Origin of the sequence: Paenibacillus terricola, assembly GCF_014779765.1 — a bacterium.
GTDB classification, from domain to species: Bacteria; Bacillota; Bacilli; order Paenibacillales; family Paenibacillaceae; genus Paenibacillus_T; species Paenibacillus_T terricola.
The window spans coordinates 1-115,343 of sequence record NZ_JACXZA010000009.1 but is presented as its reverse complement, the minus strand read 5'-3'; the positions used below and the strand labels follow the sequence as shown (position 1 = coordinate 115,343).

Annotated in this window: 103 protein-coding genes, 1 rRNA gene and 2 riboswitches (1 of these 106 running past the window's edge); of the genes, 81 read left to right on the top strand and 23 right to left on the bottom strand. The window is 53.7% G+C overall.

Annotation, left to right across the window (positions count from 1 at the left end):
- On the top strand, positions 1-422 hold the 3' end of the coding sequence (locus H8B09_RS27260) for an NAD(P)/FAD-dependent oxidoreductase (protein ID WP_191206762.1). 493 nt of this gene lie to the left of the window's left edge; the window shows 422 of its 915 coding nt (coding positions 494-915); its start codon lies off the left edge, out of view; the stop codon is at positions 420-422.
- Positions 423-443: 21 nt separating this feature from the next.
- Here the strand turns inward: H8B09_RS27260 and H8B09_RS27255 are convergent, their stop codons facing one another.
- Positions 444-1,214 (bottom strand): helix-turn-helix domain-containing protein, encoded by a 771-nt coding sequence (locus H8B09_RS27255; protein WP_191206761.1) that lies wholly within the window; start codon positions 1,212-1,214, stop codon positions 444-446.
- A gap of 122 nt (positions 1,215-1,336) precedes the next feature.
- Here H8B09_RS27255 and pyk point away from each other — a divergent pair, with 122 nt between their 5' ends.
- The 10 genes from pyk to H8B09_RS27205 all read left to right on the top strand — a co-directional run bounded on the left by pyk (position 1,337) and on the right by H8B09_RS27205 (position 12,858).
- A complete protein-coding gene (pyk, locus tag H8B09_RS27250; RefSeq protein ID WP_191206760.1) occupies positions 1,337-2,752 on the top strand; it encodes a pyruvate kinase in 1,416 nt (471 codons plus the stop codon).
- A gap of 285 nt (positions 2,753-3,037) precedes the next feature.
- Entirely contained in the window at positions 3,038-4,819 is a 1,782-nt protein-coding gene (locus H8B09_RS27245; protein ID WP_191206759.1) for a sensor histidine kinase, read from the top strand.
- On the top strand, positions 4,816-6,048 hold the full coding sequence (locus tag H8B09_RS27240; RefSeq protein WP_191206758.1) for a response regulator transcription factor: 1,233 nt from the start codon (positions 4,816-4,818) through the stop codon (positions 6,046-6,048). Before H8B09_RS27245 ends, H8B09_RS27240 begins: the two co-directional genes overlap by 4 nt.
- A 496-nt stretch (positions 6,049-6,544) precedes the next feature.
- A complete protein-coding gene (locus tag H8B09_RS27235; RefSeq protein ID WP_191206757.1) occupies positions 6,545-7,018 on the top strand; it encodes a NanQ anomerase/TabA/YiaL family protein in 474 nt (157 codons plus the stop codon).
- Positions 7,019-7,064: 46 nt separating this feature from the next.
- On the top strand, positions 7,065-8,468 hold the full coding sequence (locus H8B09_RS27230) for an ABC transporter substrate-binding protein (protein ID WP_191206756.1): 1,404 nt from the start codon (positions 7,065-7,067) through the stop codon (positions 8,466-8,468).
- A gap of 119 nt (positions 8,469-8,587) precedes the next feature.
- Positions 8,588-9,463, top strand: coding sequence for a carbohydrate ABC transporter permease (locus tag H8B09_RS27225; protein ID WP_191206755.1), 876 nt, complete (start codon positions 8,588-8,590; stop codon positions 9,461-9,463).
- Between the two features lie 11 nt (positions 9,464-9,474).
- A complete protein-coding gene (locus H8B09_RS27220) occupies positions 9,475-10,320 on the top strand; it encodes a carbohydrate ABC transporter permease (protein ID WP_191206754.1) in 846 nt (281 codons plus the stop codon).
- A 19-nt stretch (positions 10,321-10,339) separates the two neighbouring features.
- A complete protein-coding gene (locus H8B09_RS27215) occupies positions 10,340-11,260 on the top strand; it encodes an ROK family protein (RefSeq protein ID WP_191206753.1) in 921 nt (306 codons plus the stop codon).
- Positions 11,238-12,188 carry a dihydrodipicolinate synthase family protein gene (locus H8B09_RS27210; protein WP_191206752.1) on the top strand — a complete coding sequence of 317 codons (951 nt, stop codon included), beginning with the start codon at positions 11,238-11,240 and terminating at the stop codon, positions 12,186-12,188. The genes H8B09_RS27215 and H8B09_RS27210 overlap by 23 nt, the downstream gene beginning before the upstream one ends.
- Positions 12,181-12,858, top strand: coding sequence for an N-acetylmannosamine-6-phosphate 2-epimerase (locus tag H8B09_RS27205; protein WP_191206751.1), 678 nt, complete (start codon positions 12,181-12,183; stop codon positions 12,856-12,858). The genes H8B09_RS27210 and H8B09_RS27205 overlap by 8 nt, the downstream gene beginning before the upstream one ends.
- 87 nt (positions 12,859-12,945) lie before the next feature.
- On the opposite strand, the gene H8B09_RS27200 is transcribed toward H8B09_RS27205, so the two are convergent.
- Positions 12,946-13,539, bottom strand: coding sequence for a TetR/AcrR family transcriptional regulator (locus H8B09_RS27200; protein ID WP_191206750.1), 594 nt, complete (start codon positions 13,537-13,539; stop codon positions 12,946-12,948).
- Positions 13,540-13,809: 270 nt separating this feature from the next.
- On the opposite strand from H8B09_RS27200, the gene H8B09_RS27190 reads away from it, so the two are divergent.
- The 35 genes from H8B09_RS27190 to H8B09_RS27030 all read left to right on the top strand — a co-directional run bounded on the left by H8B09_RS27190 (position 13,810) and on the right by H8B09_RS27030 (position 56,458).
- Entirely contained in the window at positions 13,810-14,577 is a 768-nt protein-coding gene (locus H8B09_RS27190; RefSeq protein WP_191206748.1) for an SDR family NAD(P)-dependent oxidoreductase, read from the top strand.
- A 213-nt stretch (positions 14,578-14,790) separates the two neighbouring features.
- On the top strand, positions 14,791-15,207 hold the full coding sequence (locus H8B09_RS27185; protein ID WP_191206747.1) for a DUF3995 domain-containing protein: 417 nt from the start codon (positions 14,791-14,793) through the stop codon (positions 15,205-15,207).
- Positions 15,208-15,545: 338 nt separating this feature from the next.
- Positions 15,546-16,478, top strand: coding sequence for an AraC family transcriptional regulator (locus H8B09_RS27180; RefSeq protein ID WP_191206746.1), 933 nt, complete (start codon positions 15,546-15,548; stop codon positions 16,476-16,478).
- Between the two features lie 166 nt (positions 16,479-16,644).
- Positions 16,645-18,150, top strand: a complete 1,506-nt coding sequence (locus tag H8B09_RS27175) for an alpha-glucosidase/alpha-galactosidase (RefSeq protein WP_191206745.1) — start codon at positions 16,645-16,647, stop codon at positions 18,148-18,150.
- A 473-nt stretch (positions 18,151-18,623) separates the two neighbouring features.
- Entirely contained in the window at positions 18,624-21,113 is a 2,490-nt protein-coding gene (locus H8B09_RS27170; protein WP_191206744.1) for an ATP-binding protein, read from the top strand.
- Between the two features lie 62 nt (positions 21,114-21,175).
- Positions 21,176-21,769, top strand: a complete 594-nt coding sequence (locus H8B09_RS27165; RefSeq protein ID WP_191206743.1) for a Pvc16 family protein — start codon at positions 21,176-21,178, stop codon at positions 21,767-21,769.
- 6 nt (positions 21,770-21,775) lie between these two features.
- Positions 21,776-22,609, top strand: a complete 834-nt coding sequence (locus tag H8B09_RS27160) for a carboxypeptidase-like regulatory domain-containing protein (RefSeq protein WP_191206742.1) — start codon at positions 21,776-21,778, stop codon at positions 22,607-22,609.
- 45 nt (positions 22,610-22,654) lie between these two features.
- The gene (locus tag H8B09_RS27155; protein ID WP_191206741.1) at positions 22,655-24,409 is read left to right on the top strand and encodes a phage tail sheath subtilisin-like domain-containing protein; all 1,755 of its coding nucleotides are present in this window, start codon (positions 22,655-22,657) and stop codon (positions 24,407-24,409) included.
- Positions 24,410-24,462: 53 nt separating this feature from the next.
- A complete protein-coding gene (locus H8B09_RS27150) occupies positions 24,463-24,900 on the top strand; it encodes a phage tail protein (RefSeq protein WP_191206740.1) in 438 nt (145 codons plus the stop codon).
- A 114-nt stretch (positions 24,901-25,014) separates the two neighbouring features.
- Complete coding sequence (locus H8B09_RS27145) at positions 25,015-25,374, top strand: phage tail assembly protein (protein WP_224754083.1); 360 nt, start codon at positions 25,015-25,017, stop codon at positions 25,372-25,374.
- Entirely contained in the window at positions 25,317-25,550 is a 234-nt protein-coding gene (locus H8B09_RS31125; protein ID WP_318152787.1) for a DUF6760 family protein, read from the top strand. Before H8B09_RS27145 ends, H8B09_RS31125 begins: the two co-directional genes overlap by 58 nt.
- A 48-nt stretch (positions 25,551-25,598) precedes the next feature.
- Positions 25,599-26,030: a phage tail protein gene (locus tag H8B09_RS27135; RefSeq protein ID WP_224754069.1), complete on the top strand. Its 432-nt coding sequence runs from the start codon at positions 25,599-25,601 to the stop codon at positions 26,028-26,030.
- Between the two features lie 1,013 nt (positions 26,031-27,043).
- Positions 27,044-27,787, top strand: a complete 744-nt coding sequence (locus tag H8B09_RS27130; RefSeq protein ID WP_191206737.1) for a hypothetical protein — start codon at positions 27,044-27,046, stop codon at positions 27,785-27,787.
- The gene (locus H8B09_RS27125; RefSeq protein ID WP_224754068.1) at positions 27,744-28,448 is read left to right on the top strand and encodes a CIS tube protein; all 705 of its coding nucleotides are present in this window, start codon (positions 27,744-27,746) and stop codon (positions 28,446-28,448) included. The genes H8B09_RS27130 and H8B09_RS27125 overlap by 44 nt, the downstream gene beginning before the upstream one ends.
- Positions 28,449-28,455: 7 nt before the next feature.
- Complete coding sequence (locus tag H8B09_RS27120) at positions 28,456-29,541, top strand: phage late control D family protein (RefSeq protein WP_191206736.1); 1,086 nt, start codon at positions 28,456-28,458, stop codon at positions 29,539-29,541.
- A complete protein-coding gene (locus tag H8B09_RS27115) occupies positions 29,538-30,191 on the top strand; it encodes a phage baseplate assembly protein V (RefSeq protein WP_191206735.1) in 654 nt (217 codons plus the stop codon). The genes H8B09_RS27120 and H8B09_RS27115 overlap by 4 nt, the downstream gene beginning before the upstream one ends.
- A gap of 72 nt (positions 30,192-30,263) precedes the next feature.
- Positions 30,264-30,560 carry a PAAR domain-containing protein gene (locus tag H8B09_RS31355; protein WP_397376103.1) on the top strand — a complete coding sequence of 99 codons (297 nt, stop codon included), beginning with the start codon at positions 30,264-30,266 and terminating at the stop codon, positions 30,558-30,560.
- A 25-nt stretch (positions 30,561-30,585) separates the two neighbouring features.
- Positions 30,586-30,981, top strand: coding sequence for a GPW/gp25 family protein (locus H8B09_RS27105; RefSeq protein WP_191206733.1), 396 nt, complete (start codon positions 30,586-30,588; stop codon positions 30,979-30,981).
- Between the two features lie 21 nt (positions 30,982-31,002).
- Positions 31,003-34,467: a putative baseplate assembly protein gene (locus H8B09_RS27100; protein ID WP_191206732.1), complete on the top strand. Its 3,465-nt coding sequence runs from the start codon at positions 31,003-31,005 to the stop codon at positions 34,465-34,467.
- 411 nt (positions 34,468-34,878) lie between these two features.
- Positions 34,879-36,861: a putative baseplate assembly protein gene (locus tag H8B09_RS27095; protein ID WP_318152786.1), complete on the top strand. Its 1,983-nt coding sequence runs from the start codon at positions 34,879-34,881 to the stop codon at positions 36,859-36,861.
- The gene (locus H8B09_RS27090; RefSeq protein ID WP_191206730.1) at positions 36,845-38,950 is read left to right on the top strand and encodes a phage tail protein; all 2,106 of its coding nucleotides are present in this window, start codon (positions 36,845-36,847) and stop codon (positions 38,948-38,950) included. Before H8B09_RS27095 ends, H8B09_RS27090 begins: the two co-directional genes overlap by 17 nt.
- A 14-nt stretch (positions 38,951-38,964) precedes the next feature.
- Complete coding sequence (locus H8B09_RS27085) at positions 38,965-40,791, top strand: hypothetical protein (RefSeq protein ID WP_191206729.1); 1,827 nt, start codon at positions 38,965-38,967, stop codon at positions 40,789-40,791.
- A 37-nt stretch (positions 40,792-40,828) separates the two neighbouring features.
- A complete protein-coding gene (locus H8B09_RS27080) occupies positions 40,829-43,093 on the top strand; it encodes a hypothetical protein (protein WP_191206728.1) in 2,265 nt (754 codons plus the stop codon).
- Between the two features lie 6 nt (positions 43,094-43,099).
- Positions 43,100-43,948 (top strand): hypothetical protein, encoded by an 849-nt coding sequence (locus tag H8B09_RS27075; RefSeq protein ID WP_191206727.1) that lies wholly within the window; start codon positions 43,100-43,102, stop codon positions 43,946-43,948.
- 24 nt (positions 43,949-43,972) lie between these two features.
- Complete coding sequence (locus H8B09_RS27070) at positions 43,973-45,622, top strand: eCIS core domain-containing protein (RefSeq protein WP_191206726.1); 1,650 nt, start codon at positions 43,973-43,975, stop codon at positions 45,620-45,622.
- A gap of 37 nt (positions 45,623-45,659) precedes the next feature.
- Positions 45,660-46,541 carry a peptidoglycan-binding protein gene (locus tag H8B09_RS27065; protein WP_191206725.1) on the top strand — a complete coding sequence of 294 codons (882 nt, stop codon included), beginning with the start codon at positions 45,660-45,662 and terminating at the stop codon, positions 46,539-46,541.
- Positions 46,542-46,709: 168 nt separating this feature from the next.
- Positions 46,710-50,966, top strand: a complete 4,257-nt coding sequence (locus H8B09_RS30805) for a deaminase domain-containing protein (RefSeq protein WP_224754067.1) — start codon at positions 46,710-46,712, stop codon at positions 50,964-50,966.
- Between the two features lie 25 nt (positions 50,967-50,991).
- The gene (locus tag H8B09_RS27055; RefSeq protein ID WP_191206724.1) at positions 50,992-51,366 is read left to right on the top strand and encodes an Imm3 family immunity protein; all 375 of its coding nucleotides are present in this window, start codon (positions 50,992-50,994) and stop codon (positions 51,364-51,366) included.
- A 198-nt stretch (positions 51,367-51,564) separates the two neighbouring features.
- The gene (locus tag H8B09_RS27050; RefSeq protein ID WP_191206723.1) at positions 51,565-52,413 is read left to right on the top strand and encodes a hypothetical protein; all 849 of its coding nucleotides are present in this window, start codon (positions 51,565-51,567) and stop codon (positions 52,411-52,413) included.
- On the top strand, positions 52,340-52,633 hold the full coding sequence (locus tag H8B09_RS31465; protein WP_502572622.1) for an IQM protein middle domain-containing protein: 294 nt from the start codon (positions 52,340-52,342) through the stop codon (positions 52,631-52,633). Before H8B09_RS27050 ends, H8B09_RS31465 begins: the two co-directional genes overlap by 74 nt.
- A 9-nt stretch (positions 52,634-52,642) precedes the next feature.
- The gene (locus tag H8B09_RS27045; RefSeq protein WP_191206722.1) at positions 52,643-53,047 is read left to right on the top strand and encodes a hypothetical protein; all 405 of its coding nucleotides are present in this window, start codon (positions 52,643-52,645) and stop codon (positions 53,045-53,047) included.
- A gap of 295 nt (positions 53,048-53,342) precedes the next feature.
- The gene (locus H8B09_RS30940) at positions 53,343-53,465 is read left to right on the top strand and encodes a hypothetical protein (RefSeq protein ID WP_263576163.1); all 123 of its coding nucleotides are present in this window, start codon (positions 53,343-53,345) and stop codon (positions 53,463-53,465) included.
- A gap of 244 nt (positions 53,466-53,709) precedes the next feature.
- Positions 53,710-54,057 carry a hypothetical protein gene (locus tag H8B09_RS27040; protein WP_191206721.1) on the top strand — a complete coding sequence of 116 codons (348 nt, stop codon included), beginning with the start codon at positions 53,710-53,712 and terminating at the stop codon, positions 54,055-54,057.
- 716 nt (positions 54,058-54,773) lie between these two features.
- On the top strand, positions 54,774-55,259 hold the full coding sequence (locus tag H8B09_RS27035; RefSeq protein WP_191206720.1) for a hypothetical protein: 486 nt from the start codon (positions 54,774-54,776) through the stop codon (positions 55,257-55,259).
- A gap of 323 nt (positions 55,260-55,582) precedes the next feature.
- Complete coding sequence (locus H8B09_RS27030) at positions 55,583-56,458, top strand: AraC family transcriptional regulator (protein ID WP_191206719.1); 876 nt, start codon at positions 55,583-55,585, stop codon at positions 56,456-56,458.
- 253 nt (positions 56,459-56,711) lie between these two features.
- Here H8B09_RS27030 and H8B09_RS27025 read toward each other — a convergent pair whose 3' ends face one another.
- Entirely contained in the window at positions 56,712-56,960 is a 249-nt protein-coding gene (locus tag H8B09_RS27025) for a pectate lyase (RefSeq protein WP_224754066.1), read from the bottom strand.
- A gap of 428 nt (positions 56,961-57,388) precedes the next feature.
- On the opposite strand from H8B09_RS27025, the gene H8B09_RS27020 reads away from it, so the two are divergent.
- The 4 genes from H8B09_RS27020 to H8B09_RS27005 are packed head-to-tail and all read left to right on the top strand — an operon-like array spanning position 57,389 to position 61,206.
- Positions 57,389-58,519 carry an ABC transporter ATP-binding protein gene (locus H8B09_RS27020; protein ID WP_191206718.1) on the top strand — a complete coding sequence of 377 codons (1,131 nt, stop codon included), beginning with the start codon at positions 57,389-57,391 and terminating at the stop codon, positions 58,517-58,519.
- A complete protein-coding gene (locus H8B09_RS27015) occupies positions 58,509-59,318 on the top strand; it encodes an ABC transporter permease (RefSeq protein WP_191206717.1) in 810 nt (269 codons plus the stop codon). Before H8B09_RS27020 ends, H8B09_RS27015 begins: the two co-directional genes overlap by 11 nt.
- Positions 59,318-60,136, top strand: coding sequence for an ABC transporter permease (locus H8B09_RS27010; protein WP_224754065.1), 819 nt, complete (start codon positions 59,318-59,320; stop codon positions 60,134-60,136). The genes H8B09_RS27015 and H8B09_RS27010 overlap by 1 nt, the downstream gene beginning before the upstream one ends.
- Positions 60,133-61,206 (top strand): ABC transporter substrate-binding protein, encoded by a 1,074-nt coding sequence (locus H8B09_RS27005; protein WP_191206716.1) that lies wholly within the window; start codon positions 60,133-60,135, stop codon positions 61,204-61,206. The genes H8B09_RS27010 and H8B09_RS27005 overlap by 4 nt, the downstream gene beginning before the upstream one ends.
- A 145-nt stretch (positions 61,207-61,351) precedes the next feature.
- Here the strand turns inward: H8B09_RS27005 and H8B09_RS27000 are convergent, their stop codons facing one another.
- Positions 61,352-61,762: a GNAT family N-acetyltransferase gene (locus H8B09_RS27000; protein ID WP_191206715.1), complete on the bottom strand. Its 411-nt coding sequence runs from the start codon at positions 61,760-61,762 to the stop codon at positions 61,352-61,354.
- Positions 61,763-61,875: 113 nt separating this feature from the next.
- A riboswitch (ZMP/ZTP riboswitch) is annotated at positions 61,876-61,955 on the top strand.
- A gap of 64 nt (positions 61,956-62,019) precedes the next feature.
- On the opposite strand from H8B09_RS27000, the gene H8B09_RS26995 reads away from it, so the two are divergent.
- Entirely contained in the window at positions 62,020-62,865 is an 846-nt protein-coding gene (locus H8B09_RS26995) for a bifunctional 5,10-methylenetetrahydrofolate dehydrogenase/5,10-methenyltetrahydrofolate cyclohydrolase (RefSeq protein WP_191206714.1), read from the top strand.
- A gap of 159 nt (positions 62,866-63,024) precedes the next feature.
- Here the strand turns inward: H8B09_RS26995 and H8B09_RS26990 are convergent, their stop codons facing one another.
- The 3 genes from H8B09_RS26990 to H8B09_RS26975 form a co-directional block, all read right to left on the bottom strand.
- Positions 63,025-64,641 (bottom strand): sensor domain-containing diguanylate cyclase, encoded by a 1,617-nt coding sequence (locus tag H8B09_RS26990; protein WP_191206713.1) that lies wholly within the window; start codon positions 64,639-64,641, stop codon positions 63,025-63,027.
- Positions 64,642-64,971: 330 nt separating this feature from the next.
- The gene (gene serS / locus H8B09_RS26985; RefSeq protein ID WP_191206712.1) at positions 64,972-66,264 is read right to left on the bottom strand and encodes a serine--tRNA ligase; all 1,293 of its coding nucleotides are present in this window, start codon (positions 66,262-66,264) and stop codon (positions 64,972-64,974) included.
- Between the two features lie 375 nt (positions 66,265-66,639).
- Positions 66,640-67,518, bottom strand: a complete 879-nt coding sequence (locus H8B09_RS26975; RefSeq protein WP_191206710.1) for an AraC family transcriptional regulator — start codon at positions 67,516-67,518, stop codon at positions 66,640-66,642.
- A 195-nt stretch (positions 67,519-67,713) separates the two neighbouring features.
- Between H8B09_RS26975 and H8B09_RS26970 the strand changes: the two genes are divergently transcribed.
- Entirely contained in the window at positions 67,714-69,099 is a 1,386-nt protein-coding gene (locus tag H8B09_RS26970) for an MATE family efflux transporter (protein WP_191206709.1), read from the top strand.
- Positions 69,096-69,494 carry a hypothetical protein gene (locus tag H8B09_RS26965; protein WP_191206708.1) on the top strand — a complete coding sequence of 133 codons (399 nt, stop codon included), beginning with the start codon at positions 69,096-69,098 and terminating at the stop codon, positions 69,492-69,494. Before H8B09_RS26970 ends, H8B09_RS26965 begins: the two co-directional genes overlap by 4 nt.
- On the opposite strand, the gene H8B09_RS26960 is transcribed toward H8B09_RS26965, so the two are convergent.
- Together H8B09_RS26960 and H8B09_RS26955 are read right to left on the bottom strand one after the other, a co-directional pair.
- Positions 69,461-70,429 (bottom strand): AraC family transcriptional regulator, encoded by a 969-nt coding sequence (locus H8B09_RS26960; protein ID WP_224754064.1) that lies wholly within the window; start codon positions 70,427-70,429, stop codon positions 69,461-69,463. The genes H8B09_RS26965 and H8B09_RS26960 overlap by 34 nt on opposite strands.
- Positions 70,430-70,462: 33 nt before the next feature.
- Positions 70,463-71,488: a SepM family pheromone-processing serine protease gene (locus H8B09_RS26955; protein WP_191206707.1), complete on the bottom strand. Its 1,026-nt coding sequence runs from the start codon at positions 71,486-71,488 to the stop codon at positions 70,463-70,465.
- Positions 71,489-71,723: 235 nt separating this feature from the next.
- On the opposite strand from H8B09_RS26955, the gene H8B09_RS26950 reads away from it, so the two are divergent.
- Positions 71,724-72,473 (top strand): stalk domain-containing protein, encoded by a 750-nt coding sequence (locus H8B09_RS26950; protein ID WP_191206706.1) that lies wholly within the window; start codon positions 71,724-71,726, stop codon positions 72,471-72,473.
- A 154-nt stretch (positions 72,474-72,627) separates the two neighbouring features.
- On the opposite strand, the gene queF is transcribed toward H8B09_RS26950, so the two are convergent.
- Both queF and H8B09_RS26940 read right to left on the bottom strand, forming a co-directional pair.
- Positions 72,628-73,125 (bottom strand): preQ(1) synthase, encoded by a 498-nt coding sequence (queF, locus tag H8B09_RS26945; protein ID WP_191206705.1) that lies wholly within the window; start codon positions 73,123-73,125, stop codon positions 72,628-72,630.
- A gap of 13 nt (positions 73,126-73,138) precedes the next feature.
- A riboswitch (PreQ1 riboswitch) is annotated at positions 73,139-73,182 on the bottom strand.
- Between the two features lie 197 nt (positions 73,183-73,379).
- On the bottom strand, positions 73,380-74,414 hold the full coding sequence (locus tag H8B09_RS26940) for a phosphotransferase enzyme family protein (protein WP_224754063.1): 1,035 nt from the start codon (positions 74,412-74,414) through the stop codon (positions 73,380-73,382).
- A gap of 270 nt (positions 74,415-74,684) precedes the next feature.
- On the opposite strand from H8B09_RS26940, the gene H8B09_RS26935 reads away from it, so the two are divergent.
- Positions 74,685-75,170 carry an 8-oxo-dGTP diphosphatase gene (locus tag H8B09_RS26935; RefSeq protein ID WP_191206704.1) on the top strand — a complete coding sequence of 162 codons (486 nt, stop codon included), beginning with the start codon at positions 74,685-74,687 and terminating at the stop codon, positions 75,168-75,170.
- 89 nt (positions 75,171-75,259) lie between these two features.
- Here the strand turns inward: H8B09_RS26935 and H8B09_RS26930 are convergent, their stop codons facing one another.
- From H8B09_RS26930 to H8B09_RS26920, 3 genes are all read right to left on the bottom strand, one after another.
- A complete protein-coding gene (locus H8B09_RS26930) occupies positions 75,260-75,865 on the bottom strand; it encodes a hypothetical protein (protein ID WP_191206703.1) in 606 nt (201 codons plus the stop codon).
- Positions 75,866-75,949: 84 nt separating this feature from the next.
- Positions 75,950-76,408, bottom strand: a complete 459-nt coding sequence (locus H8B09_RS26925; RefSeq protein ID WP_191206702.1) for a RidA family protein — start codon at positions 76,406-76,408, stop codon at positions 75,950-75,952.
- A 34-nt stretch (positions 76,409-76,442) separates the two neighbouring features.
- Positions 76,443-78,239: an ABC transporter ATP-binding protein gene (locus H8B09_RS26920; RefSeq protein ID WP_191206701.1), complete on the bottom strand. Its 1,797-nt coding sequence runs from the start codon at positions 78,237-78,239 to the stop codon at positions 76,443-76,445.
- Between the two features lie 235 nt (positions 78,240-78,474).
- On the opposite strand from H8B09_RS26920, the gene H8B09_RS26915 reads away from it, so the two are divergent.
- From H8B09_RS26915 to H8B09_RS26905, 3 genes are all read left to right on the top strand, one after another.
- Positions 78,475-79,233, top strand: coding sequence for an RNA polymerase sigma factor (locus H8B09_RS26915; protein ID WP_191206700.1), 759 nt, complete (start codon positions 78,475-78,477; stop codon positions 79,231-79,233).
- Positions 79,234-79,455: 222 nt separating this feature from the next.
- Positions 79,456-80,040: an ATP-dependent Clp endopeptidase proteolytic subunit ClpP gene (gene clpP / locus H8B09_RS26910; protein WP_191206699.1), complete on the top strand. Its 585-nt coding sequence runs from the start codon at positions 79,456-79,458 to the stop codon at positions 80,038-80,040.
- Positions 80,041-80,296: 256 nt separating this feature from the next.
- Positions 80,297-82,777 (top strand): S-layer homology domain-containing protein, encoded by a 2,481-nt coding sequence (locus H8B09_RS26905; protein ID WP_191206698.1) that lies wholly within the window; start codon positions 80,297-80,299, stop codon positions 82,775-82,777.
- Between the two features lie 131 nt (positions 82,778-82,908).
- On the opposite strand, the gene H8B09_RS26900 is transcribed toward H8B09_RS26905, so the two are convergent.
- The 3 genes from H8B09_RS26900 to H8B09_RS26890 all read right to left on the bottom strand — a co-directional run bounded on the left by H8B09_RS26900 (position 82,909) and on the right by H8B09_RS26890 (position 86,184).
- Complete coding sequence (locus H8B09_RS26900) at positions 82,909-84,237, bottom strand: FAD-dependent oxidoreductase (RefSeq protein WP_191206697.1); 1,329 nt, start codon at positions 84,235-84,237, stop codon at positions 82,909-82,911.
- A gap of 292 nt (positions 84,238-84,529) precedes the next feature.
- Positions 84,530-85,360, bottom strand: a complete 831-nt coding sequence (locus H8B09_RS26895) for an ABC transporter permease (protein ID WP_191206696.1) — start codon at positions 85,358-85,360, stop codon at positions 84,530-84,532.
- 44 nt (positions 85,361-85,404) lie between these two features.
- Positions 85,405-86,184 (bottom strand): ABC transporter ATP-binding protein, encoded by a 780-nt coding sequence (locus H8B09_RS26890; RefSeq protein ID WP_191206695.1) that lies wholly within the window; start codon positions 86,182-86,184, stop codon positions 85,405-85,407.
- Between the two features lie 677 nt (positions 86,185-86,861).
- On the opposite strand from H8B09_RS26890, the gene H8B09_RS26885 reads away from it, so the two are divergent.
- Both H8B09_RS26885 and H8B09_RS26880 read left to right on the top strand, forming a co-directional pair.
- Positions 86,862-87,788, top strand: a complete 927-nt coding sequence (locus tag H8B09_RS26885; RefSeq protein ID WP_191206694.1) for a TauD/TfdA dioxygenase family protein — start codon at positions 86,862-86,864, stop codon at positions 87,786-87,788.
- A gap of 76 nt (positions 87,789-87,864) precedes the next feature.
- Positions 87,865-88,923 (top strand): aliphatic sulfonate ABC transporter substrate-binding protein, encoded by a 1,059-nt coding sequence (locus H8B09_RS26880; RefSeq protein WP_191206693.1) that lies wholly within the window; start codon positions 87,865-87,867, stop codon positions 88,921-88,923.
- Positions 88,924-89,393: 470 nt separating this feature from the next.
- Here H8B09_RS26880 and H8B09_RS26875 read toward each other — a convergent pair whose 3' ends face one another.
- The gene (locus tag H8B09_RS26875) at positions 89,394-90,236 is read right to left on the bottom strand and encodes a LysM peptidoglycan-binding domain-containing protein (RefSeq protein ID WP_224754062.1); all 843 of its coding nucleotides are present in this window, start codon (positions 90,234-90,236) and stop codon (positions 89,394-89,396) included.
- A 182-nt stretch (positions 90,237-90,418) separates the two neighbouring features.
- Between H8B09_RS26875 and H8B09_RS26870 the strand changes: the two genes are divergently transcribed.
- The 7 genes from H8B09_RS26870 to H8B09_RS26840 all read left to right on the top strand — a co-directional run bounded on the left by H8B09_RS26870 (position 90,419) and on the right by H8B09_RS26840 (position 99,177).
- Complete coding sequence (locus H8B09_RS26870; protein ID WP_191206691.1) at positions 90,419-92,599, top strand: DNA topoisomerase III; 2,181 nt, start codon at positions 90,419-90,421, stop codon at positions 92,597-92,599.
- Positions 92,600-92,767: 168 nt separating this feature from the next.
- The gene (locus tag H8B09_RS26865) at positions 92,768-94,225 is read left to right on the top strand and encodes a nicotinate phosphoribosyltransferase (protein WP_191206839.1); all 1,458 of its coding nucleotides are present in this window, start codon (positions 92,768-92,770) and stop codon (positions 94,223-94,225) included.
- 126 nt (positions 94,226-94,351) lie between these two features.
- Positions 94,352-95,209 carry a carbon-nitrogen hydrolase family protein gene (locus H8B09_RS26860; protein ID WP_191206690.1) on the top strand — a complete coding sequence of 286 codons (858 nt, stop codon included), beginning with the start codon at positions 94,352-94,354 and terminating at the stop codon, positions 95,207-95,209.
- Between the two features lie 6 nt (positions 95,210-95,215).
- Complete coding sequence (locus H8B09_RS26855) at positions 95,216-95,893, top strand: GNAT family N-acetyltransferase (protein WP_191206689.1); 678 nt, start codon at positions 95,216-95,218, stop codon at positions 95,891-95,893.
- Positions 95,894-95,916: 23 nt separating this feature from the next.
- Entirely contained in the window at positions 95,917-96,585 is a 669-nt protein-coding gene (locus H8B09_RS26850) for a GNAT family N-acetyltransferase (protein ID WP_191206688.1), read from the top strand.
- 178 nt (positions 96,586-96,763) lie between these two features.
- Entirely contained in the window at positions 96,764-98,443 is a 1,680-nt protein-coding gene (locus tag H8B09_RS26845; RefSeq protein WP_191206687.1) for a glycoside hydrolase family 9 protein, read from the top strand.
- 44 nt (positions 98,444-98,487) lie between these two features.
- Positions 98,488-99,177, top strand: coding sequence for a DUF421 domain-containing protein (locus H8B09_RS26840; RefSeq protein WP_191206686.1), 690 nt, complete (start codon positions 98,488-98,490; stop codon positions 99,175-99,177).
- 19 nt (positions 99,178-99,196) lie between these two features.
- Here the strand turns inward: H8B09_RS26840 and H8B09_RS26835 are convergent, their stop codons facing one another.
- Both H8B09_RS26835 and H8B09_RS26830 read right to left on the bottom strand, forming a co-directional pair.
- Entirely contained in the window at positions 99,197-99,529 is a 333-nt protein-coding gene (locus H8B09_RS26835; RefSeq protein ID WP_191206685.1) for a winged helix-turn-helix transcriptional regulator, read from the bottom strand.
- Positions 99,530-99,680: 151 nt separating this feature from the next.
- Complete coding sequence (locus H8B09_RS26830; RefSeq protein WP_191206684.1) at positions 99,681-100,505, bottom strand: hypothetical protein; 825 nt, start codon at positions 100,503-100,505, stop codon at positions 99,681-99,683.
- 386 nt (positions 100,506-100,891) lie between these two features.
- Here H8B09_RS26830 and coxB point away from each other — a divergent pair, with 386 nt between their 5' ends.
- From coxB to H8B09_RS26765, 13 genes are all read left to right on the top strand, one after another.
- Entirely contained in the window at positions 100,892-101,962 is a 1,071-nt protein-coding gene (gene coxB / locus H8B09_RS26825) for a cytochrome c oxidase subunit II (RefSeq protein ID WP_191206683.1), read from the top strand.
- Positions 101,963-102,038: 76 nt separating this feature from the next.
- Positions 102,039-103,847, top strand: coding sequence for a cytochrome c oxidase subunit I (gene ctaD / locus H8B09_RS26820; protein WP_191206838.1), 1,809 nt, complete (start codon positions 102,039-102,041; stop codon positions 103,845-103,847).
- A complete protein-coding gene (locus H8B09_RS26815) occupies positions 103,844-104,464 on the top strand; it encodes a cytochrome (ubi)quinol oxidase subunit III (protein ID WP_191206682.1) in 621 nt (206 codons plus the stop codon). The genes ctaD and H8B09_RS26815 overlap by 4 nt, the downstream gene beginning before the upstream one ends.
- Before the next feature lie 4 nt (positions 104,465-104,468).
- Positions 104,469-104,789: a cytochrome C oxidase subunit IV family protein gene (locus H8B09_RS26810; RefSeq protein WP_191206681.1), complete on the top strand. Its 321-nt coding sequence runs from the start codon at positions 104,469-104,471 to the stop codon at positions 104,787-104,789.
- Positions 104,790-105,432: 643 nt separating this feature from the next.
- Complete coding sequence (gene ctaG / locus H8B09_RS26805; RefSeq protein WP_318152785.1) at positions 105,433-106,365, top strand: cytochrome c oxidase assembly factor CtaG; 933 nt, start codon at positions 105,433-105,435, stop codon at positions 106,363-106,365.
- A gap of 67 nt (positions 106,366-106,432) precedes the next feature.
- Positions 106,433-106,894, top strand: coding sequence for a DUF420 domain-containing protein (locus H8B09_RS26800; RefSeq protein WP_191206679.1), 462 nt, complete (start codon positions 106,433-106,435; stop codon positions 106,892-106,894).
- A 173-nt stretch (positions 106,895-107,067) separates the two neighbouring features.
- Positions 107,068-107,790: a hypothetical protein gene (locus H8B09_RS26795; RefSeq protein WP_191206678.1), complete on the top strand. Its 723-nt coding sequence runs from the start codon at positions 107,068-107,070 to the stop codon at positions 107,788-107,790.
- 48 nt (positions 107,791-107,838) lie between these two features.
- On the top strand, positions 107,839-108,234 hold the full coding sequence (locus H8B09_RS26790; RefSeq protein ID WP_191206677.1) for a GntR family transcriptional regulator: 396 nt from the start codon (positions 107,839-107,841) through the stop codon (positions 108,232-108,234).
- Entirely contained in the window at positions 108,234-109,136 is a 903-nt protein-coding gene (locus H8B09_RS26785; protein ID WP_191206676.1) for an ABC transporter ATP-binding protein, read from the top strand. Before H8B09_RS26790 ends, H8B09_RS26785 begins: the two co-directional genes overlap by 1 nt.
- The gene (locus H8B09_RS26780; RefSeq protein ID WP_191206675.1) at positions 109,133-110,035 is read left to right on the top strand and encodes an ABC transporter ATP-binding protein; all 903 of its coding nucleotides are present in this window, start codon (positions 109,133-109,135) and stop codon (positions 110,033-110,035) included. The genes H8B09_RS26785 and H8B09_RS26780 overlap by 4 nt, the downstream gene beginning before the upstream one ends.
- Entirely contained in the window at positions 110,028-111,344 is a 1,317-nt protein-coding gene (locus H8B09_RS26775; protein WP_191206674.1) for an ABC transporter permease, read from the top strand. The genes H8B09_RS26780 and H8B09_RS26775 overlap by 8 nt, the downstream gene beginning before the upstream one ends.
- 106 nt (positions 111,345-111,450) lie before the next feature.
- Positions 111,451-111,621: a hypothetical protein gene (locus tag H8B09_RS26770; protein ID WP_191206673.1), complete on the top strand. Its 171-nt coding sequence runs from the start codon at positions 111,451-111,453 to the stop codon at positions 111,619-111,621.
- Positions 111,622-111,721: 100 nt separating this feature from the next.
- Positions 111,722-112,303 (top strand): stalk domain-containing protein, encoded by a 582-nt coding sequence (locus H8B09_RS26765; protein WP_191206672.1) that lies wholly within the window; start codon positions 111,722-111,724, stop codon positions 112,301-112,303.
- 131 nt (positions 112,304-112,434) lie between these two features.
- Here the strand turns inward: H8B09_RS26765 and H8B09_RS26760 are convergent, their stop codons facing one another.
- From H8B09_RS26760 to H8B09_RS26750, 3 genes are all read right to left on the bottom strand, one after another.
- On the bottom strand, positions 112,435-113,052 hold the full coding sequence (locus H8B09_RS26760; protein ID WP_191206671.1) for a hypothetical protein: 618 nt from the start codon (positions 113,050-113,052) through the stop codon (positions 112,435-112,437).
- A gap of 66 nt (positions 113,053-113,118) precedes the next feature.
- On the bottom strand, positions 113,119-113,472 hold the full coding sequence (locus H8B09_RS26755) for a hypothetical protein (RefSeq protein WP_191206670.1): 354 nt from the start codon (positions 113,470-113,472) through the stop codon (positions 113,119-113,121).
- A gap of 145 nt (positions 113,473-113,617) precedes the next feature.
- Positions 113,618-114,496, bottom strand: coding sequence for an SMP-30/gluconolactonase/LRE family protein (locus H8B09_RS26750; RefSeq protein ID WP_191206669.1), 879 nt, complete (start codon positions 114,494-114,496; stop codon positions 113,618-113,620).
- 726 nt (positions 114,497-115,222) lie between these two features.
- On the opposite strand from H8B09_RS26750, the gene H8B09_RS26745 reads away from it, so the two are divergent.
- A 16S ribosomal RNA gene (locus H8B09_RS26745) occupies positions 115,223-115,343 on the top strand; the annotation flags it as partial.

Here is a 115,343-nt window from a genome sequence, read left to right as displayed (position 1 = left end):
TTCGTACATGGAGCCGCGATCTTGTTGTATGTACGGACGGTCCAGCTGGGCTTAGCGCTGAAGAGAAGGAACAGCTGCACGAACGCGGCATTGCGCTGTATGAACAGCCGATTGCAGCACTGGCGTCGAGCGATGGGCAGCTCACTCATATAGAGCTTGAGGATGGACAGCATATTGCTCGGACCGGTGCCTTTCTTACGGATACAGGCGCGCATGAAGCGACGGATATCCCTCGGCAGCTTGGGGTTGGGATGGAACCGCGAGGCGTATATCAGACGGGCAATCACGGGTTGACGCGCATCCCGGGGCTGTACATCATCGGCGATGCCAAGCATGCTTTCACCGGAGTAGCCGGAGCAGTCAGCGAAGGCTACGAGGCAGGTGTAGCAATCAATCATGCCCTGGCGATTGAAGATTGGTAACGTGACTTTCGAGATGTCGTGTTATTTGGAATACGACGATGGCGTCCGACCCGTCGTACGCTTGAACACGCGCTGGAAGTACGATACGTCGCGGTAGCCCAAGTAATCGGAAATTTCATTCACCGTAAGCAGCGAATCGGTCAGCATGTAGACCGCCGTCTTCATGCGCGCCGTATGCACCGCTTCGCTAATGGTCTGGCCTGTCGCTCGCCGGAACAGCGTGGCGGCATAGTTCGGCGTCCGGTTGATATAGGCGCCGAGCTCGTCTTTTGTCACTTTGTCCCGATGATATTGCTGGATATATTGCTTCATTCGCTCGACAAGCTTCTGCGTATTCGACGCGATTGGCCCTTGGTCAAATTCGCGGTTCCACAGCACGACAATTTCCGCAATGATAGCTGCTCCGCGAATATCGGCGTAAGGGGCTCTCTCCGTCCACTCTGTATGGAGAGAACGCAGCCGATCGAGCATCCATTCGAAGCGTCCAAGCCTGGCGTGGACTTCCGACTGCTGATTGAGCAGCGGAAGCTCAGCGGCAAGCTGCGCTGCGCGGAACCGAACGACGAGCTTCTCGTGGAAGACGGTCGGAACCGTCTTGCCGTAGTAGTCGGTGCCGGGCGGAATGAGGAGCAGGTCGCCTTTTTCCAATATCAGCTTGTCCGCGCCAATCCAGTACACGCACTTGCCATAACTGACGAGTACGAGCGTATACGTCTTGTCCGTGTCGGTACCTTCGGAATGTCCGTACCAATTCATGCTCCGATCAAGCGTGACGTCAAGCAGTTTCAGCATGGCAAATGTTCCTTTCTAGTAATTCGTACTATAGTATATTAAGAATACTATATTTCATATGCGAACGAAAGTTTCAGCGTTAAAATAAGTCCATAAGCAATCATCAGGAGGGTTAACGAACTATGCGGAGAACGAAAATTGTTTGTACAATGGGTCCGGCTTGCGAGTCGGTAGACGTTTTGAAGGAAATGATGAAAGCGGGCATGAACGTTGCGCGTCTGAATATGGCGCACGGCGAACTGGAGGATCACAGCGCACGTATCGCTTCGATTCGACAAGCTGCGGCTGAGACAGGATCGAACGTGTCGATTCTGATGGACATCAAAGGTCCTGAAATTCGCATCGGCAAGCTGAAGGAAGCTTCCTACGAGCTGAAAGCTGGGCAAGCACTGACATTCGTTACGGAAGAGCAGCTTGGCGACGGCGAGAAGCTGTGGGTCAACTACGCAGATATGCCGAAGGTAATGGAGCCAGGCGGCGTTATCCTGCTTGACGACGGTCTGATCGAACTGCGCGTTAACTCGGTTGACGACAAGAATATCTATTGCACAGTAGTGAACGGCGGCGTTATCAAACCTCGTAAAGGCGTTAACCTGCCAGGCGTTCGCACGACGCTTCCAGGCGTAACAGAGCGTGACGTGATGCACATCGACTTCGGTATCAAGGAAAATGTCGATATCGTAGCAGCATCGTTCGTTCGTCGCGCAGAGGATATTATCGAAATTCGTCGTCTGCTCGAAGAGGCAGGCGCTGGCCATATTCAAATCGTGTCGAAAATTGAAAACCAAGAAGGCGTCGAGAACCTCGACTCCATCATCGAAGCATCCGACGGCATCATGGTTGCGCGCGGTGACCTTGGCGTAGAAATTCCGGTTGAAGACGTGCCGCTCATCCAGAAAGTGATGATCGACAAGTGTAACGATGCTGGCAAGCCAGTTATCGTAGCAACGCAAATGCTCGATTCGATGCAAGTGAACCCGCGTCCTACGCGCGCAGAAGTAACGGACGTTGCAAACGCAGTATTGCAAGGCACGGATGCTGTTATGTTGTCGGGCGAGACGGCTGCCGGCAAATATCCGGTTGAGTCGATTCGCACGATGGCGACGATCGCAGTTAAATCGGAGTCGATCATGGAATACGGCAGCAACCTGAACAAAGAAGGCTTCGGCAAATCGTCCAGCATTACGGAAGTTATCAGTAAATCGGTTGTAAGCTCATCGCTGGAGCTGGATGCAAAGGCAATTCTGACGCCAACAGAGAGCGGCTTTACGGCTCGTATGGTATCGAAGTACCGTCCGAAGTCGCCGATCATCGCGATTACATCCGATGATCGCGTGCTGCGCAGACTGGCGCTCGTATGGGGCGTTACAGCTGTGAAGGGCGATAAAGTAGCGACGACGGACGAGCTGTTCGCAGCATCGCTCGAAGCGGGTAAAGCATCGGGCCATCTGGAAACGGGTGACACGGTTGTTATTACGGCGGGCGTGCCAATCGGCAAATCCGGCGCAACGAACTTGATCAAGATCGCAACAATTTAATTAGGCCCCCGGGAGATCCGGGATAAATAGAAGCTGCTCCAGAAGTCGAATCGACTTACTGGGGCAGCTTTTTCATTTGGCTCATTGCGGGAGCAGTCTCGTTATTAGGAAACAAGATGGGGAACGATATCGATATTGAGATCGAGATACATGCAGCAGTCCTCATAGATTTTCTTAGCGCTTCGTCAAATTCCGATATCGTGCAATAGATGTTATGAACTAGGGTTTTCATATATAATTAAACCGAATTTCACGCTTATGCTGAGTAAAGGGGGATGAAAATCCATGCGGTTGTCGCGATTATGGAATGGCCGCTGGAATTCGATCCGCAATAAAATATTTATTTCCACCATAATATTCCTGATTATTCCATTCATTCTTACGTTCAATTGGATGAATAAGACGCTGGAGAATGTGATCGAGCGCAAAATCGGCAGTTCTGCACAGGAATCGCTATATCTCGTCAATCTGAATATTGGCTTGTTCCTCGAAGACATGCTGCGGTCATCGGTTGATATTGCGACGAATTCGAGCATTACGAAGCTGCTCAAGGAGCCGGAGTCTTACACGCGATACGAGAAGCTTCGCTTGAACGATACGGTACTGAATCGGCTGTACAGCTCGTACTTTACGAATACATATGTGACGTTATTCGATCTGGAAGGACGATGGTTGAGCACCAGTTACTTGCCGGAGCAGCTTCACGAGCAATATGTCGGGGCTGAATGGTACAAAGAAATGTTAAACAAGCCGTATCAGCAAAAGTGGATGTTCAATTACAACGAGCGGCTGTATATGGACCGAAAGCCGATCGTGACGCTTGTTAAGACGATTACCGATCTGCCGTCCGCACGCAATATCGGAATGGTTGTGTTCAGCGTGTCGGAGATGGACTTACGACGTTATCTTGGCGGATTAAGCGGTGAGGTGTACCTGGTAGACCAAGAAGGCATCGTTGTATCCAGCTTGACCAAATCAATGGTCGGCAAGAGTTTATCGAACGAAAGCTACATCCATTCGGTTCAAACCGGTGTGAATGGACAGGAAATATTCAAGAAGAACGGCGAGAAATGGATCGTTAATTACGGTACGGTCAGCATTAACGGCTGGAAGCTTGTGCAGCTGGTTCCGTATGATACCGTGTTCAAAGAAATATACGATATCCGCCATGCCAACTGGGTTGTCTTCGTACTTATTCTGATCGTCTTCCTGCTCATTACGTTATCGATTGCTTATCAGATCTCGAAGCCGCTTAAGCTGCTGCGCAAACGGATGCGAGAACTGGAGGACAGAGGCTTCCATTCCACATTGTCCGTATCGGGACCGCAGGAGACCGCCTCGCTGATTGAGACGTACAACAGAATGGTGAAGGAGATTCGCGGATTGCTGCTGCGGGTGAAAGAGGAGTACGAGCAGAAGGAGGAGATGCGCTTCCGCGCGCTGCAAGCGCAGATCAATCCTCATTTTCTGCTGAATACGATCAACAATATCAAATGGATGGCCTATATTCGCAATGACGGGGAAGTCGGAGACATGCTGTCCAATCTGGGAGGCATTCTGGAAGGAAGCATCGGCAGAGGCGGCAGCCTCACGCCGCTTCGGCAGGAGCTCGACTATATCGAGAATTACGTTGGTTTGATGCGTATGAGATTCCATGACATCGAGCTTGTGATCGATGTTCCCAGCGAGTTCATGGAGCAGGAGGTTATCCAAATCATGCTCCAACCGGCAATCGAGAACAGCTTGATTCACGGCATTGAGCCATCGGGTGCACCGGGGCGCATCATAGTGTCCGCGCAGATCGAGGGCGCTCTGTTCTTGCTTGAGGTGTCGGACAACGGTGTCGGGATGACGGAGGAAAGGTTGGCGGAAATTCGCTTAGGACTGGAGTCAGGGGAAAGCCGCGGCGAAGGGTCGCGACGGATCGGCATTCGCAACGTGCATGACCGTCTTCGTCTCCAATACGGAGAGCTGTATGGCATTCGGATATTCAGCGAGCTGGGACAAGGAACAAAAGTCCAGTATGTGCTGCCCGTGCACCGCGTATCGAGGGAGGATAAACCGTGAAGTTGAAAGTAATGCTCGTCGACGACGAACTGCTGGTACGTCTGGGCATTAAGTCGTTAATCGATTGGGAGAACCATAATTTCGAATTTATCGGAGATGCTGCGGATGGGGAGAAGGCACTGGAGCTGATGGAGCGGCAGGTGCCCGATATTCTGCTGACCGATATCGTCATGCCGCGTATGGACGGACTGGCGCTTATCGAGGCAGTGAAGCAGCGTTATCCACGCATGCTGGTCATTGTGCTGAGCAGCCATAACGAATTCGATTATGTGCGCAAAGCGATGAAGCTTGGTGCCCGGGACTACCTGCTGAAGACGTCCTTGAAGCCATCCGAGCTGCTTGATCTGCTGGTAGAGGCTGCGCAGAAGCTCGCAGCCGATCATACAACGTTATCCTCCACGCAGTCATCGATTCCGGCAGTAGATGACCGCAGATCGCGCATGACCCATAAGCTGCTCCATCTGCTTAAGGGTGTAAATGATGATGAAGCTGTGAGCATGGCGAATGAAGACAAAGTCGAAGAGCTGCCGTGTGGGCGTGTGCTGCTAGTGCTGCGTGCGAAGCGGATACGGGATGGAGCGATAGAACAATCGGCTGCTCGGCTGCTGGAGCATCTGATCGAATCGGAGCTGGACGGCGTATTGGACAGCCGGCCGGTGGCGATCCGGGATAATGAGCTCGCTGCACTGCTTGTCGCTTCTCCTGACGGCGGGTCGGGTCTTGATCCCGATCGGGTCGTCGAGCAATTGGAGAATGCGGCGGGCCGGCTGCTCGGACTATCGCTTCAAGCGCAGACGAGCAGCGAATTGGCGAGTTGGAAGGAAGCGGCCGAGTTCTACGAGGCAGCGCAAGCAGCGTTATCCGATTCAGGCATGCGCGAGCCTTCGCGTGAGGACATCAAGCGTCTGATCGATCATATGAAGATCAATATCGCGCAAGATTTCTCGCTCAAGCAAGCTGCGGACATGATCAATATGAGCGAGAGCTATTTGAGCACGATTTTTAAGAAAGAGACCGGGCTAGGTTTTACCGATTGGATTAATGCCATGAGGGTCGAAGAGGCTGCACGCTACCTGGAGCACTCCAGCCTGCCGAGTTATTCCATCGCGGAGAAGGTGGGATACGAGAATATCAACTACTTCGGACGGATCTTCAAAAAGCTAAAGGGCGTCAGCCCGCAGAAGTATCGCGCACAGCGGCAGGGAAATGCGAATGCTGATGAATCATAGAGACGCCGCGCTGGAAGTTCCGCACTTCTAGCGAACCACAGCAGTCTTATTCAATGCTGATGTCGGCACTGGGATAGTAACGAACCTCACCTACCTTATATGCTCGTAAATTTCACCACGCGAGAGGAAAGTGACTAATTAGCGTTTGGTGAGTTCGTTAGCGTAGGAAAACGACCCATTTCGCCCAATAAGGTTGTTCGGGTTCGTTGGCGTGGCAATAGGCACACAATAAAATGCATTTAGAAGATCGCCAAGAAAGAAGGCGGTCTTTTTTTAGGTTCTTTTGTAAGCGCATTCAAAAAATCGTGAATATTCGATCTGAAGATCGTGAACATTCGCGTATTATCCAAAGATGGTGAACGAATTTCGATAACTCCGTTCCTATTGGTGACGCTTTCATCGCTCTATAATGAGCGTAGAAGCCGATCGGACAAGCGAAAGCGTTGATGAATGAAGAGGCGGCTTCAATCACCATAGATGAGGAGGGCAGAGCGACATGATGATAGGCTCCGTCGATCAATGGGAAAAGAAGCGGCAATCGATGCATCCGGTCATCCGCCGGGCGATAGATTATTTGGCCCAGTTGGATGAGGGCATACTGGAAGAAGAAGGGGTCCAGCCCATTTGGGGAGAGGACATGTATGCCAGGTTGATGGCCGTGAAGACCAAACGGAAAGAAGAGCAGCCGGCAGAGAAGCATGAGCACTACTTCGATATTCACTATGTAATCCAGGGCGAGGAGTTAATTGGCTGGAAGCGGGATGACGGCATGTGCAGTCCTGTGCAGCCATACGACGAGAAAGGCGATTACGCACTATATGGCGAGCTTTCCGGCGAGATGATGATCAAGCTTACGCCAGGCATGTTTATGGTGCTGCCGCCGGAGGATATTCACCGTCCATGCCTGACAGAATCAACAGCTTCAGACCTGAAGAAAGTCGTCATCAAGGTGAAAGCATCGCTGTTCTAAGGCTCCGTCGATCAAACAGACGAATATATCAAGGGGGAAACGATCCATGTTTAACAATTGCAAGCGGATGTCAACGATTGCCTCGTTCCTGCTCGTCATCGCATTATTGGCTGGCTGCTCCGGCAAGTCGGCTGACACAGATACAAGCCAGAACGAAGGCAGCAAGGCAAGCGGCAAGAAGAAGGTCGAAATCGCATTGTGGCTCACGCCGCAGTGGAAGGGCGTATTCGACGCGACGGAACCGGACGCCGACTATGACAGCTTCTTCAAATATGCGGCGGACAAGTTCGCCAAGCAATATGACAAGTACGACGCGAAAGTGAATGTGCAAGTTGTCGCTGGCGATCAGCGGGATGAGCTGCTTAACGTTAATCTGAACGGCGGAACGCCGCCCGATATTTTCTTTGAAAGCGTTTTTGCAATGGGCGATTATGCGCACCGCGGCGCTCTCGTACCGCTGAACGACATCGTCGACGACGCGGCAAAGCAGGACATCGACCAAGGTTATTGGGATAATGTCACGTACGGCAAGGACAAGGAAATCTACTTCTATCCGTTCTCCCATAATCCAGGTACGCTCGCGTACAACGCCGATATGTTCCGGGCGGCGGGCCTCGAGAAAGAGATTGGAGGGGAGAACGAAATTAAGACGTGGACGCTCGATGAGTACAACAACATTCTAAAGACATTGAAAGAGAAGCTGCCGAAGAATACCTATCCAATGGGTCTCTACGCGCTGAACAATCAAGGCGATACATGGAATCTTGCTTACCTGCGTTCGTTCGGCAGCACGTTCTTCGACAACAACGGCAGCATTGCGCTGGATGACGACAAGGGCGTGAAGGCGGCAGCGTGGATGAAGAGCATCTATGATGCCGGCTATACGAATCCAGGCGCAGAATCGGTATCGTCGAACGATGCGAACGCGATGTTCCAGAATCAACAACTGGCGATCAGCTTCACGAACTCGATTCTGTTCAACAACGCAAAGGCGGATATGAAGGCTGGCAAGTCGCAGAAGTTTGATATCCGTCTGGCGAACATTCCTTCCGAATCAGGCAATCCGCTGGCATTCACGTACGTGGTTGGCGCAAGCGTGTTCAAGACAGGTGATGCGGTGAAGACGGAAGTCGCGAAGGATTTTGTCAAGTTCTTCTCCAGCGATCCAGAGCTCGTGAAGGCATCCAAGAACAGCGTTCCAGTGCGCAGCTCCGTCGTCAAAGAGCTGAAGGATCAATACCCGCTGTTCGCTGCTTACGATGCGAACGCGCCGAATATGTTCAGCTTCACGGGCAACGTGCCGGGCTACAGCGAGCTGCGTCAAGTGCTGTATCCGGAGCTGCAGGCCATGTATGTCGGAGAGAAAACGCCGGAGCAAGCGGTCAAGGATTATCAGTCCAAAGGCAATGCCGTCATTCAGAAGGCGCGTGAAAACTCCGTCATCAAGTAGCTAAGTCAGAATAAACAAGCAAAGCTAAGCCGTCGGAAATCCGTCCGGCGCAATCCATACTCGGCTTCCGCCGTCCGTTCGGGCGGCGGGGAGCCGGATAAGAAAGGGAACGGATAACCATGAAATTACGCAATCAGATTTGGAAGGACAACGTTACGGGCTATCTGTTCATCATGCCGCAGCTGCTTCTGTTTCTCCTTTTTATCGTGTATCCGATTCTGGAAGGCATCCGGTTAAGTCTATATAAGGTTCAATACAAGCAGGAAACGTTCGTCGGCTTCGACAACTACATCACGTTGTTTCATGATCCCGTGTTTTTCAAATCGATCGTCAACACCGTCGTTTTCGTCGTCTTTATCGTTATTCTCACCGTTGGGTTTGCCCTGTTCGTGTCGTCAGCCGTATTCGATAAGAATGCCAAATACGTCTCTTTCATTCGCGGCAGCTATTATATTCCGGTCATGGTATCCATGGTCGTCATGAGCATGGTGTGGGGTTTTCTGCTCAACCCGGCTAACGGACTTATCTCGTATGGCGCTCGGGAAATGCACCTTAGCACGTTCAACCTACTTGGTAACAAAAATACGGTATTGCCGGTCGTCATCTTCGTCACCTTCGCAACGAACGTCGGCCAAGCAATCATCTTATATATCGCGTCCATGATCGGCGTTCCGAAGGACTTGTTCGAAGCGGCCGAAGTAGACGGTGCAAGCCGCCTGCGCGTTATCTTCCAAATACTAATTCCGCTCGTGAAGCCGACGACGATCTACATCACGATTATTAACATTATCGCCGTGCTGAAAATCTTCGTTGTCATCCAGATGCTGACCGGCGGGGGTCCGAACAACGCAACCGTCACGATGATGTATTACCTCTACAACAATGCATTCAAGTATAACCAGCTTGGCGTCGCATCCGCCGTAGGGGTCATCATGTTCATCATCACGCTGCTGTTATCGGTGCCTCAGCTCAGAGCGATGTTCAAAGAGAAGTAAGGAGGATCACGATGCAGCAACAAGCGAAATCCACGAAAAAAAGAGAAACATACGACGTTGTCTCTAATGTCGCCATCTGTTTTTTTTCTATCTTAAATTTATTTCCGCTCTACTGGTTGTTCACAAGCTCGCTCAAGAACAGCTCCGACGTCATTAAGATGCCGCCGGATTGGTGGCCGAAGACGTTCACGCTGGACAACTATACCGAAGTGTTCCACAACCAACCGGCTCTTCGCTGGACGTTCAACAGCTTGTATGTGGCGGGCCTTACAACCGTTCTTGTCGTTATCGCCAGCTCGATGGCTGCTTACGCGTTCTCCAAGCTTCGTTTCAAAGGGAGAAACGTCATCTTCATTATCTTCGTCTCCAGCATGATGGTGCCGAAGGAGGTCATGATCGTGCCGCTGTTCCAGCTCACGCAGCAGCTTGGGCTTGTGAACAGCCTGTACGGCATGATCTGGCCGAACGTTGCGATCGCCTTCGGCGTGTTCCTTCTCAAAGGCTTCTTCGACAGCGCGCCGGATGCGCTGCGCGAAGCGGCGAGAATCGACGGGGCAGGCGAGGTGCGGACGTTCGTGCAGGTGCTTCTGCCGATCGTAAAGCCAGGCATCGGCGCTTTGTTCATCTTGAACTTCGTTCAAGTATGGAACGATTATCTGTGGCAGCTCGTTGTCGGGCAGGAGAAGAACAGCAAGACGCTCATGGTCGGCATCGCGACGCTTATGCAGGATTTGAATCCGAACTTTGCATACAAAATGGCCGGAGCCACCATCGCGGCTATTCCGATGCTGCTCATCTTCATCCTGTTCCAGCAATATTTCACCCGCGGCATCTCGATTGGCGCCGTTAAGGAATAAGGAAAGGGTGGAATCCACGATGAAACGATTCATTGCGATCGACATCGGCGGCACCGCGATCAAATTCGCTGTCCTGGACGACAAGGCGGCCATCGTATTCCATCATTCGGTTGCAACGCCCAAAGGGCAGGCTGATATCCGAATCCCCGAGGCGGTATACAGCATTATTGATCGGATGCTGGTGCTGTTCGAGGGCATTCGAGGCGTTGGTATTAGTACGGCAGGTGTCGTCGATCCAGCAAGCGGCGAGATTCTGTATGCAGGGGAGACGATGCCCAGCTATGCAGGCACGAATCTGAAGCAGCTTGTGGAGCGGCGATATAGTCTGCCGGTGTTCGTGGAGAACGATGTAAATGCGGCAGCGCTTGGCGAGCACTGGAAGGGTGCCGCACAGGGCTGCGACCATTTCTTCTGCGTCGCGCTTGGCACTGGCATCGGCGGCGCGCTGTTCAGCGTCGGCCGCCTCGTGACCGGGCATAGCAATCGAGTGGGCGAGATCGGTCATGCCTTGTACGACAAGATGACCGGTACGACGTATGAGCAGCGAGCCTCTATGTCAGCGCTGATGAAGCAGGCAGCCCGCGAGCTGCCGAGCTTTGAAGGCGGAGGCAGCGAACTGTTCGAGCTGGCGCGGGCAGGAGACGAGGCATGTCTTGGATTGATTGACCGCTGGACGGAGCAAATCGCCAGAGGGTTGGCGGAAATCGTCCTGACGGTCGATCCATCGATTATCGTCATCGGCGGTGCGGTATCGGAGCAAAAGGACTTTCTGCTTGATCGCATTAATGCACACATGAACGAGTATTTGCCGAGCGGATTTAGCAAGACCGAGCTGAGAGCGGCCGCGTTGGGTAACCGGGCGGCGCTGCTGGGCGCGGCGTATCCTTACTATATTGAACATTTGGAGCGTGACCATCATGACAACCGGACTTGTAGCTAAATTCCAAGGCATTTATATCGCGTTGTATTCCGCTTATGACGACAACGGCGAGGTGAGCAGAGAACGCGCGAAGAAGCTGGCGCGTCATTATGCATCGACCGGGGTCACAGGGCTGTATGTCGGCGGCAGCTCTGGCGAGGGTATTCTCCAGAGCGTAGAAGAGCGTAAGGTTATGCTCGAAGCGGTGCTGGAGGAAGTGAAGGGCGAGCTGAAAATCATTGTACACGTCGGCGCCAATTCGACCCGCGACAGCGTTGCGTTGTCCCGGCATGCGGAGCAGTGCGGTGCGGATGCGATCTCGGCGGTTCCTTCCATTTACTATCGGATGTCTGAAGCAGCCGTTGAGCATCATTGGCAGTCGATGATCGACAGTTCGTCGCTGCCGTTCATCATTTATAACATCCCGCAGACGACTGGGTTTAACTTGTCGGTGCCGCTGCTTCGCAAGCTTGCCGCGCAGGACAAGGTTGTCGGCGTGAAGATGTCTGGCGAGAGCACATTCGACTTGCAGCAGTACAAGATGGCGGGCGGAGAAGACTTCCTCGTATTCAATGGACCGGACGAGCAGTTTCTTGCAGGCCGGATCATGGGTGCAGACGGCGGCATTGGCGGTACGTATGGCGTTATGCCAGAGTTGTTCTGCACGCTCGACCGCCTGTTCGGGCTCGGTCGCATCAGAGAGGCACAGTCGCTGCAGAACGTGATCAATGATTTTATCAAAAGGCTGCTTCGTTACCCTTCCTTGTACGGCGCCTGCAAGCACATCCTGCAGCTTCGCGGCGTCGCAACGGGCGAACCTCGTTTGCCGCTGCTGCCAGTTCGGCCGGAGGACCATGCTTCGCTGATGGAGCTGAATCAGGATATGATTGCGGCAACCGCAAAGTACGCGCAAGCTTCCACGATGGAAGGGGCACAGCGCCATGCTTGATCAAATCACAGGCGGGCTCGTCGTATCTTGTCAGGCGCTGCCGCATGAGCCGCTTCATAGCCCTTACATTATGAGCAAGCTGGCGCTAGCGGCGATGAAGGGCGGGGCTGTCGGTATCCGTGCGAATACGAAGGAAGATATTCTCGCTATCAAGGACGAGGTCAGCCTGCCAGTCATCGGCATCGTCAAACGCGATTATGAGGACAGCGGCATATTCATTACGGCGACGAAGCGGGAAATCGATGAGCTGCTCGAAAGCGGCTGCGAGATGATTGCGATGGATGCGACAAGTCGTCCGCGTCCGGGCGGTATGACAACGGCTGAACTGGTCACATACTGCCGGGAGCATGGTGCTGGTGTCCAACTGATGGCCGATATCTCGACGGTAGAGGAAGCGGTCGCAGCGGAAGCGTTAGGCTTCGACTGCGTCTCGACGACGCTGCATGGCTACACGCCATATACCTCAACGTCAAAGCTGTATGACGATGATCTCGCTTTTCTTAAGGCAGTGCTGGGTGAGCTTCGTATTCCCGTCATTGCCGAGGGGAATGTGCAAACGCCGGAGATGCTGAAGCGTTGTCTTGAGCTGGGTGCCGCGTCTGCAGTCGTCGGTGGCGCCATTACGCGTCCGATGGAAATAACACAGCGATTTGTTAAGGCGATTGAATAGAGCGATTGCGCTGAAATTAACGAAAGCGGTACGCCATGAGGCGTACCGCTTTTACGTTGTTACGACTATATGTAGAATGCTCATCGCTCAGGAGTTGCGAATGAATGTCACGGAATCAATTCGCGTATCCACGAGCAGCATGAGCTGCTCCGCCATATAGTGGGCCGAATACTTGAAGCCGGTCTCTGCCCAATATAGGAAGACGCCGACGGTTGCGGACATACGGTAGCTCAGCATGATCTCGTAATCGATCGGCGGGCCGGCATCTTCCATCTCGATATGCATGTCGCGACGCATCGATTCCCGCATCACATTGTACACTTCGTGGCCAAGCGTCTTGTCTACGGACAGCAGCGCCTGAAATACTTGTTGATGCAGCTCGATATGCTCGAACAGCATCAAACCCGAAGGAAATGTATCCTTGGCTGCGATTCGGTCAAGTCCCTCGTACGGGCGCAGCAGCGCATTAGCAAAACCTTGCAGAAATTCGTCATGTATGTCGCGCAGCAGTTCTTCTTTGCCCAAATAGTGATTGTAAAAGGTTCCCCGGTTGTAATCAGCCCGCTGTGCGATGTCTGCAATGGTAACCTCATCGTAGCCTTTCTCCAGCACGAGTGTAATGAAGGCGTTCTTAATCGCTTCGCGCGTCCGCCTTGTTCGTCTGTCCAATTGCTCCTCCATGAATGAGACTCGCCTCCGATGTGTATGCTACCTCTATTATATCCGCATATGGCAAGCTTGGACGCAAATTCGTCGGACACCGCCACACGAAATGTCCAATTTCGGAATGAAATTGAACACAAGTTTGTCTTATGTCGTCTACATGACATGGCGGCTTGTACTGATTATTGTTCGTTCGCCCGATGAGCAGTACCCTATAAGTGCAGCAAGCAAACACAAGCTGCAATGCAGTATCCATACTTATTCCACAACAAAGGAAGCGAATATATAATGAGCAATAATCAAGTGAAAACAGCCGTTATTACAGGAGCAGCAGGCGGCATCGGCCGAGAGCTCGCACGTCGTCTGGCAGAACGCAAGCTGAATCTTGTGCTCGTCGATTTGAAAGAAGAAGCTGTTAAAGCAGTTGCTGAAGAGCTTGGACTGGACAACACGAACTCCCTTACGATCGCAGCAGATGTGTCGAAGGAAGAGGACGTGCGCAACTACGTCAAGAAAGCGGTTGAGAAATTCGGCACTATCGATTATTTTGCCAACAATGCAGGCATCGAAGGCCCCTCCGGCCTGATCGAGGAGCAAAGCGTAGAAGCGCTTGACCTCGTCTACAATGTCAATGTGCGCGGCGTGTTCCTTGGTCTGAAATATGTGATTCCGGTTATGAAAGAGCAGAAATCCGGTGCTATTCTGAATACGTCATCTCTTGCAGGCTTAATCGGTGGACCAGGCGTATCACCATACATTATGTCCAAGCATGCGGTTATTGGCCTTACTCGCGTGGCGGCTAACGAGGTTGCCGCACAAGGCATTCGCGTGAATGCGGTGCTGCCAGGTACGATTAACACAGGCATGATGCGCCGAATCGAATCGAACTTCGGCGATGCCGACCAATACAAAACGATGAACGAAGCAGCGACGCCGATGGGCCGTTACGGCGAACCGCAAGAGGTTGCCGCGGTCATGAACTTCCTGCTATCCGATGAAGCCTCGTTCGTTACGGCTTCGCTGTACACGGTGGACGGCGGTATGGTTGGCCAATAATAAAGAGCGATTGCATTCGCAGTCGTTGTATCAGAACCCCTTGTCTCCTCGCTAGGAGACGAGGGGTTTTTGGTTATTTTCAACATATCGTCGGTGGAAGCGAAAGGAATTTGTGATAAAGGGATAGAAGCTACGATAATACCGAGTTATACCTTGCCATGCACATCATATACATAATCGGTTCAATCGAAAACCGGACGCGGGGAATGAACGATGGGGATTATCGTAATGGCCGCGGCAGTTATTCTGTTGATCGTTAGCGGACTGCATGTATTCTGGGCGTTCGGAGGAAGATGGGGAGAGCTTGCCGCTGTTCCAGAGAAGGCTGGCGGAGGGCTGGCATTCAAGCCAGGTCCATTAGAAACGGCTGCGGTCGCGGTGCTTATATTGGTTGCCTGCTACTTCCTGCTCGCAGAAGGGGAACTGCTGTCTGCACTGCACACCAATGCGCTGACCGAGTGGGGGAGCATCTTATGCGCGATTGTTTTCGGCATTCGAACGATCGGTGATTTTCGTTATGTCGGTTTCTTCAAAAGGTACAAACGCTCCCGGTTCGCCAAGTGTGATACATGGTTCTATAGTCCGCTCTGCCTGTTTCTGGCTGCTGCTTTTGTCGTGGCGCTTCAATAGGTTGATATTGTGATAGACTTTAAGCTATCAGCGCTCTCTTCATCTAGAAGAGGGCATTTTGTATTAATACAGCCCGATTAACATTTACCAGATGGATTCCGATAGTAGAACTGTAACTATTTATCTAATAACAGGCGATTAGTACCATAGCGGAACAGGCCCTGTAAGCGCTATGATGTTGACTAAGATGCGATATCGGTCATAAGAGCGGGCGTAATGAATGAAGGCTGCAGAGGCGAGGTGTTTTGGAGGATATAACGGACAGTCCGTTAGCTTTCGAAATCGCTTTCTATGCAGATAACTTATGGTGAGACCGTTCGAATTGGAGGGTGAAAATTATGCCTGAATGGAATAGCCTATATGACTCGGCGAGGCTGGAACGGGAGCATGCACCGTTCATTACGGCCTATTATTATAAGCAATGGGACGGATTTCGAATGTCGTTCCACTCCCATGACTCCGTTGAGATTATGTACGTTATCTCTGGCGATTGTATCGTTGAGACAGAACGTGAAGTGATAGCGCTGCGCAAAGGGGATTTCGTCCTGCTGGACGCGGGAGTAAGGCATCGGCTGCTCGTGGACAAAGGGCGGCCATGCCGCATGCTGAATGCGGAGTTCGGCTTCGCGGATGCAGGTGCAGGCCATCCGTCCGTACGAGCGCTTGCCGCTGACAGTCCGGCACTGACAGCGTTAATGACAGCGGCGGAGCCTGCGATCGTGCTGCGCGATCCGCATGATGTGTACCAGACGCTGCGCAGTCTGGTGACAGAGCTGGACAGCGGCCATGCGGAACGGGGCTGTATGGCGCAGCTGCTGCTCGGGCAGCTGCTCGTGCAGATAGCCCGGTTAGCGCAGCTGAAACGCGGCGGGGCAGTGGCCCAGACGAGCCGCTATGTGCGCGAGGCGGCGGAGTATATTCGTCAGCATTACGACACCGATCTGCAGGTGAAGGAAGTGGCGGAGGCGGTTCATCTGCATCCGACATATTTGCAGCGCATTTTCAAGGCGGGCATGGGTCGGTCTCTTGTTGATTACTTGACGGAGACGCGGATGGAGAAGGCGAAGATGCTGCTGACGCGTACCGATATTCCGATTACTAGAATCGCGGATTATATCGGGCTGAACAGCCGCCAATATTTCAGCATGTTGTTCCGCAAGATGATTGGGGTTACGCCGATCGAATATCGGAGACGTGCGGAAGCATCCTTTTATCCGCCATCGGTGTTCGAGAATGGGGAGCAAGAGGAGTCTGAATCGGAGTCCGGCTAGAGAGTGAATGAGTCAATACGATGGGTGAATCGAGGGCGAAAAGCTGTAATAGTTGACATGCTGAAGATGAAGTGGTCGCTATTTTGGATAACGCTGTCATGGCCTTGCTGTTACAATGGGGACATAGGGCGGACACGACTCCGCCACGCAGAGGAGGCCGATTTACTTGTCATTCAAGGTTACATTCATCGGAGCTGGAAGTATCGGATTTACGCGTGGACTGCTGAGAGATTTGCTCGCGGTGCCAGAATTTCATAATATCGAAGTTGCATTTACGGACATTAATGAACATAATCTCGACATGGTGACGCAGCTGTGCCAGCGGGACATTGAATCGAATGGTCTGGGCATTAAGATCCAGTCGACGACGAATCGCCGCGAAGCGTTGAAAGATGCGAAGTATGTACTGACGGTTGTTCGGATCGGCGGTCTGGAAGCTTTCGCGACGGACGTCGATATTCCGCTGAAATACGGCGTGGACCAATGCGTTGGCGATACGTTGTGCGCAGGCGGCATTATGTATGGACAACGCGGCATTGCCGAGATGCTGAACATTTGTAAAGATATTCGCGAGGTGGCGGCTCCTGATGTGCTGCTCCTTAACTATGCGAACCCTATGGCAATGCTGACGTGGGCATGCAACAAGTATGGCGGCGTTCGTACAATCGGTCTGTGCCATGGCGTACAAGGCGGACATTGGCAGATTGCGACGGCGCTTGGTCTGGAGAAAAGCGAAGTCGATATTATTTGCGCAGGCATCAACCATCAGACATGGTACGTGCAAGTGCAGCATAAAGGCGAGGACATGACGGGCAAGCTGCTGGAGGCGTTCGAAGCGCATCCGGAATTCAGCAAGACGGAGAAGGTTCGGATCGATATGCTTCGCCGCTTCGGCTACTATTCGACGGAGTCGAACGGCCATTTGAGCGAATATGTGCCTTGGTATCGGAAGCGTCCAGACGAAATCAAAGACTGGATCGATCTTGGAACGTGGATCAACGGCGAGACGGGCGGTTACCTGCGCGTATGCACCGAGGGCCGCAACTGGTTCGAGACGGACTTCCCGAACTGGATGCAGGAAGAACCGTTCAAATATGAAGCGGATAAGCGCAGCGAGGAGCATGGCTCTTACATTATTGAGGGCTTGGAGACGGGGCGTGTCTATCGCGGCCACTTCAACGTCGTCAACAATGGCGTTATCTCGAATCTTCCGGCGGATGCGATTATTGAAGCGCCAGGCTATGTTGACCGCAACGGCATCAACATGCCGCATGTCGGCGATCTGCCGCTTGGACCTGCTGCCGTCTGCAATGTGAGCATCAGCGTGCAGCGTCTGGCGGTTGAAGCAGCCGTGCGCGGCGACGACCAGCTGCTGCGCCAAGCGATGATGATGGATCCGCTCGTCGGCGCGGTGTGCAATCCGAAGGAAATTTGGCAGATGGCGGACGAGATGCTCGTCGCGCAGGAGAAATGGCTGCCGCAATACGGCGATGCCATCGCTGCTGCGAAGACGCGCCTTGCTGCGGGCAACCTCATCCCGACGAAGGACTATGAAGGTGCTGCGCGCCTGAAGGTGAAGACGGTCGACGAGATGATGGAGGACCGCGAAGCAGCTCGTCGCAACGCATCCGAAGCCGATAAGGCGAAGGAACGTCCTGCGGCTGCGCATTAATAAAAGAATAGCAAGCGAGCCGGGCGCTCGTCTTCCAAGAGAAGGCGAGCGCCCGGCTCGCTTAAGTATGCGACTTATTATTGAATCGTCGCGCGGGGCGGGTCTTTTGGCTGCTATACCTTTGGCTCAGAGAGCAGGTTAGATTTAGGTAGAGAGATGTAATTTGAGGCGGCGAAAAGGTGGGCGCGGGTTCCTGAGCGAAGGGTATAGTGTTCAAAAGGAAGAGAACGGATGATAAAGCATCGATGGCGGCGCTTTCTTGCTTTAACGAATCTTTAGTCTTGAAAGCGGTTAATTTACGATTTGTTTGGGTTCGTTCGCATTGAAGGGTCATAGGGTTCGTGATACAATCCGTATCGTATTAGTATGGGTCGAGTGGTTTAGGATACGTTATGTATCAATACATAAGACAGATTGCAATCGCCTGAATGTTGAAGCGTCTGTCGCGAGCAAAGAAGGAAAGGGGGGAGCTGATGGAAACGATAAAGCGGATGGACGCCGCTCATGATGCGAACCAGACCGCCTTAACATACGGGAGCGATGTCGAGTACATTCGGGACGAAATGAAGCGGTTGGATATGCTGATTCGCATTCGGATGCTGGAAACAGGCGGCATGCAGGACGCCGGCCAGCCGACCGATGCGCTCGATTCGCTCCGCGGACTCGTGCTCACCGAGGACATGATGATGCGACTGCTCGATGAAACCATCGAAGGCGAGGTAACGCTGACGGCGGAGCGTATCGCCCAATTGCAGGAGCTGGTCACCGCCGTCTGGCAGTTGGATCAGCTCATCGTCGAGCGCAAGACGCAGGCGATGGCAAGCGGGTTATCGCTTACGATTCCGACGATCGTCGCGAGGCTCGGACTCACCTCCTTCGAGGAGCAGTGCTTGCTCGTCTGTCTCGCGCCGGAATGGGATGGGAAGTATGGCAAGCTGTATGCCTACTTGCATGACGACGTGACGCGCAAAGAGCCAACGGTCGAGCTGCTGCTGCGACTGCTATGCAGCACGCACCAGGAACGGACATACATGCGGCAGTTCTTCGCACCTGCCGCACCGCTCCTTCGGCATCGGCTTCTGGAGGTCGGCGCACGGGGCGGAGACGAGGCACGGATGCCGACGCTGCTGGCGGAGCCGGTGCGAATCGACCGCAGCATCGCCGAGCGGCTGCTGGGGCATCGGCTTCCGGATGCGCGGCTCGAAGGCGCGGCATCGATCCTTGCGCCGGACGAAGATGAACCGTCTGAGTCGAGCATAGCGCTGCTGCCGCCAGGGCGGCTGGAACGGATGGTGCGGCTGCTGCGGCAGCAGCGAGTCGGAGCGCACGGCGCGGCATCGGCGCGGAGTGGCTGGCAGCCGTCGGCGCCGTTCATGCCGGACAATAGCGGATTCGCTGATGAAACAACGTCAGCGCCGTCTGCGGCCGATGGCGCCGAGCGGGCGGCAGCGACCGCAATCGAGCCTGTGCCGTGGTCGAATTGGACGGATGCCGGGATCGGTCCGGCATCCGCACGAGACGGCACCGCATTACTGCCACGTGCCGCTCTGCTGCTGCTGCACGGCCCGGCAGGCACGGGCAAGCGCGCGCTAACCGCCAGCGCCTGCCGCGTGCTGGGCGCACGGCGCGTCGTCGCACGGGTCGGCGACTTGTTCGGTCATCCGCTCGGCTGGCGCGAAGCGGCTTGGCGGCTGTGCCGCGAGGCTTGGCTGGAGGAGGCGATCATCGTGCTGGAGGAAGCCGATTCGCTGTTCGAAGCCGAGCAGCCGGGCAAGCCTGCGCCGCTTGCCGAGCTGCTTGGCCCACTGGAGCGCTATGGCCTTGCGGTACTGCTGCTCGGCGAACGGGATCAGCCGTTGTCGCGGGTAGCTGCCGGGTTTCGCGGCATATACGCCTCGCTAGACTTTCCACTGCCGGATTCGGCTTCGGCCGCCGTCTTGTGGCACAGCCTAGCGGCTGCGTATCCGTGCGATGCCAGCGTTGCTCCCGATGCGTTCGCCGACAAGTTCCGCCTAACGCCCGGCAAGATCGACGCGGCGTTCCGGGGGGCTTGGAACCGGGCGCGCTTGCGCGATCCGGAAGGCGGAACCATCGGCGAAGCGGACCTCCGCGCCGCCTGCTATGAGCAGACGAACCATAAGCTGAGCACGCTTGCCGAGCGGTTGACGCCGCGATGCGGCTGGGAGGACCTGATCCTCCCGGATGACCAGTCGCGCTTGCTGCGGGAGCTTGTCCAGCAGGTCCGCTACCGTTCGGTCGTCTACGACGAATGGGGCTTCGGGCAGAAGCGGGTCCGCGGTCGCGGCTTGAACGTCCTGTTCCATGGCCCGCCTGGCACCGGCAAGACGACGGCCGCCGAGGTGATCGCGCTGGAGCTTGGCCAGGAGCTGTACCGGATCGATTTGTCGCAGATCGTGAGCAAGTACATCGGCGAGACGGAGAAAAATTTGCAGCGCGTCTTCCAAGAAGCGGAGGAAAGCTGCGCGATTCTGTTCTTTGACGAGGCGGACGCCATCTTCGGCAAGCGGACGGAGGTCAAGGACGCGCACGACCGGCATGCGAACACGGAAATCGCTTACTTGCTGCAGCGGATGGAAGCCTACGACGGCATTACGATTCTGGCGACCAACCTGCTCGGCAACCTCGACGAGGCTTTCATCCGACGGATGGCGTTCAGCATCCTGTTCCCGCTGCCGGATGAGGAGCAGCGCATGCGTATCTGGGAGGCGATGTTCCCGCCGTCCGCTCCGCGCGGCAGCGACGTGGACCTGTCCTTCCTCGCGCGGCAGTTCTCCTTATCCGGCGGGCATATCAAAAATATCGTCCATACCGCGGCGTTCTTCGCAGCGGAGCAATCGGCCGCTATCGGCATGACGCACCTGTTGCGCGCCGTTAGGCGGGAGATGGACAAGATGGGCCGGATGGTCCGGCGGGAAGATTTCGGTTCCTACGGGCCGTTCTAAATGGTACGAGTGGCGGTTCAGAGGATTGACGGAACCGGCTGCTCAAGGAAAGGGGGAGAGCGATGAGCGGGGATACAACGATCGCCGATGTCGGCGAGACGCTCATCAAGCTGCTGCGGGACGGGATGAGCGATCTCGTGACGTCGAGCGCGATCGCGCTGCAATCGCCGGCTGATCTAACCGGGCAGACGACGCGTGTCACGCTGTTCCTGTGCGGTATCGCAGAAAACCAGCATATGCGCAATCAGCAGCCGACGTACCGGAGCGGCGACAGCATCGCCAATCAGCCGCTCGTCGTCGACCTGCGCTACATGCTGACCGTGTATTCGTACGTGCAGGATTTGACGGAACGTTCGCTGGAGGAGCATCGGCTGCTTGGGCGGGCGATGCGGCTGCTTCATGATCACGCCTCCATTGGAGGTTCGTTGCTGCAAGGCGGGCTTGCGGGCGAGACGGCGCGGCTGCGCATTCTGCTGGAGTCCGTGCCGCTGTCGGAAATGACGGAGCTGTGGAGCGCGTTTCCCGGCCAGGCGATGCGGCCGTCGGTATTCTATACCGTGTCCTCGGCTGCGATCGAGTCGGCGGTCGTCACGACGCCGAGCCGCGTCGCCGTCCGGAACGTTCGCTATCTCACCCATTCGGGCGAGGAGGAGTAGACGCCAATGGATCGACTGCAATATGGCGATTCGACGCTGCGCCTATCCGTCGTCGTGCAGCTTCGCGATCGGCTGAGTCCGGACGGCTCCGCGATCGGCCAGCTCCGCGTTCGCGCGGTTGAAACAGACCAATATGCAAGGCGTACGCCAAGCGGTTATCACGTGTTGACCGATATGCCGCCGGGGACTTACACGATTGCGATTGAATCGGCCTACTACAATCCGGCGGCGCTGCAGGCCGGCGTTGCCGCCGAACCGGGCATTCCGCCGCCGCTCGTCGTCGATTTGCGGCCGAACCGGACGTATCCGCTGCAAGACGGAGCGACGCTGCTCCGAGGCGCGGTGCGGGAAATCGGCGGCAATGCGGGAGTCGGCGCCGCCGTCACGGCCGCGCTGCATGGGCCGCAGACGTCGGTCAAGGCGCGGCTGCGGGAGCCGGCTGCAGCGGGTGACGATTCACTGCAACTGACGGGCATCCAGGGCGAGCTGAAGGCCGGCGACATCCTGTATGTCCGGGATGCGGACGCCGGAAGGACGGAGTATGCGGTGCTTCGCGAACCGCTTCCGGCCGATCCGGCATCCGGTCCGTGGCTGCTGGCAGCTCCGCTGGCAGCGGCGCACCCGGCGAATACGCCTCTGCACGGAACCGATACGCTGGAAACCGTGCAGACAACGGCTGATAAGGACGGCGAGTTCGTGCTGCCGTTCGTTCGGCTGAACGCCCGGGCGATGTTCGCGCGTCTTACTCTTGCATCCGCGTCGGGCGGCGGTTCCCTGCAGCTCGACGCGTCGGTGCAGGACGGCAAGGCCTCATCGCTGGGCGTACTAACACTGAAGTAAGCGAGAACGACCATTATTTAGAAAGAACTAAGGAGGCTATGTACAATGCCAGAGTATTTATCGCCGGGTGTATATGTGGAGGAAATCCAAATCGGCGGCAAGCCCGTTGAGGGCGTATCGACGAGCACGGCAGGTTTTCTAGGCTTGACGGAGCGCGGGCCGACGACGCCGCAATTCGTAACGAGCTGGCTTGATTACCAGCGGTTGTTCGGTTCCTATTTTGGCGGCAGCGAATATTTGCCATATGCGGTTCAAGGCTTCTTCGACAATGGCGGGCAGCGTGCCTATATCGCGCGCATCGTCAAAGCCAACGCGACCAAAGCGACGCTGAGACTGCAAGCGAGCAGCGCGAACGCGCTCACGCTGACCGCGGTCGGCGAAGGCGCATGGGGCAACCGGATCGGCGTCAAAGTAACGGCGGGCTCGCTCAGCGGCTTCAAGTTGAGCCTGTTCTACTGGAAGCAGTCCGTCACGCTGTTCGATCCCGAAGACAAGCCGAAGACGCTGCCGCGTCCGGTCGTGACCGAGGTGTACGACAATCTGTCCGTCGATGTCGCATCAGCTGACTTTTACGAGAAACGCGTGAATGGCATATCCAACCTCGTCGTGCTTAACAAGCTGTCCGGCGACAACGGTAAGGCGCCAAGCGCCAGCACGATTGCATCGCTGTCCGGCGGCTCCGACACGGTGGAGACCGAGGGCGTAGCGGCGGCGGTGACGGCGAACACGATCAAGCTGGCGGCTGAAGCTTCCTCTACGGACGATGTCTACAATGGCATGACCATTACGATTATTAACGGGGACGGCTTAGGCCAAGCGCGCAAAATCACGGACTACGTGGGTTCGTCCAAAACGGCGACGCTCGAGACGAACTGGGATGCCGCGGCGCTGCCGACGACGGCGTCGACCTACCGGATTACGCAGGCGCTCAGCTACACGCTGGCTGATTACAAGCGCAGCGATACGAACGTGCCGGGCAAACGCAAAGGGCTTGCTGGTCTTGCGGAAATCGACGATATCTCGATCGTCTATACTCCGAACGCAACGGCGATTACAGGATTGGCAGAGGAGCTGATCACCCATTGCGAAGGACTGAAGGATCGATTCGCGATATTCGATGCGCCGGTCGGATCGCCTGCGGCGAACCTCAACCCGCGCAGCGCGCTCGAGACGAAATACGCGGCTTACTATTATCCATGGCTGAAGGTGGTCGATCCCGACACGGGACTGCTGCGAATCGTTCCTCCAGGCGGCCATATGGCGGGCATCTATGCGCGCACCGATACGGAGCGCGGCGTGCATAAGGCGCCGGCCAACGAAACGGTACGCGGCGCGATCGACCTCGAGTTCCAGATTACGAAGCAGGAGCAAGACATCCTGAATCCGCGCGGCGTTAACGTGATCCGGGCGTTCCCGGGCCGCGGCATCCGCGTATGGGGAGCGCGCACGCTGTCCAGCGATCCGCTCTGGAAATACGTAAACGTACGCCGCCTGTTCAACTTCCTGGAGGAGTCCATCGACGAAGGTACGCAATGGGTCGTGTTCGAGCCGAACGACGAGAAGCTGTGGGCGCGAGTGCGCCGGACGATTACGGAGTTTCTGACGCGCGTATGGCGCGACGGAGCGCTGATGGGCACGAAGCCGGAAGAGGCGTTCTTCGTCAAGGTCGACCGTTCGACGATGACGCAGGACGATATCGACAACGGCCGACTCGTCGTACTGATCGGCGTGGCGCCGGTGAAGCCGGCCGAATTCGTCGTGTTCCGCATCGCGCAAGTGTCGAGCGGTTCGGAAGGATAGTTTTAATATAAGGGCGGTTTGATTATCAGGACATTTTGAAGGAGGAATAAAGGATGGCAACAGGACAACGCAAGGATCCGTTCCGCAATTTCCGGTTTCGGGTCGAGATCGACGGCATCCAGCAGGCAGGCTTCAGCGACGTAACGGGGTTTGATTCGACGGTGGACGTTATCGAATATCGCGACGGCTCGGATCCGACGCATGCCCGCAAGCTATCGGGCTTGACGAAATACGGCACGATCAGCTTGAAGTGGGGCATTACCGATTCCATGGAGCTGTACAACTGGCACAAGGAAGTCGTCGGCGGCAACGTCGAGCGCCGCAACGTGTCGATCATCGTGATCGACGAGGCGGGCAACGACAAGGCACGTTGGGATTTCGTCAACGTATGGCCGAGCAAATACGATGCGCCGGACTTCAGCGCCAAGGGCAACGACGTGGGCATCGAGTCGCTTGATCTCGTCCACGAGGGCATGGTCCGCGTGAGCTAGCAGCCGGAGACAGCGGGCGGCAGGCAACGGCGAATGAATGACGGCGTGCGCCGGCCGCCCGGCCAGTCCGGCTTAAAAAGCGAATATTGAAGGAGGAGTCGTAACGTGAGTTTCATGACGGAATATGAATTTACGCTGCCGCGCGGTTATGTCGACAAGCACGGCAATTTGCACAAGCACGGCACGATGCGGCTAGCGACGGCGGCCGACGAGATTCTGCCGCTGCGCGACCCGCGGGTACAACAGAACGCCGCGTATTTGACGATTATTTTGCTGTCTAGAGTAATCACGAAGCTAGGCGATCTGCCGGTCATCAACCCGGGCGTTATCGAAGGGTTGTTCTCTTCGGATCTCGCCTATCTGCAGCAATTGTACGCCCGCATCAACGAGGGCGAAGGAAGCGACATCGATGCCGAATGCCCGCAATGCGAGCATCGTTTCAAAGCCCGGGTGCTTGTCTCGGGGGAGGTCTAAGCGGCTATCCTCTCGACCGGCTGTACGAGGAGATAGCTTTTATTGCTTACTATACGCACTGGCCCCATGACGACATCATGTCGATGGAGCATCGCGATCGCGTTCGCTGGTGCGAGGAAATATCCAAAATCAATCGCAAGCTGAGCCCGGAGCCGGAAAACATTTTCAAGCTGTAGCAGCATGCTGGCTGGTTTCGGCCGGGGCGAAGCGGGAGGAGCAAGGACATGACGTTTTTTCGGATGGACCCGCTTGGCTCGTTTCGGTTTCGCGTCGAAATCGACGGCTTGGTCGTCGGCGGCTTCTCCGAGGTGACTGGCCTTCAGCTTGAGACGGAGGTCGAGACATACCGGGAGGGCGGGGCGAACGCTTTTGCCTATAAGCTTCCGAAGACGACGTCGAGCCCGAATCTGGTGTTGAAGCGTGGCATGACTTATTCGGATCTGCTCTGGCGCTGGTATCGCGGCGTCGTCGGAGGCTCGATCGAGCGGCGGAGCGGATCGGTCATCTTGCTTGACGAGGATGGTTGGGAAGCTTGGCGATGGAATTTCGTCGGGGCCTACCCGGTCAAATGGATCGGGCCGGAGCTGAGAGGCGACCAAAGCCAGCTTGCCTTCGAGACGATCGAACTGGCGCATCACGGTTTGCTGGCAGAGTAGCCGGCGCCGCTAAGGAGGAAGCGGGCGTGTCGGAAGAGCAGGATTACGGGATGGGGCGGACGGCGGCACGGCACGCTCGCTTCGCGGAAGGAATCGCCGCCAAGTACAAGAACGGCGGGCGAAGGAAAGGGATGCTGCCGGAGCTGGCGCTCAGGCTTGGCATGCAGCCGATCGGAGACCGCGAGACTGCGGCAGGCCGCGGCGCAGCGGCGGCATCGATGCGCGGCGGCTTCTGGCCGCACGCGACAGCGATGCGGCTGGCGGCTTCTAAGCGTGATGATGCTGGGCGTGGGCAGATACCGAGCGCACTATTGGGTGCGCCGGGAGTGTTGCGTGCATCCGACGGCGGCACGGCATCGCTAGGGCATCGCTGGGGCGGCGTTGCAGGCGTCAGTGTAGATCGCGCTGGGTTTGCACCTACAATCGGTGAGCAGCATAGCGGAGCGAGTGTGATGCGTTTGGCGGCTCCTGCCGCACAGGTCGCGAGGTTGGGCGGCGGGACGGCAGTTCGGGCAATGCGGTCCGCTGCCATGATGGTCGGCCGTGGCCCGGGGAATGTTGCGGCGCAGGCTGAAAGTGCCGCAAGGGAAGGTGCTCGCACGATGGCGGAAGCGGCTTTGCATCCCGGCAGCAGGCCGACAGGCACGACGCACGCCGGATCGGCGAATGCGGCAGGAAGGCTCGCGCAAGCGACTGCGGCGGGAGCTAGGGCCGGAGCAGCGGCTGATCGGCTTGACGGGGCTGCGCGGGCGGAAGGTATGCTTGCGAATGCTGCTAAGGCGGGCATTGGGTCAGCGGTTGAGCAGTCCGTTCGCACGTCCGCGACTCCAACGGGGCGCGCGGGTGAGGGCGGCGGCGTGCTGCTTCCGCCAGCGCTGCGGAGGCCTGCCGGCTTGCGGCTGCCGCTCGCGGGAAGGCCGCCTGCGCAAGCTGGAGCTGCCGCGGCTCGCGCAGCGGCCGTCGCGCATGGAGCGCCGGCTGCTCGTCTGCCCGGCGTGGCAAGGGCTGATGCATTGGAGCAGGCGGCGCTGACGGTGAGCGCGGCGGCATTGGCGCATGGCGCCGCCGCAGCGTCGCGCCATGCGTCCGCGCCCGGTGCGCCTCGCGAAGCTCTCGCAGCCGCGCCGCCGTATGTGGCGGCAGCCGCACCGACGCTTGCGCCCCGCGCCCCCGCGTCGCTGGGTGCGCCTCGCACACCGGAGCGAGCCAACGCTGCGCCGCGCGAGGCGCTCGTGGCATCGCCGCCGCATGTGGCGGCAGCCGCGCCGACGCTTGCGCCCCGCGCCCTCGCGTCTCCGGGTGCGCCCCGCACGCTGGCGCGCACCCTCGCTGCGCCGCGCGAAGCGCTCGCGGCCTCGCCGCCGCATGTGGCGGCAGCCGCGCCAACACTGGCGCCCCGCGCGATCTCGCGCCTCGGCGCTGCGGCGCTGGCCGTCGCCGCGCCGGCAGTTGCGCCGCACAGCGCGCCCCCGCCGCCGGTGCTCGCGCCGCGGCCAACCGCGCAGCGTACCGCGGCTTCCGCGCCCGCGGCGCTGTCGCATCGCACATCCACCGCTGCGTCGTCGCCGCCAGCGCCGGTCGCGGCGACCGACTCCGGCCAGAACGCGCCGTTGCAGGGAGGACGCGCCGCAGCTTCGCCGCCGCCGCCGGCCAACCCGCCGCAGCCGGCGGCGGTCGACTTGAAGGCGCTGACGGAGCAGGTGTATCAGATGCTTGAGCGCAAGCTGCGCATCGAGAAGCAGCGCAAAGGCTTGTAGAAGCGAAGGGAGAGGAGATGGAGCATTCATGGCTCTCGAGAAAGCGCTCATCCAGCCGCTTAACGACAAAGGGGCCGCGAGCGGTCCCCCGGTCAAGGTGCTGTTCAACCCGACCGAGTATTCGATCGAAAGCAGCAACCAGTTTCAGTCGGTCGCGCTGCCGGGGTTGTCCGCGCCGGCGACGCAGTTCGTAAGCGGCAATTCGCGGACGCTGACGATGGAATTGTTCTTCGACTCCTATGAACGGGGCGAAGACGTGCGGACTTACACGCGCCGGGTTACCGGGCTGATGGATATCGACAGCAAGCTGCACGCGCCGCCGGTGTGCAAATTCATTTGGGGCAAGCTCGAATTCAAGGCGGTCGTCGAGCGGGTCACGCAGAAGTTCACGATGTTTCTGGACAGCGGCATACCGGTCCGGTCGACGCTCTCGGTCACTTTTCGCGAGTACAAAACGATCTCGGAGCAGCTGCAGCAAGGCGGCGGCCTCGCCGACCAGACGAAGCAGCTAACGATCCAACTGGGCCTCAGTCTGAGCTTGATCGCCGACCTGGAGCTGGGCGACCCGAGTAAATGGCGGATCATCGCCAAAGCGAACGGCATCGCCAATCCGCGCAAGCTGGCGGCAGGCATTCAAATTAAGGTACCCCCTTTGGAGTGATTGCGGGATGGATTTCATTCAACTTGAAAAAAAATACGGGAATTTCTACGCGCCTTCCTTCGAAATTGAAGTTGCGGGCCGAAATTTGCTGCGCGAAGGGATGGAAATCGTCAGCTTGTCGGTCGAGCATTCGCTCGGCGAGGCGGACCACTTCTCTTTCACGATCGACAACGCTTACGACCCGGTCAAGAAAGATCTGAAGTGGATCGATACGTTTCTCCCCGCCGGCAAGAAGGTGCACATTCGGATGGGATACGGCGCGAGGCGCGAGCTGATGCTGGTCGGCGTCATTACGTCGATTACGACGCGGTATCCCGCCAGCGGGCTGCCGCAGCTCGACATCAGCGGATTCGACCTGTCGCATCTGCTGATGAAGGGCAGCGCTCCCCGTTCCTGGGACGAGATCAAGCACAGCGACGCGGTATCGCGGCTGGCGTTCTCGGCCTACAACTTGAAGAGCGAAGTCGAGGATACGAAAGTGAAAGTGCCCAAGCTCGTGAAGGAAGCCGGCAAGAGCGACTACCAGTTCATTCAGGAGCTTGCCCGCATGAATTATTACGAGTTCTCGGTATTCGGCGAGACGTTGCATTTTCGCCCGCCCGCCAAGGATAGCGAGCCGGTCGTGACGTTGGAATGGCAGAAGACGTTGAACCGATTCGAGCCTGAGATCAATCTCGCGAACCAGGTGGCGGAGGTCGAGGTGCGAGGTTGGGACGCCAAGGCGAAGAAGGAAATCGTCGGCAAGGCCAGCATCGGCGACGAGCTTGTCATCCGCTCGGGCGGCGGCCAGACCGGCGGCCAGCTGGTACAGGGGCTGACGCGGGATACGATTCGGGAGAACGTTACGTTTCCGATTTTCTCGCAGGAGGAGGCGGACCAACTCGCGCGTTCGATTTTGAACAACCATGCGGAAGGGCTTGTCACCGGCACCGGCGAAACCGTCGGCCTGCCGGAGCTGCTTCCGGGGAAGACGATCCGACTGATGGGCCTTGGCAGCAAGTTCAGCAAAGTATATTACCTGCAGAAGACGGTGCACACGATTGGCAGCGGCGGATACCATACGACGTTTCATGTGAAGGAGAGCGCGATATGAGCCTATACGAGTTGCTGCAGTCTGAATCCCGGAGCGGGGATTCGCGGATGAACGGCGTCGCGATCGCGATCGTAACGAACATTCAGGACCCCGAGAACATGGGGCGGGTCAAAGTGAAATACCCGTGGCACGGCGGCGAAGACGAAAGCTATTGGGCGCGCATCGCGACGCTGATGGCGGGCAAGGAGCGCGGAACCTACTTCCTGCCGGAAGTAGGAGACGAGGTGCTCGTTGCGTTCGAGATGGGCAATATCCAATTCCCGTACGTGCTCGGCGCTCTCTGGAACGGCGAGGATAAGCCGCCGCAGGACGGCGGCGACGGCAAGAACCATATCCGCCAGATCAAGTCGCGCAGCGGCCACGAGTTGACGTTCAACGACGAGGACGGCAAGGGCTCGATCACGCTGATGACGAAGAGCGGTCATCAGATCGTGCTCGACGACTCGAGCGGCGGGGAGCGGATTCAGATCGTCGACAAGAGCGGTTCGAATAAGATTGTCATCGATTCGGCCAAAAGTGAAATCACCGTCGAAAGCGGCATGAAGCTGCGGATGAAGGCGCCGACGGTCGAGCTGGAAGCCGATTCGATGATGACGATCAAGGCGGGCGGGACGCTGACGCTGAAGGGCGCGCTGGTCCAAATCAACTGATAAGCGCGGCGGCTGCGGGGCTAGCAGGACATCTCCTGCTGCTTCGGTCAGTCCGTGCGCCATAAGGAGGAGATGCGCATGCCGCCAGCAGCAAGAATGGGCGATGCGACGAGTCATGGCGCGCCGCTGAGCCCCGGGCCGGGCAGTGCGAACGTACTGATCGGCGGGAAGCCGGCTTGGCGAGTCGGCGCCGATTTCCATATGTGCCCTGCGGCCACGCCGAATCCGCATGTGGGCGGGATGGTGGCGATGGGCAGCGCAACGGTGCTCATCAACGGCATGCCGGCTGCCCGCATGGGCGACACCATCATGGAGGCCGGACCGCCTAACGCTATTATGATGGGCGAACCAACGGTCATGATCGGCTGAGAAGCACGTACAAGGAGGCAGCCAAATGGCAGACGAATTTCTCGGCACCGGCTGGGCGTTCCCGGTTCGGGTCGACCATCTGACCGGGCGCGTTGCGATGGCGTCCGGAGCAGACGATATCGAGCAGTCGATCCGCATCATTCTGTTTACCGCCAAGGGCGAGCGAGTGATGCGGCCCGAGTTCGGCTGCGGCATTCATGATTACGCGTTCGAATCGATGAGCACGACGATGCTCGGCATGGCCGAGTCGATGGTCGCCGAGGCGTTGGCCCGTTGGGAGCCGCGCATCGAGGTGCTGAACGTGACCGCATCCGCGGAGCACGGCGAGACCGGCAGGATGAATGTCGAACTGCGCTATCGCATTCGGGCGACGAATCAACAATACAATCGAGTCTATCCCTTCTATCTACGGGAAGGATAGCCGCGAAGGAATGGTGAGGTAATGAAGGCCCCGTTACTGGATGCAAGAGATACGGAGACGATCATCCGGCAGCTGCGCGAGCTTGTGCCATACTATACGCCGGAGTGGAAGGCCGACGACGACCGGGATCCCGGCGTGGCGGTCATGAAGCTGTTCGCCGGCATGTATCGCGGCATTCTCGATCGGTTGAACCAGGTGCAAAGCAAGCACTATATCGCGTATCTCGACATGCTGGGCATCAAGCGGATGCCTGCCCGGTCGTCTCGCGTCCCGCTGACGTTCCATCTGAGCACGGGCGCGTCCGAGCCGGTGCTTATACCGGCCCGCACGGGGGCGGCCGCGCCGGATCGCGGCGGCGGCAAGCCGATTCCGTTCGAGACGGAGCGCGCCATCGTTGCGACGCCTGCGAAGCTGGTGGAGGCGGTCGCGGTCGACCCTATGGCAGATACGGTCATCCGTGCGCCGGGAGGTTTTCTTGACGGGCCGATCGCGCCATTCTCGACGCGGCTCGCGACGGGTACCGACGCATCGGGCGGCAAGCTGCTTCTAATGGCAGCCGAAGGTCTGAAGCCCGGCGACGTGCTGCTCGTGTCTACGGGCGCAGGACTTCCGGCATCACCGTCCGCCGGATTGGCCGTGCCGCTCGGCTCTGCGACGGCCTCTGCCGCCATCCAAGTCGGCGCAAGTTACAGCGAGTATGTCGAAGTCGCCGCCGTGAAAGGGCTGGAAGTGACGCCGAGCGCACCGATCGGCATTCTTCCGGAGGGCGCGGCGGTGACTAGACTGACCAGCTTTGAGTTGTGGGAAGGCCGCAATCAACAGGCGCATGTGCTGTACCTTGGCCACTCGGAGCTGTTCCAGCTCAGCTCCCCTGTCGGAATCGAATTGCGGCTGACGGGAGACGGCGAAGACGGCGGCGTGCTGGCGAAGCGTTATGGACAGTTGGTCAGATGGGAGTACTGGTCGGAGGAAGGCCGATGGAAGCCGTTCTTGCAGGAGGTCGGCGCCGGAAGGCTGGTGCTTCGCAAGACAGGGGCGGACGCTTTCGGCGAACGAGAGATCAACGGCATTGCAAGTCGTTGGATTCGAGGCGCATATATCGGCGGAGCGGCTTCGCTCGTCGAGCTGCGCATCCGCAGCATTGCGGCGACGATCGTCCAGAACGGGACGGCTCCCGAGCTGGCTTTCGCCAACGATGTGCCGATCGATGCGAAGGGAAGCTTCTATCCGTTCGGCGGGGCGCCGAGGTTGTACGATACGCTGTACCTTGCGCACGACGAGACGCTGTCCAAGCGAGGCAGCAGCGCCGTGATTTCGTTCAAGCTCAGGCACGAGAAGTCCGATAGCTCGGTGGCGGATGCCACATCCGCGCGATTGTCGTGGGAGTATTGGAACGGCCGCGGCTGGATGGCGCTGCCCGGCGTGACGGAGCACTTCCAGGCGAAGTCGGCCGAGGATCGAAGCCTGACGTTCACTGTTCCGGACGATCTTGCGGATACGCCCGTGCTCGGGCAGCAGCGCCGCTGGATACGGGTGCGGATCGTCAGCGGCGACTACGGCCGAGAGGAGCTGCAGGGAGATAAGACGTATCGACTTGTTCCGCGATATATCGTGCCGTGCCTGTCGAACCTAACGTTCCAGAGCGAGATGACAACCGCGACGGCTATGAACGTGCAGCACGCGATCGCATTCAATCAGTTGACTTCCGTCGACTACACGTCTGCGCTTCGGTCCTGGCAGGCGATCGAGCCATTCGCCATGCCGGATACGAACCGCGCGGCACTGTATCTTGGATTCGACGCGCCGCCGCTCAAAGGGCCGATCTCGCTGTACTTCTCGATGGCCGAGCAAGCGTACGGCGAGGACGCACGGCCGCGGCTAGTCTGGGAATATTACCGTTCGCAAGGCGGGCAGAGCGGCTGGGGCCGGCTTGATGTCCGAGATGATACAGAGCATCTGACCAAGAGCGGCTGCATCGAATTCGTCGGCCCGGCGGATCTGGCACCTGCGACGCGGTTCGGCCGCCGGCTGTATTGGCTGCGCGCGCTCGATGTCGAGTCGCGGTTCGTGCCGACGTCCCGCCGCCCGGCGCAGCCGAATGCTTATGCGAGCTCCGGCGCGCAGATACAGCTGGCAGCCGAACGAACGCGGCTGCTAGACGGCTCGTTGGCATCGGAGGAAACATCGGGGGATTGCGGCTGCGGTTGCGGCGCGGCGCCATGCGACGAAGAGGCGCAATGGTTCGGGACGTCGCCGGAAGATGCGGTGCCGGGCTTCGCGCCTTCGCCGAAACTGCTGGGCATTCACCGCAACACGACAATGGCGGTGCAGGCGGAGAGCGTGCAAGGCGAGACGCTGGGCTCGAGCCGCGGCACGGCAGGCTTGGCATTCGCGTTCGCGAAGTCGCCGGTGCTGGCGGAGGAAGTCGAGATCGACGAGCGCTCGGCGCTGTCTGAAGGCGAGCGCAAAGCGATCCGCGAGAGCGGCGAGTCGGCATATCGCGAGACGTTAGGAGATGACGGCGAGACGGCGGCGTTCTGGGTCCGTTGGTCGCGAACCGACGACTTATCCGCTTCTTCGCCCGACGACCGCCACTACGAGCTGGATCCGACGACAGGCGCCATTGCGTTCGGCGATGGCATTCATGGCCGAATTCCGCCCGTCGGCACCGACAACATCCGGTGCAGCTATCAGGCGGGCGGCGGCAGCCGGGGGAATGTTGCGCGCGGTGAGTTGGCGATGCTGCGCACCTCGATCGCGTACGTCGACCGGGTCGGCAATCCCGAACCCGCGGAGGGCGGCTTCGATACGGAGACGATCGAGCGCGTCGCCGAGCGGGGGCCCGAGCGCGTACGCCATCGCGGGCGAGCCGTCACGGCGAAGGATTACGAAGAGCTTGCCGCCGAGGCGGCGCAAGGGCTTGCCAAGGTCAAGTGTTTGTCGGGCGTTAACGACAGAGGTCAGGCCGAAACGGGCTGGATCAGCGTCGTCATCGTACCGCAGAGCGGGGAAGAACGGCCGCGTCCGTCGATCGGGCTGCGGCGCCAGGTGCTCGATTATTTGCGAGCGCGCGCCAGCAACGTGGCGGCCGCGCCGGGCAGGGTGCGCGTGACGGGGCCGGCTTATATCGAAGTGACCGTTACGGCATCGATCGTCGCCGACGATTTCGCAACCGTGCCGCTGCTCGAGCGGGAAGCGACACGCCGGATCAAGGCGTACCTGCATCCGCTGACCGGCGGGGACGACGGGCGCGGATGGTCGTTCGGCACGCTGCCGGCGCTGTCCGACTTCTATGCGCTGCTCGAACGGCTTCCGCATGCCGACCATGTCGAGAAACTGAGCATGACGCTGCGGGATGAAGGAAGCGGGCAGACGCTCGATATCTCGCCGGAGAAGCCGGCGGACGTCAGGGCGCTGCCGCAGGCGCTTGTGTGCGCAGGAGAACCGTCCATTGCGATTAAGCCGCCGACGGGCCGAAGCAGTTGACTTTGAGAGTGCAGAGTGACTTTGAGAATTCGGAGTGACTTTGAGCTCCGCTCAAAGATCCTGATGTCACGCTCAAAGATCCTGATGTCACGCTCAAAGATCCTGATGTAGCAGCAGAGTGACTTTGAGCTTCGCTCAAAGATCCTGATGTCATGCTCAAAGATCCTGATGTAGCAGCAGAGTGACTTTGAGAATTCGGAGTGACTTTGAGAATTCAGAGTGACTTTGAGCTTCGCTCAAAGATCCTGATGTCATGCTCAAAGATCCTGATGTAGCAGCAGAGTGACTTTGAGAATGCGGAGTGACTTTGAGCTCCGCTCAAAGTTCCTGATGTCACGCTCAAAGATCCTGATGTAGCTAAGGAGTGACTTTGAGCTCCGCTCAAAGATCCTGATGTAAGGAGTCATGTCCGTGTTACCGATACCGAATCTGGATGACAAGACGTTTGCGCAGCTGACGGACGAAGCGGTCAAGACGATACCGCGGCTCGCGCCGCAGTGGACCGACCATAATCTGCACGATCCCGGGATGACGATGCTCGATCTGTTCGGCTGGCTGACCGAGATGCAGCAATTTTATATGGACCAAATCCGTCCGGACAGCGAACGCAACTATTTGAAGCTGCTTGGCGTCCGCCCGCGCGATGCGAGACCTGCGCGGACGGAAGTGACGTTCGGGCTGCCGCCGGGAGCGGCTTCGCCCGTCACCGTGCCGAAGGGCACGAAGCTTGCCGCCGAGGATCTCGTCTTCGAGATCGAGCGCGACCTGACGGTCGTGCCGGCCGAGCTTGCGCGGATCGTCAGCGCGCATGCCGGAGGCGTTATCGACCACACGGACGCTAATCGCCGGGGCGGACTGCACTATGCGGCGTTCGGGCCGAAAGCTGAGCTGGGCAGCCGGCTGTATATCGGCTTCGATGCGCCGCTGCCCGCCGGGATCGAGATCTCGCTGACATTTCAGCTGGCCGATGGCGAAGGCGCGCATGCCGCGATGCTATCCGATCAAGACTTAGCGGACTTTGCCCCGTCCGCGACGGTGTCGTGGGAATATTGGAGCGACGGCGATGAAGGCGGCTGGATGGCGCTGCCGCTCGTTCAGGACGCGACGGCGATGCTGAGCCGCAGCGGCGCTCTGCGATTCGCGGCTCCAGCGAGCCTGTCCCGCCGGGCGCTGCCGGGCATCAGCGAATTGGCTTGCTATTGGCTGCGCGCGGTCGTGACCGTCCCAGGCTACGAGATGCCGCCCCGCGTGGATGCGATCATGCTTCATACAGTCGGCGCCGTGCAGCTGGATACGTTGTCCGAGACGCTTGGACGCGGCAGCGGGCTGCCTTGGCAGACGTTCCGGCTGGACCGACTCACTGCACTGCCGGACAGCTTGGGGCTGGACATCATCGAAACGCCGCCTGAAGGTGGCGATGCTCAGCCGGTACGCTGGACGCGGGTCGATTCGCTTGATGGTTCCGGGCGAGAAGACCGCCATTACACATTCGATGCCGATGCGGGTATCATCACGTTCGGCGACGGCATCACCGGCAGGCTTCCGGAGGTGCCGCTCGGCAAGGAAGAGAATATCGTGCTTAGCGTTTATGCGGTGACGGAAGGCGACCGCGGCAACGTTCCGGCAGGCAGCATTAGCGGATTTGTCCAGCCTTCAAGCGAACTGGCGGGGCTGGCTGTCGTGAATCGCAAGCCCGCTGTCGGCGGGGCGGCGGCCGAGACTCTGTCGGCTGCCAAGAGCCGCGCGCGCAGCGAGCTGGCCTCCGTCCAGCGGGCTGTCACGTCCGAGGACTACGAGATGCTCGCGCTGTCGACGCCGGGATTTCGCGTCGCGCGGGCGAAGGCGGTGCCGCTGCAGGGCGAAGATGGCAGGGCCGTCGAGGGGCGCGTGACCGTCGTGATTGTGCCGCTGAGCGAATATCCGAATCCGCTGCCTAGCGAGGGCTTCCTGCGCACGGTATGCCGCCATCTTGACCGCCATCGGCTGCTCGGAACTGAGCTGCGGGTTCTGCCGCCGAATTACGTGAAGGTAGCGGTCGAGGCGGAAGTGAGCGTTCGGCAGGGCTATGGGACGGACACGACGGCGGCTAAGGCGGCCGACGCATTGAACCGGTTCCTGCACCCGCTGACCGGTGGGCCGGAAGGGCGGGGTTGGCCATTCGGACGGACGGTATACGTATCGGAAGTCTATGAAGTGCTCGAGGGGGTAGCCGGCGTGGATGCCGTAGCGAACGTGCGGCTGCTGGCCTCGGAGGGAACATTCTCGCAGGCGGAAGACGGCAGCCTCGCCATCTCGCCTTTCGGCCTCGTCTACTCCGACCGGCACCAAGTGACGGCGGCGAGCGGAGATATAGGCTGCGCGACGCAAGGAGGCTACTATGACAGCGTCAGATAATCGGGAAGACGAACGCTATATCGTACTGAATCGGCCGGACATGTGGCGGCGGGGTTTGATGGCCGGCCTTCGCGAATTGCCGGAAGGCGGCCTGGCGCTAAGCGAGAAGCCGGTGTATGCCGCTCATTCGGTCTATGCACCGATCAAGCTGCCTCCGGGCGAGGAGCCGGTCGACTTCGCGGTAGGGCTCGGGCCTACGCTCTATCTTCTTCGGGAAGGCGGCCGGCGGCTCGATCTGTACGATGTCGCAGCCGGTCGCTGGTTCGACATGCTGGACTTCGTAGTATCCGGCCTGCAGGGGGCGACGCGGCTCGCGTATCGGGACGGCATGCTCTATCTTGCGGCCGGCACGGGCGAACGGCGGCTCGGCGCCATCTCGGAGCTGACCGGCCAATTGGTATGGACGGCCGACGCTTCGGGCGACCGTACTGGCCGACCTTGGCCGCACGCGAGCGGCGAAGCCTCGAACGAACCGCTCGATTGGCGTGCGGGGGCGATGGCGGTCGATTGGCGGGAAGGCAGCTTATACGTGCTGGACCGTCTTCAGCGTCGCATGCTTCAGCTCGATGCCACGGGCCGCGCCGTCCGCGTCTTCGGCCGGGAGGAGCTGGACGATGCGCAGCCGTCGGCGATCGCCGTATCGGCGGCAGGCGATGTCTATGTGCTGGATGGCCTGCATCGGCGCGTGCATCGGTTCCGAGAAGGGCTTGAGAAAGGTAGGTTCGGCATTCCACTCGCCGCGCCCGCCGGCTTGGCAGCGGATGCGGACGGGGTTGTATATGTCGGAGAAAGCCGACCGCTGTCCGATGGGGCCGAGGAGGACCGGTATATCCATCGATACGGGACGCTGGGTGAACCGCTCGGTCCGCTCCCGGGATATCGGGGACCGGCGCACAAGCTGTTCATCGGCGAGTCCGGCGATCTGTACGCATGGAACCGGGAGCAATCGGCCATCGTTCCGCTGCAGCGACGCAGCGTGCTGGCTGGCGGCGGGTCCGGGCAGTTGATCGAAGGCTATTACTTCTCGGCCGCGCTGGACAGCACCGAAGCGGCGATGCGCTGGCATAAGCTCGTGTTGGACGCGTCCGTGCCGGACAATGCGCAGCTCGAGGTTTCATGGCTGTACGGCGAGCATAAGCGGCTGGAACTGCAGGGCGCCGTTCGCGATCTCGATGCATATCTGGCCGATTCCTCGATCGATCCGTCGGTGAAAGCCATCGCGCTCAACGCACTCGATTGGTCGGAAGCGAGGCTGAATCCACGAGATATGCTGCTCAGCGGCATCGGCGGGCGGTACATCTGGCTTCGCATACGGTTCATCGCGTCGGGAGACCGTTCGCCCGAACTGCGCAGCGTTACCGCATGGTGTCCGCGGCAGTCGTACCTTCGCTATATGCCTGCCGTCTATAGCGAAGACCAGAACGGCCGCGATTTTCTGGAGCGCTATCTATCCCTATTCGAAACGTTCTTATCCGCGTCCGAGCGGACGATCGACCGGATCGCGAGATGGTTCGATGCCGATGCCGTATCCGGCGAATATCTTCGCTGGCTTGCGGGATGGCTTCATGTCGCGTACGACGAGAACTGGCCGGAGGAGAAGCTTCGGCGGCTGCTCGGCGAAATTCCGGCGCTGTATCGGATTCGCGGGACTCGGGAAGGGCTGCTTCGGATCATCGAACTGTATACCGGCGAGCGGCCGTTCATCGTCGAGACGTTCCAGCTCCGCTGCGCGGCGTCGGCCGAGGTGCGAGAGACGTTCGTCCGCTTGTTCGGCGAGGACCCTTACCGGTTCACTGTTCTCCTGAAGACGGGGCAGGCCGGCGAAGAGAGCGAACGGCGGACTGTTCGCCGCTTGATCGAGGACGACAAGCCGGCGCATACGGCCGCATCGCTCGTGCCGCTGCAGCCATGGATTTATTTGGACCGACATACGTATCTGGGTGTGAACACGTACTTGAGTCGGCCGTCGTCTGCGATGGAAGAAACAGGCGGAGCGGTCATCGGCCAGGATACGTTGCTGACGGATGACGGAAAATCCGGCTTCGTCCAAGGCAAATCGAGCGTCGGTCTCGATACGGTACTTATATGAAGGAGGGCTCGCGCGTGGCCGACCTATCGCTGCGCTCATTCGAGCGCAACCGCTATTACAATGGCAAGTTAATGACGGTCCGGGACTTCCAGACCGAGCAAACGTATTTTAACGAGAAAAGGCATCTGCTGAACCGGCTGCTCTACGGGGCGGGCGTCGTGTGCGGGCTGCATGTCGAGCCGCTCGCCAGCGCGGAGAACCGAGGCATTCGCATTCGTCCGGGCGCGGCGCTCGACGGTTGCGGCCAAGAGATTGTCGTCGCCCGCGAATCAGTCCAATCGGATATCCGCGAAATTCCCGGCTATCCGGCGGACAGTCAAGCGCAAAAGACGCTGTACCTAATGCTTCATTATGACGAATGCGCGAGGCAACCCGTCCAGACGGACGCCGCCGCCGCGTCGGCGGGCGGCTGCGAGAACAACCGGCTGCTTGAGACGTTCCGGTTGTCCTGGGCGGCAACGCCGCCGACTTCTGCGGACGACTGGTCCGGGATCACGCATAAGGCGACGGTCCTCTATGCGAATGACAAGGTTCGGATCGAACGGGTGCTGCCGCGCTGGACCCGTGCTTCCGACACGTTCGAGGCCGTCATTCGGCTGACGGCGCTGGTGATGCTCTCGCCGAGCGACGCGTTCGATATCGAGTTGAAGGAGACGCTGTCGTCCGGTCTTATCCGGCTGCAGAGCGATTCGCTTACGTTCGTGTTCGCGGGGCTAGACGCTGGCGCGGCTATCGAGCGCCGCTACACGGTCCGATCGGAAGCGGGAGCCGAGATCGGGCGGTTCGGCGGCAATATCGCTTATCAGATGAACAGCTTCAAGGAAAACAAAGCGACGCCCGAGAGCATCGTCTCGATTCTTGATGAGCAGTCGCTGACTGAACGCTTGGTCGAGGCTTATTTCGAAGAACAGATCGGGCAGGAAGGCGGCTGCTCGGGCGCGGAAGGCATCTTGATCGCTTCGGTGACGCTGAACAATCAAGGTTTCATATCCGCGGTCGACGACCGCCATCGCCCCTATATATACAGCCACCGGCTGATTGCCCGGCTGCTGGAAGGGACCGGCAGCGAGCGGTTGCCGAAGCACGGCGGATCCCATGAAGCCGGCGGCATCGACCAGCTGGACGTGACGGGGCTGCGGGGCGTTCTGGCCGATCGACAGAAGATCGGCGTCGCGCAAGGCGGCGAGCACGCGGAGGATACGGATACCCGCAGCATCCATTTTGTCGGCGACGGCGTGACGGTGAGCGAGGATGGCGGGGTCGCATACGTCAATATTCCGGGAGGCAATGGCGGGCCGCATGCGGGTAACCATCAAGCGGGCGGTTCCGATCCGATCAACGTCGCGAACTTGCAGGGCGTGCTGGCAGAGCCGCAGAAGATGCGCATCAATTACGGCGATTATTGGATGACTGCCGGCAGCTTCAGTCTTAACGGCCAAGAGGTTAGCATGCATGAAGACAATGGGCACGTCTCATTCTTCGTGGGCAACCCATATCAATGCATTTCCGGCTATGCCTCGTTCGACAACGTGCCGGCCGGAGGGCATTTCGTCTCCGATAAAATTTATCTCTATACGAACACCAAGGACCTGTGCTTTACGATTGGGCTGCTGGATGACAATGGAACGGTCCGCATGTATTACGGCGATAGCTTCGGCACGAACGTGCCTGCTATCAATTACAATTATTATCCTTCCGAAGGGTACATGGTGATTACGTTGTTCGATCGCCGAACGGGAACGACGACGCTTCCGCGGGTGAATTATAAAGTTCGCTGGTGGGCGGTTCCGCTCACGTCCGATCGAGGACGCGTCGGCAGCACGCAGATTATTATTGGGTGAGCGGATCATCCCTCGCCAATTGTAGGAGGTTGAAACCATGCCGGAGAACGGCCTTCAAGTATACGAACGGAATCATTATTTCTATGGGAAGCTGCTGACGGTTCGCGATTTCGAGACGGAGCAGTCTTACTTCAACGAGAAGCGGCATATGCTCAATCGTCTGCTGCACGGCACCGGCATCATCTGCGGCCTGCAGGCGGAGCGAAGCGGCTTACGCGGCATCTCGGTTGCCCCCGGCGTTGCGATCGACGGCGACGGGCAGGAAATCGTGGCGGCGAAGGAGCAGCTGCGAACCGACATTCGCGAGATGGACGGTTATCCCGAGGGCGGCGGAGCGAAGACGCTTTATTTGATGCTTCATTATGACGAACGGACGATCGAGACGGTGCCGGCGCTAGGCGGGGCCACCTCCTGCGACGGAGGCTGCGAGGCGAATCGGGTGCAAGAAGGGCTGCGCCTGTCCTGGACGACGGAGGCGCCAGAGCCGGAACTTGCGCTGCCGAAGGTATTGTACGAGACGACGGTCTTGTATGAGGAAGGCAAAGTGCGCGTGGAGCGGATCGTTCCGCGCTGGGTAAGCCCCGGCGATGCGTTCGAGGTGACGATCCGTGCGACGGCGCTGCAGAACATGGGTGAGGACTACGTCGAGTTCATCGTCACGGAGCATCTGGGCGATCATTTGACGCTGCTGCAGTCAGAGCTGATGTCGCTCGTGCTCGGCGGCGCGTCCAAAGGGACGGTGCAAGAACGAAAATACTACGTGAAGGCATCGGCCGACGGGACGGATGGAGCCGGAACCGGGATATCGGGCACGCTGGGCGTGCTGGACGGCGGCTCCCACCAGCAGGTGGAGACGCCGGTAAGCGCGATCGTATTCGGCGCGTATGGCGCGTTGAACGAGCGGGTGCAGGAATATTTTGCTGAGACGACGGATTCGACATGGGGTACAAGCGGAGGCGGCGTGCCGCTTGCTGCCGTTACGATCGATGCGAACGACGAGATTGAATCGGTGATTGGCAACGTGCGGCGGTACGTATATAACAATCCCCTTTTGCAGCGGCTGCTGCGCGAGGAAGAGAAGACTGGAAGCAAGCTGCTCCCCCATGCGCTGTCGCATTCGGCTAGCGGCCACGATCCGTTGAACGTGACGGATCTGCAGGGACTGTTAGCCGATCCGCAATGGGTCGTCGTCTATTCCCAGGGCGACGAGTATGTGCAGGCCAGACGCTTCAGCTTCAGCGGCCCGGGCGTGACCGTGCAGAAGAGCCCGTATATGGACGATCACGTGCTGGTCGACGTTCAGACGGCGCCGCATGCGGCGCTGCATGGCTCCGAAGGCGTTGATCCGATCGATGTTACGAATCTGCCGGGCGTACTGGCTGAGCCGCAGAAGGTAGCGGTCAGTTCGGGCGGCGGCGTTGCTGCGCAAGGCGGCGTGAAGGAGCTTGCGTTCGGCGGCAGCGGCGTTGTCGTGAAGACGGTCGATGGGAAAGCGCAGATTACGGTCACCGACACGCAGAAGGTAGCGGTAAGCTTAGCGGGCGCGGCGCTTGGCAGTGTCGAGGAACTGGCGTTCGGCGGCAATGGTGTCGCTGTCCAGACGGCTAACGGCAAAGCGCAAATTACGGTGACCGACACACGCGGCGTCCAAGTGTTCAACGGAACCGATTACGCCAATGCCAATAAGCTTCGATTTATTGGGCAAGGCATTAAGGTTCTACGCGAGGGCGAACAGACGGATGTGATGATTCCGAGCAGCTCGGGGACCGGAAGCGAAGTGGTGACGGGGACGATTCTATTCACCGAGGTTAGAGGCGGAGAGAAGCGGAACTCGCATTGGATCACGGATGTGGGCGGCAATCCGATGATCAGCTTCGGCGTCGACATTGTCGCAGGAGATATTGCATCGGTAGGCGTAGCCGGGGAGTTCGCGCTTGGTTTGACGGATGCGCCAGAGGTCGCGGCTATTTACAAACCGTATGGCTCTGGCTTCTCCATTCTATTGAAAGACCGCAGGGAGAAAAATGCGTTACCCGTCGATTGGCGAATCCGCTGGTGGGCGGCGCCAAACAGCAAAGACTACGGCGAGCAGAAAGCCGATCCCGGCTTCGCTTGGTTCAAAGAGCTCATTATCGCGCGTCTTATCGTTGCGCCGGGCCAGTACCTTTTATCGCTGGCGAGCGTGTTCGGAGAGGATTATAGTTGGGTCGGCGAGGTGCTGAGAGAGTTGGAGGAAGAGAAGCGCATTATTATGAAAGAAGATGGCACCTATTACATCAATCCGAATTTGATGGAGCGCTAGACTGCCATGGCGGGTCCGGCAGCAGGAAGTATATACGCAGGATGGGCGGCGCCGAAAGCGTCGTCCAAAGCAGCTGCGTCGAAGACGGGCAAGGGAGGGAAGCCGCCGGTCGCGGCGGCCGGAATATTCGATGCGTTCCTGCAGCTGCAGGCGGTGGTCGGCGCCAAAGCGGCTGCGCGCGGAGTTCGTTATCGGCTTGGCGAAGCGAAGGAGCCACCGATGGCGTTCGACGAGGATTTCATTCCTAATCCGAAGGAAAAACCGACGGCGGGTGATCGCCTCTCGTGGGCGAAGTGGGGGGCGATGCGTACCGGGGCGGACGCGTTCACCGATCTGGGTCTGCGCAAGCTGGGTGATGCAACCGAGGCGTACCAGCATTATCGCGATGGAACCGGCACCGATCTTGTCATCGATTACGAGAAGGCGTATACGGAAGACAGCGTCGTCCGAGATGCAGTCGATAACGAAATCAAAGCAGCGCAGCTCGATGCGGAGACGATCTCTTCCGCGGCGGGCGCCGGGGAGTTCGAGATGACGGGCGACAGCGTCGGGGTAGGCAGCGGGGCAACCGAGAATTGGCAGAAAACGATCGGCCGGCATATCATCTGGGGCAGCGCCTATGTCAAGGTGTCCGGCAATCAATTCGCGATGACGATCACGATTCACGAGATCGACCGGTATAACTTTAACCGGGGCGAGAAGGACATTAAGAGCGGCACACCGGACGACGTGAACGGCCGATTCGCCGTGTTAGGCTGGGCGAAGTCATTCCTGACGCGCGGCACGGTCAAGCGCCATGTAGCATGGAAGCGCGGCGACCTCGGCAGCAGCACTGTTCATCAGGTGGTTGATTAATGGATAGAAGGGCGTGAGCCGTTCATGAGAACCTATAGGGAATCGGCGCGGGCGGCGGCCGCGGGAGGCCTGCGGGAATCGTACGCGCAGCGCGGCGGAAAGCAGCAAGCGGCGCATCGCGGGTCGACGCTCGTAGCGCTGCAGCGTGCGCTAGGCAATCAAGCGGTCACGCAGTTGGTGCAGATGAAGCTTCGCATGGGCCAGCCAGGCGATGCGTACGAGCGGGAAGCGGACAATGTCGCGGACCGAGTGATGCGGATGCCCGCTGCATCGGTACAACGCAAGTGCGCGGAATGCGAAGCGGAAGAAGAAGGAAGGGTTATGCGATCGGCTCCGGGCGCTGCAGCGCCGGTTAACATGAGTCCCGAGACCGAGTCAGGCATCCAGTCCCTTCGCGGCGGCGGGACGCCGATGCCAAGCTCGCTGCGCAGCTACTTCGAACCGCGGTTCGGCCAAGATTTCGGCCGCGTGCGGCTGCATACGGACGGCCGCGCGGGCGGGTTGGCGCAGTCGATCGGCGCGCGGGCGTTCACGATCGGCGGCGACATCGCCTTCGCGCCGGGCCAGTATGCGCCCGAGTCGTCCGAGGGCAAGCGGCTGATTGCACACGAGCTGACACATGTTGTGCAGCAGGGCCAGGGAGGTTCCGCTGTTCAGCGGCAGACTGTCCATTCGGCGGCGATAGGACCGATGGTCCAGCGTGACGAGGACGGCGGGGCGAAGAATGGCTTGAAGGCAGACGAGATTGACGATCCTAACGTGCTCGTGTGCCTTATATTGTGTTACCTCGGCATTCCGACCGCAAGCTGGAAACAGATGGTCAGCATTGTCATACGGGCGATTTGGGAGGAATGCCAGGCGGCCTACAAACCGGAAGAGGCGGAGCAAAAATACAAAGGGTACAAGGCGGAGTTAAGAACGTTCAGCGCGATCAAAATGATCAAACTGGTGCTGGGATTCGCGGTTGAGGGGAAAATTGCGATGATTCCCATCATCAAGACAGCGGCAGGCAAGAAGCTGCAGGAACGACTGGTTGAATTATTGCTCGCGAGGGGCGCGACAATGGCATCGCTCGGGGTGGCGTCGCAAATTGCACGCAAGGTGGTGCTGGCAGTCGAGCTGGCATTCGTGGCAGGTTGCACCGCTTATTGCGGAGGCACTGCGCTCGGCAAGAAAATAGCCGAGACGGTCGATTCCATGGTGGCTGGATTTGCAGAAGGGATGGAGACGGCCAGCGAAATCGCCGGCTCGTTCGGCAATGCGATCGCAACGGGGCTTATTACCCGCCCGATCTATACGGCGAAGGCAACAGTCGATCCTGGCAATTGGAAGCTTAGCAGCGCAATGGCGGGCCGAACGCGCGCGGATATTGGCGTACTGGGGGCGTTCCTATGGTCGCAGATGGAGGTCGAGCAGGCGGAGCCGTTCCTTCGCAACGTCAACCGGTCCTTGTCGAGCTATTCGATCCCGCCGGAGATCATCCGTGACATAGCGGGCGGCATGTCTAAGGCCGTCAAGGACAGCACCGGCTGGGACGTCGTCTTCACGCCGTCGCTCATCAGCGAGCTGTCGCCGCTTACGTTCGTTCAGATGCTCAAGGATTATAAGCTGATGGACTATAAGAAAGACCCTGCGGCGATAGCCGAAGCTGCCATTGCGGCGCAAGGCAAGTAAATCGCAGGAACTTCAAATAACGAAGGAGGGGTGCTTCGTGCCGGATGCTTCTATTCCGCCGATTCCGGATTGCGTTCTGGGGCTTGATCCCGGGACATTCGTGCAGGCCGTGCAGCAGCTGCAGAGCCGGTTGAACGAGCTTGGCTACTGCGGTTCGACGAACAAGCCGCTTATTGCGGACGGCAAATTTGGACCCAATACGCTGTTCGCCGTTAATGCGTTCAAGACGATAAATAAGCTTGGCAACACCGGGAGCTCCGCCGGCAAAATCGGTCCGCAGTCGTGGAAGGTGCTCTTCTGCTCGGACGTATTGGATGCAAGCGGCCATAAACCTGCCGACAATCCATATCCCGCTAAGCCGCCCGTCTATTACAGCCAAGAGGATCCGCAATGGAAGGGCATTATGTATTCCAATCATCGCGATCCGAAGCAGAACATCGGCACTTCCGGCTGCGGACCTACCTGCATGGCGATGGTCATAACGAACCTGAAGGGGACGGTCGTGCTTCCGCCGGAAACGGCACAGTTCAGTCTCGATCACGGCTTCCGCAGCTATGATGACGGAACGGAATGGGGCTATTACGGCAGCATCTCCGCTCGTTATGGTCTGAAGTGCGTGCAGACCGCGGTCTGGGACGATGTGAAGCAGGCGCTGAATGAGCCGAGACGAATGGCGATCGCTTCGATGCGGCCGGGGCATTTTACACAGGGCGGGCACTATATTGTGCTGCATGATTTCCTGAACCGACCTAACGATGGCTGGGTCGATGTGTTGGATCCGAATCAAGACAACCAATCGTATTTCCGCAGAGGCCATGACGGTCTAGTCGATGAGGGAAAACAGGACGATGGGCGCGTGACGGCGAAGGAGTCGGTATTCCGCCAAGAGGCGGGACAGTTCTGGATTTTTAATTTATAGGATGAGAGAAGCCGCATAAGCATACGCTTGTGCGGTTTTTTTTGTATTTTATATATAAGTATCGATACATTATGCATCTTTATGCAATTTTTAGTAGACGAAAAGCGGAAATATCCTTATATTGTAATTCTATTAAAAATTACATACATATAGGGGGAGAATTACAAATTGACGAACTACTTCGCTAATTATGCGAATGCATTGAAGAGCGGGATGGTGCCATCGCAGCCGCTATTTACGGCGCCTGCATCATCTTCGACTACATCAACGTCAAAGCCAACGGCTTCGCCAGCACCTGCGACCTCTTCAGCTGCATCGAAACCAAGCACATCATCCACGTCTACGACCTCTACGAATGCGACAAAACCCAGTACAACATCGAGCTCAACATCAACTCAGAATACAGCGACTGCAACGACCTCGTCTTCGTCTACGACAGTTAGCCAGACGGTATATAACGCGAATCAGGCAATTGTTCAGGCCAAGGAAGAATATGCGGCAGCAGCGGCATCCGGCAATCGGGATGCAATGAAAGCGGCACAGGATAAAGCGGAGCAAGCGCGTCAAGCAGGCGGGACAATCTCAGCAGATCAGACATTGGATCAGGCAAAATCTGCGTTGAACCAAATGAAAGTGAATCAGCCGACTTCCGCCTCGTCGACGTCGACCGTTTACAATGCGCAGGGTCAGCAAACAGCACTGACAGGAAGCGGTTCGGGCGGCACGGTCATCAGCCCTCCTACTACTGCGGCAGGAGTAGTTGGCAACATCGTTAAGCAGGAGGTGTTGAACAGCGCTCTTGAGAAGGCGAAGCAGGATTGGTGGGATGCTCGTTTCGCCAACGATCAGGCCAAGATGGACGAGGCAGCGAAGCGGGGCACGTCACTAAGAAGCCAGGGCGCGCAAGAGACGGAAGCCGCTAAGAAGCTGGATCAAGAGAATCAAGCGAAATGGGATAACCTGCAAAAGGGCAGTGCGGCTCCCGGGAAGACTGGAACAGCGGGAACAACGAATGGCGCGAAACTCTCAACCGCCGAACAGGCCAAGCTCGATCAGCAGCTTCTAGATGCCAAAAGGAATTGGTGGGAAGCGCGCTTGAAGGATAATCAAGCGTTGATGGATAAGTACAGCAAAGAAGGAGCAGACCTCCGGGCGAAGGGGGCGCTCGAGACCAAGGACTCCAAGCAATTGGATGAGGATTACGGCAAAAAACTAGCAGGAAAGCTGGATAACGAGAGCAAATTGTTGGAATCCAAGAAGGCTTGGTGGCAGGCTTACGCCAATATGGATACCAATGCCATGAACGCGGCGAACAAGACAGCAGAGGCATTGCGAGCGAAGCCTTATGTCAACGATCATACGGATGCGATGGTATTGCTAGATCAGCAGAATGCCTTATTCATCGCCAATAAGAAAGCTTATTATGAATCCAGAATCGCGATGGATGCTTCGGCAATGAATAAAGCATTGTCCGGCATGCAGAGTGCAGTTGCGAAGGGCGCTTCATTGAGCGGAAACTCTTATAAGATGGATGCCGTGAATAACAGCATTATAGATGGTGTCGTCGAATGGGCAAGCCTTACGTTGAAGAGAAGCCCTGAGCATGCAGCAGATGCTTTGAAGGCTGCGAAAGCGTTGTACAGCCAGTCAAACTTCCAAGGTGCTTTGGCGAATATCGATTCAAGCAAGCTCGGGCAGCTCGTGCAGCAGATCCAGGTTGCCGATGTTCGCTACTGGAACGAGGTATCCAAATCCACTTCAACCCAGCCGAGCAATAAAGCGCAGGAAGAAGCTGCGCGTAACCAGCTGTATAAACAATTAGATGCGGTCGGGTTGAAGGTCGATTATAAGAACTCTTATTTGAACACGGTGAACAACGAGATCAAAGCTGCTAAAGACTTGTATTGGAAGTACCTGGATCTGGCGAAGACGACGGCGGATGCCGCAGATCCTAATGATTATGCCGCGCTTGCTTCTCAGCAGCAGGCTATCTATACGAGCATACAGAAGAAGGCGGAAGGCGTTGCGGGTGTACTCGGCACGACGGCCGTCGATGCGCTGAACAACAATTTTTATACGGCTCGCAACCAGCTTAACGATTATTTAAAGACAGGCAAATACGATAACGCGATCAACGCGCTTAACTACTTGCAGGAGCTAAAGGACAAGGGAGCAACGCTGAATATTCGTCGCAATAGCAACGTCACGCAGGCGCAAGCGGACGACTTCCTGTATGAATTGAAGCGCCGCGAATGGGACCGCATGGGGCAGTTGGAAGCGCCGGATAAGAATCTGGAGAAGTACAAAGTTATTGCCAAGAACGTGCTTGGCGCCAACGGCAGCGCGGACAAAATCGTTAATCTGGACAAGTGGAACGAGATTAACCTGAAGGCTAAGGCGGATTATTGGCGCGGCGCCGGTGCGATGAATACGAATCTTATGCAGACGGCTTCAGCGACGTTGAATAGCGCGGACATGAAGAAATATTCAACATTGTCGTTAGGCTTCGACACGAAGCTGGATGAGATCAACGCTGACCGAATCCGGTTAGCTGTTAATGACAAAGTCTATCGGGGCAACAGTGCTGCGGAAAGCATTCTCGAAACCGAATACGATCAATTGGACCGAGACATCGAGAAGGCGAAGAAAGCCGGGATGGGAAGCTATGTGCTGACAACGTCCGACTTAAGCGCGCTTGATCGAACGATGGAGACCCTGTACGGTCAGAAGAAATCATTATGGGATATTAAGGCGAGCGGGTCACAGCCTGCTGCGCAGCTTGAAGCATCAGTAAATACACAAACAGCGAATATCTCCGCCCTCTACTCCAAGCTTAACGAACGTAAAGGCGGGGACAGGTTCACGCTTCCTGCATTCAGCATGGACACGGCCAATCAGCAGGTTCTGAATTTGCGCCAGCAGCTTCGCACTGCCGTGTATGAGGCTGATGCAGACAAAGCTTCGTCATTATATGATCGAGCGTTAGGGTTGTTGGATCAAGGCGCTACCCTTGATATAGATAAACTCGAGCTGAATTTCGCCAATACGGATTGGGGACAAATTCGGATCGATAAGATGTTCCGTGACACAATCAATCATCTGAACAGTGTAACCTCTAAAGAAGACATTACCGCCATGCAAAAAGACATGAAGAAGCTAGGTTTCTACACAGGAGAGGTTACGGGTTCCTATAATAGGGACTTCCTGACGGGGTACGGGATGTATCAGAACATTGTTCTGAACAATAGTTGGTATAATGCATTCGGCGCCCTGAATGGTTTGCAGGTAGATGGTGCAATTAATGACCGATGGTTACATGTAGCCAATTCGGACGTTGACATGGGAAGGAAAGTAGAATGGGCCAAGAGCGAGGACAAGACCGCATCCTGGGGTTTTAAATCCGCATTCACCGCAGTAGGCGTTGCGGATGGGATCGTCAGTCAATTGATGAAAGATGGCGCAGATACGCTTAATTTCATTGCGAGCATCAATGTCGCTTCGCCTAAATTCTATACCCAGACCATACCTGCCATCTTCTCGATCGGCAAAGCCATTGCAACCGGTCAGATTACATGGGATGATATCAAGGATACGTTCTCAGAGAGTGCGAGAGTACAATTTTATACTCCTTTCAAAGAGATTGCAGCTAATTATAATAAAGTGTTCTCAGGAACTGCTAGCTATGCCGAGGCTCAGGAATTTGGGCGTAATGTGGCTATTGCACTAGAAGTCGTTTCGGTTGTTATTGGCATTGGGGCAAGTGCCAAAGCAGCACAGCTGACATCCAAGCTTAGCACTGCAGCCGGATCCGTGTTCAAATTGGCAACGGGCTCAAAGGCAGTAGGCGAAGGTTTAGAATGGCTTACAAGAGTTACAAAAGAGACGGCGGAGAAGATACAGGTTTCTTTGGAGCGGAAGTTTGGTATGGGGACGGGTAAACTTACAACTAGAGTGCTTGATGAGACAACTGATGCTTTGCTTATTAATAGAGTTAAAAATATAAGAAGCAGTTTGCCTAGTGACCTAAAGCGTAGTGGGAATGTAGGATTAGCTCAGGTGGAAATACCTGGGTTGAAGAAGGAGTTTTATGCTCATAGTGGTATAGATGTATTATCGGACGCTAGGTCAGCGGCGAGCGCTGTATCAGATATCTCGTTGAAACCAACTAACCCAATATTTAAAGCTTCGACAGATACAACTATTGACGGCAGGGAGTTACTCAGAGATATAGATACGGAATATAAAATATTGAATGATGTGGCTAGTCAGCTAGGGAATAAATTTGATCAAAAAGGGAAGTTGACCTTATTCACAGAAAAACCACCATGTGCAAGCTGTAGTAATGTGATCGAAGAATTTATGGCGAGATACAAAAACATTACTATTGAAGTTGTTCACAACAACCACCAGAGAATATTGCCATAACAATAACAGTATACGGAGGGGCAAAATGAAAGATTTTTTAGTAAATGAAGTATTCGAGTTTGTCGGTGACTTTTTTGAAAAGGTACGGACAAGAGATTACAACGGTAGCTCAATTGAAGCAGCCACGAGATGTTTTTATGAGTATGAACCTATTATGAATGACGGCATTACCGAAAAGATCGTCTTCACTTTATATATTGTGGACTCGATGTTAAAGGCAGATAATAGAATCTATGTAGGTCAGTATAATTTGGTTTCCGATGCAATAGAAAAAGCATTAAGCGGAGGTACGGAGTTCGATTTAAGTGTTGAAGAGAAAGAGAAAATCATTTTATTGGCACATAAAATAAAAGGACAGTTGTCACAATTGGAGATTATATACGACCCGAAAGGACGGTAGACTTGCACTACCCTACTTTATAGAGTAAGGGTACCCAGTGCCGAATGAATCTATCATTCAACCAATAACCAATAACACATATAACCCATGTAACCCGTATAAAGATTTCGTCATTACGTTTGTACGCACATCAAATGCTTTACCCTGAATAACGGCATTCCGTTACATTGAACAGGTCGATTATGGTCAGATACCACCATGATTGACCTGTTTTTACATGTAGCCAATTCAGACGTTGACATGGGAAGGAAAGTCGAATGGGCCAAGAGCAAGGACAAGACCGCATCCTGGGGTTTTAAATCCGCATTCACCGCAGTAGGCGTTGCGGATGGGGTCGTCAGTCAATTGATGAAAGATGGCGCAGATACGCTTAATTTCATTGCGAGCATCAATGTCGCTTCGCCTAAATTCTATACCCAGACCATACCGGCCATCTTCTCGATCGGCAAAGCCATTGCAACCGGTCAGATTACATGGGATGATATTAAGGATACGTTCTCAGAGAGTGCGAGAGCACAATTTTATACTCCTTTCAAAGAGATTGCAGCTAATTATAATAAAGTGTTCTCAGGAACTGCTAGCTATGCCGAGGCTCAGGAATTTGGGCGTAATGTGGCTATTGCACTAGAAGCCGTTTCGGTTGTTATTGGCATTGGGGCAAGTGCCAAAGCAGCACAGCTGACATCCAAGCTTAGCACTGAAGCCGGATCCGTGTTCAAATTGGCAACGGGCTCAAAGGCAGTAGGCGAAGGTTTAGAATGGCTTACAAGAGTTACAAAAGAGACGGCTGAGAAGATACAGGTTTCTTTGGAGCGGAAGTTTGGTAAGGGGATGGGTAACCTTAGACCTGTGCAACAAATCAAAAATAGATTCCCTAATGACATTCAAACTGGAAAAGAGTTTTCTTTCAGTATCGAAAATGGATACTTGAAAAACACTAATGGTCTTACCGAAGTAGATTTTTGTTGTAGACATGAATGGAAACCTTCATATTGGAAGAGGGCATTCTTTTTTGGCGAATGGAGAGTCAGTTCAAGCAGCAGGTAAGTTAACGCTTAATGGTCAAGGTCAGGTTAGAAGCATATCTAACTTATCCGGTCACTACACTCCTACAGTGGAGCAAGCGAAATTATTCCCACAAGTTCTTGAGCAAGCAGGAGTGAGAACTAAAAATGCGTGGCTAGATATTTACACCATAGAAACAACTCCTTCGGGCTATGTTAACACAAGTGAATTAGTTAAGGTTTCCAGTACTCAAATAAAGTAGGTGATTACATTGGAAGAAGTAAAACAGATGAATAAAGACGTTTTCAGAGAAAACTTATTAAAAACTATTGAGGAAATTTCAAACAAGAAAGGAATGGCTTTTACCGATTTTAAATTTGTTATAGAGCCAGTGAAAGAAATAGACAAGCCGTTAAACGGTGCAGATGAAATGATGCGGCTAAACATTTTAAGTGAGGACAACATAGGGAATAAGAAATTGTCTTTGGATAATGCTGTAAATATACTTTGTGGACTGCAACCATTAGTGCCAATTTGGATAGATGTTCATTTCGCAGATATGAATGAATATACTGCTATTTTCAAGTTGAGGTGCAGTCTTAGATTTAGAAAGCCAACTTTATTAAGAAATGCAGAGACTGGTCATGCTCCTTTCAAGGCAATAGTTCAAGAGTAATGATAAGGCTTCTACTTTTGGCGGGAGCTACCCAGTGCCGAATGAACTCATCATTCAACCAATAACACATCTAACCCATGTAATACTTGTATGAAGATTTCGCTATTGTGTTTGTACGCAAATCAAATCTTTTATTCCGGTACATCAATCAGGTTGATTATGGTCAAATGCCACCATGATTGACCTTTTTTGTTGTGCTCTTTTATAACGAATTTTTCAAAATACGGTGCAACTGTAGAGTAAGACGCTTAGATAACCAGGATGGGAATGAAAGAACCGGCGCGGAATCAGTACGATGGATACGGCCTTAATGACGACTGCCAAAGGGACTTTGGATAGCTCGCAGATGAAGAAATTCACGACGTTATCCACCGCCTTCGATACGAAGTTGGACCAGATCAACGACGAGATTATCTGAATCTCCGTTGCATGACCTGTTCTTCGATTTAGACGACTATAAGGGGTCAATTGGTGAGTTAACCAAAAGCATTTTGAAGACTATAAAATAGATACGCTGAAAGATTGTAAATAAATAAGATAGTAAGGCTACGGCTTTAAAGCCGTAAAATTTTTGGGGAAGAAATATATGAAGCTCAACGATATATATTTAAACTAAGAAATGGTGAATGGCCACCGCCGAATTGGAAAGGATTTGAGGAATAATGGGAGAAACAAGAGTTACGAAACTAACCGCAAGTCAAGCCATTAAAATCGCGCGAGATTACCAAGAAAAATATAATCTATACGGATTGATCCATGATAATGTTGAGGTTTCCGTGAAATTTTATAATGAATTTTACAGAATAAAGGGTAGTGCGTGGTTAGTCGTTGCCGATATTACGCCGAAACAGTATGAAGGGGATAATGAGATCACTTTTGTGGTATCAGATGAGGAAGGAATTGTTGACCATGTATTAGATCATAATGGAATTCCTCAACGGTATCATGTTTCGAGCAATAGAGATTATAGCGATCAAGAATTTGAAGCTATCTTTGAGGATGATGAATGAAGGTTTATAGAAATCAGTTGAGGTACAATAATTAAGAAATAACAGATTGATTATGGTCAGAGAAACCATGATTGACCTGTTTTTACATGTAGCCAATTCAGACGTTGACATGGGAAGGAAAGTAGAATGGGCCAAGAGCGAGGACAAGACCGCATCCTGGGGTTTTAAATCCGCATTCACCGCAGTAGGCGTTGCGGATGGGGCCGTCAGTTAATTGATGAAAGATGGCGCCGATACGCTTAATTTCATTGCGAGCATCAATGTCGCTTCGCCTAAATTCTATACCCAGACCATACCGGCCATGTTCACTATCGGCAAAGCCATGCAACCGGTCATATTACATGGGATGATGTCAAGGATACGTTCTTAGAGAGTGCGAGAGCACAATTTTATACTCCTATCAATGAAATTGCAGCTAATTACGATAAAGTGTTTTCAGGAACTGCTAGCTATGCCGAGGCTCAAGAATTTGGGCGAAATGTGGCTATTGCGCTAGAAGCCGTTTCGGTCGTTAGATGGAGGAATGCCTTTGAGGGATCGTTCCACATGGAATCCAGTTACAGAGGTATACGATACTAATCCATCTAAAAACGCACATGATAAAGCTAACCTGACCGCTCCAAATCCGACTGATCCATTCCCAGGATATGATTCAGGATCTGATTTTATTAAACACATGAATGATGAAATTGACTATTAAAGTTTGAGGTGAAGAAATGTACTTGGAAAAGGCTTTGCAAAGAATAAATGGTATTAATTGGGATGTGGTCGGGTCAAATCTGTCACAGTCAGAAACTCATCTAGGCTATGAGTTTCTGAGAAGATTAGCTCATTTCTTTAAAGAACAATCACAAAAGCCAGTACCGCCTTTATATGCAAATATAGCTAAGTTATTAGGTGATGAAGAAGAAGTGGTTATTTCGGATTATTGCAATGAGAAAGCAATTGAATTTCTAGATGAAAATAAATATGTTGGAAAAGTATTTGGATACTATTTACAACTTGCGAAATATACTGATAAAAACCCTGATGCACAAATATACTTAGATGTATATGATCCACTAATTAGAATCATTGAAAGAGGTGGTCTTTTTATTCTTAAACATCTAGAACTGGACATAGTCAATGTTGCCAATTTCCCTCTAAACGGATGGTATGAAAGGTTTGTAGTAAAGGAAGCTATCGATATTGAAAATCTGTAAGATGATAGGATTACCCAGTGCTGAATGAATCGGGCAGCAAAGCTCAAAAGGGAAGTTGACCTTATTCATTGAAGCTTTAGGTGGTGATCTATCAGTTGTGTTCGAAGAGAAGGTTGGTTAAAAAAAGGGAGACATCTTAACGATTAAAGGGAATTTAAAAGCTGAGCTCTGCTGATGTCCTCAACACATTCATTGAAAGACTTAAGGATAGCAATTAAGGTAAGCCGCGCAAGCATACGCTTGTGCGGTTTTTTTTGTACAATAAAAGTCGGATGCGGTGTTTCGGCTGCTGTTACGATGAGGTTGGAAGGGGAGTCAGACTAATGGATTCGCTTAAAGCAATGAATGATGCGATGACGTATATCGAGCGCCATCTGGCGGAGGAGATCGACTATACGGAAGCGGCGAGAAGAGCGTACTGCTCGGCGTATCATTTTAAGAAAATGTTCACCTTTCTTGCCGGCATTCCGCTGTCAGAATACGTTCGCCGCAGAAGGCTTACGCTCGCAGCGTTCGAGCTGCAGGGCGGAGATCAACGAGTCATCGACCTCGCGGTCAAATATGGCTATGGCTCCGCTGATGCATTCGCGCGGGCATTCCAGCAGCTCCATGGGATGACACCTTCGGAGGCGAGAAACGGTGCGCATTCGTTCAAGGCGTTTCCGCCAATGACCTTCCAGCTTACCGTACAAGGAGGAGTCGAAATGAATTATCGGATTGTGGATAAGGAAGCGTTCCGCATCGTCGGGTTGATGAAGCGGGTGCCGATTGTGTTCGAAGGGGTGAACCCGGACATCGCAGCTATGTGGCAAAGTCTCGATATGGACAAGATCAGTCTGCTGAAGCGGTTGTCCAACATTGAGCCTGCGGGGATTATAAGCGCATCGGTCCAATTCTCTGAGGGGCGTATGGAGGAGCGGGGAGAGCTGGACCATTATATTGGTGCGGCTACGACAGAAACATGCCCGGACGGATGGGCAGCGCTGGAGGTGTCGGCAACTGCTTGGGCGGTGTTCGAAGCGGTCGGCCCATTTCCGCAGACGCTGCAGCAGGTGTGGGGACGTATCTATTCGGAGTGGTTCCCATCGTCGGGCTATGAACTGACGGAAGGACCCGAGCTGTTGTGGAACGAGAGCAAGGATACGACATTGCCGAATTATCGAAGCGAGATTTGGATTCCGGTTGTAAAGAAGGCGTAGGTGTCGAACGATAGCGCCGGAGAGCGGAAGACTGGCGGACTCAGCGGACGCTATATACTCGTAATTGATGATCGGCTGGACTAACGAACTGAGCGGCCCCTATTGGCTGGTTAGGTGCCAAAGATGGCATGAAACCAGCCAAATAGGGGCCGTTGTGTCCGTTACAAGCGATGAAGCGTTATTTTATTACATAAGAATTTATAAGTTTTCGAGTCGCTCGAAAATACATGAAGTCTAACCGTACTAGCAGCTTTCATCGTCCGCGCATCCTCGATATCTGTCCAGACGTGTTGGATAAGTAAGCATCCCCGTACGTATGAATTTCATCCTCAGCTGATGAGCCGAGAACAACGATTTTCAACGTTGCGCCATTTACCAGACGGAAGTCAGGCTTCTGGCCTTCCGCTTGACTGCCGTCACCGAGAGCGGAGCCTGCAATAAATGTTCTGCCTTTGCTATCATAAACTTCTGTATGATGTTGCCGCCATCCGCTGTCGACCATCCGTATACCTCAAGGGGGTGGCCGCTGTTGCGGTTAATGATATCTGTTCGTAGTGCAAGCGGCGTAGCCAGTTGGAAGCGTGCGTGAAGATGGACGATAATGGGAATATTAACGATTATGTGCGGCTTTTTTCCTGCTGGCTGGAATGTTTATTGCATGGATTTCCTCATGATATATAATGATGGCATAAGAGTGATGACAGGAGCCGACATGGCTCGCTGTATCCATACAGTACATATCCTGATGTAAAGCGGAGTGACTTTGAGTATGCGGAGGTAACTTTGAGCTCCGCACAAAGATTCTGGTGTCACACTCAAGGATCCTGATGTAGCAGCAGAGTGACTTTGAACTCTGTTCAAAGATCCTGATGTAGCAGCGGAGTGACTTTGAACTTCGTTCAAAGATCCTGATGTCAAGGAGAGATGACAATGAGCGACAACAATACGATCATTCGCTTCGAGCATGTGACCAAGCGGTATGACAATGACGCCCCGATATTGAATGACGTCAGCTTCGAGATCGAGCGGGGCAAGTTCTATACCCTGCTCGGACCGTCGGGCTGCGGCAAAACGACGATTCTGCGTCTCATCGCAGGATTCATGGAGCCATCGGAAGGCTCGATCTACTTCAACGGCAAGCGGATCAATCAGGTTCCGGCGAATCGCCGACAAGTGAACACGGTATTCCAAGACTATGCGCTGTTCCCGCATCTGAACGTGTTCGAGAATGTGGCTTTCGGCCTACGGATCAAAAAGCTGAAGAACGACGTTATCACGAGCAAAGTGCGGGAGGCGCTTCGTTTCGTAAACCTCGAGGGCTATGAGAACCGCGAAATTACGGAGATGTCCGGCGGCCAACGCCAGCGGGTCGCAATCGCGCGCGCGATCGTGAATGAGCCGGAAATTCTGCTGCTGGACGAGCCGTTGTCCGCGCTCGACCTGAAGCTTCGCACCGAGATGCAATACGAGCTTCGCGAGCTGCAGCGCAGGCTTGGCATTACCTTTATTTTCGTTACGCATGATCAGGAAGAGGCGCTCGCGATGTCAGACGAGATTTTCGTCCTCAACAAAGGCTCGATCCAACAAAGCGGCACGCCAACAGATATTTATGACGAGCCGATTAACCGCTTCGTAGCCGATTTCATCGGCGAATCGAATATCGTGGTTGGACGAATGAAAGAAGACTATGTCGTCGAATTCGCGGGCCGCACATTCGAGTGCGTCGACGGCGGCTTCAACAGGGACGAGCAGGTCGAGATTATAATCCGGCCTGAGGATCTGGAGATGACGAAGCCGGAGAACGGCAAGCTGAAGGCGCGTGTGGATACGCAGCTGTTCCGCGGCGTTCACTATGAGATCATCGCGTACGATGAAGCGGGCAACGAATGGCTTGTACACTCGACGAAGAAGGCGACGGTCGACGAGTGGATCGGGCTTGATTTTGACCCGGAAGCGATTCATGTAATGCGGTTCAACGAGACAGAGGAAGAATTCGATCGTCGCATAGAGGCGTACACGGAGACTGATGAAGACGAGGAAGAGGTCGTTCATGTCCGTTAAGTCGCGTAATCTATATCTGATCCCGTACGCCGCGTGGATCGTATTGTTCGTCGTCGCACCGATTGCGCTGATCGTCTATTATTCGCTGTTCGATATTGAAGGGAAGTTTACTTTCTCGAATTACAGCGATTTCTTCACGCCGGTCTATATGCGAATGACGCTCAGCTCGTTCTGGTACGCTTTTCTCATTACGGCTTTTTCGCTGCTCATCGCTTATCCGGCAGCTTATCTGCTGACGCGCACGAAGCATAAACAGCTGTGGCTGCTGCTTATTATACTGCCTAGCTGGATTAACCTGTTGTTGAAAGCATACGCGTTCCTGGGCTTATTCGGTACATACGGCATCGTGAATGCGGCGCTGGAGACGTTCGGCATTGGCCGTCAGCAAATCTTGTTCACCGACTTCAGCTTCGTGTTCGTGTCGGTTTATATTTTCATTCCATTCATGATTCTGCCGGTCTTCAATGCACTGGAGAAAATGAATCCATCACTCATCGACGCATCGCGCGATCTAGGCGCTTCGGCGTGGACGACGTTCCGGCGCGTTGTATTCCCGCTGACGATCAACGGGGTGAAAGCGGGCTGCCAAGCGGTGTTCATTCCGGCGCTGTCGCTGTTCATGATTACTCGTCTCATCGCAGGCAACCGCGTCATTACGCTTGGCACTGCGATCGAGCAGCATTTTCTCGTTACGCAGGACTGGGGGATGGGTGCAACGATTGCGGTATTCCTAGTCGTGATTATGGCGCTCATTATGGTGCTGACGGGTAATCGCCCTAAACGGGAGGTGAGTCGATAATGGCCTCGCAACGGATTTCCCGAGGGTGGAAATGGTCCAATCTGTATTTGATCGCTGTATTCGTCGTGCTCTATGCGCCGATTTTTTTCTTAACGCTCTACTCGTTCAACAGCGGCGGGGCGATGCATGACTTCGAGGGCTTCACGCTGGAATGGTATAAGGAAGTGTTCGCGGATACGCGGCTGCTGATCATCGTGCTCAATACGCTCGTCATCGCGCTGCTGTCGTCGGCGTTGTCGACGATATTGGGCGTGCTTGGCGCGCTTGCGATCCAGCATGTAAGACGACGTCGGACGCAAAATATGCTGCTGGCGTTCAACAATGTGCTCATTGTAAGCCCGGACGTTATTATCGGCGCTTCGTTCCTCATTCTGTTCACGATCATTGGCATCAAGCTTGGCTTCGTATCGGTGCTGCTTGCTCATATCGCATTCAGCGTGCCGATCGTCGTCATTATGGTGCTGCCAAAGCTGGAAGAGATGAGCTCGACGTGGATTGACGCCGCGCGCGACCTCGGCGCGAGCCGATCGGACGTGCTGACGAAGGTGATCCTGCCGTACATTCGTCCGGGCATCTTCGCGGGTTTCTTCATGGCGCTGACGTATTCGCTCGACGACTTCGCGGTTACGTTCTTCGTGACAGGCAACGGCTACTCGACGCTCGCCGTGGAGATCTATTCCCGTGCAAGGCAGGGGATCTCGCTGTCGATCAACGCATTGTCGACGCTTATCTTCCTGTTCACGATCATTCTCGTGATCGGGTACTACTTCATTAATCAGCGAGGCAACCGACCGCCAGGAACGGAGGTACAGCAATGAAACAGCTCGTGCGAATGTTCATTGCCGTGTTCGTCGTTGCCTTCGCGCTTGTGTACGGCGTACATCTGCTCAATTCATCGGAAGGGTATGCAGGCAGCAACACGCTGACGATATACAACTGGGGCGATTACATAGACCCGGATCTGATCACGGAGTTCGAGAAAGAGAGCGGCCTTAAGGTCATCTATCAGACGTTCGATTCGAACGAAGCGATGATGACGAAGATCGAGCAGGGCGGCACCACGTTCGACGTGAGCGTTCCTTCGGAATATGCGATCAGCAAAATGAAAGAAGAAAATCTGCTGCTCCCGATCGATCACAACAAGCTGCCGAACCTGGCGCATATCGATGAACGATTCTTGAACCTGTCGTTCGATCCGAATAACGAATATTCGATTCCGTACTTCTGGGGTACGGTCGGAATCGTGTACAATCCCAGCATGCTGGATGGCTGGCAGATCAAGAGCTGGAACGATCTGTGGGATCCGCGGCTTCGCAATCAGATTCTGCTCGTCGACGGCGCGCGTGAGGTCATTGGCTTCGGCTTGAACAGCCTTCACTATTCGCTTAACGATACGGAAGAAGCGCATTTGCAGGAAGCGAAGAACAAGCTATCTACGCTGACGCCGAACGTGAAGGCGATCGTCGGCGACGAGATCAAGATGCTGCTCGCGAACGAAGAGGCGGCAGTCGGCGTCGTCTGGTCGGGCGATGCATCGGAAATTATGGGCGAGAACGAGAACCTCGATTATGTCGTGCCGGAAGAAGGCTCGAACCTGTGGTTCGACAACATGGTCATTCCGAAGACGGCGCGCAACATCGAAGGGGCGTACAAGTTCATGAATTTCATGCTCGATCCTGAGCATGCGGCGCAGAATGCGGAGTACGTCGGTTATTCGACGCCGAATAAAGATGCATTGGCGATTCTGCCGGAGGACATCTCGGGCGATGAACGGTTCTATCCGGTGCCGGAACTGACCGAGAAGCTCGAGGTTTACCGCAACTTGGGCAAGCGGATGCTCGCGCACTACAACGAGCTGTTCCTAGAGTTCAAGATGCACCGGAAGTAAGGAGCGGTGAGCTGTAGGACTGGCTGCCCATAGTAAAGAGGCTGTCCATATACTGGCCGACCACCCGAAGGATCATATCCTGCAGGGGGTCGATCGGCATATGGACAGCCTTATTTTGTTACATCGAAATCCAAGCGTAGTTGATCTAGCTCAGCGTCTTGGTCATGATGATCTCCAACGGCTGCGAATCGAGCACGAGGCATCCTGCATCCCGATACCCCAGCTTGCGATAGAAGTGTTGTGCGCCTTCATCGGCTTGCGTAGATGTCATGACGAAGGTATGGCCGCGCTGCTTCATGTCCGCTTCCCAGCGGAGGACCACTTGCTTGCCGATTCCCGAACCCCGGAAGGGCTCGTCTATCCAAATCATATTCATAAAGGGTGTATTGTCCCAGAAGTACCCGTACCGCATCCAGCCGATATTGGCGCCTTGTTCGTCGCGGAGGATGTAGATTTCTTGTTCTTTTATTTTGACACGGATAAGTCGTTCGGTAATATGGCGGTCGCGTTCGCGGATATAGGAATAGTCTGATTCTATTGCGAGATCGATGTGCATGGTTTGTTCCCCCTTGTAGGAATACCATAACATTCGGACCATTTTATTGTAAACGGGAGCCGTTGACGGGGCAGATGAATCGCTGATAAAATATTGAATAGTTAGACAATTGAACAGCTGCGTGTGACTGGCGGAGCATGGGGAACCATGAGGAAGCACGTGGATGAATAAGCCGTACGCCTGGGCAGAGATAAGTGCAGTTAATGCGCTTATCTCTTTTTGTTTGTTAATCACACAATCGAAGGGATGTCGTACGAATGAACAAACCATTGATTCTCGACGGAAGCAAAGTAGCAGAGCACATGAAGGACCAGCTGGCGGTACGGGTGGCAGCATTGGCAGAGGAGGAGGTTGTGCCCTGTCTAGCGACAATATTGGTTGGCGACGATCCATCTTCGGCTACTTATGTTCGTATGAAGGGGAATGCGTGCAAGCGAATCGGCATTCGTTCTATACGCGTCGATCTGCCGGCTTCCACGACGACGGAGCAGTTGATCGAGACGATCCAGCAGTTGAACGATGACGGAAGCGTGCATGGCATTCTGCTGCAGCATCCGGTTCCGCATCATATCGATGAGCGGGCGGCGTTCGAGGCGATTGCGATCGAGAAGGACGTAGATGGCGTTACAACACTCGGTTTTGCACAAAATGCTTTTGGCTTCGCGCAGTATCCGTCCTGCACGCCTGCTGCAATCCTCGCGATTCTCGATTATTACGACATTCCAATCGAGGGCAAACATGCCGTCGTCATCGGCCGCAGCCCGATTCTCGGCAAGCCGGTGTCCGCGATGCTGCTCAACCGCAACGCGACCGTAACGACCTGTCACTCGCGCACGAATGGACTGCCTGCGCTCGTGGGCCTTGGCGACATCGTTGTTGCCGCCGTCGGCAAAGCGAAGTTCGTGCAAGGCGATTGGATCAAGCCAGGCGCAGTCGTGCTTGACGCAGGCTACAACGAAGGCAATGTCGGCGACGCCGATTACGAAGCTTGCTCGGAGCGCGCAAGCGCGATTACGCCAGTGCCGGCAGGCGTCGGCCCGGTCACCATCGCAACGCTGCTCAAGCATACGGTGGACTCGGCGGAACGTGCGGCCTCAAGGTAATTACACATTAGATTTCGTAATTACCTTGTATATAGAACGAATAGAAATAAGCGCGACTGAGTCTGGCTCAGCCGCGCTTATTTCTTCTTGGACTTAACACTGCCGATTCTACCGTCAGCTGTTGTGCTGCTGTAAGTAGACATTCGTACGCTGTTTGACCTAGCTCTTTGAAACGCTTGTTGGGTGATCCGTTCCGGGTGCAGCCATCATCGTCCGGTTGCGGCCGGACTCCTTCGCCGCGTACAGCGCTTCATCCGCTACGCGGAACAGCGTGCTTGGTTCGCTGCCGTGCTGCGGTGAAATAGCAACGCCAAGCGAGAGCGTAATGACGCGGTTGGCTGGCGTAGGCTCCTTCTCCATCGTCTTCCGAATTCGTTCTGCAAGTCGGAATGCCTCTTCCTCCGAAACTCGAGGAAGCAGGACGACGAATTCTTCACCGCCGTAACGGCAGCAAATATCGTTGGAACGGACCGAACGCAGCATGACCTGGGCTAGACACTTCAGCACCTCGTCGCCCACCTGATGGCCAAGCGTGTCATTGACGCATTTGAATCGGTCGAGATCCATGACGATTAGACCGAAGGGCACATTCGCTGCTGTCCACTTGCTAAGTACTTCCTCCATCGTGCGCCGATTCATAAGTCCAGTCAGCGGATCGACGTGCGCGGCGTGCGACAACTCCTCGGACTGCTTACGCAGCGCTTCGACGGCGAGCACGACGGTTTGCGACAGCACATGAGCCTCGCGATTCCAATGATTCGGGCTCACAGGCGGCGGCGTTTCATTAGCGCCAGCCGCTTGGCCGATATAATCGGTCAATGCCGCGAAGGGCGAAGCCAGTTTGCGTGCAATGTACATCGCCACTAGCATGATGATGAGGAATGGGAGCGACATGTAGAAGATCGTGGACCTAATTTGGCTGTTCAGCTGCTGGTAGACGGTCTCGACAGGCGATTGCATTACAATGCCCCAACTTGTATTGGGGACCGTCGAATAGCCTGCAAGATACTTCCTGCCCTTCAGGTTGACGACCTCAGATTCGCCTGTCTTGCCAGTCATTAGGCTCTGAACAACTTTGTTCTCGGATACGTCTTCACCTAGTCTAGTCTGATCGGGATGGAAGACGAGCTTGCCGCTCGGATCTGTCACATAGAAATACGAGCCGTTATCTTCGATCGCATTGCTTCCGAAGATTGAATTCAGAATATTTTTCTCCTGCAAATAGATCGTCCCGCCGATAAAACCCGCGTAATGTTGATTCTTATCGTAGACCGGCTCCGACATAAGAATGATTAAACGTCCAGTCGTACTCACGTAAGGCATCGACAAATAAGAGGCACGCGATTCAAGCGCTTCACGGGACGCTGCGGTCGTAAGCTTCGTCCCTTTCAGTGCGATGGCCGGAGGCGAAATGCTCTTAACGACGCCGTTGGTATCAACCCAGAAGAGCGAGTTGAAATAGCTGCTCGTCTTGCGCGAATATTCCAGATGATCAATGATGCCGGAATCGTCGAGCGACGAATGCTCGCTCAGATAGTCGGCAGCTGTGCGCAGACTGGCGCGCATCGATTGGAAGAGCGATTCCATGGTCAGGCTCATCTTCTGAGCGCTGGAGTTGTTCATCTGAAGCGTTGTATCGTATAACGTTTCGCGCTGTGATTGATAGGACGCAGTAATGGTGATGACGAGCGTGAGCAGGACGGATATTGCCGTCAGTGAAGACAGCAGCATCGGCAGGGACAGTTTGTATTTATTGCGAGCAATCAAGTGGAGCATGAAGCTTGGTCATCCCCTGTTCTCATCGTTGTTCAAAATGAACATTATTCTATTTATTCGACAAATTGCGCGCGAATCCTTTAACAGGAATTGTTAGGTGTTGTATAGGGTGAAGGAAAGCAGGAACCTTCTTTCATCCGAATGAAGCGCATAGTTCCCATGCGCAGTCTGCGTTACATTATACGTTGGTTTGTCCCGAGAGTAGCGGTGGATTTGAGGCAATTGATCGTATGAGAGGAATCTAACCATTTCATGCTCCAACGGCCATGCTGATGCTGACCAATAAAGAGCGAATACCTGCATAATGGCAGGTATTCGTCTCGAATCAAACTATTCTATCGGCGATGGGAGGACAAGCCGTTTCAACCCGCCCATATACGGCTGCAGTGCAGCTGGAATGCGGATCGAGCCGTCCGCTTCTTGATGGTTCTCGAGCAGCGGGATAAGAATGCGCGGCGATGCGACAGCGGTGTTGTTGAGCGTATGGCAGTAGTGAAGCTTGCCGTCCGCCCCGCGATAACGAATGTTCGAGCGCCGAGCTTGAAAATCATGCACGTTCGACGACGAATGCGTCTCGCCATATGCATCTCGGCTAGGCATCCAAGTCTCGATATCGAACTGCTGGTACGTTTTCTGCGACATGTCGCCGGTGCAGACCGCCATAACCTGGTACGGAAGCTCCAGCAGTTTCAAAATATGTTCCGCATGCGACGTTATCTCATGCAGAATGCGTTCCGATACTTCAGGGTCGGCTTCGCACAAGACGACTTGTTCCACCTTCGCGAATTGATGCACCCGGTACAGCCCGTGTACATCGCGGCCTGCCGAACCCACTTCGCTGCGGAAGCAGAGCGATGCAGCGGCGAGCCGAATCGGCTCCGCCACATCGACGATCTCGCCGCTGAAGTACGAGATGAGCGGCACCTCCGATGTGCCGACAAGCAGCCGATCCTCGTCCGCGATGCGGTACGTCTGATCCGCGCCAAGCGGGAAGAAGCCGGTGTTCACCATCGCTTCTTCGCGTACGGCTAGCGGCACATCGAGCGGCGTGAAGCCGCGTTCGAGCAGCACATCCAGCGCAAGCTGCTGAACGGCGCGATGAAGCAGCACGCCAGCCCCGCGCAAGTAATATTGCCGCGTACCGGCGGTTTTCACACCGCGAGCCAGGTCAATCAGACCGTGAAGTTCACCAAGCTCAACGTGGCTTCGCGGCGCGAAGTCGAAGGCAGGGGGCTCGCCAACCTGCCGCACCATCACGTTGTCTGCATCCGACGCGCCGCGAGGCGTGGCGGGCGAAACCACATTCGGCACGAGCAGCATAAGTTGCGACCATTGATGCTCAATCTCTGCTAGTGTCGGCTGCAGCGAATCGAGCTCCTCGAGCATCGCTGCCGTCTCACGACGAATCGCATCGGCAGCCGCCGTGTCTCCATCCTTCATCAGCCTGCCTATTTCCCTCGAAGCCGCGTTGCGCGCCTCCCGAAGCCGATCCGTTTCTTGTGCAATCCGTTTGCGCTCGTCATCTACTGCGAGCAGTTCGCTCACGCGCAGGCTGATCCGTTTATCGTCCGCTGCTTGCTGCACCTCGTCTGCATGTGCTCGAATCCATTTGATGTCTAACATGTTACACCGCTCCTTATGTTTTGTTTGAGACAAAAACAAAGAACGCCCTCATCCGTATGGGACGAGGAGCGTTCTATAACTCGCGGTGCCACCCAACTTGACCGCCGGCACGAGGCCGAGCGATCCGCTTTGGTTCCGCGATAACGGGCGGTGCCGGTAAACTTAGGACACAAGCTTGCAGCGGTGCATCTGCACGAAGCGAAGCTGTCTTGACGGGAACGCCTCCGAGTTGGATGCTCTTCATGGGCATAATGTCGATTTGAAATTATGAGCAAGTATAGCAGAGCGCGAGAGTGGACGCAAGGGCAGTCAGCCCACACCTGTTCAGCCCACGCCCTTATTCTTCCTCATCCTCTAGCTGGTCAACGCCCAGCTCTAGCTTCTGATTCGGTCGCGGCGCACATCGCGGGGAGAGGCGCCCTTCAGCTGACGGAACAGCTTCGAGAAACTGTTGATGCTGCTGCAGCCCACCTCGGCAGCGATTTCCGTTATGCTCATCGAGGTTTGCATAAGCAGCTGTTCCGCCTTATTCATGCGATGAAGATTCATGAATTGTATGAACGTCTGCCCTGTAATCTGCTTGAATATCCGGCAAAAATGATAAACGCTCAAATGCACGATAGCCGCTGCCTGCTCGACGGATATCCGTTCCATATAACGCTCTTCTAAGTATGTAAACAACTCTTTGAAACGGTCATTCTTCAAGCGAAGCATCTCGATCTCAGTGTCACTGCGCTTCGTCGCCGTATACTCACGGCTCAGCCATGTAAACAACAGTTGGCAGTACGCGCGGACAGCGAGCTCGAATCCGGGACGCTTGGCGTTGAATTCATCAGCGAGCCGAGCGAACATATCAAACAACTGCGGGTAGAGCCTCTCCGCCTGTTGGAACTCGTTCGCGATCAGTGAAAGTCCAGACGTATAAGGCGCAACAATGTCGCTAATACGCGGTTCCTTCAAGTTGAGCATGGAGGGGTTGAACACAATGGTGCAGATGGTTGCAGGGACATTGGCATTCGTTAAGCTTGCTGCATGCAGCTCGCCGCTGTTAATGAACAACAGATCTCCTTGGCGGGCGATGATGGTTCGTCCTCCGACTTGATAGGCAGCTTCGCCCTGCACAATATGAATGATCTCCAAATGCTCATGCCAATGCAGCCGCAGGAAATCAACATGCCGAAAGGTCGTATGGAACACATTGATGGGGAAGGCAGGGTCAGCCAGCTCCGTATTCTCCCACAGCTCTCGATTCATCCGAGATCCTCCTTGTTACGAATCGCAAGATTGGAATAATAAACGACAAGAAGCAGTAAGACTTCCACGTTGTATCCTTATATATTGTTTAATAGTAACACGATTTCGGAGCAAAATCGTCACACAACAGAAGGATCGATCCGTCCTCAGAAGGGAGTGAGGCGGATTGTCATCAGAGGGAGGCTGCGTAACAGCATGCCCACATCAGCGCGTAAGGACATCGTTCCGATATCGCTATTCGCGCTCGCATGGCCAATCGCCATCGAGACGCTGCTGCAATTTCTTATGGGAACGGTCGATTCCTTGATGGTTAGCCGTCTAGGTGACAACGCGGTTTCTGCCGTTGGCTTATCCAATCAAGTGCTGCAGTCCATTATGACCATCTTCGTTCTCATTAACGGCGGGGCAGGCATTGTGATAGCCCGGCATTGGGGAGCGGGTTCGCCCGATACAGCGAGGCGGGCATCTGCGATGGCATTGAAGGCGGGGATCATCGGTGGAGCGATGCTCAGCTTTGTATTCGCTTTCGGATCAGGCGGCATTGTCCATCTCATGCAAACCCCGGCTGAAGTAGCGCCCAACGCCATTACGTATATGACGATCGTTGGCTCATGCGTCATTATTACCGAGCTTAATATGATGATGACTTCCATGATACGCAGTACAGGCAACACGAGAGCGCCGATGCTGATTGCCATCGGCATGAATGCGGTGCATCTCATTCTGAACTATGGTTTCATATTCGGCGCGCTTGGCTTGCCGAAGCTGGGCATCGTCGGCATTGGCATATCTACAATCGTCAGTCGATTGCTTGCGCTGCTCGTCAGCATATGGGTGCTGAACGGTGCTTTCCAGCAGCGATTCCAACGCTCCGACTGGCGCGGATTCGACCGCTCCATCTTGAAGGAGATGGTCGAGATCGGGCTGCCCAATCTCGGAACAGCAGCTTCTTGGGGGTATTCCCAAATCGTTCAGCTGTCGATCGTATCGTCGCTTGGCGCGATTTCACTTGCTGCATACACGTATACCAATGTCATTCAACAGCTGCCATGGCTGATCGGGTCAGCGCTTGGAATGGCGGCTCAGATTCAGTGCAGTCAGCTGTATGGCGGTAAGCGATATGATGCGGCATATCGGAGCCCATATCGTGCGGCGGCAGTCGGGATTCCGCTTGCGCTTGGGCTTGCTGCGCTCGTCTTCAGCTTCGGCCGCGAGGCGCTTGGCTGGTTCACATCGGATGAACAGGTAATTACGGAGGCATTGCCGCTGCTTCTCATGTGTCTCATCTGGCAGCCGATGCGCGCTTGGACATACGCATTAACCCAGACGCTTAATGCGATTGGAGAAGCCAAGTTCGTTGCGCTCAATACGGTCATTGGGATGTGGTTGTTCGCAACTGGCGGCGCCTACGTGTTCGGCGTGTTGGCAGGGTGGGGGATCGTTGGCGTGCTGGCCGGCTTAATGATCGATGAATTATATCGCGCGGTTCTCGTTGGCTGGCGATGGAGAAGGCGGCGGAAGCTGCCGAGCGAACAGGCGCTTGTCGTACCGGCGCTGCGAAACGGAGGGGTAACAGGATGAAGGTAGAGCTCATGTATGCGTCGACCCATCGAGCATGTGAAGTGTGCAGCGGAACAGGCAGACAGCTGTCCGTCTGCACACAGCAAAGCCGCATCCCGGATGGCGATGCGGCCCAAACACAGTCTAATCATAGTACGAATTCTGCATCATTATGCAATCATTGCGCAGGCGTTGGCTCACTTCGCGTCGAACGTGTTGCCGCCTTGTCGTTTGAAGCTTCTCTTATCAGCCTCGGTATTGCAATTTGTGTGGCAGGCTATACGGGTAAACCGCTGCTCATCGCAATGCTTCTGGCTCTTGTCTTATTCGCTGCCCGAATGATCAGCTTCCGTACGGAGCGGTATCTGCTTATCGATCGGCGTCACAGATCACGCTGCGGCAGTTCCTTGCGATAAGTCGAAGGGGAGGCGCCGGCCCAATCCTTGAATTTCTTCGAGAAATAGAGCGGGTCGTTAAATCCGACAGCCGATGCAACTTGGTCGATCGGCATCGACGTATCGGACAGCAGTGTCTGCGCGCGTTCCAGTCGGATCTGCATGAGATACTGTTTCGGCGACAACCCTGTCGTCCGCTTGAACATGCGGCTAAGATGCGTCCGATGATAGCCAAGCGTACGAGACAGCTGATCGATGGACACAGGTTGCGTGTAATGGAGCGACATGAAGCGGATCGCCTGTTCAATCTGCCGATCAATTGCTGCTGTATCCAGGTCAGACGACGTTCTGTTGCCGCGGCAGATGCGTCCCAATTGACCAAGGATAAGCCGGAGCCAGCCTGAACCTTCTAGATCGGCAAGCAGCGGATCGTCCGTCCGCTGCAGCGTGTCATTCAGCGAGTTGTACAGCGGCCGCAGGTCGGGCAGGCGTGCGCCGCGAACGACGGGACGTTCCGGTGTTACGCCCATCGAATCGAGCAGCGCATTGGCATTGGAACCAACGAATCCGACCCATACATAATGCCAAGGTTCTTCCGCATCCGCCTGATATGAGAACAGTTCGCCTGGGAAAATGACGAACGAATCCCCGCCTCGGCATGTATACGATTGACCGCGCGTTCGATAGACGCCGTGACCGGACAGTACCGTATGCACGAGTACGTAGTCGTGGATCGCGGGGCCGATTTTGTGCAGCGGATGAGTACGGCCCTCGCCGCTGAACAGAACGGTAAGCTGCCCCTCGCTAGGCGCCGGGTTCAGAATAAACCGATGATAGTCGTGTTCGCCTCTCGTATCGCCAATTGGCGCAAGTTCTTGTTCTTCGTCCAACTTGTCCATCTCATCTAGAGCAGAAGCTGGCTGCTTGTCGTCTGGCACGGTTTTCTGTTCCTCCATCCGCTGTCACCCCCTCGTCCGTAAACTCTGCCATTAATAATGACTTCGTAAGTAATCTACCGCTTCCTGCAGCGTCCCGACGGGCACGATGCGAAGATCGTATCCGCGCTTCTTCGCTTCGTCGATCGCTTCCTCTGCATTATGGCTTGTTACATCTTGATCCTTCGGACAGAAGAAAAGGTCGACGCCGGCATGGTGTGCGGCGATAATTTTGTCACGCATGCCACCGATCTGCCCAACGTTGCCGTTGATATCAATTGTGCCTGTGCCGGCGATTTTCAAACCATGCGTCAGATCCTCCGGCAGCAGCTGATCGAGAATTTCGAGCGAGAACATAAGGCCGGCTGACGGACCTCCAATATCCGACTCGGCAAAATCGATCTTGCGCGAAGGCGTCACTGCATATTCTGGCTCGAAGATCGCACCGATTCCGGGCTGCCCCTGCACGTTATTGGACACTAACTCAATCCGTTCCGTTCGTTCCTCGCCGTCTCGCAAGATGACTGCCTCGATGGTATCGCCTACTTTTTTGGACGAGGTGATATAGCTGCTAACCGCTTGAAGGGATAGGGCGGCATGTCCGTCCACCTTGAGCAGGATATCGCCAACCTCCAGCACGCCTTCTGCCTTGGAACCTGGCACGAGCATACGCAGGAAAAGGCCGGTTACACGTTTGTCCACTTGAAGGCCTGCTTCACTCAGCGCAGAGGCGACCGCCGTCTGCTGCGAGGACGACATCATATGCTTCAGAACGTCTCTATATTGTTCACCCGTCAGATTGCCTTGCACATCCGATATGCGGCGCACTTCGGTATCTTTGTCTAACATGCCTTCAATCAGCATCACAACGTTGTAGGCTCTCTGCGAATAGACGGTCGTTAGGTTGAAGGTGCCGGCGCTTTGCTGTTGCTGGCTCTGTTCTACCGTAACCAGCTCATGAAGCGGGTCTACCGTTCCGGGCTGATAGAGATAGTAGGGCGTCGGCATCCGGAACAGGATGAGGTATAAAGCTGCGATCGCGATGATCCAGCGCGTTAGGCGGTTTCGGAGCCAATTCATTAGTAGGGATAACCTCTCATTCATCAATCGTCGATTAATACGATTTAACCTTTTTCTTATTGTTCTAATATTATCGCACAAAAGAATGCCAGTTCCCAGCAGAGTGGAAATAGAAACGGGTAGAAGCTGCAGTGCATTCTCATCCTATTTTTGTACAAATATAGAAACTAATGCAGTGATCTAGACGTCAATACTAGCAGGGAATAAGAGTACTAGAGTGATGGGGGTTATGATTATGATGAATTATAAAATGAAAATTGCAGCAGCGGTTATATGTTTAGGAGCCGCATGTACAGCGGTTGCTTATGCATCGGATCTGGTTCAAGCGCATCTCTCGAATGGTTCGATCTATGTGAACAATCAGAAGAAGGAACTGCCAAGCGGGCAGTCCGTCCTGAACGTGAATGGCAGTACGTATGTGCCGATTCGATTCATTTCGGAGCAACTGCATGACATTGTAGGGTACGATGCGAAGAGCAAGTCGGTCTATATCGACGATAACCAAATTCGTTACGCCAAATCGACCGTTAGCCAATCCGACCAGACGGAGCAGTTCAAGCTGAAGCTGTTGGCCGCCAAGACACGTTATGCAGAAGGCGAGCCGCTGAACATTTGGGCGAGTTTCACTTCACTGAGCAAGGAAGAGGTGACGATCTATCATGGCACAGCTATGATTACTTACTACATGAAGGGGGAGGATGGGATAGAAGCGCAAATATTGAGCGGTGACGCGCTCTTTGGGGAAACATTCCAGTACGACAATGAGCTTATCGAATCCATGCCGTTGGAATTGCCAATCTCCTATAACATGAACCGACTGCAAACCGACGACCTGGATACCTATATGCGGACAACCCCGCAGCCAGCAACGCTCCCTAAAGGCAAATATGTGATAGGGGCAGCAGCTTCGTATTCGTTAAGCTCTAGTGATGTGCTAGGAACGGAGAAGCGGCTAGTGGCGGAGTTGGAGATTGAGGTGGAGTAGTCAATGGCGCAGACAGCTCGCATAGTGTGTAGGTTTCAATAGCGTTAACGCGGCGTGACACTCACTTAGAAGCTGCCGACATAACGACAAAGAGCTGTCCAAGAAGTTTATCTACTTCAAGGACAGCTCTTCTATTGTAAGGGCAGCCGCTAACTTAACGGTTGTCCACTTTCTCTGGGTACATATCATGCTGCATCAGACGCTGCGTCGCCATGTCTTCGAACTTCGTGCCTGGCTTGCCGTAGTTGCAGTACGGGTCGATCGAGATGCCGCCGCGCGGCGTGAATTTTCCCCATACTTCAATATAGCGTGGGTCCATAAGCTCGATCAGGTCGTTCATAATAATATTCATGCAGTCCTCATGGAAATCGCCGTGGTTGCGGAAGCTGAACAGATACAGCTTGAGCGACTTGCTCTCGACCATCTTCACATCCGGAATGTAGCTGATATAGATCGTTGCAAAATCCGGCTGTCCCGTAATCGGGCACAAGCTCGTGAATTCCGGGCAGTTGAACTTAACGAAGTAGTCCCGGTACGGATGTTTGTTGTCGAACGTTTCGAGCACGCTTGGCGCGTATTCGAATGGGTACTTGGTGCCTTGGTTGCCGAGGAGCGTCAGATCGCTCATTTCCTCGTGTTGTCTTCCTGTCATTATGTTATCTCCTTTAAGCTTAGTTTTTTAGAGAGGGAGTTTGCGAACCTCTACCTCGCCAGCGGCAAGGATTTCGAAGCGCCGCCAATCGCGCAGCGCGTATCCATTATAGCAGGTTCGGGCGAAATGTGTAGAAGGGATGCGGAGATGGCAATATTTTTAACGGGAGCAGGAGGTGTATTTCTTAGTTCAAGGCTCTGTTATTCCAAAAGAAAAAACCGCCACATTGGGCGGTTTCCTCTCCATAATTAAGACTAAATATCATGTACCTCATACTCAAAAGGTTCTTCACAAGAGTAAATTTCATGGAAGAATCCCTTATACGGGATGTCATCTTCCATACATTTGATGAGATACGACAACTCCTCGTCGCACGTTGGTTCCTCGCCGTTGTTCCGCATGACCTCGAATGCATCAACGATATTTTCCAGGAGGCTTACCTTGATGAATAAAGGCACCATATCCAACATCGAATCCTCGAGCTCAGTCTCGGATCGGTACCCCGCGAGGACGGTCTGGAAATATTCATCCATAAACTTGCGGCGTTTATCCGCGTCCGGTTCGAATTGGATCCAGCCCACGCCTGATGTCCAGAGACCGGCGAGGTCAAACATATACCAGCAGTAACATGAATTATCGAAATCATATACAGTGATTTGCCCGGTATCCATATCGATCGAATAATTCCCGTCGTTATAATCAAAATGGACCATACCGTATGAATCGCGGTTCTTGTCCAATCCTTCTATGGTTGTGAGGAGCTCGAACAGCTTCTCCTTCAGGAGTGACAACGAGTCGGGTATCAGTTGATCGATATATTCGGCATTGTATTTGTCGGAGAAATGATGCCGGCTATGGACAGGCGTATACCCTTTGGATAGGTTGTGGAGTTTCCCCAGCGTTTTCCCGCAATTATAATAATATTCGGTAATCGGAACGCCTTCCCGATACTGATAATGATTGTCCACAAGCCTCTTGCCCTTGGCCTTCTCAAACAGGCAGATATAAAAGGTATGGTTATTGTGGGTGATCTCCTCCAGCAGATTTCCTTTCCTGGAGCTGACGACATTCGAGACGCTGCCTCCACGCTCGAATAAGTATCGAACATACTCAACTTCTCCCAGGAAATCTTCCCGACTTCTGTCAGGCAAGAAAGCGATTCGGAGTACACGAGCGTCGGCGCCCTCTTTCTCGAAGATATATACGACATTCCGTCCTCCGTCATGCGCCGGAATCAGCTGAAATTCATAACCTTCCAGTCCGTACAACTCGGATACCAATGGAAGCAAATATGCATTCCCGATTTCAACAACTTCGTTATGGATAAAATCATCTCTCCTTTGTTCTTATTGCTTAATGGATTTACCTACTGTTTCTTTAATCGCGTTGTTTGACATTGCTATCAATCCTCTCAACTTTAATACTTGGTATTTTACCAAAAATGACAATTGAGTTAAATAGAAACTATTTATACAAACACCTTTTATGCAGGAGGCTTGATTATTTTATAGAATCATTCACTACAACTAACACCTACAAGTAAGCATCGGGAGGAACGTATGTCAGCTAATAATGTGTGCGGATTATATACGATGTGCATCGTGAAGGACGAGGACAAGATCTTGCTCATGAACCGACCGGACAAGCTTGGGTTTCCGGGCTATATTGGTCCTGGGGGCAAAGTGGATTTCCCCGAGAGCTTCACCGAAGGGGCGGTGCGCGAGCTGCGGGAAGAGACGGGACTGTCCGTGCAGCCGGAGGATCTGGTCTTCAAAGGCATTGATGAGTATGTCGTGCCGCAGACGAATTATCGATATTTGGTTTTTAATTACTTGGCCACCAAGTATACTGGGGAGCTGTTATCGAATCCGCCCGAAGGAGAGCTAAGTTGGGTTACAGTAGATGAAGCGCTCGATCTACCGATGCAGCCATGGTTCAGACGAAGACTGCCGCTGTTCTTCGCACCCGGCACCTTCGAAATATCGGTCGTGTGGGACGAGGACAATGACAGCTCGATCGAAGATAAAGTACGGCAGCTTGGATAAAATAAGCCCCTCAACCGCGAATGGTTGAGGGGCTTTGGTATGTTACAGGACATCTCGTTCAGTCTTTACTGGCCGTTGAATTATCTCTGTTAGTTCAATGATAGGTCCTTGCTTTTCCTTGTGAGGTTGCAGAACTTCAGCAGGGCATACATGATTTGCAAACTTCGATAAGGTGAGGCTGGTCCTTCTTTATCAAGTAGTTTAAGTAATGCAGTCCAAGCATCCTTATGGGTTTTACTTATGAAATCGGGGTACTCCCCGTCGATTAAGCCAACCGAGCTGCTCTCATATAACGCATAAGCAAACGCATGACATTTGTTTAGTTTGATCTTGTTTGGCTTCTCGCTAGAAAGGCGCCAAGCCCACAATACTGAAATTGCATGGAAATAATGATCATGATACTCATGATAAAATGCTGCATTATAGTGAAAAAGCTCTTCTTGCTGTAAAGCGGCCACAACATCATCGGCCACGAAAGCATTTCCTGGCCGATTAGACAGATCGTATCCTATGCGATTACGAATTGTAGGGTAGTGAAGTAGAATCGTATTTTCGTAAAATGGATCTCTGTTATCATGGTCTTCTTTCCAAAAATTGATGTCAGCTTGAGTCGAACCTGGTGGGAGAGTGAGGGTGTGCAATATAACTTCATTTGCAGATAGTAAAGGGAAGCTCTCCATTTCTTTAGCAGTCATATATTATTAATATTACCCTCCTTTATTAGGACAACGGATGTTGAAGTGCTAAAGCAATGAATTCAAAAATAAAGGCCAGAGGAGTTACTCCTCGACCTCGAAAATGGAATCAATAACGATCGGCAGGTTCGCTCGGACCGACGCAGCCCCGAGTACGGAACGAGCATGAAGGCCTTTCTCTAAGAATACGTCCAGCATCAGGTCGGAGCAGCCATTGAGCACCAAGTGATGCTCTTCGAAATGCGGAACCGCATTCACGAAACCTTGCAGCTTCACGACTCGTTTCACACGATCGAGGGAGCCGAGCGCCGATCGAACAACCGCAAGAATCTCGATGCCAGCCTGTCTCGCGAAATAGTAGCCTTCCTCTGTCGTAAACTGCAATCCCAGCTTGCCTTTCGGATTTCCCGCGGGTCCTTTGCCTGATATGAACAGCAGGCTGCCCGCCTGTACGAAGTTTGCATATCTCGCTGCAGGCTCACTGGCTCGGGGAAGGACAATACCTAACTCTTCAAGTCGTTTAGCAATCGTAAGTTCTGACATCCGAACAACCTCCCAGTTTTCTCCTAATGAATAGCTATGCGCTAGCGGCAACCGATACGTTCTGGCGGTCCCAGTAACGTCGGAATCGACCGTCGATTGCGATCAGCTGCTCCATCGTGCCATGCTCGACGACTTCGCCGTCATCGATGAATAGGATGTAGTCAGCTTCGCGGATGGTGGACAGTCGGTGCGCGATAATGATCTTCGTACAGTTGGCGGCCCATTGGCCAAGGTCCGACTGGAAGGATGATTCCGTCTCCACGTCGAGGGCCGATGTTGGCTCGTCCAGGACGAGAATAGAGGCGCCCCGCAGGATCGCGCGGGCGATCGAGAGCCGCTGCTTCTGTCCATGCGACAGCTTAATGCCACGCTCGCCAATCTCGCTGTCGTAACCTTGAGGCAGCGCCGTGATGAAATCATGTGCCTGTGCAAGCTGCGCCGCGCGTTCGACTTCTTCCCGCGAAGCGCCAGGTCTGCCGATTGCGATGTTATCGAATATGTTGCCATCGAATAAGAAAATATCTTGCGATACAAGCGCCATATGTTGGCGCAGCGAGTGAAGCTGATAGGAAGGAAGCGGCAAGCCGTTTAGCGAGATTTGACCGCTTGCCGGATCGTAGAAGCGGTAAAGCAGCTTCACGATCGTGCTCTTGCCCGCACCGCTTGGTCCGACGAACGCGATGGACCGGCCGGCTGGCACTTCGAAACTAATATTGCGCAGGGTGTTTGCTTTCTCGCCGTAGTCGAAGGATACGTTGTCGTATCGGATGGAAGGAGCGGCCTCGGGCAGCGAGGTGCCATCCGTTATATTTTCCTCAACCATATCCATGACCTCATAGAGCCGACGCGCGCCCGAGATGGACCGCTGCAGGTTGTTAATCGTATCGACAAGCACGGTGAACGGTTCCGACACCTTATCAAGCAGCGTGATGAATGCGACGAGGCCGCCCGCGCCGATCTGTCCGGATGCCATCATCGTCATGCCGACGCCAACGCCTGCGACATAACCGAGCTTGGATGGGAGATCCTTCACGATGCCGCGAATGGTGCTAACGTTCGTCAGCAGCACGTTGTAAGCAACACCTCGGCGCTGAATATCAGCCATTCGGTCGTGAATCATATCTTCCATCTGGTTCGCTTTGACCTCGCGGACGCCTTGAAGCATCTCGCCCATAGTGAAGAATACTTCGCGGGAGACGGCATTCTGCAGCTGCAGCGCATGCTTGAACTTATTCCGATAAACGAGCGTGCTGAGCAGTTGGATTGGACCAATGATAATCGCGATAACGCCGAGCAACGGGTGAACGGTCAGCAGGTAGAGCCCGACGATGATGAAGGAGATCGGAAGCGTGATGAGCTTCTGGACGTCGAAGACGACGAAGTCTTTGGCAATCTCCAGCTCGTTGTTCATAATATTGATTGACGTGGAACTATGGTTATTCTCATGGAAGGCGAGCGGCAACCGCTGCACATGGTTCAGCACTTGGCGGCGCATATCGTAGACGACTGACTCGTTCAGAGCGGAGCGCAGCCAATTGTTCACGAAGGTGAGGGATAGCTGTAGAGCAAAGACGATCATGAATACGACAAGCAGCCATGTGATCGTACGGCCGGGAATATCGGGAGCCTGGTCGAACAGCCGCCTGCTGGCCTCTGTGAATAGAAGCGCTGTGGCGGTTAAAGCGAGCTGCGCGCTGATCGCGCCAACGTAGTACCATTTGAATTTGCGTATAATGGATAGAAATTGCCGGAAGGTTCGATCTTGGAACAAGGACCAGACGGATTTGCTTGCGGTTGGAGCGTGTCCGGTGTGCGGTCGATGCTGCAGCATTGGCCAATGCCTCCAGTGGATGATGTGGTAGTATTCACTTGTATGGCAAATATTCTAGAGATTAGGACTATCCTATCATCGATAGTGAGATTCAACAAGTATTGGGAATCGCGCTATATTAAATGTAAAGAGGGATTTAAGCGACGGAAAATTTTTTGAGCAAGACCGTATCGTTTGGCGCGCCGATTATCGTTATACAGTGGGAGAGATCGATCAAGGAAGGCAGGGATTCGGCATGAAACGAGTAGAGGATCGGGAGCGCATGCATGTGCTCGTCGAGGAGCAGCACCATCGGCTGAAGCGATTTTGCCGCAAGCTTGCGGGTTCGGTGTGGGATGCGGATGATTTGGCGCAGGTCACTTGGATGAAAGTATGGCAGCAGGGCGCGGGCAATAAGCTCGTTAGCAGCTCTTATCTGTACCGCGTAGCGGCGAATGCATGGATCGATATATGCCGTAAGCGCCGCATTGCATGTGAGGAGCTGACAGAGCAGATCGCGGAACGACTGTCGTCGGCGGATAGGGCAGAAGTGTCGCCAGAGTTGACCGAAGCGATGTCGGCTGTGGTGTCGCTGCTTCCACCGCGTCAGCGGATGGTGATGCTCCTTATAGAAGGGCTGCAGTTTACGGCGGCTGAGACGGCTGTCCTGCTGGAGATGTCGGAAGGCGCAGTGAAAGCTGCGTTGCATCGGGCGAGAACGAAGCTGGATAGGTGGAGGCAGGAGCAGGTTGGCACAGGTCGTCGGGCACCACGGGGTGCAAGATTGTCTGTAGTTCGCAGCAACCATGCTGATGAGGCGGTTGTCTATGCTTACCTAGAGGCGTTCCGCACACGGAACGTGACGGGATTGCTCCTGCTGTTGAACGCTGATGAGTCGCAGGATGTTCTGCCGGCTGTGCAAGGCGTGCATGCAGCGTCGACGCAAGCCAAGGCAGGCGTTGATGTAGTGAGCAGCCGCATGGGCGGCTATGATTCGATGATGTACGCGGCTTAGATTAGCAGCCAGACCTTCGAGCCTTGCTCGATCGGTCTCTCCCAACTACAAAACAAAGCTTACGCTTCCGATGCGACGATTTATTCCAGACCTCCGAGCCTTGTTCAGTCGGTCTCTCCCAAAATAAATCGAGGCTTATGCTTCCGATGTAATGTTTTGCAGCTCGATCTCAAGCTTTGCTTGACGATCTCTCCCAACTACAAAACATTTGAGGTGATTCCCATGTCCAACTATGTACCTTATGTAGTGGAGCAAAGCAGCCGCGGCGAGCGGTCTTACGATATATATTCGCGTTTGTTGAAGGATCGGATTATTTTCCTTGGTTCGGCCATCGATGATCAGGTGGCGAACAGCATTACCGCTCAGATGTTGTTTCTGGCGGCGGAGGATCCGGAGAAAGATATTCACTTCTATATTAATAGTCCAGGCGGATCGACGACGGCTGGCTTCGCGATCTACGATACGATGCAGTACGTGAAGCCGGATGTGCAGACGATCTGCGCAGGGATGGCGGCTTCGTTCGCAGCCATCTTGCTGCTGTCGGGGACCAAAGGCAAACGTTTCGCGCTCCCGAATAGCGAAGTGATGATCCATCAGCCGCATGGCGGAGCGCAAGGTCAAGCAAGCGATATCGCGATTTCCGCCAAGCGCATTCTATCTACTCGCGAGCGATTGAACCAAATTACTGCCGATCGTACCGGCCAGCCGCTTGATCGGGTGGAGAAGGATATGGATCGAGACTATTTCATGACTGCCGAGGAAGCGCGCGACTACGGCATCATCGACCAGATCATTACGAAGGCATAGGAGTAATGAACGGATCGTAATAGGCAGTATCGTTAAAGCAAGCCCATCATAATTGACGGGTTTGCTTTTTTTATGCGCTCATTGCTTGGTACAACAGGCTTTTTACAATAACAACATATCTATTTAACGACCGTCGAACGTTTGTCCGATACGATGCAGACGTAGAGTTGCTTACAGTTATCTGGAAGTTGATTACAGCATCACGTTATTGCAGAAGCGAATTACTACCAATTCATGAGATGGAGGAAGGCTTACAATGAAATTCGAAAAATGGTTTGTCCGCTCGCGTGTGCAGAGCATCTCAACGTTGTCGCTTGCCGCGGCACTGGTATGGGGCGGTACGCTCGCTGGTCTGCCGGGAGAAAGCGGACGTGCTCATGCAGAGGAAGCGCAGACCGGCGCCGCAAATACGACCACGAACGCATTCGAGCTTCGTGTGCTGCACACGAACGATACGCATGCGCATCTGGATAACATCGCTCGTCGTGTGACGGCTATTAAGCAAGCGCGCAACGATAATACGCTGCTGCTCGACGCGGGAGACGTGTTCTCGGGCACGCTGTATTTTAACAAGTATGATGGTCTGGCTGACCTGTGGTTTATGAATGAGCTTGGTTACGATGCAATGACATTCGGCAATCATGAATTCGATAAAGGACCCGCTGTTTTAAAAACATTCATTAATAACGCATCATTCCCGTTCGTAAGCAGCAATATTGATTACGGTACGGACAAGGACCTGAGCCCGCTATTCGATTCAAAAGTTGGCGAGCCAGCAGAGAACGGTCATATCTATCCGGCGATCATCCGCATCGTGAATGGTGAGAAAATCGGGATTTTCGGCTTGACGACACCGGATACGGCAGCCTTGTCATCGCCGGGTGAAGCGATCCACTTCAAAGATATTAAGGAAAGTGCAGAGCTTGCTGTCAAAGCGCTCCAGGATCAAGGTGTTAACAAAATCATTGCATTGTCGCACATCGGCTTCAACCTGGACGAGCAGTTGGCAGATGAGGTAGAGGGCATCGATATTATCGTGGGCGGCCATTCGCATACGAAGCTGACCGCGCCAGTCGTTCATCATGCGGATGCGGATCATGAACCAACAATTGTCGTTCAGACAGGTGAATACGGTGCTTTCCTTGGCCAGTTGGACGCGACATTCGATGCGGATGGCGTGCTGACGGCTTGGAACGGCAAGCTGATCGAGATCGATGCCAAAGATACGGCAGGTCAATACGTCATTGCTTCGGATGCTGCTGCACAGACCAAGCTTGCAGAATACACGGCACCGCTTGAAGAGCTTAAGAAGACGGTAATCGGCTCTACGAAAACCGTTCTTGACGGCGAACGCGGCAATGTGCGCAAGAAGGAAACGAACCTTGGCGACCTGGTCGCTGACGGCATGCTGGCGAAAGTGAAAAGCCTCGTTCCAGCGACGACGGATGTAGAAGGTTATGTTACGATCCAGAACGGCGGCGGCATCCGTGCCTCGATCGATGAAGGCGACATTACGCTTGGCGAGCTTCTGACGGTTATGCCTTTCGGCAACAATTTGACCGCGCTCAAAATGACGGGGAAAGAGATTGTTGCTGCGCTGGAGAACGGCGTAAGCGGCGTTCAAACAGGCGAGGGACGGTTCCCGCAAGTGGCAGGCATGCGCTTCTATTATGACTCCACGAAGCAGGGAGATGTCGTTGATTCCGTCTCGAACAAGATTGTGACGGCTGGCCAACGGATTGCGAAGGTGCAGATCAAGAACGCGGACGGCACGTACTCGGATATGAAGCCTGACGCTTATTACATTGTTGCGACGAACTCGTTCATGGCTGACGGCGGCGACTTCTATGCTTCGATGAAGCAGGCCAAAAACGCTGGAAGACACTACGAGCTGAATCTTGTTGACTACGAGGTGTTCCGCAGCTACCTCGATACGATCGGCGAGGTTAATCGTTCGGTAGAGGGACGCATTACCGATCTGCTCGGCGAACCGCTCCCGTCTACCGGCGGCAGCACGGGGAATACGAACCCGAATACAACTACGCCAAATACCAATAATGGCAACTCCGATACAGGATCGACAGGCACGGACAATGAAGCAGGCAGTGGTGATACTGGCAGCAGCACGGAAACTAACGGAACGGGCACTGGCAGCACAGGTGGAACAAGCACTGCGGTGTCTTTCGAAGACGTAGCGGTTGACTACTGGGCGGCTGCAGGGATCCAGAATGCAGTGGAACGCGGCATTGCTTCCGGTTACCCTGACGGTACGTTCCGTCCGGACGGAGCGACGACGCGCGCGGAGTTCGCAGCTATGCTGGGACGCGCATTCGGGTTGAAAGGCGATGCAGCTAACGCATCGGCCAAATTTACCGATTGGAGCCGCGTTCCGGAGTGGGCGCGTGCGTTCGTAGCGCAAGAAGCAGCGGCTGGCATCATCGGCGGCTACGCGGACGGTACGTTCCGTCCATCGGAGAAAATAACGCGAGCTGAAATGGTCGTCATGATCGTTCGCGCGCTTGGGCTGGAGCCAAGCAAGCAAGGTGCAGCGAACGCTGCAAGCCTGCCATTCACCGATGCGGCTTCGATACCGGCATGGGCTGTACCGTACTTCGCTGCAGCGAATGAAGCGGGATTGATCCAGGGGCTTGGTGACAAGCTTGATCCGAATGCGAAGGCAACCCGTGCAGAAGTTGTTACGCTGCTGGTAGACGTGCTTTACTATATCGGCAAGTAAACTAGCCTCGCGCATATGGAGTTGAAACAGCCCGCCGCGTCTCGATGAGATGCGGCGGGCTGTTCGATTTTGCTGGATTCTAAGCCGTAGATTGAGCTGCTCGGTGGGGGGGGAGCGGGTGACTTTTGTGATTAAATCGCCTGCAAACCAGCTTGATTAAGCAGATTCCAAGGTTTGTTATAATGCGGCTGGAAAAAGAAGTCGACGAAGCTGAGCTCGTTCATCGTCATGCCGTTCTGGATGCAGACCGACATCGTGTTGATCGCTTGCGTCAGATCATCCTTCGACAGCACTTGTGCGCCAACGATACGTCCTGTTTCCGCTTCGTATACGACTTTCAGGAGCACCTTCTCGAACGTCGGCATAAACTCCGGACGGTCGTTGTCTTCGAGAAGTACAGTCTTCACTTGCATGCCAGCGTCAATCGCTGCTTGTTCCGTCATGCCCGTCGATGCGATGTTGAGGTCGTAGATCTTGATGCCCGACGTTCCTTGCGTACCCATGTAGCGGACAGTTGGCTTCAGCAGGTTGCGTGCAACGAGCGTTCCCATCCGTACGGCGTTCGTAGCGAGCGGGATGTAAGCATGTTTGTGCGTCGGATTATAAAAGACTGCGCAGCTGTCGCCAGCGGCGAACACATCCGGATGGCTGGTGCGCATATATTCATCGACCAGGATAGCGCCGTTCGGCAGCATGTCGACTTGGCCTTTCAGCAGCTCGGTGTTCGGACGGAAGCCGATGCACAGGACAACCAGGTCGGTTGCATACTCGCCAGCGGTCGTTACAACCGTATCGACGCGGCCATCTTCGCCGCGGAAGCCGGTTACCGTCTGACCAAGCTGAAGCTCGATGTCACGTGCCGTCAGCTCTTGCTCGATGGCGTCGGTAAATTCGCGATCGAGATATTTGAACAGAATACGATCCATATTATCGATAAGCGTAACTTTCTTGCCTAGCATCTCGAACGCTTCAACGAGCTCGATTCCGATATAGCCGGCGCCAATGACGGTGATGCGGTCTGCATGCTGCGCTTTGTCGATGATCGTCTGGGCGTGCGCATAGTTTTTGCAGAGGACGATGTTGTCGAGTTCCATGCCGTCCAGCTTCGGAATGATCGGCCACGAGCCGGTTGTCATGACGATCTTGTCATACGTATCGGTTGTTACTTCGTCGGTTGCCAGATTGCGTGCGCGGAGCGTGTGGTTCTCGGTGTCGATGTCCAACACGTCGTGGCGCATATTCATTCGTACGCCCATCGCGGTCAGCTGCTGTGGCGATGCGTAGAATAGTTTATTCACGTCCTGTACAACGCCGCCGACATGAAGGGCGATGCCGCACGATAGGAACGATACGTTGTCGTTACGTTCATATACCGTAATTTGAGCTTCGGGATAAAGCTTTGCCATTTGCGTTACAGCAGCCGTGCCAGCATGTGTGCATCCAATAACCGCGATCTTCATACGAGATTCCTCCTCAAATTTCCTGTGAATTAATTCACATACTCAGCTAAAAATAAAACTGCGATCGCGTTAGCGTTACGTTCGATTCCGCAGATCCGAGCTTTCATTGAAGCCTCGGTTAGTTGAGTCGTTAGTTGTGATATAATTCACAACCTTTTGTTGGTCTTATCATATGCGACTTTGATTCGTTTGACAATAGGTTGTGATATATTTCACATGTTGGTCACAACTGATTGGGAAGTGCAAAAAACAACCGCCCGAAGCATCGCTTCGAGCGGTTGAACGCTAACCATTAACCTTTAAAGCTATCCTGCCAGCGCAGCAGACGCTGCTCCAGCACGCGAACGATTGAGTCGGACAGCTTGCCGACGATCGCGAAGATCGTAATGCCGACGAACACGACGTCCGTCTGTACGAATGAGCGTGCGTCCTGAATCATGTAGCCGACGCCGCTCTCTGCGCCAAGCAGCTCGGCGACGACTAAGCAGAGCCAAGCGATGCTGAGCGACAGCCTTGTGCCGAGCAGAATGTTCGGCAGGGCAGCAGGGAGGACAAGGCGTGTCGTCCTTTTCCACCAGTTGAACTCCAGCACGCGGCCGACATCGAACAGCTTCGCATCGACATTGCGTACACCGAGGAATGTGTTCACATACATCGGGAAGAATGCGCCTAGCGAGATTAGCAGCACCTTAGACAGTTCGCCGAAGCCGAACCACATGATGAACAGAGGCGTGATCGCAAGCAGCGGAATCGTCCGCAGCATTTGGACCGTCGGGTTAACGACTTCCTCGACCGGACGGGACATGCCGACAAGCAGGCCGATCAGCAGACCGGCGCCGCCTCCGAATAGGAAGCCCAGCGAGGCGCGAACGAGGCTGATACGAAGATGATGCGGCAATTCGCCCGTCTTGGTCAGCTCGTAATATTCTTTAAGGATGTTCCATGGCGACGAATACAACGTCTCGGAGATCGCGCCATTGGAGGATAGGATTTGCCAGATTGCAATGATTGCGGCGGGAATGATGGCTCCGCGTATCACGCTTTTCCAAGGGAATGTCCGTTTCGGACGGTCGGTAATTGGCTTGGCAGCTTGTTCGCTGCGTACGGCAACGGTAGTCGTCATATTCAATCATCCTTTCCTTATCAAACGCAGCTAACTGTGAGCAGTTAGATCGTGTAACTTGGTTCCTCGGTTTCCGAATGCTCCAGGCTGCGCAGCACATGCGTCCGAAGATCCTGGAAGGCTGTTCCCGTACGTTTACGCGGATACGGCAGATCGATCGGGATGACAGACTTGATTCGGCCGGGCTTCGCATCCATGACGACGACACGGCTGGAGAGGAACACGGCCTCGTCAATATCATGCGTAACGAGCACCATCGTCGTGCGGTTCGTCTGCCAAATTTCGAGCAGCGCTTCCTGCAGATGGGCGCGAGTGAACGCATCCAGCGCTCCGAATGGTTCATCCAGCAGCAGTACCTTCGGCTTGCGAAGCAGCGCTCTTGCAATCGCGACCCGCTGCGACATGCCGCCGGAAATTTGGCGCGGATACGCTTTTTCGAAGCCTTCCAGCTTCACTAGCTTAATTAACTCATTGACGCGTTCACGAACTTCCGGTTTGCTGAGCGACAGATCGGCGGCGATGTTGCTCTCGACATTCAACCAAGGGAACAGGCGATGCTCTTGAAAAATAAACCCTTTCTCCTGCGATGGCCGATCAACCTTGCGATTCTCAATGTTGACGCTGCCCACGTAGTCGGTGTCGAGGCCGGCAATAATCTTTAGCAGCGTGCTTTTGCCGCAGCCGCTCGGACCGATGACGGTCACGAAGTCGCCTTCCGTGGCATTCAGGCTTAGTCGGTCGAGCACATGAGTGGTGCTGGCGCCGTTCCGAAATATTTTGCTGACGTTGTCGATCTCGAGCAGTGCTTTCGTCGTCGTTGTCATATTCAACACATCCTTGTGAGGTAATAATAGAATCAAAAAAGGAGATTCAGGCAGCGAGACGCTAACGACAGCAGAAGGCTGTATCGTCTAGGCTCACTTGCTCCGAATCTCCATTCGCATGGTCGACTCTTGTGCGGGTGCATTCATTTTTTCTGAATTAATTCCAATCCTATCACTCGGAATTAAACCTGTCAATAACATATTATTCACACCATTTAAGTATGAATTGCTTGATGGAATTAGGGGGTTAAGGCGTGGATTTCGACGGATCAGCCCCTTTTTTACTCCGTGCTATAGATGAAACGATTGATTTCAGGCTATTGCGAAATAAATTAAGTTTTAAAACATATTGACATACTCGGAATTAGATTGATAAGATTTAGTCATCATAACGACGTACTTCAGCAAAGCCGAATCAACTGGATAGCGGGATCGACTGGACAACCGGAGATTCACGGATATAGCGCAGAGCAAGGTTAATACGAGCGAATAGACGCTTTTATAAACCGGACGCTCTTAAGAGACGAACCACAGCGATGCATGTATTCACTTGTAGAGTAAACGCTGCGAGCTCGAGCTCGGCTGCTATAGCTGTGAATCTTTTTTTTACCCGTAAATCCCACTAAGCAGGTATGCAAACTATGAAATTATAAAACGATGATTAGGAGCTGATTCGCATGACAAATCAAACGATCGATTATCTATCCCGCAGCTACGCACCGAAACGCCAGAGACATGCAGGCATCTACCAACTTCGCCGTCTGCCGGAAGGTGTAGAAGAGCAGCCATACACGCTGTTCACGGTTAAGCCGCTCGGCCCGGTCATCGGTGCAGAGATTGAAGGCGTAGACTTGAGGCAGCCGGTAGGACCAGAGCTGCAAGCTGAAATCCGCCGCGCTTTCCTCGAATTCAAAGTACTGTTCTTCCGCAATCAGGATATTACGAATGAACAGCATCTCGCATTCGCGAAGCTGTGGGGCGAGCTGGAGAAGCATCCTTTCCTGCCGCAAGGCAACTCAGAGGAAGTGACTCGTTTCGCGAAGGATAAGAATGTAACAGGCATGGAGAATATCTGGCACACGGACGTAACGTGGCGTGTGAATCCGGCATTCGGTTCCGTACTCCGCTTGTCGGAAGTTCCGCCATTCGGCGGCGACACGCTGTGGTCCGACCAGGCAGCAGCATATGATAACCTGCCAGATGAAATAAAAGAACGAATCGATGGTCTGAAAGCGATTCATGACTTCACACCTTCGTTCGGCCGCGCACTGACGCCGGAGCGTCTGGCTGAGAAGCAAATCGAATTCCCGGCTGCAGAACATCCAATTGTTCGTACGCATCCGGAGACGGGCCGCAAGACGTTGTTCGTTAATGCTGCATTCACGATCCGCATCGTCGGACTTGAGCCCGAAGAAAGCGAAGAGCTTCTGCAATACCTGTTCGCGCAAGCCAAGATTCCAGAGTATCAAGTACGCTTCCACTGGGAGAAAAACTCGATCGCATTCTGGGACAACCGTGCGACGCAGCACTACGCCGTATCCGATTACTTCCCGAACGTCCGCGTAGCAGAACGCGTATCGATCATTGGAGACATTCCTTATTAAGATTCCTTCGGAATCGATTGGGATAGAAGTGGCCTAATTACATTCATACAGAGATGAGATTGAGGGGGAAACCAGCATGGTGAAGTGGACAAGAGCAGGTCTGGTAATGGCATTGGCAGTTATATTGACGTTCGTGGTAGCGGCATGCGGCGATAAGAAGGACAATGCGAAGGATCATTCGGCGCAAGGCTCGTCGTCTCAGACGACCGAAGGCGCTGCGGCATCTGACGAAACGTCCAAGCCCAGCGGCGATAAAGTTAAGGTGAACATTGCGATCAACGGCGGTCTCAGCCCGCTCATTATTGCCAAAGAGAAGGGCTTCTATGAAGAAGCTTTCAGCAAGCTGAACGCTGAAGTCGTGTGGAGCAAGTTCCCGAGCGGCCCGCCGCTGCTGGAATCGCTTGTAGCTGGACGCGTCGATCTCTCGTTCCTAGGAGACGGCGCGACGATCGCCGGCATTTCGAACAAGCTGCCATTTGAAATCATCGGCCTCAACTCCGAGGGCAAATCCGGAGCTCGCCTGCTCGTTCCGCCTAACTCCCCGATCCAGAAGCTGGAGGATGTGAAGGGCAAGACGATTGGCCTGCCGAAAGGCACGGTTGCCAACGTTTATTTGATCAAGGTGCTTGATGCGGTTGGCCTGTCGATCTCTGACGTCAACATTATCAACCTGCAGATGGATGACGCGCAAGCTGCATTCGAGAGCGGCAAGCTGGACGGCTGGGTTGCATGGGATCCTTACATTACGCAAAATGTGAATGCCGGCAAAGCCCGCATCGTGGAGTCGGATACGGAAGTGTTGTCGCCTACGTCTCTCATTGCCCATACGAAGTTTGCTAAGGAACATCCGGAGCTTGTCGTCGAATTCCTGAAGGTATACAAACAAACCGTCGATTATGAGCTTGCCCATGAGGATGAGTCCGCGCAAATCTTCTCGGATCAGACGAAGATGTCGATCGATACGGTCAAGCAGGTTCTCGAGAATTCCACGCCGATTCTGTCGGCTTATACACAGGCTGCACTGGATGCACAACAAGCGTCGAGCGATATCCTGTACGAGAACAAATTTATTAAGAAACAAATTTCGTTCAAGGACGCTGTGAACGACACGTTCGTTACGGAAGCATTGAAATAATAAATGGTGAAAGATCAGCAAGGATAGTAATAAAAAGATCATAGAAATGGACAACGGCACCCCTCAAGGGTGCCGTTTATTGTGCTGCTATATTCAACCGGTGCGCTGACGATGCGCGTTGATTCCCCGGTTCGTTAGTCAATCATGTAGTCTTGCCCAGTTCCGCTATGCTACAGCAAAGCTTAACTAAAACAACGAAAGCCCTACCTCTCTTTCGTCCTTGCGGCTCCGAAGACCGCGCCAGTGTGAATCAGCGAATGGTGTTATGGCGAGTGAACAACCAACCTTCGCCAGAGCGGCGGATACGGGCAGAACGTGAAGTTATTTGCCAGGAAAAATAGCTTCTAAGAGGAATCCTGCGAGGTTAAATATAGACATATAACTATTATTATAGCAGACCCTTAAGCAATACGCAACATGTAATCACAAGTTTTCTAGCATTTGTAAGGCGATCGACCTGCGACAACCGCTTAGCCCAGCTCCCACCATTTCAGATTTAAGAACGGATCAATCGCCGTATAAGGGCTTCGTGTATAAATGCCGAAATGCAGATGCGAATCGAACATGCCGCTTGTTCCTTCTGGTCCATAACCTGTGCTGCCCGCATAACCAATCAATTGACCAGCCGTCACAACGCTGCCTTTGACAATGCCAGGAGCGTAACGGGACATATGCGCGTAGTAAAATTCCTTGCTGTCGTCGACGCGGATCGTCAGCCGCCAGCCGCCGAGTTCAAGCCATCCGGCTTGGACGACGGTGCCGCTCATCGCGTTATAAATCGGCGTACCTTCGGGCGCCATAATATCAACGCCTTCATGGGACCGTACGGTGGAACCGTCGGCCGACCAAGTGCGCGTATCCGCGAACGTGTTGCTGAATGGAGAATATGTACCCTTTTTCAAAGGAAAAACGCCATTAAGATGGGCTGTTGGTTTCTTCGGAACATTGATCGTCAGGCCGGGCCAGATGTTATTCGGGTTAGCCAATTGCGTATTGGCAGCGAGCAGCTTGTTCAGCGGTACGCCAAGCCGGTTCGCGATCATCCACATCGTGTCGCCAGCCTTCACGCTGTAGGTGGTCTGATAGGATGGGGATGGCACTTGAAGCTGCTGTCCGTCGAGCAGCATATCGGATTGCAAGCCATTCGTCGCTTTGAGCTCAGCGATGGTCGTATTGAAGCGAGTTGCGATCGACCAGAGGGAGTCGCTTGGTTGAACCGTGTATGCAGCAGCGAAAGTGGATGCAGGGGCTGACAGCGTGCCGAGCAGCAGCCCGCCAAGCAGGAGGGTGGACATAGTTGAGCGTAATCGCATGATGCACCTCATTTTCATTTTTGGATGTAAGCCCTTACAACTATTAAACCAGCGATCTGATGCGGCTGTGAACCAGTAAATGATGGTAACGATTCTTTGACTTTGCGAAGCGGAATGGCCGATAATGAGAGCATTATGAATTACGTATTTCGTATTACGTGTTTAAGGGGAGAGGCATAGGGATGAAATCGCTCGTATTAGCAGAAAAGCCAAGCGTAGCGCGGGAGATTGCGCGTGTACTTGGCTGTACGAATAAAAATAAAAGCTACATTGAAGGGCCCAAATATGTGGTTACTTGGGCGCTCGGCCATCTGGTCGGGCTTGCAGAGCCAGAGGATTACGATACGAAATACAAGACGTGGAATCTGGATGATCTGCCGATCATGCCGGAGCGCATGAACCTCAAGCCGCTGCGCGAGACATCCGGACAGTTCAAAGCCGTACTAGGACTGTGCAAACGTGCAGATATCGCCGAGCTTATTATTGCGACAGATGCGGGGCGTGAAGGCGAGTTGGTCGCGCGATGGATTATGGAGCTTGCGCGCTGGAACAAGCCGTTTAAGCGGCTGTGGATTTCGTCGCAGACGGACAAGGCGATCAAAGACGGATTCGCAGCGCTGAAGCCTGGCCGCGACTATGACCGGCTGTACGCATCTGCGGTATGCCGGGCAGAGGCCGATTGGCTGATCGGCTTGAACGTAACGCGTGCGCTGACGAGCAAGTACAATGCACAGCTATCGGCAGGACGGGTACAGACGCCGACGCTGGCAATGCTGATGGACCGCGAGCGCGAGATCAACGGCTTCCAGCCGAAGCCTTATTGGACGGTGTCGGCCGAGTTCGGCGGCTTCCAAGCGGCATGGCGCAGCGAGGAAGGACATGATGGACGGCTGTGGACACGGGAAGAGGCGGAAGCGGTTATAGCTAGGACGAACGGCAAGCCTGCGGTTGTTGATCGGCTGAAGACGGCGGAGCGCAGTGAACCGCATCCGCTCGCTTATGATCTAACCGAGCTGCAGCGGGATGCGAATAAGCGGCTGGGCTTCTCGGCTAAGCAGACGTCGAATGTGCTGCAGCGGTTGTATGAGCAGCATAAGCTCGTCACGTACCCGCGGACGGACTCGCGTTATTTGTCTTCCGATATGGTCTCGACGCTCAAAGGACGTATGGAGACCATTGCGGTTGGCCCTTATGCAACCGTGGCGCGTAAGCTGCTTCGCAGTCCGCTTCCTGTAACGAAGCGCATTGTGGATGACAGCAAGGTAAGCGACCACCATGCAATCATTCCGACGGAGCAGTATGTAAATCTGTCGGCGCTTAGCCCGGAGGAGCGCAAGCTGTACGATCTGATCGTTCGTCGTTATCTTGCGTTGTTCAGCCCTCCTTGCCGTTATGATGAGACGAGCGTTGTCGTCCGTGTCGGAGGGGATCGCTTCTATGCACGCGGCAATGTATTGAAAGATGCCGGATGGAAAGAAGCCTATGGCAGCGTCTCGGCAGCTGACTTGGATGGCGAAGATGACGGCAGCGGCGATGGCGCAGAAGATGGACGCGCTGGCGATAGCCGCAGCGGGGGCGGGCAGCTGCTTCCGCCGCTTAGCGCGAATCAATCGCTGCCGTTCAAGCAGAGTCGGCTTCGCGAAGGACAGACGCAGCCGCCGGCACGCTATAACGAAGCAGGACTGCTGTCCAAGATGGAGAAGTACGGCCTCGGTACGCCTGCAACGCGTGCTGACATTATTGAGAAGCTGCTTTCCTCGCAGACGATCGATCGTCAAGGCAGCCGCCTTGTGCCGACGGGCAAGGGCAAGCAGCTTATCGAGCTGGCGTCCAAGGAGCTGCGCAGCCCTGAGTTGACTGCCGAGTGGGAACGCGAACTGGAACGGATTGCGAAAGGACAGGGCAATGCGAAGCAATTTATGGCGGGCATTCGCCAGAAGGCTGCGGCATGGGTGCAGGAAGTGAAGCAGGAAACGAAGGAATACAAGCCGCACAATCTGTCGCATGCACGTTGTCCGGATTGCGGGAAGCCGATGATTGAAGTGAATGGCAAACGCGGCAAGACGCTTGTGTGCCAGGATCGGGAATGCGGCTACCGCCGCGCGGCGGAACCCTCGTTGTCCAACAAGCGCTGCCCGCAATGCCGCAAGAAGATGGAGATCCATACGGGCAAAGCCGGCAAGTACGCGCAATGCCGCCGCTGCAACGTTATCGAGATGCTGGAGGACAAAGAGGGTGGCGGCGGCCGAGTGAACAAGCACCAGCAGAAGCGGCTTGTTGAGCAGTTTAGCGATAAGGTGACGTTGTCCGGCGGACTGGCTGATGCGCTGAAGGCGGCGCTTGAAGGACAGAACAAGGACTAAGGTCACCGTCCTTTCCATCTAGAATGAAGGAACCGAAAAGGGAGTACCTTACTGTTGAGGACAGCAATGTCGCTAACGGTAATGCCAGCAATTCGGATTGTACAGCACGGCATAACGACAAGTGAAGGACGATGGGCGATGACGATCCATTTTGAAGGAGCAAGCGGCCTGGAGTACGGGCATCTGGCGCTTCATACCGATAAATATCAGATTAATATGATGTATGCGCACTGGAAGAACGGCACCCATAATCGGAAGGCGGTCTTCGAGGCGTACTTCCGTAAGCTGCCGTTCGGCAACGGCTACGCCGTGTTCGCGGGGTTGGAGCGGATTGTTGATTATGTCCGTACGTTGAAGTTCCATGAGCATGAGCTGGCTTTCCTGCGTGAACAAGAAGAGCGGTACGAAGAAGGGTTTATTGAAGAACTGCGGAAGTTCCGCTTCACAGGCGATATCTATGCGGTGTCCGAAGGGACGTTGATCTTCCCGAATGAGCCGCTTGTTCGGGTGGAGGCGCGCGTGTTTGAGGCGCAGCTGGTGGAGACGGCACTGCTCAATTTCATGAACTATCAGACGCTTATCGCAACGAAGGCGGCACGCATACGTCGTGCGGCAGAACGTGATATTCTGCTGGAGTTCGGGACGCGACGGGCGCAAGAGGCAGAGGCGGCTGTGTGGGGGGCTCGTGCTTCCTTTATCGCAGGCTTCGACGCGACATCCAATATGCGGGCGGCGATGCTGTTCGGCATTCCGGCCAAAGGGACGCATGCGCATGCTTGGGTGCAGGCGCATGAATCCGAGCAAGAGGCGTTCGACCGCTATGCGGAGGCTTTGCCTGATGACGTGACGCTGCTAGTCGATACGTACGATACGCTTCTAAGCGGCGTGCCTCATGCGATCTCAACCGCGCACAAGCTGGCAGCAATGGGCAAACGGATGAGTGCGATTCGGCTCGACAGCGGGGACCTCGCGTACTTGTCCAAGGAAGCGCGTCGCCAGTTGGACGATGCGGGTTTCGGCGGTGTACGCATCGTCGCATCGAATGATCTCGATGAATCGATTATTGCGGAGCTGAAGCTGCAGGGCGCCCGTATTGATACGTGGGGCGTTGGTACGCAGCTCATTACGGCTGCGGATCAACCGGCGCTCGGAGGCGTGTACAAGCTGGTCGCGCGCGAAGCGGTGCAGGGCGAGGAGCTTGTTCCTGTAATCAAGCTGTCCGGCAATCCGGAGAAGGTATCCACGCCAGGCCGCAAAGACGTATACCGTTTAGTCAACCGCCGAACAGGCCGTGCTGAAGCTGATTATATGGCGTTCGGATGGGAAAATGACGTGAAGCGCGGCGAACGGATCAAGCTGTTCGATCCGATGCAGACGTATCGCCAGCGGTTTATGACTGACTACGAAGCCGTACCGCTGCTTCAGCCGATCATTATTGGCGGGGAACTGAAGGCAGAACTGCCAACCCTCTCTGTCATTCGGGCAGAGCATCGCCGTCAGCTTGAGTTGTTCCCGCCCGAAGTGCTGCGCAAAGTGAACCCGCAGTCGTTCCCGGTCGTCTTAAGCGATGCGGTATGGGAGCAGAAGAAACGGCTGATCGAACAATACGGTCCACATCAGCATTAACATTAGTACTAGCGGCGTTCAATCGCCGCAATCGCAATAATCTCATTATTGAGGAAACGATGCTTGTTGGATGCGCATTTTTCCTGCACAATAGAAGCAATTCATTGATTTAAGCGGAGGTAGAGGATGAAGCTAAGAGTGTCTGCGGTACAATATCACCTGCATTCGATTGACTCGTTCGAAGCGTTCGCTGCGCAGGTTGAACATTATATTCGGACAGCGGATGAGTTCGGTTCGGAGTATGTGCTATTTCCTGAGTTTATGACGACGCAGCTCATGTCCATTCCGGGAGCGGATGGCAAGGCGCGTGGCATCGAGGAGCTGCCGGACTTTACGGATGCATACATTGAGCTGTTCAAAGAGCTGGCTGCCCGTTACAACATGTACATTATTGGCGGAACGCATGTCGTTCGGAGCGGCGACAACCTGTTGAACGCAGCGCATTTGTTCGCGCCGGACGGTACGGTCAGCGTGCAGCCGAAGCTGCATATTACGCCGACCGAAGTGACCGAGTGGAACATGAAGGCTGGCGATGGGGTAACGGTATTCGATACGCCCAAAGCGCGGATCGCGATGTTGACCTGCTACGATATTGAGTTTCCGGAGATCGTTCGCATGGTGCGGGCGCTTGGCGCAGACGTTATTTTCTGCCCATCCTGCACGGATGATCGCCAAGGTTTCTATCGGGTACGGTATTGCGCACATGCGCGGACGATCGAGAACCAGATCTATGTGGTGACGACGGGTACGGTTGGTTCGCTGCCAACGGTCGATTTCATGCGGCTCAACTATGGGCAAGCGGCAGTGCTGGCGCCGAATGACATTCCGTTCCCGCCGCGCGGCATCATGGTAGAAGGCGAGATCAATAACGATATGATCGTCACAGCCGATCTTGATCTGTCGCTGCTGTACGAGGTTCGCGAGCGCGGCTCGGTGATGACGTGGCGGGACCGCCGCACCGATCTTTATACCGATTGGAAGTGAAACGCGATGTACCGCAAGCAGCTGTTTGTGATGAACGACGGCAGGCCTGTACCTGCCATCGTGCGAAGTTACACAGAGACGGATTTCGATGCGCTCATCGAAATCCAGTCGGAGTGCTTTCCGCCGCCATACCCGCCTGAGCTGTGGTGGAACAAGGAGCAATTGACGAACCACGTGCGATATTTTGCTGACGGAGCCTTGTGCATTGAAGTAGCTGGCAGGCTGGCGGGCTCGATGACCGGACTGATTGTGAAGATAGATGAACAGGACCCGAGTGACAGTACGCATAGCTGGGAGCAGATGACGGACGGCGGATACATACGCAATCATAATCCTTCGGGCGATACGCTCTACGTCGTCGATCTGTGCGTCAGACCGGAGTACCGCAAGCTGCGCTTGGGACAGTGGTTGATGTTCTCGATGTATGATGTCGTTGTGCATCGCCGGCTGAAGCGTCTGCTCGGAGGCGGACGGCTGTCGGGCTATCATCGCGTTGCAGATTCGATGACGCCTGAACAATATCTGGATGCGGTTATTCGAGGCGAGCAGAACGATCCTGTTATTTCATTCATGCTGCGTGTAGGTCGAACGCCAATTGGTGTCGCACATGACTATCTGGACGATGAAGAGTCGGGCAACTGCGCAGCGTTGATGGAGTGGCGCAATCCGTTCTTGAACGAATAATGCTAGAGGAGCTGACGTTATTCATGGAATACAAACGCATTACTTGTATTAATGATCCATTATTCGCCCAAATGCATGCGCTGATGGGCCGCGTTTTCCCACCGGAAGAGGTGCTCGCGTTCGATCTGTGGAAAGAGCCGCTGGAGGATCCGGGCATCCGTGTATTCGTTGCTGTACATGAAGGCGAAGTCGTCGGCACGACGGAATACCGCTATTACGAGGATTTCAACGCAGCGATGACGGATTTCACCATCGTTGGCCGTCCGGGACTTGGCATAGGTCCGTTCCTGTGGCAGTCGCGTCAACGCGATCTTGATGCATTGGCGCATGAGGCAGGCAACAAGCTCGATGGCATGTTCGCTGAGATTTATGACCCATACCGGGCAGGCGACCATGACTTCGGCGGTCTGATGGTAATGAACCCGTACGTGCGCCGTGAAGTGTTGTCCCATATGGGCTACAAGCGAATTAATCTAACCTACGTACACCCTTCTTGGCAAAATGACGGCGAGGCCGTAGAAGGTCTCGACCTTGGCTTCTTGCCATATGACGGACGCGATACGATCGATGCTTCGCTAGTGGCTGCATTCCTGCGCCGTTACTATGCCGTACTGCCGAACAAGCCGGCGGCGTGGGAAGCGATGGTCGCTTCACTCGATAACGTAACGACTCTTCCGCTGCTGCCTTTGTAATGGGAAAAGTTTTAATAATTATTAACCCCATTCACGAGTTGATCATGTATAATCGTGGTAAATAAGTGCAATTCGTCATATATGCTTCTAGCCGTGGTACAAAGCTTTCTATTATATTGAAGTATGAGCCGCGGCAAGGAGCAGACGAATAATAGGAAATTTAGGAGGGAAGTTTGCAATGGCTGATGTGCGACGTGAGCAGTGGAATGATGCGGCAATTCGTGTCAATCAGATTGGATTTTCGACTGGATTATCGAAAGCGTTTTCATCGCAAGTCGTGTCAGGCAACTTCGAAGTGATTGATGCCGATACGAATGAATGTGTATTAGTCGGTACAACGTCACCTGCATCCGAAGATGAGGCGGCTGGCGTTCGCGTAAGTCTGGGCCGATTGGACGGTCTCGATACGCCGGGGAGATACCGGATTCGTATGAAGAATGGTGTGGAATCACCTATCTTCGCTATAGCGGAGCGTCCATATCAAGCGGTCAAACTTGCCCTTCTCCGAAATTTCTATTTCCAGCGCTGCGGCATGGAGCTCGAGGAACGATATGCGGGACCTTGGAAGCATGCAGCTTGTCATCTTGATCATGGCATTATCCATGGCGATGATCCATCCATCCGGCGGAGGACGGCGGGCGGATGGCATGATGCCGGCGACTATGGGAAGTACATTGTTGCTGCTGCTAAGGCAGTCGCAGATCTTATGCTTGCATATGAAGCGTATCCGGCAGCGTTCCAAGAGTCGGTGAACATACCTGAGAGCGGCAACGGTGTTCCGGATATTCTGAATGAAACCCGGTATGAGCTCGAATGGATGCTGCTGCTTCAACGTGAGGATGGAGCCGTCTATCACAAGATAACGACATATGAATTCCCTGGCCTTCATGTGATGCCGGAGGATGATGCAGCAGCGCTTGTCTTCTCGCCTGTGTCGTTCACAGCTGCCGGCACCTTCGCTGCATCGATGGCGATGGCAGCGCGCGTGTTCGCTCCATTCGATGAACCGTTTGCAGCCGACTGTCGGGAAGCTGCCGAGCGTGCGTGGCAGTGGATGGAGAACACAGAAAGCTTCGAGCGGGTATCGTTCCGCAACCCGCGCGACGTGAAGACGGGCGAGTACGGGGATCAAAACGTTATCGACGAGCATTATTGGGCAGCGGCTGAGCTGTATCGATTGACTGGAGATCGGACCTATCTGATTAAAGCGGAGAAGTTGGTTCAATCAGGCGGTTTTCCGCTGTGCGAGTTAGGTTGGAGGGATGTCGGCGGGTATGGAACCATTGCGCTGCTGTATGCGCTTCGAGATGCTGGGGACCGTACTGCCATGGAGCTGCGGGAGAGGTTAACGGAGCAATGGATCATGAGGGCGGATGAACTGCTCGATCTGTCTAAGCGCAACGGCTTTGGTGTATCGCTAATCCAAGATCAGTACAAATGGGGCAGCAACATGATCGTGATGAACAATGGCATGCATCTGCTTATTGCTGCAGAGTTAATGAAGGACAGCGATATTCGGCAGCAATATCTAGAGGCAGCGGCGCAGCAGTGGCATTACTTGCTCGGTTGTAATGTGCTAGGTATTTGTTACATCACAGGTTATGGTTATAACTCTGTCATGCATCCGCATCATCGTCCATCGATCGCAGATAGCGTGCCGCAGCCCGTTCCGGGCATCGTTGCAGGCGGGCCCAATCTTGGGTTGAACGATACGGCGGCAGCGGCGCTGCTGATCGGACGTGCGCCTATGGCCTGCTATATTGACCATGAGGACAGTTACTCCACGAATGAGAATACGATCTATTGGAATTCGCCGGCCGTATACGTTGCGGCAGCGCTCGATTGCTTGAATAGATAATGAATGAAGGAGACATCCTATCCGAGAGGAAAGGGGTGTCTCTTTTGCCATTGTGGCTTGAAGTCACGCTGCGTACGTTATCTGCCGTCGGTATCTTGTTCATTATGACCAAAATATTAGGTAAAAGACAAATCTCGCAGCTATCGTTGTTCGAATACATTACAGGGATCTCGATCGGCAATATCGCAGCATACATCTCGCTCGATACCGATGCCAAATGGTACTTGGGATTGCTCGCAATGTCGGTTTGGGTTCTTGTATCTGTAGCAATGGAATATGCAACATTGAAGAGCAAGAAGATGCGCGACATTGTTGACGGCAAAGGAACCGTGCTAGTCGAGAAAGGGGCAATACTAGAGAAGAATATGTGGAAAGAGCGGGTGACGCTCGACGAGTTCATGGAGAAAATGCGCAGCAAAAGCATTCAATCGCTTGCCGATGTGGAGTTCGCTGTCATGGAAGCCAACGGAGATATAACGTTCCTGCTCAAGAAGGAACAACAGCCGCTTACCGCCGCAGCGCTTGGTTGGGCGGTGCAGCCTGAGCGCCAGCCGCAAAACATTGTAATGGATGGCATCGTTATCGAGGATGCGCTTCAGCATGCGGGCTTCGATCGCGTGTGGCTGAATAAGCAGTTAGCTGCCAAAGGCGTTAAGCTTGAAGAGGTTTATCTTGCGCAGGTGGATGATGCAGGCGTCGTTACGATACAAACAGGGGAGCGCTCTATTCCATAGGGGCTCCCTTCGTGTTTGTTTACGTCCACTTTGCAGCCCACAGCTTCATGGCGTGCAGCGTTTGGTGAAGATCTTCGCCTTTAGGCGTCAGTCTATATTCAACGGTAGCAGGTACGGTCGCATACACATGCCGTTCCAAAATGCCTTTTTCTTCGAGGTGACGCAGTGTGCTCGTTAGAGCTCGCGGACTGACCGCTGGAATGCAGCGCTGGAGCTCGCCGAAACGTCTCGTTCCACAGAACAGCTCGCGGAGCACTAGAAAGGACCATTTGCCGCTTAGTACGTCTACCGCTTTCTCAATATTGCATTCGATCACTACAGGGTCCTTCGGAACGTAGTTGCTTGTCGTCATGGCCTTCAATCCCTCTCTTTCGATCTTTCATCCGGTCGCTTCATTAATAGTATAGCAAAAAGAGGCGTCTGTGGAACTACGCCTCTGAATGGTACCGAATCAAAATGGTTAATCTAACAGCTATATATAATAGAAGAAAAAGTTTTTCGGGTTATCTTGGCGCTCCTGTCGTATTGCCGCTGTACTTCTCGGTTTTAATCCCGTTCTTCTGACCGGTATTGCGATCTGCGCCAGTCGTATCCGGATTGATCTTCTCGATGCTCGCGGGCATCTTATTGCCGCCGGCGAATTGATTCGAGACGAGCGCGTTGAAGTCTTCGACGTATGGCGTAAGCGATTCGTTCAGCCAGGCTTTCTGCGCGTAGGCGACGAATCGGTTAACGAATTGGCGGTTGGCAGAGACATGGACATCTTTTACCTTAGGGGCGAATTTCCGTACCTTCGTTGCGACTGCATATTTCAATGCATCCGGCAGCTCGGTATGATCATTGACGGTCATTGCATGGCCATATGGCGTTGCCAGCTCTCGGCCGTCCCAGTAAGGACTGCCTGTTGTGTGGTTGTAGACACCTGCTTTGGCACCGCCTAGATTCTGTTCGCGCTTCGAGCGTCCGCCGCTCTTCGTGCGGATCGCAGTGTCGTTAAAGACGAGCGCCACATAAGCGTTCTGATTGGTCAGCATAACAAGCGCGGTGGAAACTCCGTTGATCTTGCCGACTTCCTTCGATATCTTGGCGCTGTATTCGAAGTATTTATTATCGTGATTGTCTTTGCCCGAAGAAGTTGATAATGTGCCGTATGAACGCGCTCGATCGTCAACGAGTGGACGCTCTGTGCCGTTGCGCGTACCGTACGAGTTGTTCTTGTATCCGTGAGGCTCATACTTATAGCTGCTGCAGCCGCTCGACAGCACCGCGATACCTAGAAGCAGGGCGAAGATGCGGGACGGGGCAGATGCGCTGAACCATTTCCTCATACAATGGACCTCCCTTAACGATTACTGTACCATTAGGGTTCGTCGGAGAGACCGAAATATACGTGTGTCAACACATACATAATTGACCATCCACTCGGTGCACAATGTATAGAAGGAATATGTCGATTATTGTCACGCGACGAAGGGGGATAAGCACAAAAATGGAGGGGTGTAAATGACCCAAAACCCTTGTAACAGCTACATTTTTGGCGGCTTTGAGAACAATTTGTGAACTCTTTCTGAAACGTTGACAAATACATCCTCCAACTTTATATTTAATAAAGTGATTTAATGCAGAAGTTGTAAAACATCTCTAGAACACGCAGTTTGCCGCCTTTCCACGCCATCAGATGCAACTGCGAAAACGTAAAAAGTGGGGTTGATGAATGATGAAACGGTGGAATGTAGGAAAGCGCCTTCTGCCGCTCTTTGCCGGTATGATGCTATTGCTGTCGGCGTGCGGGCGTGCAGACCTTTCGACACTGAACCCGCAGGGTCCAGTAGCGGAAGAACAATTCGGTCTAATGAAATTGGCGATTTCGATCATGATTATCGTGGTCATTATCGTATTCGCGATTTCGTTGTACGTCATTGTTCGTTTCCGTAGACGTCCAGGAGATACTAAGATTCCTGTACAAGTTGAAGGAAACCATAAGCTTGAGATTATCTGGACGGTTATCCCGTTGATTCTCCTTGTCATCCTTGGTGTACCGACGGTTAACTCCGTATTCGGTCTGTCGAAGGACTACACGAAAGATCCAGAAGCAATTCAAGTCGAAGTAACTTCGCACCAATTCTGGTGGGAATTCTATTATCCGCAGTATGACATACATACAGCACAAGAGCTTGTCATTCCGACAGGCAAGAAGATTGCGGTTACAGCAGTTTCCGGCGACGTTCTTCACTCGTTCTGGATTCCATCGCTCGCAGGTAAGATCGATACGAACCCAGGCACGGCTGTTGAGAACGGAACGGCTAACGCTAACAAAATGTTCTTCGAAGCGCCTAAAGCTGGCGTTTACCTTGGTAAGTGCGCAGAGCTTTGCGGCCCATCCCACGCATTGATGGACTTCAAAGTTAAAGCAGTAGATGCAGCTTCGTTCGATCGTTGGACGGCGGCACAGAAAACGCCAGCTGCTCTGCCAAGCGACCCAGCGATTAAAGATGCACTCGTTACAAAATGCTTGAGCTGCCACGCTATCGGCGACCAAGGCGTTCTGGTGTACCCGAACCTGACGGATATCGGTAGTCGTTTGACGGTAGGCGGTATTCTCGTCAATACCGACGAAGCGAAGTATGCAAATGAAGGTACAACGTACGAGAACTTGAAGCGTTGGATCAGCGATCCACAAGCGGTCAAGCCTGGTACGCTCATGCCGAAGGTCGAGCTTACCGAGCAAGAGATCGATGGTATTGCGAAGTATCTGTCTGAACTGAAAATCGACTACGAGAAATAAGCATCAGGAGAATTAAAAGGGGGCATTAACCTTGGCACATGCGCATGCGCACACGGTCAAACGCTACAAGGGCCTGATGGACTGGCTAACGACCGTAGACCATAAGAAAATCGGTATTCTGTACTTGCTTGCCGGCGGGTTCTTCTTCCTGGTCGGCGGTCTCGAAGCAATAATGATTCGGATTCAGCTCATTAAGCCGCTTAACGATTTCGTTAGTGCGGAGACATTCAACCAGCTCCTTACCATGCACGGTACGACAATGATCTTCCTTGCAGCGATGCCGATGCTGTTCGCGCTTATGAATGCGGTTATTCCGCTTCAGATCGGCGCACGGGACGTTGCATTCCCATTCCTTAACGCACTCGGCTTCTGGACGTTCTTCGCAGGCGGCGTTCTGCTGAATGTCAGCTGGTTTACAGGCGGCGCTCCAGACGCAGGATGGACATCCTATGTTCCGCTTGCAAGCCCGACTTACAGTCCTGAATATGGCGTTGACTACTATGTCATCGGCCTTCAGATCGCTGGTATCGGTACGCTGATCGGCGGTATCAACTTCCTGGTAACCATCATCAACATGCGTGCGCCTGGCATGACGTTCATGCGTATGCCAATGTTCACATGGGCAATCTTCATCACGTCGGCGCTGATCCTGTTCGCATTCCCAGCACTGACGGTTGGTCTGGTTGCACTGATGTTCGACCGACTGTTCGAAGCTAACTTCTTCGAAGTAGCAAATGGCGGTAACGCCGTGCTATGGGAGCATATCTTCTGGATCTTCGGACACCCTGAAGTATACATTCTCATTCTGCCTGCATTCGGTGTTATCTCTGAAGTAATCAGTACGTTCTCGCGTAAGCGTCTGTTCGGATACAGCTCCATGGTATTCGCAACGGTATTGATCGGCTTCCTCGGCTTCATGGTATGGGCTCACCACATGTTCACGACGGGTCTCGGCCCAGTTGCGAATGCGCTGTTCTCCATCGCTACGATGCTGATCGCCGTACCGACAGGTATTAAGATCTTTAACTGGCTGTTCACGATGTGGGGCGGCTCCATCAAGTTCACAACTGCGAACCTGTTCGCAGTTGGCTTCATCCCGACATTCGTAATGGGCGGCGTAACGGGCGTCATGCTCGCGGCAGCGCCAGCCGACTTCCAGTACCATGACTCGTACTTCGTAGTCGCGCATTTCCACTACGTTATCGTTGGTGGTTTGATCCTTGGTATTTTCTCAGGTCTCCATTACTGGTGGCCGAAGATGTTCGGACGCATGCTGAACGAAACGCTTGGCAAACTGACGTTCTGGACATTCTTCATCGGTTTCCATATGACGTTCTTGATTCAACACTTCTTGGGTCTGATGGGTATGCCTCGTCGTATCTATACGTACCTGGATGGTATTGGCTTCAACGACATGAACTTGATCAGTACGATTGGCGCATTCCTGATGGGCCTTGGTACGATCTTCTTCATCACCAACATCATCGTAACTTCGGTCAGCGGCAAGAAAGCTGCCGGCGACGCTTGGGAAGATGGCCGTACGCTGGAATGGACGATTCCTTCCCCGGCACCAGAGTACAACTTCGCGCAAACGCCGCTTGTTCGTGGCTATGACGCGTTCTGGAAAGAAAAAATGGATGGCAATAAAGAGATGACGCCAGCTGAACCGCTTGGCTCGATCCATATGCCATCGCCATCGATTCTTCCTTTGTTCATGTCGATTGGCTTGTTCATTGCAGGTCTTGGCTTCATGTACCACAACTACTATGTTGGTGGCGGCGGCCTTGCCCTTACATTCCTTTGCATGCTGATCCGTTCTTTGAAGGATGATCATGGCTTCCACATCGAGCCAGACGAGCTGCATGATAAGGGGGTAAAAGCATGAGCGCACACTCGCACGTAGATGGTCAACTTCCACATGAGCCTGAGAAGGCTACACTGGAAGGACGCAATAAAGTACTTGGCTTCTGGTTGTTCCTAGGCGCTGAGGTCGTACTGTTCGGTACGTTGTTCTCCGCTTTCCTAGCGCTTCGCGATAAAGTTGGCGACGGTAACCCGACTGCTGACGAACTGTTTAACCTTTCGACCGTTGCGATTGCAACGTTCATCCTGTTAACGTCCAGCTTGACGAGCGTGTTTGCTACGCAAGCGATGCATGCAGGCAAGAAAATGGCTATGATCTGGTGGCTGGTCATTACGGTACTATTCGGTCTTGGCTTCTTGGGTCTTGAGATTTACGAGTTCAGTGAATACGTTCATGAAGGCCATGGCTTTACAACGAGCGCATTCAGTTCATCGTTCTATACGCTGGTCGGCTTCCACGGCGCCCACGTTGCATTCGGTGTTCTATGGATTAGCATAATCATCGGTCAAGTGCTCAAGAAAGGTCTTACCGTTGTAACGGCTCCGAAGGTTTATGTATCAGGCCTGTACTGGCACTTCATCGACGTCGTGTGGGTATTCATCTTCACAGTCGTGTATCTGATGGGAAAGGTGGGCTAAGTCAATGGCTGCAGTTAACCATTCCGCAACGGAAGAAACGAAGAAACGCCACAAGCACGAGGGTCCACAGAAGCATATCGTTGCTTACATCATGTCACTGATACTGACGCTTATTGCTTTCGCAGCAGTAATCGCTGGAGAAGTCAATACGTCGTTCATCATCTTCATTCTGCTGATGATGGCTGGCCTCCAAGTGTTCGTTCAGATGGGTTTCTGGATGCACATGAAAGATAAAGGTCACACATATGCGATAATCGGTATTCTAGGTGGTATCTTTATCGCAGGTACCATGATCATCATGGCTGAGTTCTGGGCTTGGTGGTAATCGTTTATACGCAAGGGGTCCGAGAAATCGGATCCTCTTTTTTTATGGGTTTTAAAGGGGCCCGGCCCCTTTAATCCCGTTATATGACAGAAGGGCTCCGCCCTTTGCACCCTCTTAATAAGCTTTCTTTTAAAAAGTTTCTACCCACCCAAACCCTCCCTTGTAGGGAGGGTTTGGGTGGGTAGAGAAATCGGTTTAAAGAGGGGTTCAGGGGCGCAGCCCTATGTAAGTATGTTTTAAGAAGGGGCCGAAGGGGCAAAGCCCCTAAAACGCTCGAACAAGAGTTGTACCCCGCAGGGGTACACGACTCCTAGCAGGAAGTAACATACATCCGCCTCAGAAGCACAACCGACCCCTTCCGGGGTCCAGGGGACGGGAGTCCCATGGGGCCCTCCCTTGCAGGGAGGGTTTCGGTGGGTAGAGAAATCGGTTTAAAAAGGGGTTTCAGGGGCTATGCCCCTTAACTAGATTAGGGGTTCCAGGGGCATAGCTCCTGGTTCCTCCATAGCAGGGAGGACAAAGACGGGTGCAATCCTTGACAATATGATGAACGGCAGGACAAGAACGCCGCTTTCGGTAGGAGTTCACAATTGCTTATGCTATACTAGGCATGTCCCGGTTATGACCGAATGGGCTAACAGGAATGGGATATGAATTGTGGGGGTTATCCATGCTCGGTTTGCAGTATTTCACGTTCAGAGAACAATGGAGTCCAATGTTTCTATTCGCAATGGCAGCGATTGTCATTCTTTATTTGTATGTGGATGGACCATATCGCCGCAAGCATGCACCTGATCAAGCTGGAACGAGTGTTATGCAGAAAGTATCGTTCATCCTTGGCGCCATTCTGTTCTATCTGGCACAGGCAGGTCCGCTAAGCTTGTTGGGCCATATGATGTTTTCATTCCATATGTTGAACATGTCGCTGTCCTACTTGCTTGTGCCGCCGCTTGTCCTGCTTGGCACAACGTCCTATATGTGGCGCTTGATGTTCCGCGCCGCGTGGTGGCAGAAGCTCAAGTTTATGACGAACCCGATTCTTTGTCTTATTATGTTCAATATGGTGTTCTCGCTTTATCACGTGCCGGTCGTGCATGATTACGTCATGACGCATTACACGGTCCATCGGTTGTTCTATGTGGTGCTGCTGATCACGGCATTCCTGATGTGGATTCAGGTTGTTAGTCCTGTTCCAGAATGGAATCGCTTAACGGATATGCGGAAGATGGCGTATGTATTCGCGAACGGTGCGCTTCTGACGCCGGCGTGTGCGCTCATTATTTTCTCAGGAACCCCGATGTATGAGGTCTATAGCGATCCGAACACTTGGGTCAAAATGATGGGGTATTGCGTATCCGGCGATCCATCGTATTTGCTCGCGCAGGGTCCAAGCTTCTTCAATCTAATGACGCCGCTGGAAGACCAGCAGACGGGCGGCATTGTAATGAAGCTGCTGCAGGAAGTGCTCTATGGCTCGATTCTAGCTTATATTTTCAAACAGTGGTTCAAGCGTGAACACGCTGATGATGATGAGCTGCCAAGCGCGGAGCCGAATCCAGCGAACGGTTTGACGTAAGATTTACGGCCTTGCAGGCGATTCGCTCGCGCAGGCTCTCAGATAACGATATAAGGTGGGTTTACGCATGGACATTTATAGTATTTTTCCGACAATCAGCACCTCGTTCATCGTCATTAGTGCGATTCTCGTTGCGATTGGCTGGAATCTGGCGATCAATCGCAGACTGGAAGCGCATAAGAAGGTTATGTTCTGGGCTGCGGTTGCAGCAACGGCATTCTTCATCGTGTATACAAGCCGTACCATATTCGTTGGCAACACGGAATGGGGCGGACCGGATGATCTGAAGCCTTACTACTTCGTGTTCCTGATCTTCCACATTACGCTCGCAACGGTTGCGGCAGTATTCGGCATTACAACGCTGACACTTGGCTACCGGGCCAAGTATGCGAAGCACCGCAAGTGGGGACGTGTCACGTCCGTCATCTGGTTCTTCACTGCGATTACGGGCGTAGCTGTCTATATTCTGCTGTATGTCATGTATCCAGGCGGCCATACGAAACCAGTACTGGATGCAATCTTCGGTTAAAATCTAGGTAAGTTACATCTGGAAGTCTTCATTGCAAGTGCGAGTGATGCGCATGCGGTGAAGGCTTCTTTTTTATCAAAAAAATGGGTTGGAAGATGTTGACACGAAATGGAGGTGTGATTATACTGTGTATAAAGATATACACACTAAGCACACGGATGGTGACCAGACGGATGAATAAGTGGGAAGGCGCATGGCATGTAGCGAAGTATGAATGGCGCAAGGATCGAGTAGGAATGATCATCACAACCTTATTCATCGCCTACATGCTTCTAGTGTCGCGCTCGTTCTACATGGATGCATGGAGCGGTCAACTGGATCTGTCAGTCATCTGGCTTGTAGATTTCGCACAGCTAGCGATCCTGCCGATGCTTGGATTCCCGGCGAATCGGACGACGTTCAAGGCATGGCGCGAAGATTGTTACACACGCAGGCTGGTACAGTGGCGGGTGCTGCCGATCTCAGTGAGTCAGCTCGTAATGGGGCGATTGATTCAACTCACAGGTCTGCTGACCATTGGCTTATTGCTCTACTTTGCTATTTTATATGGAAGTGCAGCACCGATTCGTGAACACATTGGAGTAGGTCCTTATATCGGGTATGTGATCATCTGGTTCAGCTACAGCGTTGCGATTGCTAGTATGTATTCCATGTGGGAACAAGGTTTCTCAGGCAAAATATATATGGTGCTTTGCTTCGGTTTTGCAGCCCTGTACCTGACTGCAGCAGCGGTTCTCGGTTCGAATGAGAAATCGATCTCGCTATACTTGCTTGAGAGGATGGCTGACGGGAACTGGTGGTATCCCGTTGTTGCGGTCGTCGGGAGCAGTGCATTCGTATATGGGATGTATCGGCTCACCTGCAGAAGATTGCGAATGAGAAGCTTCACGCGCTGACCATGATTCGAATACAACAATGAACTTAAGGACGAAGAAGGTGAAAGTGTGTGGCTGCCGATTCATCTCAATGAGAACAGTGCGGAGCCGATGTACCATCAGATCGAGGTGCAGCTACGGGCTCTAATCGTAAGCGGACAGCTAACGGAGGGGACATTGCTGCCCTCCATTCGCGAGATGGCACAGATGTTGAAGTGCAGCGTGATTACGGTCAGGCGGGTTTATCAAGATCTGGAGACAGAGGGACTGCTGCGGACAAGGCAAGGGACGGGAACGTTCGTAGCAAGCGTGCAAGAAGAAGATCTCGGCAGACAGCGTACAGCATCGGTCATCGAAGCTGTCGAGGCCGCGGTTGAAGCAGGCATGCGGGTTCAACTGACGAGACAAGAGATGGAACACATTATGACGCGTGTTCTAGATGATAGATGGAAGGAGAACGGGTGATGGAGAAGGTAGCAATATCATTAGCAGGCGTTGAACAGCATCGGGCACATTTTCGACTAGGACCGATCGATCTGGATATTCCAGAAGGGTATGTGACGGCAATCATTGGACCCAATGGCTCGGGCAAAAGCTCGACGTTTCGCCTGCTGCTCGATCTCTCCAAGCCGGATGCGGGACAGATGAGTATACTCGGTCACCCGGTCGGACAGGGCGATGATCGGTCGTGGAAGCGGCAAATTGGTTATTTGCAGGAGGAATCGGATTATCTCGATAACTCTATCCGAGGATCGGAGAAGGCAACGTTCATTCGCAAGTGGTACGCCGAATGGGATGTGAATCTGTATCAGGATCTATTGAGACGGTTCGAGGTGGATGACTCCATTAAGCTGGGCAAAATGTCCAAAGGGATGCGTCGCAAGTTCGAACTCGCGCTAGTTATCGCCCATAAGCCGAAGCTATTGCTGCTCGATGAGCCATCATCTGGCCTTGATCCGATCGCTTGGCGATCGATGATCGATATTCTCCATCGGTACATGGAGCCAGGTGATCGAACGATCCTTATGGCTTCTCACATTATAGATGAAGTGCGACGTCTGGCCGATTACATCGTATTTATGGCAAGAGGACAAATCCTTGGCAAATACGAGAAGGATGAGTTGTTCGAGCGGTGGCATGTTCTCTATGTGCCAGCGGCGAATGACTCGGATCGAGGCAAGCTGCTGACGATGCCGGGCGTCATTGAGGTCGAGCTTGCAGGCGTCGGGATGTACCGAATTGTGAGCGAGGATGCACCTCAGACGGAAGAAGCGTTACAAGCTGCACAGTTTACCATAGGAAGCAGACAGGCGATGCAGCTTGATGAAATTTTACAAGTGTTGATGCAGAGAGGGGTTTACGCATGAATCCATTAGTAGTCGAACGTATTGTGAAAAATTATGGTGAGAAGACAGCCGTGAACGGGCTTAGTCTGCAGGTGCGTGAAGGCGAGATTTATGGCTTGCTCGGCGCAAACGGCGCGGGCAAAACGACAACGATGCGGATGGTACTTGGACTCATCTATCCAGATGAAGGTTCAATTCAATATAACGGGAAGGCTTACAGCAAGGAGCAGCTGCATAACCTTGGTTATTTGCCAGAGGAGCGCGGGTTGTATCCGAAGGTTAAGGTGAATGAGCAGCTGATCTATCTCGCTCAACTGAGAGGGATGTCGAAGAAAGCAGCGGAAGATAGCTTGAAGAAGTGGTTGGAGCAATTCGAGGTATCCGAGTATTACGGGAAACGTATAGAGGAGCTGTCGAAGGGTAACCAACAGAAAATCGGCTTCATCGCTGCTGTCATTCATGATCCGCAAATTCTCATTCTGGATGAGGCGTTCAGTGGTTTGGATCCAGTCAATGTCGAGCTGTTGAAGACGGCGGTGAAGGGACTTCGCGACAGCGGCAAAACGATTCTGTTCTCGACGCACCGGATGGAGCATGTTGAGGAGTTGTGCCGCAACATTACGATCATGCATCGGTCCAACCCGGTTGTGCAGGGCGACGTGAAGGCAATTAAGAAGCGGTATCCTCGTGAACGTGTCATGCTGGCGACAGATCGCGAAGTGAAAGGACTGGAATCGCTAGCGGGCGTGCGTTATGTAACGCACCACGAGAATGTGACGGAGATTGGCATCGAGTCCGAAGATGCTGCGAAGCGGATTTTGCACCATGCGCAGGGGCAGGCGGATATTGAACGGTTCGAGCTGATGCAGCCAACGCTGAATGAAATCTTTATTAAGACGGTAGGTGAGCGCCATGAGTAAGTTCTGGACAGTGGTAGGGTTCACGATTCGCAATAAGGTAAAGGCCAAATCGTATGTTATTTCGACGCTCATTCTTGTTGCTATCATTAGTGTTGTAGTGAACTTGCCTTATATTATTGATAAATTCAGTTCGGATACGCCGGATAAGATCGGATACCTAACGGCATCTATGGAAGATGCGACTAAGAGCAGTGTGACGCCATCGGTCGTCGGTGACCAAATGCGTGAGTTCTTCTCGAAGCAGGAGCATCCAGACTATGAGTTCGTTCCGATTGAGAACCAGAACTCGGCTGAAGCGAACGAGAAGAAGCTGCTCGATGCTCTATCCAATGGGGATATTGATGCATATGCCACATTCGAAGAGAATGGCACTTCGTTCCCAATAATGGTACTGCATGCAGATAAGGTATACAGCGAAACATCGAAGGCTAATATGCAGGCTGCATTGCAGTCGATCAAGACGCAGTTTGCGCTGCAAGGATTAGGACTGACGGATGAGCAACAGACAGCGTTGTTCTCGCAAGCAGTCGTGGATAGCGTGAAAGTGGACGTAAGCAACGGCGAGGCTGTGGCCGATGATACGAAGGAGAAGGCTGGCGCGCTGTACGGTGTTGTCTACTTGATCTTGTTCCTGCTCTTCATGACGATCATGGGCACGGGCCAACTTATTGCCACGGAAATAACGGCGGAGAAAAGCTCGCGTGTTATGGAAGTGCTCATCACCAGCGTTTCGCCGCTAACGCAAATGTTCGGCAAAATCTTCGGCATGTTCATCGTCGGTCTCGGTCAGACGGCCCTTCTCGTCGCTGCTGCCGCAATCAATCTAGCGCTGCCGCATAATGAAACTGCGCTGAAGGACATTGGCATCAATATCAATGATGTGCCGGTCGATGTGTTCATCTATGCACTAGCTTTTTATCTGATCGGTTACTTCCTCTTTGCAACGTTGTATGCAGGAGTCGGCTCGCTCGTCAGCCGGACGGAGGACCTCGGCCAGGCGGTTATGCCGCTCATGTTCTTGTCGCTTGGCGGTTTCTACATCGGCATGTTCGGCCTGAACGCGCCAGACACGGCATTCGTCAAAGTCGCATCGTTCATTCCATTCTTCACGCCATACGCAATGTTCATGCGTATCGGGATGACCGAGGTACCGGGTTGGGAGATTGCAGTGTCGCTAGGCATCCTGGTTCTCGCAACGTTCGTATGCGGTTGGTTGTCGGCGAAGATTTATCGCACGGGCGTACTGATGTATGGTAAGCGTCCGACGATTAAAGAGCTGCGTAAGGCTATGAAGGCTTATAAGCTTTAATAGAGATTAATGATTTTGGTTGTTGTTGTTGGTTGTTTGTTTCAGTGCTGCGGCTGCAGCAAGTAACAACTAGCAAGTAGCAGACCATTAGAAGGAGTTGTTTCATATGAAGAAAGGACTTCTGTTTATCGGTATGGTATTGGCAATGTCTCCAAGCTTGTTAACGCGTACTGGTGTAGACTTGAATGACTTCGTCCTGGGCATCGTGACAGGCATCGGATTCGCATGCTGCATCGTTGGGCTTATGAAAGCAAGGTTTGCAGGGCGGCGGACATAAGTAGATTGCATAGAGGGAAAGCCGGGCATCCAATTGGGGATGACCGGCTTTTTTAATGGTGAATGCGTAGGCAAGTAGAGCTTGAAGGGAGTGATCTATTGTGAAAAAAAATATCGCATATCTTCTGATTGGTTTCTTGGCTGGTGCACTATTGTTCAACACTCTTGCTGCAGATGCATCGTCTTCGATTAAAACATTGATCTCCCATCCTATAAAGCATTTGTTCATCAACTATAATAAATACGACGTACAAGAATCCGATCAGCTTATAAACTACAACGGGAAAACCTATGTACAGCTGAGATTCATGACCGATACATTAGGCCAATTCGTATCCTATGATAGCGCAAGCAAGAGCATTCATGTCTATTTCAATCCTTGCAATGAATACAGCTATTTGATGATGCCTCAGCGACCGGACGGTGTCACTTCTGTCAGAGAAGAACGTACGCTTTGTATAAACAATAAAGCGTTATTACTTCCGGCAGATGCCTTCTTAGATGGTGTGATGATCAGTGATGGTGTTGGCGTTAGTGAACATCTCCCGGCTTTTATGATTACGCGGTGGCATTCAACGATAACGATCGGTAGAACAGGCGTTGTCATACGAGAAAATATCGGCGAGCAAGATAAGGAGCCATTTAACTTTCTGAAGCCTTATATAACCGATTATTTGAAGTGATATCATTATTGAACCTTATAGTTAGATAAAATGTAAGTAGTCTGCTTGTAGTTCAAGTATTCATGCGTATAGAACAAGGCTCTACCGATCATCGGTGAGCCTTTTTGGGTTTGTTTCGGTAATATGGATTCTCACTCTGGGATATACCGCATTTCTGTCGCTATAGCAGTGAATAGCGGGATTACAGTGTCTCTATCTTTCTCAAAGTAGTTCCATTGCATCACATATTTGATCTGATTTTTCTCAAAGGCAAAATAAACTTGATAAGCTGTATTCTTTTTTATCTCATTCTCATAGATGTCAGTTCCTACATATTCGGAATAAGGTTGAAATATTGCTTCTTGCTTGACGTTGGTAGCGTAAGAATCAGCCCAGTAATTGATCTTAAAGATTGACTTTCCATAATGAAATTCAATGCCATCCTCAAAATCAACCCGTTTCATATCACTAGGTAAATAAAAGCCGAACGGATAGGGATCATGTTGTGAGAATGCTGTTTTTACCTTTTTCTCGTTCACTTTCAATTCTATCTCGTTGCTGTTAGGATCATAATCTTCAATTTTATTAAACAAGGATAGGTTTGGAGTGGTCTCCGATTGCTCTGGTGGACTCGTCGATGGTTCAGGAGTTGGTGAAGTCGTAACAACTGTCTCTTTCGTTATTTCTTGTTTGTCATCTGTTGCTTGGGTATTGTCCGCGCAGCCGGATATTAGAATAAGGGAAATAGCAATTAGGAAAGGGTACTTCACAACCTCACCTCACATTAAAAAGTATGGCACGGAAGGGGAATGCGACTCGTCGGACCCGTCGGGGAATTAATCAATGTCTGCAATTTTCCACAGGTCATCTTCCTTGATATAGGAATAGGCAGGAAACGATTCTTGATTTGATTCCCCCACTAAACAGTGGTCTCGATATAAGCTGAGTGATTGTAATATCACCAATGTGTTTAATTTCAATTTTTGATACTTTATTTGGGTTTGCTTGGTTGATGGGACTATTCTTCGCGAAAAGGGATAGATATGAATTCTCGTAGTTGTCATTACGATATTAGATGGAATTGACGCTGCAGATGGTTCAGGAACAGAAGGGCGTGATGCATTTGATGTCGATTGAGTAGGTACAGATTCTATTGGGTTGTTATCTACTTGTCCGTCTTCTTCATCCATTCAACCTCATCGAAATACAATTCAAATTTAGGATAACTTTTAGACGTTATATAGGATGTGTTTTGTTTCTTGTATCTTTACCTTTTTAGAAATAAAATGACAAAAAAAGCAAGAGGGATAACCCTCTCGCTTTGTAAGTACCATACTATCCCCTGAAACGTTCAACGGGAAGCCCGGTTATGCCAACCTTCACTCGGAACAAGCCTCCAGCATGCGGCTGTGCAGCTAACTGTTCTGCATCGAGTCCTACACGAGCCGTCGTAATAAATAACTCATTCAGCTCAGGGCCGCCGAATGTGCAGGATGTGACTTGCGATGCGGGGATAGGCACGGAAAGTAGTTTTTCTCCCGTTACTGGGTTCCAACGCGTAACCTGCCATCCTCCCCAATGGGCGATCCAGAGCATGCCTTCCGAATCGATCGTCATACCATCGGGAAATCCTTCAGCTTCCGGTACTGTAATAGCTACTCGACGATTGCAAACGGATCCAGTCGCTATTTCATAATCGAAAGCAAATACTTGCCGTGTCGGTGTATCGATGAAATACAAGGTTGTTCCATCTGGCGTCCATGCTAGACCATTGGAAAGGTTAACCTCGCTGACAAGTGTCTTGACGGTATGATCAACATCCATGCTGTATAACTTGCCATTACCTGTTTGGTCATTCAAGGACATGGATCCGGCCAAGTAGCGACCAGTGGGATCGCATTTGCCGTCGTTCATACGGTTGCCCAGCTCGGGACCTTCGACTGTGGCAAGCAGTGTGAGTTCAGATGACTCGGGATTAAAAGCATAGAAGCCGTCTTGCAAGGTAAGAACGAGTCCCCCAGATTGTCTTGGAATGACTGAGCTTACGTAAGGGCCAACTTCAATATAGGAAGAGGTAAAAGGATGAATCGGATCACAGATATGAATCCTGCTCGCCAGAATGTCTACCCAATAAAGACGTGCATTAGTAGGATCCCAGACGGGACCTTCACCTAGTTGTGCTTGCGCATCATATACCAAACTTACTTCATACATATAGAGTCACCTTTCTCGGCATGAGGTTGAGAGATGCTATAAACGTATCACGGCTTTCAAAAGATATTCAAGTGGCGTCATTAATGTATGCAGCTCTTATAGCGTTGATCGGTAGCCGTTGTTATTAAAGGAGAGCTCATAAATAGATGAGCGGATGTAGAGCAGGTCCGGCGGTTAATTGTACGGGTTGCTATAATGGCTATTGCGTCGAAATGACGGTATTCAGAACTCTAAACGGTTGTGCAAGGGGCTATTGGCGTAATATCGGGGTCTCATTGCTGCACCTGGGGATATATGCACGCTAACAACCTTTAGTTGGTGAAAAAAGCACATTTGCCGTACTTTAAGCACGCTCACGACCGTTATACGTGATGATACGACGCGATGGACGGACCGGTGGTTCAGCAGGAATCTTTCGGCTAAGCATCAATTCTGTTTAAGTAAATATAATTGTAAAAAATTGTGCGTTGCATATCTAAAACAATGCGTGTTATTATGTAATTCCGCCGCTGAAACGGCGAAAGATTACGAGATGTTAAATACTTAATTAAAAAAAGTGTTTGACAAATGAAATCAAAACATGATATATTCTAATTCCGGCCGAGAGAAACACGCCGGTAACGAGAAACACAATGAGAAATGATTTGTTCCTTGAAAACTGAACAATGAGCGATATGTTTTAAAGCAAGTCAGCTTTTAATGAGCTAAACAAGCTTCACCATAACTTTTATGGAGAGTTTGATCCTGGCTCAGGACGAACGCTGGCGGCGTGCCTAATACATGCAAGTCGAGCGGAGCAGTTTGAAAGCTTGCTTTCAAACTGCTTAGCGGCGGACGGGTGAGTAAC

Excerpts from the sequence above, each read along its gene's own strand:
- H8B09_RS27255 (WP_191206761.1), bottom strand. The coding sequence starts at position 1,214 with ATGCTGAAACTGCTTGACGTCACGCTTGATCGGAGCATGAATTGGTAC.
- pyk (WP_191206760.1), top strand. The coding sequence starts at position 1,337 with ATGCGGAGAACGAAAATTGTTTGTACAATGGGTCCGGCTTGCGAGTCG.
- H8B09_RS27245 (WP_191206759.1), top strand. The coding sequence starts at position 3,038 with ATGCGGTTGTCGCGATTATGGAATGGCCGCTGGAATTCGATCCGCAAT.
- H8B09_RS27235 (WP_191206757.1), top strand. The coding sequence starts at position 6,545 with ATGATGATAGGCTCCGTCGATCAATGGGAAAAGAAGCGGCAATCGATG.
- H8B09_RS27230 (WP_191206756.1), top strand. The coding sequence starts at position 7,065 with ATGTTTAACAATTGCAAGCGGATGTCAACGATTGCCTCGTTCCTGCTC.
- H8B09_RS27225 (WP_191206755.1), top strand. The coding sequence starts at position 8,588 with ATGAAATTACGCAATCAGATTTGGAAGGACAACGTTACGGGCTATCTG.
- H8B09_RS27220 (WP_191206754.1), top strand. The coding sequence starts at position 9,475 with ATGCAGCAACAAGCGAAATCCACGAAAAAAAGAGAAACATACGACGTT.
- H8B09_RS27215 (WP_191206753.1), top strand. The coding sequence starts at position 10,340 with ATGAAACGATTCATTGCGATCGACATCGGCGGCACCGCGATCAAATTC.
- H8B09_RS27210 (WP_191206752.1), top strand. The coding sequence starts at position 11,238 with ATGACAACCGGACTTGTAGCTAAATTCCAAGGCATTTATATCGCGTTG.
- H8B09_RS27205 (WP_191206751.1), top strand. The coding sequence starts at position 12,181 with ATGCTTGATCAAATCACAGGCGGGCTCGTCGTATCTTGTCAGGCGCTG.
- H8B09_RS27200 (WP_191206750.1), bottom strand. The coding sequence starts at position 13,539 with ATGGAGGAGCAATTGGACAGACGAACAAGGCGGACGCGCGAAGCGATT.
- H8B09_RS27190 (WP_191206748.1), top strand. The coding sequence starts at position 13,810 with ATGAGCAATAATCAAGTGAAAACAGCCGTTATTACAGGAGCAGCAGGC.
- H8B09_RS27185 (WP_191206747.1), top strand. The coding sequence starts at position 14,791 with ATGGGGATTATCGTAATGGCCGCGGCAGTTATTCTGTTGATCGTTAGC.
- H8B09_RS27180 (WP_191206746.1), top strand. The coding sequence starts at position 15,546 with ATGCCTGAATGGAATAGCCTATATGACTCGGCGAGGCTGGAACGGGAG.
- H8B09_RS27170 (WP_191206744.1), top strand. The coding sequence starts at position 18,624 with ATGGAAACGATAAAGCGGATGGACGCCGCTCATGATGCGAACCAGACC.
- H8B09_RS27165 (WP_191206743.1), top strand. The coding sequence starts at position 21,176 with ATGAGCGGGGATACAACGATCGCCGATGTCGGCGAGACGCTCATCAAG.
- H8B09_RS27160 (WP_191206742.1), top strand. The coding sequence starts at position 21,776 with ATGGATCGACTGCAATATGGCGATTCGACGCTGCGCCTATCCGTCGTC.
- H8B09_RS27155 (WP_191206741.1), top strand. The coding sequence starts at position 22,655 with ATGCCAGAGTATTTATCGCCGGGTGTATATGTGGAGGAAATCCAAATC.
- H8B09_RS27150 (WP_191206740.1), top strand. The coding sequence starts at position 24,463 with ATGGCAACAGGACAACGCAAGGATCCGTTCCGCAATTTCCGGTTTCGG.
- H8B09_RS27145 (WP_224754083.1), top strand. The coding sequence starts at position 25,015 with ATGACGGAATATGAATTTACGCTGCCGCGCGGTTATGTCGACAAGCAC.
- H8B09_RS31125 (WP_318152787.1), top strand. The coding sequence starts at position 25,317 with ATGCCCGCAATGCGAGCATCGTTTCAAAGCCCGGGTGCTTGTCTCGGG.
- H8B09_RS27135 (WP_224754069.1), top strand. The coding sequence starts at position 25,599 with ATGACGTTTTTTCGGATGGACCCGCTTGGCTCGTTTCGGTTTCGCGTC.
- H8B09_RS27120 (WP_191206736.1), top strand. The coding sequence starts at position 28,456 with ATGGATTTCATTCAACTTGAAAAAAAATACGGGAATTTCTACGCGCCT.
- H8B09_RS27115 (WP_191206735.1), top strand. The coding sequence starts at position 29,538 with ATGAGCCTATACGAGTTGCTGCAGTCTGAATCCCGGAGCGGGGATTCG.
- H8B09_RS31355 (WP_397376103.1), top strand. The coding sequence starts at position 30,264 with ATGCGCATGCCGCCAGCAGCAAGAATGGGCGATGCGACGAGTCATGGC.
- H8B09_RS27105 (WP_191206733.1), top strand. The coding sequence starts at position 30,586 with ATGGCAGACGAATTTCTCGGCACCGGCTGGGCGTTCCCGGTTCGGGTC.
- H8B09_RS27100 (WP_191206732.1), top strand. The coding sequence starts at position 31,003 with ATGAAGGCCCCGTTACTGGATGCAAGAGATACGGAGACGATCATCCGG.
- H8B09_RS27090 (WP_191206730.1), top strand. The coding sequence starts at position 36,845 with ATGACAGCGTCAGATAATCGGGAAGACGAACGCTATATCGTACTGAAT.
- H8B09_RS27080 (WP_191206728.1), top strand. The coding sequence starts at position 40,829 with ATGCCGGAGAACGGCCTTCAAGTATACGAACGGAATCATTATTTCTAT.
- H8B09_RS27075 (WP_191206727.1), top strand. The coding sequence starts at position 43,100 with ATGGCGGGTCCGGCAGCAGGAAGTATATACGCAGGATGGGCGGCGCCG.
- H8B09_RS27070 (WP_191206726.1), top strand. The coding sequence starts at position 43,973 with ATGAGAACCTATAGGGAATCGGCGCGGGCGGCGGCCGCGGGAGGCCTG.
- H8B09_RS27055 (WP_191206724.1), top strand. The coding sequence starts at position 50,992 with ATGAAAGATTTTTTAGTAAATGAAGTATTCGAGTTTGTCGGTGACTTT.
- H8B09_RS27050 (WP_191206723.1), top strand. The coding sequence starts at position 51,565 with ATGATTGACCTGTTTTTACATGTAGCCAATTCAGACGTTGACATGGGA.
- H8B09_RS31465 (WP_502572622.1), top strand. The coding sequence starts at position 52,340 with ATGAATGGAAACCTTCATATTGGAAGAGGGCATTCTTTTTTGGCGAAT.
- H8B09_RS30940 (WP_263576163.1), top strand. The coding sequence starts at position 53,343 with ATGGATACGGCCTTAATGACGACTGCCAAAGGGACTTTGGATAGCTCG.
- H8B09_RS27040 (WP_191206721.1), top strand. The coding sequence starts at position 53,710 with ATGGGAGAAACAAGAGTTACGAAACTAACCGCAAGTCAAGCCATTAAA.
- H8B09_RS27035 (WP_191206720.1), top strand. The coding sequence starts at position 54,774 with ATGTACTTGGAAAAGGCTTTGCAAAGAATAAATGGTATTAATTGGGAT.
- H8B09_RS27030 (WP_191206719.1), top strand. The coding sequence starts at position 55,583 with ATGGATTCGCTTAAAGCAATGAATGATGCGATGACGTATATCGAGCGC.
- H8B09_RS27025 (WP_224754066.1), bottom strand. The coding sequence starts at position 56,960 with ATGGTCGACAGCGGATGGCGGCAACATCATACAGAAGTTTATGATAGC.
- H8B09_RS27020 (WP_191206718.1), top strand. The coding sequence starts at position 57,389 with ATGAGCGACAACAATACGATCATTCGCTTCGAGCATGTGACCAAGCGG.
- H8B09_RS27015 (WP_191206717.1), top strand. The coding sequence starts at position 58,509 with ATGTCCGTTAAGTCGCGTAATCTATATCTGATCCCGTACGCCGCGTGG.
- H8B09_RS27010 (WP_224754065.1), top strand. The coding sequence starts at position 59,318 with ATGGCCTCGCAACGGATTTCCCGAGGGTGGAAATGGTCCAATCTGTAT.
- H8B09_RS27005 (WP_191206716.1), top strand. The coding sequence starts at position 60,133 with ATGAAACAGCTCGTGCGAATGTTCATTGCCGTGTTCGTCGTTGCCTTC.
- H8B09_RS27000 (WP_191206715.1), bottom strand. The coding sequence starts at position 61,762 with ATGCACATCGATCTCGCAATAGAATCAGACTATTCCTATATCCGCGAA.
- H8B09_RS26995 (WP_191206714.1), top strand. The coding sequence starts at position 62,020 with ATGAACAAACCATTGATTCTCGACGGAAGCAAAGTAGCAGAGCACATG.
- H8B09_RS26990 (WP_191206713.1), bottom strand. The coding sequence starts at position 64,641 with ATGCTCCACTTGATTGCTCGCAATAAATACAAACTGTCCCTGCCGATG.
- serS (WP_191206712.1), bottom strand. The coding sequence starts at position 66,264 with ATGTTAGACATCAAATGGATTCGAGCACATGCAGACGAGGTGCAGCAA.
- H8B09_RS26975 (WP_191206710.1), bottom strand. The coding sequence starts at position 67,518 with ATGAATCGAGAGCTGTGGGAGAATACGGAGCTGGCTGACCCTGCCTTC.
- H8B09_RS26970 (WP_191206709.1), top strand. The coding sequence starts at position 67,714 with ATGCCCACATCAGCGCGTAAGGACATCGTTCCGATATCGCTATTCGCG.
- H8B09_RS26965 (WP_191206708.1), top strand. The coding sequence starts at position 69,096 with ATGAAGGTAGAGCTCATGTATGCGTCGACCCATCGAGCATGTGAAGTG.
- H8B09_RS26960 (WP_224754064.1), bottom strand. The coding sequence starts at position 70,429 with ATGGAGGAACAGAAAACCGTGCCAGACGACAAGCAGCCAGCTTCTGCT.
- H8B09_RS26955 (WP_191206707.1), bottom strand. The coding sequence starts at position 71,488 with ATGAATTGGCTCCGAAACCGCCTAACGCGCTGGATCATCGCGATCGCA.
- H8B09_RS26950 (WP_191206706.1), top strand. The coding sequence starts at position 71,724 with ATGATGAATTATAAAATGAAAATTGCAGCAGCGGTTATATGTTTAGGA.
- queF (WP_191206705.1), bottom strand. The coding sequence starts at position 73,125 with ATGACAGGAAGACAACACGAGGAAATGAGCGATCTGACGCTCCTCGGC.
- H8B09_RS26935 (WP_191206704.1), top strand. The coding sequence starts at position 74,685 with ATGTCAGCTAATAATGTGTGCGGATTATATACGATGTGCATCGTGAAG.
- H8B09_RS26930 (WP_191206703.1), bottom strand. The coding sequence starts at position 75,865 with ATGACTGCTAAAGAAATGGAGAGCTTCCCTTTACTATCTGCAAATGAA.
- H8B09_RS26925 (WP_191206702.1), bottom strand. The coding sequence starts at position 76,408 with ATGTCAGAACTTACGATTGCTAAACGACTTGAAGAGTTAGGTATTGTC.
- H8B09_RS26920 (WP_191206701.1), bottom strand. The coding sequence starts at position 78,239 with ATGCTGCAGCATCGACCGCACACCGGACACGCTCCAACCGCAAGCAAA.
- H8B09_RS26915 (WP_191206700.1), top strand. The coding sequence starts at position 78,475 with ATGAAACGAGTAGAGGATCGGGAGCGCATGCATGTGCTCGTCGAGGAG.
- clpP (WP_191206699.1), top strand. The coding sequence starts at position 79,456 with ATGTCCAACTATGTACCTTATGTAGTGGAGCAAAGCAGCCGCGGCGAG.
- H8B09_RS26905 (WP_191206698.1), top strand. The coding sequence starts at position 80,297 with ATGAAATTCGAAAAATGGTTTGTCCGCTCGCGTGTGCAGAGCATCTCA.
- H8B09_RS26900 (WP_191206697.1), bottom strand. The coding sequence starts at position 84,237 with ATGAAGATCGCGGTTATTGGATGCACACATGCTGGCACGGCTGCTGTA.
- H8B09_RS26895 (WP_191206696.1), bottom strand. The coding sequence starts at position 85,360 with ATGACGACTACCGTTGCCGTACGCAGCGAACAAGCTGCCAAGCCAATT.
- H8B09_RS26890 (WP_191206695.1), bottom strand. The coding sequence starts at position 86,184 with ATGACAACGACGACGAAAGCACTGCTCGAGATCGACAACGTCAGCAAA.
- H8B09_RS26885 (WP_191206694.1), top strand. The coding sequence starts at position 86,862 with ATGACAAATCAAACGATCGATTATCTATCCCGCAGCTACGCACCGAAA.
- H8B09_RS26880 (WP_191206693.1), top strand. The coding sequence starts at position 87,865 with ATGGTGAAGTGGACAAGAGCAGGTCTGGTAATGGCATTGGCAGTTATA.
- H8B09_RS26875 (WP_224754062.1), bottom strand. The coding sequence starts at position 90,236 with ATGCGATTACGCTCAACTATGTCCACCCTCCTGCTTGGCGGGCTGCTG.
- H8B09_RS26870 (WP_191206691.1), top strand. The coding sequence starts at position 90,419 with ATGAAATCGCTCGTATTAGCAGAAAAGCCAAGCGTAGCGCGGGAGATT.
- H8B09_RS26860 (WP_191206690.1), top strand. The coding sequence starts at position 94,352 with ATGAAGCTAAGAGTGTCTGCGGTACAATATCACCTGCATTCGATTGAC.
- H8B09_RS26855 (WP_191206689.1), top strand. The coding sequence starts at position 95,216 with ATGTACCGCAAGCAGCTGTTTGTGATGAACGACGGCAGGCCTGTACCT.
- H8B09_RS26850 (WP_191206688.1), top strand. The coding sequence starts at position 95,917 with ATGGAATACAAACGCATTACTTGTATTAATGATCCATTATTCGCCCAA.
- H8B09_RS26845 (WP_191206687.1), top strand. The coding sequence starts at position 96,764 with ATGGCTGATGTGCGACGTGAGCAGTGGAATGATGCGGCAATTCGTGTC.
- H8B09_RS26835 (WP_191206685.1), bottom strand. The coding sequence starts at position 99,529 with ATGACGACAAGCAACTACGTTCCGAAGGACCCTGTAGTGATCGAATGC.
- H8B09_RS26830 (WP_191206684.1), bottom strand. The coding sequence starts at position 100,505 with ATGAGGAAATGGTTCAGCGCATCTGCCCCGTCCCGCATCTTCGCCCTG.
- coxB (WP_191206683.1), top strand. The coding sequence starts at position 100,892 with ATGATGAAACGGTGGAATGTAGGAAAGCGCCTTCTGCCGCTCTTTGCC.
- ctaD (WP_191206838.1), top strand. The coding sequence starts at position 102,039 with ATGGACTGGCTAACGACCGTAGACCATAAGAAAATCGGTATTCTGTAC.
- H8B09_RS26815 (WP_191206682.1), top strand. The coding sequence starts at position 103,844 with ATGAGCGCACACTCGCACGTAGATGGTCAACTTCCACATGAGCCTGAG.
- H8B09_RS26810 (WP_191206681.1), top strand. The coding sequence starts at position 104,469 with ATGGCTGCAGTTAACCATTCCGCAACGGAAGAAACGAAGAAACGCCAC.
- ctaG (WP_318152785.1), top strand. The coding sequence starts at position 105,433 with ATGGGATATGAATTGTGGGGGTTATCCATGCTCGGTTTGCAGTATTTC.
- H8B09_RS26800 (WP_191206679.1), top strand. The coding sequence starts at position 106,433 with ATGGACATTTATAGTATTTTTCCGACAATCAGCACCTCGTTCATCGTC.
- H8B09_RS26795 (WP_191206678.1), top strand. The coding sequence starts at position 107,068 with ATGAATAAGTGGGAAGGCGCATGGCATGTAGCGAAGTATGAATGGCGC.
- H8B09_RS26785 (WP_191206676.1), top strand. The coding sequence starts at position 108,234 with ATGGAGAAGGTAGCAATATCATTAGCAGGCGTTGAACAGCATCGGGCA.
- H8B09_RS26780 (WP_191206675.1), top strand. The coding sequence starts at position 109,133 with ATGAATCCATTAGTAGTCGAACGTATTGTGAAAAATTATGGTGAGAAG.
- H8B09_RS26775 (WP_191206674.1), top strand. The coding sequence starts at position 110,028 with ATGAGTAAGTTCTGGACAGTGGTAGGGTTCACGATTCGCAATAAGGTA.
- H8B09_RS26770 (WP_191206673.1), top strand. The coding sequence starts at position 111,451 with ATGAAGAAAGGACTTCTGTTTATCGGTATGGTATTGGCAATGTCTCCA.
- H8B09_RS26755 (WP_191206670.1), bottom strand. The coding sequence starts at position 113,472 with ATGGATGAAGAAGACGGACAAGTAGATAACAACCCAATAGAATCTGTA.
- H8B09_RS26750 (WP_191206669.1), bottom strand. The coding sequence starts at position 114,496 with ATGTATGAAGTAAGTTTGGTATATGATGCGCAAGCACAACTAGGTGAA.